Source organism: Mesorhizobium sp. B2-4-19 (genome assembly GCF_006441315.1).
In the GTDB taxonomy this organism is placed as follows: Bacteria; Pseudomonadota; Alphaproteobacteria; order Rhizobiales; family Rhizobiaceae; genus Mesorhizobium.
Map to the genome: position 1 here is coordinate 1 of NZ_VFUV01000003.1, position 110,938 is coordinate 110,938.

116 protein-coding genes and 3 pseudogenes (1 of these 119 cut by a window edge) are annotated in these 110,938 nt (G+C 62.3%); 61 read left to right on the forward strand and 58 right to left on the reverse strand.

Features of this window, described 5'->3' with window-relative positions; all coding sequences use genetic code 11:
• Positions 1-87 precede the first annotated feature (87 nt).
• Entirely contained in the window at positions 88-657 is a 570-nt protein-coding gene (locus tag FJ546_RS05975) for a transposase (protein WP_140888517.1), read from the reverse strand.
• 42 nt (positions 658-699) lie between these two features.
• The gene (locus tag FJ546_RS05980; RefSeq protein WP_181167827.1) at positions 700-1,266 is read right to left on the reverse strand and encodes an IS1595 family transposase; all 567 of its coding nucleotides are present in this window, start codon (positions 1,264-1,266) and stop codon (positions 700-702) included.
• On the opposite strand from FJ546_RS05980, the gene FJ546_RS05985 reads away from it, so the two are divergent.
• Both FJ546_RS05985 and FJ546_RS05990 read left to right on the forward strand, forming a co-directional pair.
• The gene (locus FJ546_RS05985) at positions 1,265-2,395 is read left to right on the forward strand and encodes an acetylserotonin O-methyltransferase (protein WP_246686760.1); all 1,131 of its coding nucleotides are present in this window, start codon (positions 1,265-1,267) and stop codon (positions 2,393-2,395) included. The genes FJ546_RS05980 and FJ546_RS05985 overlap by 2 nt on opposite strands.
• Positions 2,396-2,792: 397 nt before the next feature.
• On the forward strand, positions 2,793-3,014 hold the full coding sequence (locus tag FJ546_RS05990) for a hypothetical protein (protein WP_140888520.1): 222 nt from the start codon (positions 2,793-2,795) through the stop codon (positions 3,012-3,014).
• 750 nt (positions 3,015-3,764) lie between these two features.
• Here the strand turns inward: FJ546_RS05990 and FJ546_RS06000 are convergent.
• Positions 3,765-3,977: a cold-shock protein gene (locus FJ546_RS06000; protein ID WP_140888522.1), complete on the reverse strand. Its 213-nt coding sequence runs from the start codon at positions 3,975-3,977 to the stop codon at positions 3,765-3,767.
• 1,302 nt (positions 3,978-5,279) lie between these two features.
• Between FJ546_RS06000 and FJ546_RS06005 the strand changes: the two genes are divergently transcribed.
• The 7 genes from FJ546_RS06005 (at position 5,280) to FJ546_RS06035 (ending at position 13,642) form a co-directional block, all read left to right on the forward strand.
• On the forward strand, positions 5,280-5,870 hold the full coding sequence (locus FJ546_RS06005; protein ID WP_140888523.1) for a hypothetical protein: 591 nt from the start codon (positions 5,280-5,282) through the stop codon (positions 5,868-5,870).
• Positions 5,871-5,936: 66 nt separating this feature from the next.
• A complete protein-coding gene (locus FJ546_RS06010; RefSeq protein WP_246686781.1) occupies positions 5,937-8,180 on the forward strand; it encodes a Mu transposase C-terminal domain-containing protein in 2,244 nt (747 codons plus the stop codon).
• Entirely contained in the window at positions 8,177-9,259 is a 1,083-nt protein-coding gene (locus FJ546_RS06015; protein ID WP_140888525.1) for an ATP-binding protein, read from the forward strand. Before FJ546_RS06010 ends, FJ546_RS06015 begins: the two co-directional genes overlap by 4 nt.
• The gene (locus tag FJ546_RS06020; protein WP_140888526.1) at positions 9,256-11,277 is read left to right on the forward strand and encodes a TniQ family protein; all 2,022 of its coding nucleotides are present in this window, start codon (positions 9,256-9,258) and stop codon (positions 11,275-11,277) included. Before FJ546_RS06015 ends, FJ546_RS06020 begins: the two co-directional genes overlap by 4 nt.
• Positions 11,278-11,353: 76 nt before the next feature.
• The gene (locus FJ546_RS06025; RefSeq protein ID WP_140888527.1) at positions 11,354-12,532 is read left to right on the forward strand and encodes an Abi family protein; all 1,179 of its coding nucleotides are present in this window, start codon (positions 11,354-11,356) and stop codon (positions 12,530-12,532) included.
• A 128-nt stretch (positions 12,533-12,660) separates the two neighbouring features.
• Positions 12,661-13,197, forward strand: a complete 537-nt coding sequence (locus FJ546_RS06030) for a hypothetical protein (RefSeq protein ID WP_140888528.1) — start codon at positions 12,661-12,663, stop codon at positions 13,195-13,197.
• 229 nt (positions 13,198-13,426) lie between these two features.
• The gene (locus FJ546_RS06035) at positions 13,427-13,642 is read left to right on the forward strand and encodes a hypothetical protein (RefSeq protein ID WP_140888529.1); all 216 of its coding nucleotides are present in this window, start codon (positions 13,427-13,429) and stop codon (positions 13,640-13,642) included.
• Here the strand turns inward: FJ546_RS06035 and FJ546_RS06040 are convergent.
• Positions 13,600-13,965: a hypothetical protein gene (locus tag FJ546_RS06040; protein ID WP_140888530.1), complete on the reverse strand. Its 366-nt coding sequence runs from the start codon at positions 13,963-13,965 to the stop codon at positions 13,600-13,602. The genes FJ546_RS06035 and FJ546_RS06040 overlap by 43 nt on opposite strands.
• A 1,230-nt stretch (positions 13,966-15,195) precedes the next feature.
• On the opposite strand from FJ546_RS06040, the gene FJ546_RS06045 reads away from it, so the two are divergent.
• From FJ546_RS06045 to FJ546_RS06065, 5 genes are all read left to right on the forward strand, one after another.
• Positions 15,196-16,038 (forward strand): DUF3800 domain-containing protein, encoded by an 843-nt coding sequence (locus FJ546_RS06045; RefSeq protein ID WP_246686761.1) that lies wholly within the window; start codon positions 15,196-15,198, stop codon positions 16,036-16,038.
• Between the two features lie 373 nt (positions 16,039-16,411).
• Positions 16,412-16,939, forward strand: coding sequence for a hypothetical protein (locus FJ546_RS06050; RefSeq protein WP_140888531.1), 528 nt, complete (start codon positions 16,412-16,414; stop codon positions 16,937-16,939).
• Between the two features lie 78 nt (positions 16,940-17,017).
• Complete coding sequence (locus FJ546_RS06055; protein WP_140888532.1) at positions 17,018-17,389, forward strand: hypothetical protein; 372 nt, start codon at positions 17,018-17,020, stop codon at positions 17,387-17,389.
• Positions 17,390-17,758: 369 nt separating this feature from the next.
• Entirely contained in the window at positions 17,759-18,046 is a 288-nt protein-coding gene (locus FJ546_RS06060; protein ID WP_140888533.1) for a hypothetical protein, read from the forward strand.
• 749 nt (positions 18,047-18,795) lie between these two features.
• Positions 18,796-19,908, forward strand: a complete 1,113-nt coding sequence (locus FJ546_RS06065) for an acyltransferase (RefSeq protein WP_140888534.1) — start codon at positions 18,796-18,798, stop codon at positions 19,906-19,908.
• A 100-nt stretch (positions 19,909-20,008) separates the two neighbouring features.
• Here FJ546_RS06065 and FJ546_RS06070 read toward each other — a convergent pair whose 3' ends face one another.
• The 3 genes and pseudogenes from FJ546_RS06070 to FJ546_RS06080 all read right to left on the reverse strand — a co-directional run bounded on the left by FJ546_RS06070 (position 20,009) and on the right by FJ546_RS06080 (position 22,294).
• On the reverse strand, positions 20,009-20,560 hold the full coding sequence (locus FJ546_RS06070; protein ID WP_246686762.1) for a hypothetical protein: 552 nt from the start codon (positions 20,558-20,560) through the stop codon (positions 20,009-20,011).
• A gap of 10 nt (positions 20,561-20,570) precedes the next feature.
• The gene (locus tag FJ546_RS06075; protein ID WP_181167829.1) at positions 20,571-21,542 is read right to left on the reverse strand and encodes a DUF3592 domain-containing protein; all 972 of its coding nucleotides are present in this window, start codon (positions 21,540-21,542) and stop codon (positions 20,571-20,573) included.
• Between the two features lie 144 nt (positions 21,543-21,686).
• A pseudogene (locus FJ546_RS06080) lies at positions 21,687-22,294 on the reverse strand (methyltransferase).
• 70 nt (positions 22,295-22,364) lie between these two features.
• Between FJ546_RS06080 and FJ546_RS31510 the strand changes: the two are divergent.
• Together FJ546_RS31510 and FJ546_RS06090 are read left to right on the forward strand one after the other, a co-directional pair.
• A pseudogene (locus FJ546_RS31510) lies at positions 22,365-22,520 on the forward strand (VOC family protein); the annotation flags it as partial.
• Between the two features lie 392 nt (positions 22,521-22,912).
• The gene (locus tag FJ546_RS06090) at positions 22,913-23,101 is read left to right on the forward strand and encodes a hypothetical protein (RefSeq protein ID WP_095770320.1); all 189 of its coding nucleotides are present in this window, start codon (positions 22,913-22,915) and stop codon (positions 23,099-23,101) included.
• Between the two features lie 33 nt (positions 23,102-23,134).
• Here the strand turns inward: FJ546_RS06090 and FJ546_RS06095 are convergent, their stop codons facing one another.
• Positions 23,135-24,205 carry a GH25 family lysozyme gene (locus tag FJ546_RS06095; protein ID WP_140888535.1) on the reverse strand — a complete coding sequence of 357 codons (1,071 nt, stop codon included), beginning with the start codon at positions 24,203-24,205 and terminating at the stop codon, positions 23,135-23,137.
• Positions 24,206-24,373: 168 nt separating this feature from the next.
• Between FJ546_RS06095 and FJ546_RS06100 the strand changes: the two are divergent.
• Both FJ546_RS06100 and FJ546_RS06105 read left to right on the forward strand, forming a co-directional pair.
• Positions 24,374-25,429, forward strand: a pseudogene (locus FJ546_RS06100) (DUF1402 family protein).
• A gap of 25 nt (positions 25,430-25,454) precedes the next feature.
• On the forward strand, positions 25,455-26,084 hold the full coding sequence (locus tag FJ546_RS06105) for a DedA family protein (protein ID WP_140888536.1): 630 nt from the start codon (positions 25,455-25,457) through the stop codon (positions 26,082-26,084).
• On the opposite strand, the gene FJ546_RS06110 is transcribed toward FJ546_RS06105, so the two are convergent.
• The 3 genes from FJ546_RS06110 to FJ546_RS06120 form a co-directional block, all read right to left on the reverse strand.
• A complete protein-coding gene (locus FJ546_RS06110) occupies positions 26,081-26,872 on the reverse strand; it encodes a phosphodiester glycosidase family protein (RefSeq protein WP_140888537.1) in 792 nt (263 codons plus the stop codon). The two genes, FJ546_RS06105 and FJ546_RS06110, sit on opposite strands and share 4 nt — an antisense overlap.
• 125 nt (positions 26,873-26,997) lie before the next feature.
• The gene (locus tag FJ546_RS06115; protein WP_140888538.1) at positions 26,998-27,618 is read right to left on the reverse strand and encodes a transglutaminase-like cysteine peptidase; all 621 of its coding nucleotides are present in this window, start codon (positions 27,616-27,618) and stop codon (positions 26,998-27,000) included.
• A gap of 135 nt (positions 27,619-27,753) precedes the next feature.
• Complete coding sequence (locus FJ546_RS06120; protein ID WP_140888539.1) at positions 27,754-28,626, reverse strand: undecaprenyl-diphosphate phosphatase; 873 nt, start codon at positions 28,624-28,626, stop codon at positions 27,754-27,756.
• A gap of 170 nt (positions 28,627-28,796) precedes the next feature.
• Here FJ546_RS06120 and FJ546_RS06125 point away from each other — a divergent pair, with 170 nt between their 5' ends.
• The gene (locus FJ546_RS06125; protein ID WP_140888540.1) at positions 28,797-29,702 is read left to right on the forward strand and encodes a hypothetical protein; all 906 of its coding nucleotides are present in this window, start codon (positions 28,797-28,799) and stop codon (positions 29,700-29,702) included.
• A gap of 6 nt (positions 29,703-29,708) precedes the next feature.
• On the opposite strand, the gene FJ546_RS06130 is transcribed toward FJ546_RS06125, so the two are convergent.
• Entirely contained in the window at positions 29,709-29,921 is a 213-nt protein-coding gene (locus tag FJ546_RS06130; RefSeq protein ID WP_095770326.1) for a hypothetical protein, read from the reverse strand.
• A 151-nt stretch (positions 29,922-30,072) separates the two neighbouring features.
• Entirely contained in the window at positions 30,073-30,471 is a 399-nt protein-coding gene (locus FJ546_RS06135) for a GFA family protein (protein ID WP_140888541.1), read from the reverse strand.
• Between the two features lie 110 nt (positions 30,472-30,581).
• Between FJ546_RS06135 and FJ546_RS06140 the strand changes: the two genes are divergently transcribed.
• The gene (locus FJ546_RS06140; RefSeq protein WP_181167830.1) at positions 30,582-31,610 is read left to right on the forward strand and encodes an isopenicillin N synthase family oxygenase; all 1,029 of its coding nucleotides are present in this window, start codon (positions 30,582-30,584) and stop codon (positions 31,608-31,610) included.
• A 34-nt stretch (positions 31,611-31,644) separates the two neighbouring features.
• On the opposite strand, the gene FJ546_RS06145 is transcribed toward FJ546_RS06140, so the two are convergent.
• Together FJ546_RS06145 and FJ546_RS06150 are read right to left on the reverse strand one after the other, a co-directional pair.
• On the reverse strand, positions 31,645-32,130 hold the full coding sequence (locus FJ546_RS06145; protein ID WP_181167831.1) for an SRPBCC family protein: 486 nt from the start codon (positions 32,128-32,130) through the stop codon (positions 31,645-31,647).
• A gap of 119 nt (positions 32,131-32,249) precedes the next feature.
• A complete protein-coding gene (locus FJ546_RS06150) occupies positions 32,250-32,498 on the reverse strand; it encodes a ParB N-terminal domain-containing protein (RefSeq protein WP_095770329.1) in 249 nt (82 codons plus the stop codon).
• Positions 32,499-32,653: 155 nt separating this feature from the next.
• On the opposite strand from FJ546_RS06150, the gene FJ546_RS06155 reads away from it, so the two are divergent.
• The 5 genes from FJ546_RS06155 to FJ546_RS06175 are packed head-to-tail and all read left to right on the forward strand — an operon-like array spanning position 32,654 to position 38,160.
• Entirely contained in the window at positions 32,654-34,294 is a 1,641-nt protein-coding gene (locus FJ546_RS06155; RefSeq protein WP_140888543.1) for a N,N-dimethylformamidase beta subunit family domain-containing protein, read from the forward strand.
• Position 34,295: 1 nt separating this feature from the next.
• Positions 34,296-35,681 carry an aspartate aminotransferase family protein gene (locus FJ546_RS06160; RefSeq protein ID WP_140888544.1) on the forward strand — a complete coding sequence of 462 codons (1,386 nt, stop codon included), beginning with the start codon at positions 34,296-34,298 and terminating at the stop codon, positions 35,679-35,681.
• Between the two features lie 3 nt (positions 35,682-35,684).
• A complete protein-coding gene (locus FJ546_RS06165) occupies positions 35,685-36,614 on the forward strand; it encodes a 3-keto-5-aminohexanoate cleavage protein (RefSeq protein WP_140888545.1) in 930 nt (309 codons plus the stop codon).
• Entirely contained in the window at positions 36,611-37,135 is a 525-nt protein-coding gene (locus FJ546_RS06170; protein ID WP_181167832.1) for a GNAT family N-acetyltransferase, read from the forward strand. The genes FJ546_RS06165 and FJ546_RS06170 overlap by 4 nt, the downstream gene beginning before the upstream one ends.
• A complete protein-coding gene (locus FJ546_RS06175; RefSeq protein ID WP_140888546.1) occupies positions 37,132-38,160 on the forward strand; it encodes a histone deacetylase family protein in 1,029 nt (342 codons plus the stop codon). The genes FJ546_RS06170 and FJ546_RS06175 overlap by 4 nt, the downstream gene beginning before the upstream one ends.
• Before the next feature lie 15 nt (positions 38,161-38,175).
• Here FJ546_RS06175 and FJ546_RS06180 read toward each other — a convergent pair whose 3' ends face one another.
• The 3 genes from FJ546_RS06180 to FJ546_RS06190 form a co-directional block, all read right to left on the reverse strand.
• Positions 38,176-39,444, reverse strand: coding sequence for a cysteine desulfurase-like protein (locus FJ546_RS06180; RefSeq protein ID WP_140888547.1), 1,269 nt, complete (start codon positions 39,442-39,444; stop codon positions 38,176-38,178).
• 44 nt (positions 39,445-39,488) lie between these two features.
• Entirely contained in the window at positions 39,489-40,556 is a 1,068-nt protein-coding gene (locus FJ546_RS06185; RefSeq protein ID WP_140888548.1) for an aldo/keto reductase, read from the reverse strand.
• A 112-nt stretch (positions 40,557-40,668) separates the two neighbouring features.
• The gene (locus tag FJ546_RS06190; RefSeq protein WP_140888549.1) at positions 40,669-41,130 is read right to left on the reverse strand and encodes a hypothetical protein; all 462 of its coding nucleotides are present in this window, start codon (positions 41,128-41,130) and stop codon (positions 40,669-40,671) included.
• Positions 41,131-41,517: 387 nt separating this feature from the next.
• Here FJ546_RS06190 and FJ546_RS06195 point away from each other — a divergent pair, with 387 nt between their 5' ends.
• Positions 41,518-41,682 (forward strand): hypothetical protein, encoded by a 165-nt coding sequence (locus tag FJ546_RS06195; protein WP_140888550.1) that lies wholly within the window; start codon positions 41,518-41,520, stop codon positions 41,680-41,682.
• Between the two features lie 55 nt (positions 41,683-41,737).
• On the opposite strand, the gene FJ546_RS06200 is transcribed toward FJ546_RS06195, so the two are convergent.
• A complete protein-coding gene (locus FJ546_RS06200; RefSeq protein WP_140888551.1) occupies positions 41,738-42,244 on the reverse strand; it encodes a DUF1993 family protein in 507 nt (168 codons plus the stop codon).
• 140 nt (positions 42,245-42,384) lie between these two features.
• On the opposite strand from FJ546_RS06200, the gene FJ546_RS06205 reads away from it, so the two are divergent.
• Positions 42,385-43,437 (forward strand): DUF1176 domain-containing protein, encoded by a 1,053-nt coding sequence (locus tag FJ546_RS06205; RefSeq protein WP_140888552.1) that lies wholly within the window; start codon positions 42,385-42,387, stop codon positions 43,435-43,437.
• Between the two features lie 21 nt (positions 43,438-43,458).
• Here FJ546_RS06205 and FJ546_RS06210 read toward each other — a convergent pair whose 3' ends face one another.
• The 7 genes from FJ546_RS06210 to FJ546_RS06240 all read right to left on the reverse strand — a co-directional run bounded on the left by FJ546_RS06210 (position 43,459) and on the right by FJ546_RS06240 (position 49,856).
• Positions 43,459-44,310: an alpha/beta fold hydrolase gene (locus tag FJ546_RS06210; RefSeq protein WP_140888553.1), complete on the reverse strand. Its 852-nt coding sequence runs from the start codon at positions 44,308-44,310 to the stop codon at positions 43,459-43,461.
• 131 nt (positions 44,311-44,441) lie between these two features.
• Complete coding sequence (locus FJ546_RS06215; protein WP_140888554.1) at positions 44,442-46,052, reverse strand: molybdopterin-binding/glycosyltransferase family 2 protein; 1,611 nt, start codon at positions 46,050-46,052, stop codon at positions 44,442-44,444.
• Complete coding sequence (locus FJ546_RS06220) at positions 46,049-46,753, reverse strand: XdhC family protein (protein WP_140888555.1); 705 nt, start codon at positions 46,751-46,753, stop codon at positions 46,049-46,051. The genes FJ546_RS06215 and FJ546_RS06220 overlap by 4 nt, the downstream gene beginning before the upstream one ends.
• A gap of 6 nt (positions 46,754-46,759) precedes the next feature.
• Positions 46,760-47,098, reverse strand: coding sequence for an XdhC family protein (locus tag FJ546_RS06225; RefSeq protein WP_095770876.1), 339 nt, complete (start codon positions 47,096-47,098; stop codon positions 46,760-46,762).
• A gap of 49 nt (positions 47,099-47,147) precedes the next feature.
• Positions 47,148-48,398: a VWA domain-containing protein gene (locus FJ546_RS06230; protein WP_140888556.1), complete on the reverse strand. Its 1,251-nt coding sequence runs from the start codon at positions 48,396-48,398 to the stop codon at positions 47,148-47,150.
• 4 nt (positions 48,399-48,402) lie between these two features.
• Positions 48,403-49,332 (reverse strand): MoxR family ATPase, encoded by a 930-nt coding sequence (locus FJ546_RS06235; RefSeq protein WP_140888557.1) that lies wholly within the window; start codon positions 49,330-49,332, stop codon positions 48,403-48,405.
• On the reverse strand, positions 49,329-49,856 hold the full coding sequence (locus FJ546_RS06240; protein ID WP_095791541.1) for a flavin reductase: 528 nt from the start codon (positions 49,854-49,856) through the stop codon (positions 49,329-49,331). The genes FJ546_RS06235 and FJ546_RS06240 overlap by 4 nt, the downstream gene beginning before the upstream one ends.
• Positions 49,857-50,038: 182 nt before the next feature.
• On the opposite strand from FJ546_RS06240, the gene FJ546_RS06245 reads away from it, so the two are divergent.
• Together FJ546_RS06245 and FJ546_RS06250 are read left to right on the forward strand one after the other, a co-directional pair.
• On the forward strand, positions 50,039-51,106 hold the full coding sequence (locus FJ546_RS06245) for an ABC transporter substrate-binding protein (protein ID WP_140888558.1): 1,068 nt from the start codon (positions 50,039-50,041) through the stop codon (positions 51,104-51,106).
• Positions 51,106-52,131 carry a P1 family peptidase gene (locus tag FJ546_RS06250; protein ID WP_140888559.1) on the forward strand — a complete coding sequence of 342 codons (1,026 nt, stop codon included), beginning with the start codon at positions 51,106-51,108 and terminating at the stop codon, positions 52,129-52,131. The genes FJ546_RS06245 and FJ546_RS06250 overlap by 1 nt, the downstream gene beginning before the upstream one ends.
• A gap of 9 nt (positions 52,132-52,140) precedes the next feature.
• Here FJ546_RS06250 and FJ546_RS06255 read toward each other — a convergent pair whose 3' ends face one another.
• Positions 52,141-52,395, reverse strand: a complete 255-nt coding sequence (locus FJ546_RS06255; protein WP_140888560.1) for a DUF2171 domain-containing protein — start codon at positions 52,393-52,395, stop codon at positions 52,141-52,143.
• 131 nt (positions 52,396-52,526) lie between these two features.
• Between FJ546_RS06255 and FJ546_RS06260 the strand changes: the two genes are divergently transcribed.
• Genes FJ546_RS06260 through purB form a run of 3 tightly spaced genes read left to right on the forward strand, consistent with a single transcriptional unit; the run spans position 52,527 to position 55,134 of the window.
• On the forward strand, positions 52,527-53,252 hold the full coding sequence (locus FJ546_RS06260) for a DUF2259 domain-containing protein (RefSeq protein ID WP_140888561.1): 726 nt from the start codon (positions 52,527-52,529) through the stop codon (positions 53,250-53,252).
• Positions 53,249-53,767, forward strand: coding sequence for a hypothetical protein (locus FJ546_RS06265; protein WP_140888562.1), 519 nt, complete (start codon positions 53,249-53,251; stop codon positions 53,765-53,767). Before FJ546_RS06260 ends, FJ546_RS06265 begins: the two co-directional genes overlap by 4 nt.
• A gap of 59 nt (positions 53,768-53,826) precedes the next feature.
• Positions 53,827-55,134, forward strand: a complete 1,308-nt coding sequence (purB, locus tag FJ546_RS06270; RefSeq protein WP_038646437.1) for an adenylosuccinate lyase — start codon at positions 53,827-53,829, stop codon at positions 55,132-55,134.
• Positions 55,135-55,175: 41 nt separating this feature from the next.
• Here purB and FJ546_RS06275 read toward each other — a convergent pair whose 3' ends face one another.
• Positions 55,176-55,988, reverse strand: a complete 813-nt coding sequence (locus tag FJ546_RS06275) for a VOC family protein (RefSeq protein ID WP_140888563.1) — start codon at positions 55,986-55,988, stop codon at positions 55,176-55,178.
• A 245-nt stretch (positions 55,989-56,233) separates the two neighbouring features.
• Between FJ546_RS06275 and FJ546_RS06280 the strand changes: the two genes are divergently transcribed.
• Both FJ546_RS06280 and FJ546_RS06285 read left to right on the forward strand, forming a co-directional pair.
• Positions 56,234-56,782 carry an alpha/beta hydrolase gene (locus FJ546_RS06280; RefSeq protein ID WP_140888564.1) on the forward strand — a complete coding sequence of 183 codons (549 nt, stop codon included), beginning with the start codon at positions 56,234-56,236 and terminating at the stop codon, positions 56,780-56,782.
• A gap of 171 nt (positions 56,783-56,953) precedes the next feature.
• Positions 56,954-58,126 (forward strand): acyltransferase, encoded by a 1,173-nt coding sequence (locus FJ546_RS06285; protein ID WP_140888565.1) that lies wholly within the window; start codon positions 56,954-56,956, stop codon positions 58,124-58,126.
• A gap of 38 nt (positions 58,127-58,164) precedes the next feature.
• On the opposite strand, the gene FJ546_RS06290 is transcribed toward FJ546_RS06285, so the two are convergent.
• On the reverse strand, positions 58,165-58,938 hold the full coding sequence (locus FJ546_RS06290; protein ID WP_140888566.1) for an HpcH/HpaI aldolase/citrate lyase family protein: 774 nt from the start codon (positions 58,936-58,938) through the stop codon (positions 58,165-58,167).
• A gap of 164 nt (positions 58,939-59,102) precedes the next feature.
• The gene (locus FJ546_RS06295) at positions 59,103-59,420 is read right to left on the reverse strand and encodes a DUF1476 domain-containing protein (RefSeq protein ID WP_140888567.1); all 318 of its coding nucleotides are present in this window, start codon (positions 59,418-59,420) and stop codon (positions 59,103-59,105) included.
• 276 nt (positions 59,421-59,696) lie between these two features.
• Here FJ546_RS06295 and purC point away from each other — a divergent pair, with 276 nt between their 5' ends.
• The 7 genes from purC (at position 59,697) to FJ546_RS06330 (ending at position 63,499) form a co-directional block, all read left to right on the forward strand.
• Complete coding sequence (gene purC, locus FJ546_RS06300; RefSeq protein WP_010909103.1) at positions 59,697-60,491, forward strand: phosphoribosylaminoimidazolesuccinocarboxamide synthase; 795 nt, start codon at positions 59,697-59,699, stop codon at positions 60,489-60,491.
• Between the two features lie 43 nt (positions 60,492-60,534).
• Positions 60,535-60,777, forward strand: a complete 243-nt coding sequence (purS, locus tag FJ546_RS06305; protein ID WP_140888568.1) for a phosphoribosylformylglycinamidine synthase subunit PurS — start codon at positions 60,535-60,537, stop codon at positions 60,775-60,777.
• A gap of 19 nt (positions 60,778-60,796) precedes the next feature.
• Positions 60,797-61,051, forward strand: coding sequence for a hypothetical protein (locus FJ546_RS06310; RefSeq protein WP_095770880.1), 255 nt, complete (start codon positions 60,797-60,799; stop codon positions 61,049-61,051).
• Positions 61,048-61,716 (forward strand): phosphoribosylformylglycinamidine synthase subunit PurQ, encoded by a 669-nt coding sequence (gene purQ / locus FJ546_RS06315; protein ID WP_140888569.1) that lies wholly within the window; start codon positions 61,048-61,050, stop codon positions 61,714-61,716. Before FJ546_RS06310 ends, purQ begins: the two co-directional genes overlap by 4 nt.
• Before the next feature lie 70 nt (positions 61,717-61,786).
• A complete protein-coding gene (locus FJ546_RS06320; protein ID WP_140888570.1) occupies positions 61,787-62,452 on the forward strand; it encodes a glutathione S-transferase family protein in 666 nt (221 codons plus the stop codon).
• Complete coding sequence (locus FJ546_RS06325; RefSeq protein WP_140888571.1) at positions 62,449-62,856, forward strand: hypothetical protein; 408 nt, start codon at positions 62,449-62,451, stop codon at positions 62,854-62,856. The genes FJ546_RS06320 and FJ546_RS06325 overlap by 4 nt, the downstream gene beginning before the upstream one ends.
• A gap of 1 nt (position 62,857) precedes the next feature.
• Positions 62,858-63,499 (forward strand): Pr6Pr family membrane protein, encoded by a 642-nt coding sequence (locus tag FJ546_RS06330; protein WP_140888572.1) that lies wholly within the window; start codon positions 62,858-62,860, stop codon positions 63,497-63,499.
• A 9-nt stretch (positions 63,500-63,508) separates the two neighbouring features.
• Here FJ546_RS06330 and FJ546_RS06335 read toward each other — a convergent pair whose 3' ends face one another.
• On the reverse strand, positions 63,509-63,760 hold the full coding sequence (locus FJ546_RS06335) for a DUF1127 domain-containing protein (RefSeq protein ID WP_140888573.1): 252 nt from the start codon (positions 63,758-63,760) through the stop codon (positions 63,509-63,511).
• 93 nt (positions 63,761-63,853) lie between these two features.
• Between FJ546_RS06335 and FJ546_RS06340 the strand changes: the two genes are divergently transcribed.
• Positions 63,854-65,266, forward strand: coding sequence for a PLP-dependent aminotransferase family protein (locus FJ546_RS06340; protein ID WP_140888574.1), 1,413 nt, complete (start codon positions 63,854-63,856; stop codon positions 65,264-65,266).
• Positions 65,267-65,281: 15 nt separating this feature from the next.
• On the opposite strand, the gene FJ546_RS31090 is transcribed toward FJ546_RS06340, so the two are convergent.
• Positions 65,282-65,446: a hypothetical protein gene (locus FJ546_RS31090; protein WP_181167833.1), complete on the reverse strand. Its 165-nt coding sequence runs from the start codon at positions 65,444-65,446 to the stop codon at positions 65,282-65,284.
• A 251-nt stretch (positions 65,447-65,697) separates the two neighbouring features.
• Here FJ546_RS31090 and purL point away from each other — a divergent pair, with 251 nt between their 5' ends.
• The 5 genes from purL (at position 65,698) to FJ546_RS06365 (ending at position 70,767) form a co-directional block, all read left to right on the forward strand.
• Entirely contained in the window at positions 65,698-67,929 is a 2,232-nt protein-coding gene (gene purL / locus FJ546_RS06345; RefSeq protein ID WP_140888575.1) for a phosphoribosylformylglycinamidine synthase subunit PurL, read from the forward strand.
• Positions 67,930-67,976: 47 nt separating this feature from the next.
• On the forward strand, positions 67,977-68,510 hold the full coding sequence (locus tag FJ546_RS06350) for a hypothetical protein (RefSeq protein WP_140888576.1): 534 nt from the start codon (positions 67,977-67,979) through the stop codon (positions 68,508-68,510).
• 122 nt (positions 68,511-68,632) lie between these two features.
• Positions 68,633-68,866: a BolA family transcriptional regulator gene (locus tag FJ546_RS06355; RefSeq protein ID WP_010909092.1), complete on the forward strand. Its 234-nt coding sequence runs from the start codon at positions 68,633-68,635 to the stop codon at positions 68,864-68,866.
• A gap of 153 nt (positions 68,867-69,019) precedes the next feature.
• On the forward strand, positions 69,020-69,355 hold the full coding sequence (gene grxD, locus FJ546_RS06360; protein WP_010909091.1) for a Grx4 family monothiol glutaredoxin: 336 nt from the start codon (positions 69,020-69,022) through the stop codon (positions 69,353-69,355).
• A 143-nt stretch (positions 69,356-69,498) separates the two neighbouring features.
• Positions 69,499-70,767 carry a multidrug effflux MFS transporter gene (locus tag FJ546_RS06365; protein ID WP_140888577.1) on the forward strand — a complete coding sequence of 423 codons (1,269 nt, stop codon included), beginning with the start codon at positions 69,499-69,501 and terminating at the stop codon, positions 70,765-70,767.
• Positions 70,768-70,777: 10 nt separating this feature from the next.
• Here FJ546_RS06365 and FJ546_RS31515 read toward each other — a convergent pair whose 3' ends face one another.
• The 4 genes from FJ546_RS31515 to rpsD all read right to left on the reverse strand — a co-directional run bounded on the left by FJ546_RS31515 (position 70,778) and on the right by rpsD (position 73,716).
• Positions 70,778-71,011, reverse strand: coding sequence for a hypothetical protein (locus tag FJ546_RS31515; RefSeq protein ID WP_246686763.1), 234 nt, complete (start codon positions 71,009-71,011; stop codon positions 70,778-70,780).
• A 249-nt stretch (positions 71,012-71,260) separates the two neighbouring features.
• Positions 71,261-72,088, reverse strand: a complete 828-nt coding sequence (locus FJ546_RS06375; RefSeq protein ID WP_140888579.1) for an inositol monophosphatase family protein — start codon at positions 72,086-72,088, stop codon at positions 71,261-71,263.
• Positions 72,078-72,965 (reverse strand): tRNA 2-thiocytidine(32) synthetase TtcA, encoded by an 888-nt coding sequence (ttcA, locus tag FJ546_RS06380; protein WP_140888580.1) that lies wholly within the window; start codon positions 72,963-72,965, stop codon positions 72,078-72,080. The genes FJ546_RS06375 and ttcA overlap by 11 nt, the downstream gene beginning before the upstream one ends.
• A 133-nt stretch (positions 72,966-73,098) precedes the next feature.
• Entirely contained in the window at positions 73,099-73,716 is a 618-nt protein-coding gene (gene rpsD, locus FJ546_RS06385; RefSeq protein WP_140888581.1) for a 30S ribosomal protein S4, read from the reverse strand.
• 372 nt (positions 73,717-74,088) lie between these two features.
• On the opposite strand from rpsD, the gene FJ546_RS06390 reads away from it, so the two are divergent.
• Positions 74,089-74,286 carry a hypothetical protein gene (locus FJ546_RS06390; RefSeq protein ID WP_027042433.1) on the forward strand — a complete coding sequence of 66 codons (198 nt, stop codon included), beginning with the start codon at positions 74,089-74,091 and terminating at the stop codon, positions 74,284-74,286.
• 93 nt (positions 74,287-74,379) lie between these two features.
• On the opposite strand, the gene FJ546_RS06395 is transcribed toward FJ546_RS06390, so the two are convergent.
• Positions 74,380-74,568, reverse strand: coding sequence for a DUF3008 family protein (locus tag FJ546_RS06395; RefSeq protein WP_010909084.1), 189 nt, complete (start codon positions 74,566-74,568; stop codon positions 74,380-74,382).
• Between FJ546_RS06395 and FJ546_RS31095 the strand changes: the two genes are divergently transcribed.
• Together FJ546_RS31095 and FJ546_RS06400 are read left to right on the forward strand one after the other, a co-directional pair.
• The gene (locus tag FJ546_RS31095; RefSeq protein WP_181167834.1) at positions 74,567-74,719 is read left to right on the forward strand and encodes a hypothetical protein; all 153 of its coding nucleotides are present in this window, start codon (positions 74,567-74,569) and stop codon (positions 74,717-74,719) included. The genes FJ546_RS06395 and FJ546_RS31095 overlap by 2 nt on opposite strands.
• Positions 74,720-74,728: 9 nt before the next feature.
• Positions 74,729-76,111 (forward strand): RNB domain-containing ribonuclease, encoded by a 1,383-nt coding sequence (locus FJ546_RS06400; RefSeq protein WP_140888582.1) that lies wholly within the window; start codon positions 74,729-74,731, stop codon positions 76,109-76,111.
• Between the two features lie 65 nt (positions 76,112-76,176).
• Here the strand turns inward: FJ546_RS06400 and murI are convergent, their stop codons facing one another.
• Complete coding sequence (gene murI / locus FJ546_RS06405) at positions 76,177-76,965, reverse strand: glutamate racemase (RefSeq protein WP_140888583.1); 789 nt, start codon at positions 76,963-76,965, stop codon at positions 76,177-76,179.
• Positions 76,958-77,869 (reverse strand): RNA methyltransferase, encoded by a 912-nt coding sequence (locus tag FJ546_RS06410; protein ID WP_140888584.1) that lies wholly within the window; start codon positions 77,867-77,869, stop codon positions 76,958-76,960. Before FJ546_RS06410 ends, murI begins: the two co-directional genes overlap by 8 nt.
• A 547-nt stretch (positions 77,870-78,416) precedes the next feature.
• Between FJ546_RS06410 and FJ546_RS06415 the strand changes: the two genes are divergently transcribed.
• The 3 genes from FJ546_RS06415 (at position 78,417) to FJ546_RS06425 (ending at position 81,632) form a co-directional block, all read left to right on the forward strand.
• Positions 78,417-79,394, forward strand: coding sequence for a right-handed parallel beta-helix repeat-containing protein (locus tag FJ546_RS06415; RefSeq protein ID WP_140888585.1), 978 nt, complete (start codon positions 78,417-78,419; stop codon positions 79,392-79,394).
• Positions 79,395-79,713: 319 nt separating this feature from the next.
• Entirely contained in the window at positions 79,714-80,925 is a 1,212-nt protein-coding gene (locus tag FJ546_RS06420) for an NADP-dependent isocitrate dehydrogenase (RefSeq protein WP_032930036.1), read from the forward strand.
• Positions 80,926-81,005: 80 nt separating this feature from the next.
• A complete protein-coding gene (locus tag FJ546_RS06425; protein WP_140888586.1) occupies positions 81,006-81,632 on the forward strand; it encodes a glutathione S-transferase family protein in 627 nt (208 codons plus the stop codon).
• Between the two features lie 15 nt (positions 81,633-81,647).
• On the opposite strand, the gene FJ546_RS06430 is transcribed toward FJ546_RS06425, so the two are convergent.
• The 4 genes from FJ546_RS06430 to recA all read right to left on the reverse strand — a co-directional run bounded on the left by FJ546_RS06430 (position 81,648) and on the right by recA (position 87,452).
• Positions 81,648-82,127: a DUF2269 domain-containing protein gene (locus FJ546_RS06430; protein ID WP_140888587.1), complete on the reverse strand. Its 480-nt coding sequence runs from the start codon at positions 82,125-82,127 to the stop codon at positions 81,648-81,650.
• Positions 82,124-83,419 carry an SDR family oxidoreductase gene (locus tag FJ546_RS06435; protein ID WP_140888588.1) on the reverse strand — a complete coding sequence of 432 codons (1,296 nt, stop codon included), beginning with the start codon at positions 83,417-83,419 and terminating at the stop codon, positions 82,124-82,126. The genes FJ546_RS06430 and FJ546_RS06435 overlap by 4 nt, the downstream gene beginning before the upstream one ends.
• 10 nt (positions 83,420-83,429) lie before the next feature.
• A complete protein-coding gene (gene alaS / locus FJ546_RS06440) occupies positions 83,430-86,096 on the reverse strand; it encodes an alanine--tRNA ligase (RefSeq protein WP_140888589.1) in 2,667 nt (888 codons plus the stop codon).
• A 258-nt stretch (positions 86,097-86,354) separates the two neighbouring features.
• Positions 86,355-87,452: a recombinase RecA gene (gene recA / locus FJ546_RS06445; RefSeq protein WP_010909075.1), complete on the reverse strand. Its 1,098-nt coding sequence runs from the start codon at positions 87,450-87,452 to the stop codon at positions 86,355-86,357.
• A 280-nt stretch (positions 87,453-87,732) separates the two neighbouring features.
• Here recA and FJ546_RS06450 point away from each other — a divergent pair, with 280 nt between their 5' ends.
• Together FJ546_RS06450 and FJ546_RS06455 are read left to right on the forward strand one after the other, a co-directional pair.
• Positions 87,733-88,677, forward strand: coding sequence for a carbohydrate kinase family protein (locus FJ546_RS06450; protein ID WP_140888590.1), 945 nt, complete (start codon positions 87,733-87,735; stop codon positions 88,675-88,677).
• Between the two features lie 72 nt (positions 88,678-88,749).
• Positions 88,750-89,667: a pseudouridine-5'-phosphate glycosidase gene (locus tag FJ546_RS06455; RefSeq protein WP_140888591.1), complete on the forward strand. Its 918-nt coding sequence runs from the start codon at positions 88,750-88,752 to the stop codon at positions 89,665-89,667.
• A 1-nt stretch (position 89,668) separates the two neighbouring features.
• Here the strand turns inward: FJ546_RS06455 and FJ546_RS06460 are convergent, their stop codons facing one another.
• The gene (locus FJ546_RS06460) at positions 89,669-89,992 is read right to left on the reverse strand and encodes a TfoX/Sxy family protein (RefSeq protein WP_140888592.1); all 324 of its coding nucleotides are present in this window, start codon (positions 89,990-89,992) and stop codon (positions 89,669-89,671) included.
• Between the two features lie 89 nt (positions 89,993-90,081).
• On the opposite strand from FJ546_RS06460, the gene FJ546_RS06465 reads away from it, so the two are divergent.
• The gene (locus FJ546_RS06465) at positions 90,082-90,579 is read left to right on the forward strand and encodes a GFA family protein (protein WP_140888593.1); all 498 of its coding nucleotides are present in this window, start codon (positions 90,082-90,084) and stop codon (positions 90,577-90,579) included.
• A 146-nt stretch (positions 90,580-90,725) separates the two neighbouring features.
• On the opposite strand, the gene sufA is transcribed toward FJ546_RS06465, so the two are convergent.
• The gene (sufA, locus tag FJ546_RS06470) at positions 90,726-91,106 is read right to left on the reverse strand and encodes a Fe-S cluster assembly scaffold SufA (RefSeq protein WP_140888594.1); all 381 of its coding nucleotides are present in this window, start codon (positions 91,104-91,106) and stop codon (positions 90,726-90,728) included.
• Positions 91,107-91,375: 269 nt separating this feature from the next.
• Between sufA and FJ546_RS06475 the strand changes: the two genes are divergently transcribed.
• Positions 91,376-91,927, forward strand: coding sequence for a hypothetical protein (locus tag FJ546_RS06475; RefSeq protein ID WP_140888595.1), 552 nt, complete (start codon positions 91,376-91,378; stop codon positions 91,925-91,927).
• Between the two features lie 4 nt (positions 91,928-91,931).
• Here FJ546_RS06475 and FJ546_RS06480 read toward each other — a convergent pair whose 3' ends face one another.
• The 6 genes from FJ546_RS06480 to FJ546_RS06505 form a co-directional block, all read right to left on the reverse strand.
• The gene (locus tag FJ546_RS06480) at positions 91,932-92,324 is read right to left on the reverse strand and encodes an SUF system Fe-S cluster assembly protein (RefSeq protein ID WP_095770883.1); all 393 of its coding nucleotides are present in this window, start codon (positions 92,322-92,324) and stop codon (positions 91,932-91,934) included.
• Positions 92,325-92,345: 21 nt separating this feature from the next.
• Positions 92,346-93,590 (reverse strand): cysteine desulfurase, encoded by a 1,245-nt coding sequence (locus tag FJ546_RS06485; RefSeq protein ID WP_140888596.1) that lies wholly within the window; start codon positions 93,588-93,590, stop codon positions 92,346-92,348.
• A gap of 4 nt (positions 93,591-93,594) precedes the next feature.
• Positions 93,595-94,863, reverse strand: a complete 1,269-nt coding sequence (sufD, locus tag FJ546_RS06490; RefSeq protein WP_140888597.1) for a Fe-S cluster assembly protein SufD — start codon at positions 94,861-94,863, stop codon at positions 93,595-93,597.
• Positions 94,864-94,888: 25 nt separating this feature from the next.
• Entirely contained in the window at positions 94,889-95,644 is a 756-nt protein-coding gene (gene sufC, locus FJ546_RS06495; protein WP_140888598.1) for a Fe-S cluster assembly ATPase SufC, read from the reverse strand.
• Between the two features lie 27 nt (positions 95,645-95,671).
• Positions 95,672-97,189, reverse strand: a complete 1,518-nt coding sequence (sufB, locus tag FJ546_RS06500; RefSeq protein ID WP_140888599.1) for a Fe-S cluster assembly protein SufB — start codon at positions 97,187-97,189, stop codon at positions 95,672-95,674.
• Between the two features lie 189 nt (positions 97,190-97,378).
• Positions 97,379-98,542 (reverse strand): cysteine desulfurase family protein, encoded by a 1,164-nt coding sequence (locus FJ546_RS06505; protein WP_140888902.1) that lies wholly within the window; start codon positions 98,540-98,542, stop codon positions 97,379-97,381.
• Between the two features lie 240 nt (positions 98,543-98,782).
• On the opposite strand from FJ546_RS06505, the gene FJ546_RS06510 reads away from it, so the two are divergent.
• Positions 98,783-99,457, forward strand: a complete 675-nt coding sequence (locus tag FJ546_RS06510) for an alpha/beta hydrolase (RefSeq protein WP_027046762.1) — start codon at positions 98,783-98,785, stop codon at positions 99,455-99,457.
• 21 nt (positions 99,458-99,478) lie between these two features.
• Positions 99,479-100,129 (forward strand): FMN-binding negative transcriptional regulator, encoded by a 651-nt coding sequence (locus FJ546_RS06515; protein WP_140888600.1) that lies wholly within the window; start codon positions 99,479-99,481, stop codon positions 100,127-100,129.
• A gap of 12 nt (positions 100,130-100,141) precedes the next feature.
• On the opposite strand, the gene FJ546_RS06520 is transcribed toward FJ546_RS06515, so the two are convergent.
• From FJ546_RS06520 to FJ546_RS06535, 4 genes are all read right to left on the reverse strand, one after another.
• On the reverse strand, positions 100,142-100,876 hold the full coding sequence (locus FJ546_RS06520) for a phosphatase PAP2 family protein (RefSeq protein ID WP_246686764.1): 735 nt from the start codon (positions 100,874-100,876) through the stop codon (positions 100,142-100,144).
• 126 nt (positions 100,877-101,002) lie between these two features.
• Positions 101,003-102,652, reverse strand: coding sequence for a glycosyltransferase family 39 protein (locus tag FJ546_RS06525; protein WP_181167835.1), 1,650 nt, complete (start codon positions 102,650-102,652; stop codon positions 101,003-101,005).
• A 40-nt stretch (positions 102,653-102,692) separates the two neighbouring features.
• Complete coding sequence (locus tag FJ546_RS06530; protein WP_010909058.1) at positions 102,693-103,025, reverse strand: lipid-A-disaccharide synthase N-terminal domain-containing protein; 333 nt, start codon at positions 103,023-103,025, stop codon at positions 102,693-102,695.
• The gene (locus tag FJ546_RS06535; protein ID WP_140888602.1) at positions 103,018-103,752 is read right to left on the reverse strand and encodes a glycosyltransferase family 2 protein; all 735 of its coding nucleotides are present in this window, start codon (positions 103,750-103,752) and stop codon (positions 103,018-103,020) included. The genes FJ546_RS06530 and FJ546_RS06535 overlap by 8 nt, the downstream gene beginning before the upstream one ends.
• A 307-nt stretch (positions 103,753-104,059) precedes the next feature.
• Between FJ546_RS06535 and tyrS the strand changes: the two genes are divergently transcribed.
• On the forward strand, positions 104,060-105,313 hold the full coding sequence (gene tyrS, locus FJ546_RS06540; RefSeq protein WP_095788095.1) for a tyrosine--tRNA ligase: 1,254 nt from the start codon (positions 104,060-104,062) through the stop codon (positions 105,311-105,313).
• Positions 105,314-105,319: 6 nt separating this feature from the next.
• Here tyrS and FJ546_RS06545 read toward each other — a convergent pair whose 3' ends face one another.
• Entirely contained in the window at positions 105,320-108,694 is a 3,375-nt protein-coding gene (locus tag FJ546_RS06545; RefSeq protein ID WP_140888603.1) for a DUF3971 domain-containing protein, read from the reverse strand.
• 95 nt (positions 108,695-108,789) lie between these two features.
• On the opposite strand from FJ546_RS06545, the gene FJ546_RS06550 reads away from it, so the two are divergent.
• On the forward strand, positions 108,790-109,257 hold the full coding sequence (locus tag FJ546_RS06550) for a peroxiredoxin (protein ID WP_140888604.1): 468 nt from the start codon (positions 108,790-108,792) through the stop codon (positions 109,255-109,257).
• 28 nt (positions 109,258-109,285) lie between these two features.
• On the opposite strand, the gene FJ546_RS06555 is transcribed toward FJ546_RS06550, so the two are convergent.
• Positions 109,286-110,428 (reverse strand): GNAT family N-acetyltransferase, encoded by a 1,143-nt coding sequence (locus FJ546_RS06555; protein WP_140888605.1) that lies wholly within the window; start codon positions 110,426-110,428, stop codon positions 109,286-109,288.
• On the reverse strand, positions 110,425-110,938 hold the 3' portion of the coding sequence (locus FJ546_RS06560; protein ID WP_140888904.1) for a sterol desaturase family protein. The gene runs 482 nt beyond the window's last position; only the last 514 of its 996 coding nucleotides appear in the window; the start codon falls outside the window, past its right edge — the gene reads right to left on this strand; it ends in the stop codon at positions 110,425-110,427. The genes FJ546_RS06555 and FJ546_RS06560 overlap by 4 nt, the downstream gene beginning before the upstream one ends.

Sequence of the window (110,938 nt, forward strand, 5' to 3'; positions counted from 1 at the left end):
TCCGGAAGACCGGCGGCGGCGCTAAACTGGGGAAGATTCAAACGGCACTTCTGGGGAGTATTGAGCCGGCATCGACAGAGGTCTCGCTCAGGCCCAGACTCGCGCTTCTGGTGGGATGTGGCGCAGGTACCCGAGCTGGAGTTCCTCGGCCGAGATGCGCGGTGGATGCCGATAGCCTTTCGGCAGGGCGACACCTTCAGGGCGCCGCGGCGCCAGGACAGGTCTTGCTGGTGTGCGGCGCGGGTACGAGGTGCGGAACCTGGCCGCCCTCGCAAATCGCTTCCGCAATTTCTCCAGTTTCTCGGCGTGCTGCTCCTGCCATTCGGCCGTGTCACCGACAATGTCGCGGTATGTGATCGGCTTGAGCGAAAGGCCTATGCCGAGCATCCGGTCCATCCCGGACTGGAAGCTGCTCCGCCTGTTCCAGCGGAAGACGTACTCGTTCAGATAGGCGTCGATGTGCTTGGGCCGGAAACCGTGGAATGTGCCAAGGCCCCAACGCTTGAAGTTGGTGAAGACACGATGGATGCGCATGAACTCAAGGGGCACGTCAGAGGTCGCTGCGCTCAGGTTCACGGGGTAATGCTTGCGGGGAACATCCAAACAACCGCCAGCGGCATCGGTGTGCAGCCTGCAGTCGGGCGGTATTTTCCTCAATGAACGGACGGAAGTCTTTCTTTGACGTTCCCTCGATCCGCTTCAGCCGGATCCGGCCGGACGTGAACCTGCCGATCCTCTCGAGCGCGCCGATGACGATAATCTCGCCGCTGCTGCCTTCATCCTTCGCGTGACGGGAATGAGCGTCTCGTCGGCCTCCACGTTGCCTGCGAGCGGCGTGCGCTCCGGATTGACCATTACCCTCCTGAGCTTGTGCAGCAGCAGCCAGGCCGTCTTGTAGGTGACCCCGATCTTCGGCTGGAGCTGCAGGGCGGAGATGCTGTTCGAATGGGTGGTCATCAGGTAGGCGGCCATAAACCATTTGTTCAGCGGCAGGTGCGTGCCCTGCATGAAGGTCCCGGCGATCACCGAAGTCTGCTTGCGGCACTTCGGGTTGTCACCTTTCCCGGCACATTCCCAGAGCCACGGCCGCGCCTCCAGGCGCCAGCCCTTCCGCGAGCCGCAGTGCGGACACACGAAGCCGTCGGGCCAACGCTTCTCCGCCAGGTGTCCCCCACAGGCGTAGTCATCTGGGAACGTCCTGACGAACTCCTCGATCGGCGGCGGCTTGTCGTACTGCCAGCGGGTTGGAAACAGGGCATCGGACATGGAGACGCCGCATAGACTTTGCGATCCGAACCAAAGCTTCGTCAGCCTTGGTACGCCCGTGCTTGCCCCACTTTCAAGCAGGGCAACGGGACGCATCATTCAGAACCTGCTAAACTTCCGTGCATATCGGAGGGATGCCATGCTCAACCCAACGCAACAGATCATGAGGCTAGGCTTTGGATTCGCGGTCTCGCAGGCGCTCCGCGTGATCATCGAACTCGGCATCCCCGATCTCTTGGCGGTCAACGGGCAGTCGGTGGATCAACTTGCGGCTGCCAGTCAGTCGGATGCTGGGGCGCTTTACCGTGTCATGCGGCTCCTCGCGCCTGAGGGGGTGTTCCAGGAAGTGTCGCCCCGTCATTTTGAATTGACGGACATTGGCGCAGCGCTGCGTTCTGATCGGCCGGGCCCCCGTGATTTCGTCCGCATGATCAACAGCGAGCCCTATCTTGCCTTCGAGCAGCTCCTTCATTCGGTCCGCACTGGAAAGCCAGCATTCGACAAGGTCTTCGGGAGCCCAAGGTTCGACTGGTTGTCGCAACATCCAGAGCAGGCTGCCTTGTTTCAGCACGCCATGGTCGCATTGAGCCAAGGCAATAACGAAGATGTCGCCGATGCTTACGACTTCAAGCAGTTCACGCGGGTCGTCGACGTCGGCGGCGGGCATGGTCAACTTCTCTCTGCGATCCTGGCCCGCAACCCTCATTTGAACGGCGTGCTTTTCGATCTGCATTCGGGCGTCGCCGCAGCCCGCCAGAGTGCGGGAGGCGACCTGCCGCGCACCGAATTTGTCGCCGGCGATTTCTTCGAGCGCATCCCCGCCGGTGACGTCTACGTCATCAAGAAGGTCGTTCACGATTGGGATGATGGGCATGCGGCGGTGATCCTGAGAAATTGCCGCAAGGCAATGCTGCCGAACGGCAAGGTGCTTGTGGCCGAGACGCTCGTGCCGCCAGGTGACGAACCGAACCAGATCAAGGGGATCGACGTGGTCATGCTCGCCGTCACTGGCGGCCTGGAGAGAACGAAGGCCCAATTTGCAGGCTTGTTCGACGCTGCGGGGCTGCGTCTCGAACGGGTGATTGAGACCCGAGGATCCATATCCATTCTTGAGGCCTGCCCAGCCTGACCAAGAAAGTTCTCGCCGGCGCTCCCCCTCGACGTTCCGGTTCTACCCAATGGGGCCGGCTAGGTCTTGGCAAAAAGGAGACCGCGCAGCACCATCGAAGGTGGATTGGCAACTGCGGGAAGATATATTGCGAGCTTGCCCGCCAGCGGGCTGCCGGGTTTTAGGGTTATGAAGAAAAAAGCCATCAGAACCTGCGCTTCAACGTCGCGTGCAACCTCGCCCGTGTGACGCCTGCTCTGTGGTGGAGAACGGCACCCATTTGGACACGCGCCGTTCTCGTTCGCCGGACTTTCGGCCTACAACTCCACCTCGATTTCACGAACTGCAGGTCATCATCCGCGGTTCCCAAGCTGGGACCGTCTTGCGTTTCCAGCAACACCCAACCATGATCGCGTACATGAAAAAGGATGAAGCCGAAGAAGCTGTGCGTTTCTTTTGCACAAAATGGGCTGAGGAGCGCGGCCTTCCGCATCAGCCGGACGATCCAAGCTTTTCCGACTTCTATTCTTGGCTTCAGAAGAAATCGCCCGGACACCTGAGATTTCGAACCACAACATCGGTTCGCGATGATGTGGAGCGCTGGTTTATAAGCGAATTCAAGCAGGGTTGGCGCTACTAGGATGGCCTCGCGTTTCCCCCGCACCGTAACAGCGATCCCGACCAGTACGGCCGGCAACCGACGATGAGCCCGGCGGTATCCAGCAATTGAGAGCGAGAATCTAATCTCGCCGTGTTTGGAACCGTCACAATGGAATTATGAAGCTCACGGGATTCGGCTCGGCGTCGTAAGACTGCGCGAGCCTACCAAGTGGCGTCTCACCTGGCTCATATGCTCAATAAAAAAGGCCGGACTGTTAAGCCCGGCCCAGACTGCTGACAAACCTCCGCACGTCTCGAAATCACCCAAGATTCACGGAACGTCTCAGATTCAGATCGCGAACAAACCGGAATCAAAACCCCTCGATTTTGACTGCTGTCAAAAACCGAGGGGTTTGTAATCAATCTGGGCCGGACTGTTAAGCCCGGCCAATTGTGAAGGTTAAAACCTCCAGAGGGGAACGCGTCGAACGAATGGGAGGAGACATTCGACGCAACACATACATGGGGTTCGTATGGGTGACGTTTCAACGGCACCATGGTGGACCACTGTCGCCGCACCATAGAGCCAATGAGACAACCAGTCGAAACGAATGACTGATAGCGTTGGGGCGGCTCGCGGCGCTCCGGAGGCGGATGCCTGGCGTGAAGGAGGCGAGAAATGCCCCCTTCGTTTTCTAGGTATTGGCCTCACGTGATCGTCCACGAAAACGAGTAGAAAGCGGCTGTCAGGTCTTGCCGCGCCCCGGCTTCGTCGGGGCGCGGCAAAAAATCAGCCAGCTTTGCTGAGGCTCGTAGCAGAGGACTTGCCAGTGCGACGGTCCTGCTCGATCTCATAGTTGATCTTCTGGCCGTCATTGAGGGTCGAGAGGCCCGCGCGTTCGACAGCGGAAATGTGGACGAAAACATCCTGACCGCCATTGTCAGGCTGGATAAATCCAAATCCCTTGGTGCTGTTGAACCACTTCACGGTTCCAGTCGCCATATCCGTATTCCTTGTAAAGTTCGCAACGCGTTTGGTTCGGCAATCATGCCGGACCGGTTCATATTGAATTTAATAGACGCAAAGATGCGAAAAAGCGCAAGGCCTGGATAGACACGCCGTGGTCAGCGCATCGTTTACTCATCCGGACCGGCGGCGACAAAGCGGCGGTCGCGAAGGCAGACGACTCCTAGCTTAGGGATGAAGCTTTTGCCCTGTGATCAGCAATCACCGTCGTGCATCAGTCGGGTCGCCGATCAGCGATCAAGGCGGGTAACATTCAGTTGCAGCGTGTCACGCAGAGGATGATCGGACGTAAAAAGCCCGGTAGTGACAGGAGCTAAGCAGATGCCAATGTGATTGGGCTGCGCGCCGCATCGCCCAAGTCGGAGATTGGTAAGGTGGTAGTCTACGGCAACCTTCTTGGTAGCTTCCTGACGCCACAGAAGGCACCACCCCGCCGACCCTGGCGCAACTCGCAGCTGCGCTGAAGGCAGCGGCGAACAAACCGCTTTCGGCGGCCATTATCGGAGCGTAAATGCCAAATTGGCGGCGACCAATCCGTCCCTGACGACGGCGATCGCAGCGTATGCGGGCGGCGCCAGGACGCAAATCCCCGGCCCATGCTTACCCACCGACGCCGTCTTGCCCGCCTTGGCATCGGCAGATGGTTACCGGACTGCGATCGGATTTTTCAGATCTGAACAATTTTACGAGTCCTGTTCACTATATCGCAGGACTTCCCGGGTAAATGCCGCCTTCCCGACGAACGCCGGGCACAGAGGACCTAACGAAAATGACAGCGAAGTGCATATCGATAGCAGTGCGGGAAGTCCGCGAAGCTAAGGGCTGAAGCCCCGGTATGTTCCGCCGGGATTTTGTCCCGGCTTTTCGGCCCTCCCCTGATCGATGAAAGACGTGGCGAGCCATTGCCTCGCCGGAACGAACCGACGTGCGGCTTGCGCTGCTCGCGGCTTCTTCCGGCGTGCGAAGCCACCACGCCTTCTCGGTCCGCTGTCGATGCGCTCCGCCAATCCTGGCGGCACGCTCCGTCGTCGCTATCAGGGAAACGAACATGCGTTGCCACAATCTCCTGCTCGCCGAAACATTGAAAACGTCCGTCCACGGATTCAGCTTCCGTTCCGACGCGCTCGCCAACCATCAGGTGGCAGCGATCCGTAGCTCGTCCGGGGGCTGGTCCATACCAATGCCGCTCCACGTGACTGGGGCCGGGACGCCCCTGCGGTAGATGTCGAGGACAGCGTCGCCAACCGCGTGCCGCGACCGAGGAAGCGCGGCTCCAAGGTGGGCGCCGTAGTCGATCCGTTCCGTCGCACTAGCGTCTGGTTCGAAAGCGATCTGGAACAGTCCGCACTTGTAGTCCTCCTCACCCTCCCCGAGACCTTGGAGGTCCGTGAACAGCAGAAAGCGGAATACATCCAGCACGGCGAGAAGCGAAAACATTACTTCGACTTCGTTCAACGACAGGCATCCGGCAGGATCGCCTATGCCGTCAAATACGAACAAGACGTGGATGATGAACTTCTCGAAACGCTAAGGCTCATCTCTGAGCAACAGGGCGATCGGTTCGCCGACCAGTACCGGATCCTGACGGAGAAGGACCTGACGCTGACGCAGATCGAGAACGCCAGGGAAATCCTCGCGTATGCGTCCGACTTCGACTTCGAAGGTCAGGCGCTCGTTTCCGCCGCTCTGCAACGGCTTCCCGCGCGGGTCCTGATCGCCGACATCGTCCGCACGACAGGCTTGGGCGAACGCGGGCGGCGCGCCGCCGTGGCCCTGATTCAGAAAGGACTCCTGAAGGTTCCGGCAAACGTCCGGCTGGCCGACAACGCCTTTCTCATCAACCGCGCCGCACACGAAGGCCGTCGTTAATCCAATCCTCACAGCAAACCTATTAAGGCAAAGGAAAACAAGGAAATGGAGGGGAGCGTGAAACTGATGAATCCGGCTTTGGCGAAAAGTCACGAGAGATGTCACCTATTTGGCCGCCACGACAGGCTCGTCATCGACGGTCAGTCCTTCAGGGTCGAGCGTAAGGTCAAGGACTCGCACGTGCTGCAGCCGGTGACAGGCGACCTGATCGCCGAGGACTTCTTCGTCGTGAAGACGGACAAGGAGATCAACGGCCTGATCCGCTCGAAGCGCATGCGCATCGACGAAGGCTACTATTCGAAAGCCCTCGGAATCCTGCGGGCGCGGTTCGACGACTCGGACCTCACCGACCTTTCGGAAGAGGATCTAAGGACCGTCGCCTGGAAGAAGGAGTGGTGCGTTCGTTTCTTGGACGCCGCGGCGAACGCCGAAGGGCGTTGGCGCCCTCGCCGCACGCTTGATGACTGTGCCCGTTTCATTGAGGAGAACGCGGACCGCATGGATCGCTGGTACCTCGACACGTTCGGAGAGCGGAGGCGGCCCGGGAGAAGGCTCCCTGGTGAGGTGCGGAAGGCATTCGATTACCCAAGTTCTCCCGCATTAAAGAAATGGCTTGCAAAGTTCATCGCAGGGCACTGCCGCATGGACAGCTTCCGTCCGCGCTATTCGAACTGCGGAAACCGCAACCAACTCGATCAGCGCGCTGCCGCAGTGATCGCTGTCGAAGTTCAAAAGTTCGCCAGCATCCTGAAGCCCAAGATGACGGACATCTGCGAGAACGTTGAGCTGGCCCTCGACGAAATCAACAAAAGGCTTCCGCAGCACCAGCATGTCTACGCTAGCGACAACGCCGTTCGCCGCAGGATTCATGCGCTTGACCCCTTCATGGTCGACGCCGGCCGTGAGGACAGCGACTACGCTCTCCGGAAATACACTCCCGTCGGCAAGGGACTCTCAATCACGGCGGCGCTAGGCCGGGTCGAGATGGACGACTGGGAAGTCGACCTCCACACGCTCATCGAGCGCTCCGCAATCTGGAAGGCCTTGACGCCCGAGCAACGAAAGCTCGTGCCCCGCGTCCGGATGGCGTTTACGGCAGGCATCTGCTGCGCGTCCCGCGCCATCGTCGGCTTCAACCTTTCCATCAACAGCCCCTCGACTGCCACGACGAAGCCCGCGCTCAGGTCGGTAATGGTCGACAAGACCGAATTAGCGGCTGCGGCGGGAGCGCAAGCCTCTTGGCATATGCATGGCCGCCCCACCTACGTGGCGACTGACGGAGGACCGGCGTACGGCAGAGAATTCGATGACGCAGCGATGCGCGCCAACATCAGTCGTGTGATCCCCGAGCAAGACCCCCGCATGCGCGGCACGGTCGAAGCCTTTTTCCGCTACATGAAGCGCCTTTGCCGCTACTTCGCCGGACGGGCGTTCGCTAACGTTGTCGAACGGGGAGACTATCAGGCGGAACAGCTCGCGGCGCTGACGGTCGGAGAATTCTACAAGACCGTCATCGTATTCATCGTCGACTACTACCATCTCCGCCCCCACCGTGGCCTCGAGGGCCGGACGCCGTACGGCAAATGGATGGAGCTTGAAAAAGCTGGCCTGCCGCCTGCCCCTTCCGAGCAACAGCTGGCCGTTGCCTTCGGGCTGCGGCGCAAAGACCGCAGCATCAGCAAGCATGGCGTCGAGTTTCTGGGGATTTCATACAACTCGCTGGAACTCGCGCGTCTCTTCGCTCTCTTGGGTCAGAAGAAGGTCGACGTCATCATCGAGCCTGAGGACCTTGGCGGCGTATTCGTCCGGATTCCCAAACAGTTCAGGGGTCGGATCAAAGGAGTCCCCGAAGACCAGCACTTCCTCACGGTTCCCAGTGTGGACGGCACAGGCAAAGGGAAGACGCTCGCTGAAACGCTCCTGGCCAAGCAGGCGGTGCGCGAGTTCGTTAAAGCCGAGCAGGCAGCAGGGCGAACGATCCGCATCGATGCCCATCGGCACTTCCTTGATCTGGCCGAAAACGTCCGCAAGAGGGCCGCCATCGCGACCCACGAAATCACCGAAAAGACTCTGGATCTGATCGAGGCTCGGATCGCGTTCTCCGGCAGGGCAGGACTTGGGTCTGTTGAACATGCGGCCGAGGAACCCGAGGGCGACGGTTTGGGTACAGTCATCGCGATCTCGACGCGACGCCGTGTCGATACCGGGCAGAAGCCCCTCCCGTCTCCGGAATCGCCCCACGAAGAAAGTTCACCAAAGCCGAAGCCGTTCGGCGGAAGCATGAACCTTTACGACGGAGACGACGAATGACGCGTCAACTTGCCGATCAGGGGCTCCGTGCAGATCACGAGCGGGCCGACGGTACGCTCGTGACGGACTGGAACGATGCCATGTCCGACGACGACTTTCTCGATACGATCGAGGGCCGCTTGAGCGAGAAGGACAAACGCGTCAAGGAGATGCTGGAACGCGCGAAGAGCGTTTACGTGCGCTGCGGACGGGACGACGTCGCCAAAAAGACTCTCTCCCGCTTTGTCGCGATGATGCTGGCGAAGAAAAACAATCGGAGAGACGACGGCCGCATCCTGTTCGTCACCGGCGAAAGCGGCGCGGGAAAAACCACCTTGGTGGAGCGCATGCTTGAGGAAAACCTCACGCTGGCCCCGATCAAGAAGTCGTATGGCACCATCGAACCCGTTATTTCCCTTACGCTGATGGGACCTTCGACCCTCAAGTTCCTAGGGCTGAATATCCTGCGGAAGGCAGGTTACAAGATCACCCGCAAGTACGAGCAAGGCGAGGTATGGGACATCCTCCCCGAGCAACTCCACCTGCGGAAGGTCCTTGTCATTCATATCGACGAAACGCAGCACCTGCTGAAACTGACCGAATCCGATAAGGAGCGGGACTCCGTCAGGAAGGCGCTCAAGGGCGTCGTGAACTACACGCCCTGGCCTGTCAGCTTCATCATGTCCGGCATGCCGAGCATCACCTCCCTCGCGAAGCTTGACGAGCAGATCGAGCGGCGCGCACGACACCTGCACCTTCCGGATGTCGTTCTTCCAGAGGAGCGCATCCTCATCCTCAATGTCGTGGCTGCTATGTGCGAAGCGGCCGGCCTGAACCCCAGCAAGGTGCTGGAAAGCGACCTCCCGGACCGTATCGCGCATGCGGCCAGGTATCGGTACGGACGCATCGCTCAGGTGATCCTTGCCGCAATTGAGCATGCGGCGTCGCAGAACGCTGTCATTCTGACACGAGACCATTTCGCCCTAGCCTACATCGAACATTCACAGGCCCGTGGCCATGACGAAATGAACCCCTTCCTCGTAGACGACTGGATTCGATTGGAGCCCGGCCTGTTCATGATCGAGGACCACTGGCCATGAGAACGAACGGGCGGATTCTCGAACCGCTTGCGTTTGCCTATCCGCTCGAGGACCAGGAACCGGCGGCGGGCTTCGCGTCCCGCCTGGCGGCCCTGAACGGCCGCTCGCTGAAGGATCTCCTTCGCGACATGAGCATCCATCAGCGGAGCCTCGACAAGGGTGTCCCGTCGGCAGTGCGAGACATCGCCACGCTTGGTCGGGCAGACCCGGGAAAGCTGTTGAGGTTTACGCCTATCCCCAAGGGCGGCAGATTCTTCGAGGTAGCCGACGAGACAGTCGTCCGGCTTGCGGTCAACCGGACGTATTTCCGGTTCTGTGCCAGGTGCGCGCGGGAGGACATGGACCGCTATGATGGCCCGTCGTCCAGTAGACCGTGGCTCCGGCTTCAATGGACCCTGTCTCATTTTCGGTCCTGCGGCCGCCACAATGTTCTTCTCACTGGGACGAACCCCATCCGAACGCCCTTCGCTCCATTCGATTTCAGCGGCACGTTGCGCGAGCTGATTCCGAGCCTGCACCAGATTGCAGCCGCGGCGGTCCCTGCGCGCGCCTCCCCTTTCCAGGCATGGCTTCAGGATCGGCTCCGCGGAGTGCGGTCGCAGGAAAACTGGCTGGACGACCTCCCGCTGTACGTGGCGGCGCCATTCTGCGAGGCCCTCGGCGTTTCCTCGCTGCACGAACCCAAGGTCAAGGTTGCAAAGTTCATCGCCTCCGACTGGGCCGCGGCCGCCGATGAAGGATTCCGCATCGCCAGCACCGGAGAGGATTCGCTCCGGACGCTCCTCGGACGGCTCAACGAGGCGCAGTCTTCCACACGTGGGTTCTGGGGGCCGCGCGACACCTATGGCTACGCATACGGCCTGCTCCAAAAGACGGTGGACGATCCGGCCTTCGCCAAGCTGCGCGACGCCGTGCGCCACTTCGCCCTTGAGACCATGCCGATCGAACCCGGGACCGACGTGCTCGGAGAACCAGCGGGCGACCGCAAGATCCACACGGTTCGCACTGCGGCCCGGGACTCAGGTGTGCATGCCCTCACCATCCGTCGGCTTTTCAAACGGATGGGCGTCGACGGCGCGGGAGAGCGATCAGGGGTCATGGACCACCGCATCCTTGTCACGTCCGGCGAGGTCCATCGAGTCGTTTCGGAGCTCAAGGATGCGATCACTGCTCCGGAGGTCGAGAAGCTTCTCGGCGTTCCCCGCCTCCACCTGAAGGCGTTGGTCGCCGGCGGGCACCTTTCCGCATTGGCAGATACAGGCTCTCGAAGGAATGCGAAGCGACGTTTCTCAACAGAAGTTGTCGAGCAGCTTCGGCACCGCCTTTTCGACGGCGCCTGCGAAGTTTTAGAGCCAACCGAGCGCCAGGTCGATGTTATCGGCGCGCGGCGTGCGTCCTCCTGCAGCATTCCAGACCTTCTCGACATGGTCTTCACGGGGAAGCTGAGCTGGAAAGGCAGACTTGTTGGGAGGATGGACTACATGGCACTGCTCCTGGACGCCGACGAAATGACGCGGATCGTGCGTTCGCGCGAGACGCGCACAAACCTTACCAAGGAGGAGACAGAAGCTTTCCTTCCGGGGACGCATGATCGCGTCGTGAACGCGTTGATCGCGTCGGACTACCTGACGCTGGTTGAGGAATTCAGCCCAGACGCGAGGCGGATAATCCCGGTCGTTTCACGGGAGAGCGCGGAGGCGTTCAGGACGCGTTTCGTTTCGCTTGGCGAACTCTGCCAGAAGACTTGCATGCACCATAAGCAGGTTCGCGCCCTTCTCCGGTTAACCGGAATCATGCCGACGCTACTCCCGGAAATGGTCGGTGCGTTTTTCTACGACAGGCAGTCCGTTGAACGGTTCGAAGCCGACAACCTGGATGCCTGGGCCTACGACAAAGCATCCGTTCGGCAAATGATCAGGAAGCAGAAACCGGAGGCGCAACGGGCCGCCCCTTCTGCAGTTGCCCTCAAAAAAGCAGAACCCCCGGCCGACGCGACGTCAGGTCCGGGGGTTTCCTAGTGCTCACCTCAGCGCGTAACCGACTAGCGGTCATGGGCGACAGGGATACGCAATTGAAAAGGATAATGTAGGACCGATGGCTGAAAGTCAAGAAGCATTCGACTACGCTGAGCCACACGAGGCGGCGATCAGAAAAGCGCTGACCGACCCACGACTGTGGAAGTACAATAGCCGCAGCGGGCATCAGTTTCCATTCACCATGCAGTGGTATCTTTGGAATGCCCGCTTGGCAAAGGCTTTCCAGTTTCCGCTTCAGGTACTCGAAGTGACGATTCGAAACGCGATCGTAGATCACCTCCGCCTGCGAGGTGCTCCTGCCGAATGGGCCTTCGACAAAGAGACCATCGATCGGCTCGAACGGTGTGACGCCGGGATCCGCGAGTTACTCAACAAGAGCAAGCGTCAGCTTCTCTCGAAGGCATTACCCGAATGGCAGTACGCGACCGTGAAAGCGCTCCCGGACACACAGGACATCACTTCCTATGGCCGGATCGGAACGAACGATGTCATTGCTAACATGTCCTTCGACTTCTGGGCGCGCTTGCTCGGATCGAAGTTCGAAAGGGACTGGCAGCTGACGCTCCGCACGGTGTTCCCAAATGCCGACCTCATAGAGTCCCGCCGCTCGATCTGGAGTGGGGTCAAGCGCGTCAAAGAGCTTCGGAACCGGGTCGCCCATCATGAACCGATCTTCCAGCTCGCCGATCTCCAGGAAATCCATGCTGAGATTCTGAGACTCACTGGGCTCCGGTGCACGACAACGAAAACCTGGCTTCAGCACTTCTCCACCTTCCAAAGTGCGTTCAAGCAGATGCCAGGAACTTGGAAGGCCCCGGGTGACCAACCCATCGACGACATGCTGCATCCAGTTCTGGAAGCGACAGATCCATCAGTCGCCATCAGGGAAATTCTTGGGCCGCTTTCTAACCCAGACACTTGGGGCATCGTGAGGCAGAACGGCCAGATTGCCCTCTTCGGGCACGCCGACATCGCGCGGTGGGTGGCAAGTTGGGCAGATCTAGGAATTATCGACCTGGACGCGCCCTTGACGGAGATGCTCGAGCGTGCGGCGCCACGTCACCGCACAATCGCTGTCACTTCGGGCACGACGGTTTCGGAAGCCGGCGCTAGGTTCTTCGAGAGAAATGTTCCGTCGAAAAGCAAGCCCACGGCAATGCTCGTGACATCCGACGGAACCGCGAGCGGGAACCCCATCGGTATCTTGTTAAAGGAAAACCTTCGCGCACGACGTTAGGTGTGTGGATGCGGTTTCTCCGGGAGCAGAGCGCTGTCTTCATTTGTACGCGATGCCGCGCAACTCTGATGTTTTGATCCTTGCTTTATCCGCTCTGATCCTGCGCAGGCAGTTCGGGAGGCAGTAGCATGAAGCGCAGAAAGAACGCGAACTTCCTTGAAGGCCGAGACTCAACGGCACAGTTAGTCGGCGACGAGGGGTTCCGGCACTGCCCGAACTATGTTGTCCACTTCCGGCGCCTGCCGCATCGCGAAGTGGGTATTCCGCCCTTCTGGGAGCTTCACGTCCAGAGCTCCGAGAACGCCTATACGGTCAACGTCGGCATTCCGGCCGACGAACTGGACTTTGTCATCCAGCGTCTGCCCGAACCCTCTCCGGAGAAAGAAGGGGTCGTGTTCGTACGGGCACGAGACGAAGTGGTTCTTCCGGAAGACATCAGGCGGCTCTGCGGCGAAACACTTTTCCCGTTCCTGATCTACAAGGTCGTATCCGCTCCGCCAGGATCACCCTTCAAAAATGGTCAGCGCTATAACGACGCCGATCTGACGCGTCCGATCATGGCAACCGAAGCAGACAAGGTGGCTAACGCGAAGCGGAAGCAGACTCTCCTGGATGGTTTTGCTGAGGAGATAGAGGACAACTGCTCGCCCCCCTCCAGGTTTTGACCCGGCTATCAGGAACCGCTCCTTCTCCCGCGCCTGCTTTGCGCGGCGGCCGCGCCTTGGTCCCAGGCGCAGCGGCGCTCATCACGGGGACGTCGACCAGTCCTCCGGCCGCGATGCTTGACATCAAGCGGTGAATCCTTGACTGCCGACTATCGCCGGATCGCGCTAACCAGCGGAACGGCAAGGATTCGAAAGCTGCCTAAGCCGAAGCCAAAGAAGGAGCGAGACTTTGTCCGTGGAACACTCCGACGACATCGACGCGAAGATCGAAGAAGTTCCGGCCGACAGCAGTCCGGATGGCGAAATCTTTGACCTGTGGAAGGACGGAAAGCATGTTGCCTACGTGGTCATTCCCGCAAAGACCGGGAAACGACACACAGTGGTTGGTGACTTGGGCGACGCTCATAAGGCGCTCGGAGTGTTGAATTCCGGCAAGCCAGAATGAGCGGCAGCATATGCCTCTGCATTGCGGATGATATCCGAATTTAACAGCCCTTTTGCACGCAAGTCCACGAAGACCGGATCATCGAGCTTCAGGAGGGCGCCCTCACCCCATTCCGCCTCGATGGCCTGCCACTTCTTTGTGACTTCCTGCCATCGAGCATACTTAGCCCTGACACCCTCCGATGCCGAGGTCGCCAAGTCTGAGAAGTTTCCCTTCAAGACGTTGGCCATCATCCTGACGCTGCCGGATCGCTCGAGTGAATCTAGAACGTTGAGTTTTTCGTCCTCGGTCAGCCTGCTAAAATACCGTGGCTTGTTTTCCATCGCCGTCACCCCTTATGCTCATGCCAAACAAGGGTCAGGCGTCGGGTTGCTGGCGTCAACCCGTGATACGAGCCTTGTCTCGCGCCCGTCCTTACCAAGGAGTGAGGGAAATCAGCAGCGAGGAAGAAGCCTCAGCCGTGGGATCTCGCAATAGGTCTCGAAGATGCGTCTCACTCAGGAGCTTCAAAATCTGTGGTTTCCACATCGTACACTTGCATGACCGCTTACGGCGTAGGACCCGTGGGATTTGGCAGGCGGTCGAAGAGTTACGCTAATTACGGCGTCAAGGCGGCGCTCAAGCCAGAGCAGGAACAACCTACGGCATTATTGCCCTGCGCGCAGCTGGCGCCATGGCAATTACTTTCGGATGTTCCGTTCGGTAACGCACGCGATCCGCCTTAGTCCAAACACCAGACGTGCAGCAGCTCTTCGAAACTGGCGAAGGTTGTGTCAGGTTCCTCGTTCGATTTGGCTCTGACTGTGAGAGGCGCGTCGGCGAAAATATGGGCAACCTGCGACTCACCGCTCAGCTCCGTCACCCAGGGCTGGGTGATAAGGATGAGGTGCGAACATCCCCATCTGGATTGCCGTTGTGGCGTCATGCACGATACGCTTTCTATGGTCGTCGCGTTTGGCGCGGCCACGCTCGTTAAGATCTGAGACAGCTTCGCCGCGGGATCACGTGCTCACTTGATTTCAGTGTCAGCTCATGAACTTACTCCGGCGACAGGCGGGTGAACGACTGTAACCCGGGCTCGATCTGCACCTGGCTCCAGATGGAATTTTTGGTCATGCGGGCACACCTCCTCATTTCGGAGATGCCATGCCGAACTCTGACCCGCAAGCCGTTGGACCCCCGCATAGTCAGCTGCCGATCGGCCGTCATGTGCTACGCGCAGTCCTGATCTGCGCGAACCGGGCAAACGTGGTGCCCGTATTTCACGCTCCGGCAGTTCCACTCGCCCGTTCTCGATCCGGCAAACTCAGCCCGACCGTTCGATAGTTGGCATAACGAAGCGCAATACATTCGGGGCTCTGGCTTCTGTTCCCAACGAACCTAGGCGGCGTAGTCAACACCGTGAGGCTGTAAGGACTACACCCCGGCATTGCTGCTGTGGTACGTGCCCGCCTCAACCCGAAGAGCGATACGCAATACAATCTGTAAACCCAAATGGATGTAGTTCTCACAAAAACTCAGCGTCGAGACCAATTGTGATGGAAAGAAATACTGTGAACTCCGAACAGCCTCACCTGACCTTTTTCATGGACGATTTCGGAACTCGTACGATGTGCAAGCCAGGTGACGCGCTGCCTATGGAGCCTCATATCTTCAGCTTTGGCCTCGGCGGGATAATCGTTCCTTCGGAGGCGGTCCAGGCTCTGTCTGACGCTACAATTAAGTTCTGCAATCGCTGGGATGTGCCGGAACTGCACGGAAATAAGATCCGATCAGGAAAGGGCAAGTTCGGTTTCCTGAAACAGGACGAGGAACGGAAGAACCTCTTCTTCGAAGAGCTGGAGGCTCTGATCGTCGATGAGCGTATTACGGCACATGCATGCGTGATCTGCCGCCCGGGTTATAGAGACAGATACTATGAGAAGCACGTTGAAGGCTCACGATGGCAGATGAGCCGGACGGCCTTCGACATCTCCGTCGAGCGCGCGGCCAAGTACGCGAGGCTTGCTGGCCGGAAACTCTCTATTGCATATGAGCGATCCGGAGCGACCGAGGATCGCCTCATCGAAAACTATTTCGAGGGACTTCTCAAAAAAGGAACTGGCTTTGACGCAACAAACTCATCGAAGCATACGCCTCTCACGAAAGATGAGCTGGCAGAGACGCTTCTGACCATCTGGCCAGACGGGAAAAGCAATCCCATGCTGCAATTGGCTGACCTTGTGCTGCACCCCCTCGGTCACCGCCCAACCGGCATGAGAAACCGAGCGCACGACCGATTGTCAGAAGCAGGACAAATCATCGATTTGAGGAGCAACGGCGACGAGACGATCGCTGTTAAGTACTCCTGCTACGATGATCCATACAAAGAATGGGTGAACCCTAGAAACACATAAGGGACCCGAAGGTCCCTTAAGGTCGGTCGGCGTAAAGCCAGACCCCGTGGCAAAGCCATGTACCGTGTATAGAGCGTTGCTTCCGGTTTTTCAAGCGCTTTTTAGATCATCAGAACAGCCAGCCGCCCTTCAAAAGCTACACGCTGCCGCGATTCCTATTGAGGCACGTGCGGCCCTTTTTCATGTCGGTCTACCTGTGTTTGGTAGATAGGCCCGACGATCGATCACTCGGGCGATCGCCTCCTGGCGTCGACCCGGTTAGTCCAGAAATAAACTTCCTGGCACGGTGCGCTTGGACCGCATTGGCACGCGACCATATTGATTGTTGCTAGAGCCCGCCCGAACCTGTCTCCCAGATAGCGGGAGACCCGACATGAGAGACAGAAAGCAGGAAGCCTTCCGGCAGGGACGGGACCGAGCAGAAGGAGAACAAGGCACTAAAAGCGGCCCGGGCTTCCTTGTAGACTTCCGCCGCAGACCGGATTGGGTGGAAGGCAACCCGAACATCTGGGAACTCGATGTAAGGGGCTCACACAACGAATACTCCGTCATCGTCGGCGCGCTTTCCAGCCAACTGGACGTGCTCATCCAACGCCTGCCGGAGCCGAACGCTGAAAGGCAAGGCGTCATGTTCGGCCGGACGCTTGTGGAAGTCATCCTGCCTCCAGACATCAGGCGGCTCTGCGGTGAGACGCTCCTTCTGGCTCTCGTCTACAGGGTCTTGGCCGCCCCGGCGGGATCGCCCTACAACCAGGGGCAAAGCTTCGCCGATGCCGATCTGAGCCGTCCTGTTGCGGCGACGAAGGCTGACAAGGTCGCGAACGAAAGGCGGAAGGAGGCGCTCCTTCGGCAATTCGAGTTCGACATGGCCGAGGGCCGTTCGCTCTCGCAGCAGTTCTAATCTTTGAAGGCGCGATTGCGCCGGCAGCTTTCCGCGCTCATGATTCGTTCATCGAAAAGACTGTCAGGGATAACAGAGATGACCAACTTCCACCGCCTCCCGAGCGTCGAACAGGACCTGCTGCCGACGATGAAGCTCTTTATGGAAGTCGGCATGCCTGATTCCGTGGAAAGGATGATTGAGGTCAGCGGCGAAAGAATACGGACCTCGGAAATCCCTGAGGCAGTCCGCGTCCTCGACGAGGCGGAGTCGTGGTTAGCTTCGGCGAGGCAGCACGAAATGGTTCACGGTAAGGGCAGCCTGCTGAATAAAGAACACCCGACATACGTGAGGGTCTTCGTTACGAAGGAGGCCGGCAGACCAGTTCCGGAGCAGTTCAGATATCCAATTAGGCCTCACGGCGCCGGAGGGCCCACCAACTGGAATGTCAGCTCCTGTAGCGTCTCATAGACTTGCTCGATGATTTCCTCAGTCCGCGGATCGACGGCCGTGAATCGTTGCTGCGTCACAACCGTGCCGTTCGGATAAGCCACGACATACACGGCTTGGAATATCCATCGTCCTGTATTCGGTTCGTCGCCCTGGGTGACTGTGATCTGCGCGCTATAGAAATCGGAGGCGGCCACAGCGTCGGATTCGCTCAGGAAAAGTCCCGAGATTCGGCCGAAGCAATCTCTTGAGCACCAGATTTCGAGTCCCGAAATGACTGCTGAGTAAGCTTTCGATCTGCTGTGTTGATTTGGTGCCATCATTCCGGATTCCTATTTTCCCGGAGGTAAGACAATTGGACTTGACCGAAAGTTAAGCGCCCGGCGGAAAGTGGACAAGGTCAGCGAATATTACATCTGGGACACGCCTATCAAGGTGCCTGGCAACGTCGCTTTCCCTGATGGCTGCGAGCCTGAAATCCAGGCATGGCTGCGTGCGAATGAAGGAGAGCACGTGGGCCACCTTCAAACTTCTGCAGCCCGCTTCTGTGACGAAGATTGGTACATCAACGAGGACGATCTGCCCGCCGGAGCGAAACAGGATCGGTTGGGGAAGACCGACTTGCCTGCAGCACCCGAGATCCGTCGCTGGGGCAGGATCGTGAGCAGGACTGGCTGAACCACCGTGGTCGTAAGCTCTGCGAGACAGCGCCGTATGAGCGCGAGTACCTCGTCCGGCTTGAGATAGATTTCTTCGGCCGGAACGGCGATCACACTGTTCTTGAAGGTCGGACACCACCCAAGAAAACCTGTCAGACACACTCAGGTATACAACTTTGCGTCTGCCAGGTACACAACTTTGGGTGTGGAATATCTTCCTAAAAAATAAGCCACTGATTTCAATAGGTTCCAGAAGGGTCAGGATACAACTTTGGGTGTCCGACCACCTGCTGAAGCTGACTGACTGACTGACGCGTCACTGTATCTCGCTCGACGTCAAGGTAAGCTGCTCATTCGACACACGACGTTTGCTCACCCTCGTTTTTGAAAGGTGAGCAAACGGAAACGGCAGGAGGCCTGGATCAATGTCAGGGCCTCCTGATTCACGTCTAGTCTAGGACGATGATGGTGGGCGCGGCTATTGGCGTCATCGGCTCCGTTATCGGGATCCAGATCTACGGCCCATTGGGTGCCGCTATGGGGCTCGCGTTGCTCTGGTTGTATGGAACGTTGCAATCGCGGTCATTCTGAGAGCGTTGTGAACCTTTGGTCCCGTTCTGGAAGGCCGAACTCATGCAAACGCACGATGATTTAGCCCGAAGCGACTAGCACTATCGATACGCGCTCGATAGACCTCTCTGTGACGCTGAAGCCTTGGGATCAGGCTTTTAGTCAGGGTCAAAGGGCCCTGTATGACGAGGAGGGGCAATGGAAATGGTTGGCAACACCAACTCATCGCGCCTGGCATCACTCGACCTTCTACGATTGATCGCAGCCTTGGCGGTTGTGTGCTTTCACTACCTTTATCGAGGACCGATTGCCGGAGATGTCGACGCTGGATATCCTGTGGCTGCTCCGTTTGCCATCTATGGCTATCTCGGTGTCAATCTGTTTTTCCTGATCAGCGGTTTTGTCATCACGTGGTCGGCTGAGGGGCGGAATTGGCAGGATTTCGCCGTCGCGCGCTTCGTGCGGCTTTATCCTGGATTTCTGCTCTGCATGACGTTGACGTTTGTCGTTCTCTCAATCGCCAACAACCCTAGATTTCCGACAAATTTTTCGACCTATGTCGCCAATCTTTCCATGTTCTCCCGCGCATTCGGCAGGCCGTCAATGGACGGTGTCTACTGGTCGATCATGCTCGAGATCGTATTCTATGGCTGGGTTGCGGCGCTTATTTTTGCGGGTGCCTTCCAGCGTTGGAAGTTGGCGATCGTTGCCATCTGGCTCGTGATTTCGGCAGGAAATGAGCTCTTCTTCGGAAACACGGCGATACGAATTTTGCTTATCACAAGCTACGCGCCGTTTTTTGCCGTCGGTATTTTGGCCCAACAGGTTGTCGCAAAAGGGCGTTCGCCGGCGGCGCTCATCCTTCTTGTCGCGGCATTCCTGTTGTCGTGCCAGACGATCACATTCAATCAGGGCTGGATGCAGGAACATTACGGAACGGCCATTCCCTATCCCGCACTCTTGGTCGCCAATGGATTTGTCTTTGGGATTTTCGCAGGTGCGCTCCTGATCCGCTCCCGCGTGGCCCCTTCGAAAACCGTTCTGATGCTCGGCGGATTGACTTACCCACTTTATCTTCTGCACCAGTACATAGGTTATCTCTCTCTCAACGCACTGGCCCCGTTTATCGGCAAGAACGCTGCGTTCCTTGTCGTTTTTCTCACGGTGCTCCTTGCCTCCTTCTTGATCTGGCGTTTTGTCGAAACGCCGCTACGCAAGCCGCTTATCCGCGGTTTGACGTCCGCCATCGATCACATCGCATCAGCAGGATCCGCGCACGCCGGAAGGAACCGCCCAGTGGCACGGACTTAGCGTCACCTTCGGGGGCGGGCCAGGAGGTGGGTCGCCAGCGGCAGGAGCACTGGTCTAGGCGCTTGCACGCAACGCGAACTGATCGATCTCACGGCGCTAGTCATCGCTGCATCCTGTCAGAGTGAAGGCATCCCAGGCCGAGCCATCCGGATTGGCGTCGGCGAAATCGGCCCATTCGGTGAAAGCCACACCGAAATCGGGCAACAGCCAGCCCTTTCGGCGCCGGTGTCGCTTCGCGCGAGTTCAACTGCTCGGCGCCGCCGCCGGTCAAGGCATAGACCTGACCGTCCCATATCCTGCACAATCCGCTGCCATCCTGCAGGCCCGCTTCGCGGTCGTCGTCAGTGCAGGTGTGGCGGATTGTGCCGAGCGGAAACGAATTCTTGCCGTTGGTCCAGGTGATATCTGCCGGCAGGTTTTTATCGGTGTTTGGCACGCTCAGCGAGAACACCTGCGCCGTCAGCGCCGCCGGCTCATTGTCGAGCGGCCGGAATCGCAGAACCGCGCCCGAGCGCGGCTCGCGGTAGGTGGCGTGGCTCAGCAGGCATTCCTTGGCATTCGCCATCTGGATCGGGCCAAGCAGGCCCAGGAAAACGCAGGCCAGTTTACGAACGATCACAGGATGTCTCCGGGAAAGCGTTGTGGAAGCCAAAAACCCGTCCTCACACCAGCCCGACCAGAAAGGCAGCGCCGCCGAGAAATCCTGCCGAACAGACCCACAGCAGCCAGAGCCCACGCACCCGGCATTCGAGCACCGCCGAGCCAGGGTTGGCGGGATCATAGTGCACGTCGACCTTGCTGCCCTCTGCATAGCGCCGCGCCTGGCCGCTGACGAGGCCGGGCAGCGAAGCCGTGATGGTCGCGCCGAAGCTGACGCGGTCGGCGCTATAGCGCTGGCCGGCGACGCCATAGCTGTAGACGATGCGAGATTTGAAAACCGTGCGCCAACGTTGATAGCTTGAATGGGTCCGCAACGCCTGCAGGCCTGAGGCATCGATGCGGCCGGCGGCGACCGGCCATTTTGCCGCCTGCCCGGCAAGCGACTTCTGGGCAAAGCCCATGCGCAGAGCGAAGAGGCCCATGAACAACAGCAATGCCGCGGCGCCGAGGTTTTGCGGCTTGGGCAGATGCGGCCGGATCGCCTCAAGCACGCCGCCGATGGAAAACACCAGAACCGCCGTGCCGATCACCAACCCGGCCGAGAGCTGGAACATGAACTTGAAGGCGCCGCCTGGCATGGTGCGCTCGATCACGGCCTTGCTCGGATCGGCCGGATTGTAAAAGACGGTCACCTCCGCGCCGCGGGGAAACTGCGCAAGGGTTTCGCGGACTTCAAAGTTCCCCAAATTTTCCTGCACGCTGTAGCGCGAGCTTTGAAATTTCTTGCCGCCGACCTTGTATTCGAAGGTGATGGCCGGGAAATTGCGCATCTCCGTGGTATCGGTGCTGTCCGAGCCAGCGCCCGAGCTTCTGACCTCACGCGCCTCGACGCGCGACGAAATGATCTTTCCCGGCGTCGGCAACCAGCGGCTGAGCGCCTGCACCTCCCGCCATTTCACGATAGTGATGAGCGACAGCATGCCGGAGACCGCGCAGGCAAAGCCGACAAGCAGAAATTTGAGTTCCAGCTCCACCCTGATCCCCCCGGAGTGCAGGAACAGGCACTAGACAGCACTGTGGCAGCAATGTCTCGCTTATTCGCAAAGGCGACAGATGAGCGGCCTGGCGTAACGCGCGCCCTCTCCTTCTCCCCTTGCGGGAGGAGGAAAAAGATCCCTTCATGACGGCCTGACAGCCAGGAAGGTGTTCCATTCCTCGCTGTTGCGGCCCACGTTGAAATCGTCCCTGAGAAGGACCAGCCCGGCGGCTTCGAGACGGGCCGCGAAGTCGTCCCTGCGCCACAAGACCGTATGATAGCTGCTGTCCGTCTCGCCATCGCCGTTGCGCATCGATACGAGGAAGGCGCCGCCTGGCCGCAGCGACCGGGCTATCCTGGCAAGCACCTGGTCGGTCTGGTCGCGCGGCACATGGATCAGGACGGCGAGCGCCAGGACGGCGTCATAGGGGCCGCCGAGATCGTCGGTGAGGAGATCGAGAAGCTCACCGTGCTTACCGCGCGCGGCCTGCAGTTCGAGAAACCGTTTTGTCGCGTCGGTGCGGCGAACCTTGACGCCAGGCCCTCGAGGAAGTCCGCATCGTAGCCCGCTCCCGACCCAACTTCCAGAATCCGGCCTGACGTGCCGGCAATCGCTACAAGGCGCTTCAGCGATGCCTGCTCTCTCTCGTTGGGAACATGCCGCACGATGGCATCGTAGCGATCCGCATAGTCCTCGTAGGCCCTGATCGTTTGACGGCTCTTCGCCAGAGCCTGCGACAACACATCCATCTTGCCCTCCTTTGCATCCATGTGAGTCAAAAAAGCCTTTCAGCGAATGGTGCCGGGAGGCACGTCTCCGTCCGGCGCCCAAGACAATGGCGCGCCTGGCCCGCGTCCCGATTATACGGAGAATTACTACGCCTGCTTCGTGCTCGACCCCGATGGCTACAACATCGAGGCAATGATCAACGAGCCCGCGGCTTCATCCAAGGGCACCAATACGAGCCGAGGATGAGGGCATAATGATTCTCGCGTCTCTTCGCCCTCGGCCACGGTCACCCGCTGCTGCGCACGGCACCGGCATCGGCCGATCGGTTGATGCAGATCAACGCGGATGCATCGCCCGTGCGGTCTCCTTGCTCCTTGGCTATCATCCCAGGGAGAACGAACGTGTCGACTTACGACCTCATGGTTATCGCCGCAGTCCTGTTCAGCTTCGCATCATTTTCCGCGGTTCTGGCTTTTGCCACCTTCGACGAATCGCGTCGCCGTCGTCCAAAATAAGGCGGTCGGACCAGTTGGATGGGCGGTCGGGCGGCCATTCACACGACGAAGTGATATAGGTGCAATTTGACGACGGATCGGATCGAATGAGACCGTCTGGGAGATAACAACCGGAAAACGGCCATGAGCGACGAAAACGAGGACGACACCGACATCGTCAACCAGCTCGCCTATGTCAGAGCCGATCCCACCCAGCACGATACGATTACGCTTCTCACCATGATCGATGCCGCGATTGCCGAGATCATGGCGTTGCGGAGAAAGCTGCGGCTGAGCGAGGACAGGAATGGCGGGAGCAACCAGCTCCAATAGACGGCAGGACCTGAACGAATGGCGACGCGACCCCTAATCCGCGTCGGCCATCATCTGACGGCCGCCGCCGGCCCAGGCGCGCCATTGCCGCTCGTCGCCATGGAAGACGTTGAGGTCGATGCGGCCGGTCACGCCGTGCGACAGGCCGGATCCGGAATACTGCCAGAACAGCCATTTGCGGCCGGGATAGACCTTTGACGGGTGCCGCGCCACCGCGCGCAGCCAGAACGGGTAGTCGAGGAAAGCGCCCTGGAGGTTGTCGCGATAGAAATCGGGGGCGGTGTAGATGATCGGGCGCTGACCGTAGTGGCGTTCAAGCTTGTCCATGAACACCTGCATCTTCTCCAGCACCTTTTCACGTGACGGGCGCCGCTTGCAACTGGAGTCGCCGTTCCATTCGACGTCGATCACCGGCGGCAAGGCGCCTTCGACCTTCGGCACGTTGCGGATGAACCAGTCGGCCTGCTCGCCGGCGGTGCGGCACCAGTAGAAGAAATGATAGGCGCCGCGCTTCAGCCCGGCGGCATCGGCATTGCGCCAGTTCCTCATGAACATCGGATCGAGATGGTCGCCGCCGTCGGTCGCCTTGATGTAGGCGAAGTTGGCGCCCTGGGCGCGCAGCTTTTCCCAGTTCACGTCGCCTTGCCAGCGCGACACGTCGACCCCGTGCACGGCAAGGTGCCGGGGCGAGGCCCGGCCGAAATTGATCGGCTTGGCATCGCGAAAACCGTAGCGCGTGACGGGCCCGGCAAGCATCGCCGGTGCGACACGCGACAAGAGTTTCGGTGGCGAGACCAGGGCGGTGGGCTCGACGGGCGGATCGACATTGTCCGGCAATTCGGGCGCCGAAAGCGCCACGGTTTCTTCCTCCGCCAGCCCAAAGGGCCGATCAGGGCCGTCCCCGGGCGCGGCCTCGGCCAGCTTGCGCGCTTTGCTGGCCTTGCTCACGGGAACGGATGTGATCGGTGCGCTTGGCCGCACCACCGAACTGGTGGTCTCATTCGACGGCTTCTGCAGGTCGAGCGCGTCCATGCCCGATGTCGAAGAGCAGCCGGCGAGGCACAGCGATGCGATCACGAAACTGATGGCGCCTGGTAACCGCATCTGGACCTGTACTCAAAACACAACAGACCGAAGGCAATGGCCGACGGACAACCGGGGCCAGTTATGAACGAGAAATTACCAATAAAGTTTGAATCAAGTTTTTTACCATGACTGTGACCCGTTTCAGACATTCGCCGTCGACCCCGGCGGGCCAGCCTTGACAGTGCCATGATGTGGCTGTTGAGACGGGAGGCGGCGTTTGCCGCAGGCATTTCCCACGATTTCTTCAAAAGGCGCCCGATGATTGCGTTGCAGCGGCTTCTCCTGGTCCCCCTGCTCGCGGCCCTCTCCTGCGGCGGCGCGCTGCTGGGCGAGGCCGCGCATGCCAGCGCGCCGATCGTCGTTCCCCCCGGCAATCGCTCCCAAACGCAGCCGCCGATCCCGGATGCATCGGCGACGCGGACCCGCGCCTTCAAGACCACCTACGCGGAAAAATACGAGAAGATCGTCGCGCTGCTGAAGCGCGAGAAGAAGCTGGTGGTGCATATCAAGCAGGTCGCGGCGGCATATGATATCGACCCTATCCATATCGTCGGCGCGCTGGTCGGCGAACACACCTACAATGTGACGGCCGTCGGCTCGGTCCAGACCTACTATGTGAAGGCGCTGTCCTATTCCGGCCTCGACTTTGCCTTCCGCTACAAGGGCGTGCCGGTGCAGACCTTTGTCCAGCGGCCGGAATTCGCGGGGTGCGCCGAGGCGAAAGACAGCGCCGCGCTGTGGAGCTGCCGCGACAGGGTGTGGGTCAACCATTTCCGCGGCAAGACCGTCGACGGCGTCACCTACGACGCAATGACTTTCCAGCAGGCCTTCTTCCAGCCCTTCTTCGCCGGCCAGACATTCGGCCTCGGCCAGATCAGCCCGCTGACCGCGCTCGAGGTGACCGATCTGGTCAACAAGGTGAGCGGCTATGACAGGCTGACGCCGGATCATCCGCAGGCGATCTATCGCGATGTCATGGATCCCGACCGCAGCATCGTCTACATCGCCGCGATCGTGCGCGATGCCATCGACGCCTACAAGGAACAGGGCTTCGACATCTCAGGCAATCCAGGCATCACGGCCACGCTCTACAATGTCGGCCAGCCACGGCAGCGGGCGGCCGACCTGCAGGCGGCGGTTGCCGGCGGCAAGGGCCGCAAATAGCCGGTCGAGAATTATTACGGCTGGCTCGTCAACGACAAACTCGACGAACTCAGAAGCCTGCTCGACAGCGGCAGCTGAGAAACGCTTTTAAACAGGAGCTGGCGTGCAGGCGTTCATCGATCAGAGCGTTTGTTTCATCGAGAACCACCAGGCGTGGGCCGGCCTCGTGGTCGGGCTGCTGGCCTTCGGCGAGTCGCTCGTGCTGGTCGGCATCCTTTTGCCCGGCACCACGGTGCTCATCGTCGTCGGCGGCCTGGTCGGGGCCGGCATCGTACAGCCTTTGCCGGTCCTTCTGGCCGCGATGATAGGGGCGGCGCTCGGCGATACCATCTCCTACTTTCTCGGCAGATGGCTGGGGCGCGGCGTCGTCCACAAATGGCCGCTCAACCGCTACCGCCGCGAGGTCGCCAGGGCGCGGCTGTTCTTCCACCGTTATGGCTTCGCAGCGGTTTTCATCGGCCGTTTCTTCGGCCCCGTCCGCGCCACCGTGCCGCTGGTCGCCGGCATGATGGGCATGCACCGGCGCCGCTTCCAGATCGCCAACATCCTGTCGGCGATCATCTGGGCGCCGGTCGTGCTGTCGCCGGGTTGGCTGGTGGCCAAGGGCGCCGGCAGCATCCCCGAACTCGATGTGACCAGCCTGTTCGGGCTGGCGGCGATCGGCGTGGTCGCCCTGATCATCATAGCAGTGATCGTGCTCAAACTCCGGAGCAGGCGATCCGCCCGCGCCTAGCCGCGCTTCCTGAACACGCCGATCATCGGTCCCAGATTCCAGTAATCGTCGTTGCGGCCGATGCCAGGCGCGAACAGGCTCGATATCGTGCCGTCGAGAAACAGCGCATTGTCGCAGCCGAGCGCATCGCGGAACAGCCGGGCAAATGCATGGAAATTCACCGCGCCGTTCGAAATGGCAAAGACCGCGACACCGTCCTTGCGCACCCCGACGCCATCGCGCGTCTTGCGCGAGGTGCCGTCGGACTGGAATTTCGGATGAAGTTGGCCGTCGACCACCAGCATCGGTCCCGATTGCGTGGCATAGTCGGTGGGCGGCCGCTTCCTGACGAAGTCCCTGGTCGCGCGGACCGCTGCCTTGCCGCCGCTGATGTAGAAGATGCCGTTCGGCTGCAGCGAAAAATTGCCGCTTCCCGATCCCGTCTTCACGCCGGCCATTTCCTGGCCACGCTCGACATAGAGGCCGACCGGCCTGAGGTCCGGATGATACATGCCGGCGTTGACGGCGAACAGCATGGTGCGGCCGGCCGCGCGCTGGGCAGCGTCGAGATTGTGCAGCGACTGAAACGGCTTGCCGGCCGGATCCTTCCAGAACAGTTCGATCGAATACAGTTTCGGATCGACCTCGCAGATGAGATAGCTGGTCGCCTCGAAGGCGAAGTCGCGGCATGGCGGCAGCGACACGAACCATTGGCTGAATGCCATCGTGCCGGCGACCGTCTGCGTCAGCGAGGCTTTGACCAGGCCCAGCAGCAGGGGCGCCGAGTTCAGAAGTGTCAGAAAGTCCATGTGCCCTGCGGATGCCAGCTTCAATCAGCTGTGGTGGTTATCACCACTTGCCGGCACCATGGAAGACCGGCACGAAAGGATCGGATCGAGGAGGTTCATGCTCGCACGCGGCGGAGCCGACCCGACTATTTGACGGCGCTGACCAACTGTTCGTCGCCACCCAGAATGGACACCCAGTGACCGGTGTTGTCGCTCGCCTGCCGCTTCAGGTAGCGATAGCTCGTCTGGTTCCAGAGGCGGACCTTGTCGGTCAGATTGTCGAGGATGTAGTCGCCCTTGTCGGTGCGCACCGTCAGCACGGCGTGACCCTCGCCATCAGGCTTGCGAACCACCGTCATCAAAAGATTGGCTATGGCAATGCCCAGGCTGTTGAGCTCACGCCGCTTTTCCAGCGCGTAATCCTCGCAGTCGCCAAAACCGTTGTCCGGATAGGCCCACCACTCGTCCTTGCGGTAATTATCCATGTCGCTCATCGGCTTGACGCGCGCGTTGACGGAGAGGTTCACCGCCGAGATATCGTGCAGCAGCTTGCTGGTCAGGCGCTCCGGCACGCTGTCGGGCGAGCGGATCGAACATTCGGCGACATGGATCTTGCAAAAATCATAATGGCCGATCGGCTGGGAAGTCGAGCCGCCGACAACCATGGACGCAGGCGCAGCATGGGCCGACCCCATCACCGAACAGAAGACGGTCACGGCAACCGCCAGCCCCTTCGCCTTGCGGCGCCAACCCATCAAGGATGCCATCCGGCCCCCACCCACCTGTTTTGTTAACAGAATGTTAAGGGCGGTTATATTCCGGAGTCAATCAACCCTAGCGATCACATCTCCGAGGGAGCGACTCATGCGCCCAACTGGTGCCGACACGCAACACTGGGTCTGCTAAGCCAGCCACCCCATCGCAAGGCCGAGCAGCAGGACGATGCCGAGCAGGCCGCGATAGATGACGAAAGGCCAGGCGGAGAAGCGTTCCAGCACCCGCATCAGGCCCCAGATGGCAAAGAAGGCGGAGATCGAGGCGACGACCAGCCCGGTGGCAAGAACCGACCAGCCATGGGTGTCGAGATGAACCTTGTGCAGTTCCCACAGTTCCTTGAGACCGGCAAGCGCGATCGCCGGCAGCCCGAGCAGGAACGAGAAGCGCGCCGCCTCGGCCCGCTTGAAGCCTAGCCCCAACGCCGCCGTCAGGGTCGAGCCCGAGCGCGAGACGCCGGGGATCAAAGCGCCGATCTGGGCGACGCCGACAAGCAGCGCATCGGCGAGCGACGCTTCTGCGATGGTGCGCTTGTGGCGGGCGAAAATCTCGGCCAGAGCCAGCAGGATCGCCATGGCGATGCACGACCAGCCGATCACGCTCAGGCTGCGCAGCGGCGAATTGCAGGCATTGAGAACGCCCGATAGCGCGACGCCTGCAATGACGATCGGGATCGTCGCCAGCACGATCCAGGACGCCAGCCGGAAATGCCGGTCGGAAAAATCGCGGCGCGTGAGCGCGTCGAGCGAGCCGAACAGGAGATCCCTGACATCACCCCAGAAATAGCTGATCACGGCCGCAAGGGCGGCAAGCTGCATGGCGGCGGAGAAGGCGGAGCCCGGGTCTTGCCAACCGAGTACCGCCGGCACGATGCGCATATGGGCGGTCGAGGAAATCGGTAGCAACTCGGTGATGCCTTGCACCAAGCCGAGAAAGGCGACCTTGGCATATCCCAGGCCGACAAAGCCCGTATCCACGCCCTGGGTGCAGATGTCAGCCATGTCGAGCCTTTCCGTCGGAGAATCTTCAAGAGCGATCCGCGCGAGCAATAGACGCGCGATGCGCGGAATCCAATTTACCGATTTGTAAGGCGTCTCCCTGGTTGACAAGTCGCGCATCAATATTATTATCTGCTAACCTTACATTGTAAGTTTGATGATGGAGGAGCGCCATGCAGACCGCCCTGTCAGAATTGCAAGCGCCAGCCGAACCCCGCCCGCCAGCCATCGCGATCGAGAATGTCTCGCGCGACCTCAGCCGTGTCATCGAGCGCGCCGAGGTGAACGCCTGGCTCGACCTCTATGCCGCAGCACCCGCCGATTTCGCGGCAAGGCAAGGCCTTTCGATAGCGGGAGAAGGCGACCTTGCCTGGACCACCTGCACGACGATCCCGTTCGTCCATTTCAATTGCGTGAAGAATTTCGGCGTCGACAGCCCGGCCTCGGAAAGCCAGCTCGACGCGCTGCTGGCGCACTACCGCGCCGCCGGCATTTCGCGGCCCTGGTTCTATGTCAATCCACACACCGAACCATCACGCGTCAGATGCTGGCTCGAGGCGCGCGGCCTGCAGCGCCAGGGCGGCTGGGAGCGGATTTATCGCGAAGCCGATCCGCTGTCGTCCGAGCCGCTTTTCACGATTGATGGGGTTTCAGTCGAACGTGTGAAGAAGGCATCAGCAAACGAATGGGCCGGCTTCATCGACAAAAGCTACCGGCTGCCCACCTCACCCTGGCTGCTGGCTCTGGCCGGCCGACAGGGCTGGCATCACTATATGGCCAAGCGGGGCGGCGCCGTGGTGGCGGTGCGCTCGCTGTTCATCGGTGCCGACGGCGCGGCCTGGAGCGGCATCGAAGCGCCGGTGCCGGGCATCATGGCGCCAAGCTTCGATCTCGACGCGGTGCTTGGCGAAGCACTGGTGCGCGACGGGATTGCGGCCGGCGCCAAACTGTTCGCTACCGACATCGAGGCGCCGCAGGAGCAACGCGACGGCCCGGCCTATCGCAACTATGCGCGCCTCGGCTTCAGGATTGCCTATTTCCGCAGCCACTACAGCTATCTGCCGGCCAGTTCCAACTGATCGCGCCTAACTGCGCAGCCATTGCTGGAAGCAACTTCTGGCCACTATATGGGCCGGCGGAACGACCGGCTGATCGGCGCGTGCGTCATCGGGCGCCCGGCTGCGAACCCGTTCGAGCAGCATGCGCACCTGTTCCGGGCGCACACGGTCGCGCTCCATGACAAGCAGGACCATAGGATCGCTCAAAAGCTCGTCAAGGGTGCTGATGCTGTCGTTCATCCGTCGTCTCCTCGAATGCCGGCCCGCGCAGCATAAATAGGAAGACAATGATGGCTCGCCAATGACGTTTTGCCGGCTATCGCGTGATGATTTGGATTATTTTTTGGTCATCGTCGCGCGCTTTCCTTCTCCCTTGTGGGAGAAGGAAGACCTAGCCCGGCGGCGGTGCGCCTTCGTGTTGCGGCAGGCCGTCATCGAGCACCACCCAAGGCTGTTTCGAGGCGGTGAAGATATGCATCTGCGGCCTGAAAACCGTGGGATCGTCAAGCGAGCCGGTGGTGATGCCGATGATGCCGGCGGAGTCGCGGCGCGAAAACATCGTCGTGCCGCAGCTCGGGCAAAAGCCGCGCTTGAGATCGGGCGACGAGTTCACAGTCGCCAGCGGCCCCTTGATGGCCACATCATCGATGCGAAACAGCATGCGCGCGTTGAAGGCGGCGCCGATCGCCTTCTGGCAAAGCCGGCAATGGCAGATGCGTTCGTTGATGGGCGCCGCGTCGGTGCTGTAGCGCACCGCCCCGCACAGGCACCCGCCCTGATGTTTAGCCATATCACCGTGATCCATAATGAGAGTGTGCGGCCGAGGTAAATGGGCGGGACCGATTGGGTCAATTGAAAAGCTTTGATATTGTTTCATCGATTACCGTAATGGGGGAAGCCGTGACGCAAGACATCGAAACCATCGGCATTGCGGATCTGTTCGCGCCGCCCTCGCCCGGCCGCGCCCGCGCCGACGCCCGCATCATGGCCGCCGCGTCGGGAATAGGCTTCATGGCGGTTCGGGATTTTCCAGGCGACACCTGGCTGACGCCAGAACGGCGGGCCCAATTGCTGCGCATCTTCGCCCTTCCCGACACCGAGAAGCAGAAATTGCTCCGCTGGAATTTCGACCGCACCAGGAAGAATGTCTATCGCGGCTGGTTTCCGTTGCAGCCGACAGCCGTTTCCTACAAGGAAGGCATCGACATGGGACCGGATATCGCCGCGGCGGCGCGTGCTTTGCCATCAGACGATCCGCTGTGTGAGCCGACGCCTTTGCCGACCGAAGACGCCCTGCCCGGCTGGCGCGCGGCAGCGGCGAACTATTACCGCGCGATGGAGACGGTCGGCAACGCGCTGATGCGGTCGATCGGGCGCGGGCTTGGCCTGCCGGAAACGACCTTCGATCCCTATTTCGAGCACGGCATCTCCACCTTGCGCCTGATCCGCTATCCCCTGCGCGACGCCAATGCCGGCATCGATATCAGCGGGCCTGACTTCTCGGTCCTCCACAAGGGGGAGACGCGCACCATCATCGGCCGGGAGCATGCCGATTCCGGTTTCGTCACCTTGCTGGCGCAGGACGGCGTCGAGGGCTTGCAGGCCAAGAACCTCGTCGGCGAATGGATCGACGTGCCGCCCGCCGACGGCACGCTGGCGGTCAATTTCGGCCAGTTGCTGGAGCGCTGGACCGGCGGGCGTGTGCGGGCGACGCAGCACCGGGTGATCGCACCGAAGACGGTGCGGTTCTCGATCCCGTTTTTCTATGAACCGCGTGTCGACGCCGAGATCGCGCCGCCGCCCCTAAGCGGCGCCGAGCCTTTCGAGCCGTTTTTCTATGGCGACTATCTCTGGGAGGCGGCGACGACTTTCGTCGAGATGAGCGGCATCAAGCATCTCAGGCAGCCGCGCCGCGTCAAGGCTTCCTGAGCCTGGGCGCAACCGTCGGCGGAGCCGTCCTGCATCAAAGCGTCCTGGCGATCTCTTCGAGCTGGTCGGTGCACTGGCCCCAGCCCACGTGAAAACCCATCGCCTCGTGTTGCTCGCGGTCGGCGACACTCCAGTGGCGGACACGCGCGATGTAGCGGGTCCGGCCGTCGCCTTCGTCCTCGAAGGTCAGCACACCGGTCATGAACGGCTTTTCGGATGGCTCCCATGCCTGCGTGTAGGCATCGGTGAAGACGATCTTCTTGCCGGGAATGACTTCCAGGAAGACACCTGGGTTGGGGAATTCATTGCCGTCGGGGTCGGCCATGATCACAAGGCTCGACCCGCCCGTGCGCATATCCATTTCGGCACGCGGCGTCGTCCAAGGTTTCGGAGAGAACCATTGCGTTAAAAGCCTGGTGTCGGTCCAGCAGCGATAGACGCTCTCGCGCGGCGCATCGATGATGCGGGCGACAACCAGTTCGCGGTCATTGGCGGGGGCGATGTCGAGCTTGGCGGTCAAGGCGGTCTCCTCGGTTTGATCTGGCTTCCGTCCCAAGGACGAGCCGACAGAACGCAATCCGACAAGACCAGTGAAAAATTACCGGCAGGCTTTCAATGCGGCGGAGGACGAACGAGGCGTCAGTGACGCTTGGCTTGTACCAGATAGGCATCGATCTCGGTCTCGCCAAGCCACTTGGCCGCTTCCAGCCGGTGCAGGCCTTCAACAAGGATATGGCGCTTGCCGTCGTGGCGGACCTGGATCGGCATCTTCATGCCGTTCTCCAATATGTCCTCGGCCAAATGGCGGACGGTCTCTGGGTGCAATGTCTTCTTGCGCGCCGTCGGCACGTAGATCTCGTCGACCTTGACCTTTTGCACTCTCAGCATACTGGCTCCCCAGGCGGAACATACCGCCTCGCCTGAAATAGTCGCTTTGCCGGGCGCGGCCAAGGGCGGCTAAGCAATTGCTGGCCCGATCGTTTCCATTTGACGCTTGGCCGGCAGATGGCCGAAATGGCGGCCGACGATCCTTTCCGGTGCTCATGACCCATCTGCCGACCGAATTCCCCGATTTCGGGCTGACGCCCGAGCAGCGCCGCCACGCGGTGCGCGGCCATTACTATGAGTGGCCAGGCATGGATGGCGAGCACGGCGAAATCTGGTGCTATTCGGACCGTTTTTCCTATCGCGCCGGCGAAATGGTGACGCTGCATGTCAGCTCGACAGCGCCGTCCTTCAGCATGGCGATCATCCGCGACGGTGGAAGCGAGACGAAAGTGTTCGAGAAATCCGGCGTTGCGGCGTGCTGGCAGGACACGCCCGACCAATGTTCCGCCGAGGGTTGCGGCTGGGAAGCGTCCTTTGAATTCCGTGTCGGGAGCGACTGGCCGTCCGGTGCCTATCGGGTAACGCTGACTTCCGTTGGCCATGACGGTAGGGCGATCCATGGCTACCACCTCTTCATCGTCTCTCCCCAACCCGGCAAGAAGCCTGGCCGTGTGCTGCAGGTGGCGGCGACGGGCACCTGGCTTGCCTACAACACTTGGGGCGGCTCCAACCACTATCAGGGCATCACCGGGCCGGACCGCAACCAGTACTCGCCCGTTGTGTCGACGCAACGCCCCTGGTGCCGCGGCTTCGTCGTGCTGCCAAAAGATGCGCCGCGCGTGCCGCTCGAGGTCGCCGTGCCGCCGAAGACGGTACCACGCTACCCCCACATGGAATGGGCGCTCGCCACCGGCCATTCGAAGAAATACGCCTCGTCCGGCTGGGCGAGCTATGACAGCCACTTCTTCCGCTTCGCCGAGGGGGCCGGCTATCATGTCGATCTCGCCAGCCAGCACGATCTGCATGTCTCGCCCGACATTCTCGACGGCTACGACTGCGCCGTCTTCGTCGGCCATGACGAGTACTGGACATGGGAAATGCGCGATGCGGTCGACAATTATGTTGAGCGCGGCGGGCATGCGGCGCGTTTCGCCGGCAATTTCATGTGGCAGACGCGGCTCGAGGACGAAGGCCGGCGGCAGGTCTGCTACAAATATCGTGCCCGGGCCGAGGACCCCGCCTACCGCGGCGGCGACGTCACTCGCGCCACCAATTCCTGGGAAGCGCCGGAAATCGGCCGGCCAGGTTCGGCGACCTTTGGCCTCAACGCGACGCGCGGCGTCTATGCCGGCTGGGGCGGCTGCGCGCCGCGTGGCGTACGCGGTTTTCCGGTCTACCGGCCGGAACACTGGGCCTTCGCCGGCACCGGCATCTATTATGGCGACCTGCTCGGCGCCGACAGCCATGTCTATGGCTATGAGGTCGACGGGCTCGACTTCGAGATCCGCGGCGGCCTGCCCTATCCAACAGCCAACAGTGGCGCGCCGGACGGGCTGCAGGTCCTCGCCGTCGGTATGGCATCCCAAGTCGAGGAAAGCGCCGATATCCCGATCGAGGACCAGTTCCTCACCGACGAGGATGGCCGCTTCACCGCCGAGACTTTGTTCGGCGAGGCGAGCGACGCCAATCTCGAGAAAGTCAAACGCGGCAATGGCATGATCGTCAATTTCCCGCGCGGCAAGGGCGAGGTCTTTCATGCCGGAAGCTGCGAATGGGTGGCCGGCCTGCTAAGGCAAGACCCGATGGTCGAACGCGTCACCCGCAATGTCCTCGATCGCTATCTCGGAAAGTCCTGACATGTCGAAAGTCCAGCCTGCCGCTCCAGAGGCCGAAGCCCGGCGCCAGTCGCACCTGTTCTACCTCTCCAGCCTGCGTCGGCCGCTGATCGACCGCGCCGAGGGCATCTATATGTGGACACAGGACGGCCGCCGCTTCATCGATGGCTCGAGCGGACCGATGGTCGCCAATATCGGCCACTCCAACCGCAATGTGCTGGACGCCATGAAGCGGCAGATGGACCGCGCCACCTTTGCCTATCGGCTGCACTTCGAAAACGAGCCGGCGGAGGAACTGGCGCGGGAACTGGCCGGCAAACTGCCGGAAGGCATGGACCGCATCTTCTTCGTCTCGGGCGGCTCGGAGGCGACGGAATCCTGCATCAAATTGGCGCGGCAATGGGCCGTTGCCACCGGCCAGGCCAGCCGCTGGAAGGTGATCACGCGGTTTCCTTCCTATCATGGCGGCACGCTGGGTTCGCTCTCCATCACCGGCGACGACGCGCTGGCCGAGACCTTTGAGCCGATGATGCGGGTGATGCCCACCGTGCCAGCGCCCACCGCCTGGCGCGACCACGACAATCTTTCGATGGAACAGCGCGGCATCCGTTATGCCGACATGCTGGAGGACAAGATCGTGGCCGAAGGGCCGGAAAGCGTCGTTGCCTTCATCATGGAGCCGATCGGCGGCGCCGCGACCGCTGCGCTTGTCGCGCCGGACAGCTACTATGCGCGCATTCGCGAGATCTGCGACCGCTACGGCATCCTGCTGATCCATGACGAAGTGATGAGCGGTGCCGGCCGCACCGGCAAATTCCTCGGCGGCGATCACTGGAACTGCAAGCCCGACATCGTCGCGCTGTCGAAGGGACTGGGCTCGGGCTATGCGCCGCTCGGTGCACTGGCGGCGCCGATGCGGCTGGTGCAGCCGCTGCTGGCCTCCGGGGGCTTCCAGCATGGCCATACCTATGCCGGCAATCCGCTCGCCTGCGCCGCCGGCCTTGCCGTGCTCGGTGAAATGGACCGGCTCGACCTGATCGCCAATGCCGCCGCCATGGGTGACGTGCTGATGGACGGGCTGAAGGGACTGGCGAAGCGCTTTCCCTTCATCGCCGACGTGCGCGGCAAAGGCCTGCTGACCGGCGTCGAAATGGTCGCCGATCCGGAGACATTGCGGCCGATCGACCAGAGCAAGAAGGCGACGCAGCGCCTGCTCGACCTCGCCTATGAGCGCGGGCTGATCATCTATGGCCGCCGGGTCAAGGGTGGCGTCGACGGCGACAATTTCATGGTCGCGCCGCCGATGATCGTCACCAGCGAACAGGTCGGCGAGATCATCTCCATCATCGGCGACTCGCTGGAGGTTCTGGCATCGGAGCTCGACCTTCCGGTCGAAGGCCGGGAGTAAAGAATGGCGCCGCGAAAAGTCATCATCACCTGCGCCGTCACCGGCTCGGTGCATACGCCGTCCATGTCGCCCTACCTGCCGGTGACGCCGGACCAGATCGCGACCGACGCCATTGCAGCCGCCGAGGCCGGCGCGGCGATCCTGCATCTACACGCCCGCGACCCCAGGGATGGCCGGCCGACGGCCGATCCGGAGGTGTTCATGCAGTTCCTGCCGCGCATCAAGCAGGCAACCGACGCGGTGATCAACATCACTACCGGCGGTTCTTCGTTGATGACGCTGGACCAGCGATTGGCAGCGCCGCTGCGCGCCGAGCCCGAAATGTGCTCGCTCAATATGGGCTCGATGAACTTCGCGCTGTTCCCGATGCTCGACAAGCCACGCGAATGGCAGCACGAATGGGAGCCGAAACTGCTCGAAGCCACGCGCGACACCATTTTCAAGAACACCTTCGCCGATATGGAAGGCGTGCTTGAGAGGCTGGGCAAGGGTTGCGGCACGCGCTTCGAATTCGAATGCTACGATGTCGGCCATCTCTACTCGCTGGCGCATTTCCGCGACCGCGGTCTGGTGTCGGGGCCGCTGTTCATCCAGTTCGTGCTGGGCATTCTGGGCGGCATCGGCGCTGATCCGGACAATCTTATCCACATGAAGCGCATCGCCGACAAATTGTTCGGCGACAGCTACCAGTTCTCGGTGCTGGCTGCCGGCCGCCAGCAGATGCCGCTGATCTCGATCGCCGCGGCGATGGGCGGCAATGTCCGTGTCGGCCTGGAAGACAGTCTCTACGATGGCCGCCAGTTGGCGAAATCCAACGCCGATCAGGTGCGCCGCATCCGGAGCATTCTCGACGGCCTGTCGCTGGAGATTGCCACGCCGGCCGAGGCACGTGAGATGCTGGCGCTGAAAGGTGGCGACCGGGTGGCGTTTTGAGGCAAGACCGTGACCAAACCAGTGACGTCCTGATCCGCCCCGGTCGCATCGATGACGCCGAAACGATCCACGCCGCGCTTCTCAAACTCGGCACCCATATCGGCGCGCATCAGGAGATCACCTCCACATCAGATGATCTCCGCCGCTACGGTTTTGGCGAAAGGCCCGCCTTTTCGACGCTGATCGCCGAGGTCGGCGGCGCGTTCGCTGGCCTTTGCCTGCATTTTCCGATCTTTTCGACGTGGATGGGGCGGCCCGGCGTCTATGTGCAGGACCTCTATGTCGAGCACCGGTTCCGTGGCCGCAAGATCGGCGAGCGGCTGTTGCGGCGTGTTGCTGCGGAATGCCGCAAAGAAGGTGGCGTCTATCTCAGACTGTCGGTCGACACCGACAATGAAGGCGCCAAGGCCTTCTATGAAAGGCTGGGTATCGCCTGGTCGAGTTACGAACAGACGCAGAAAATCGTCGGCGAAGCCTTTTTTGCCTTCGCCGACGCGCCGGTCAATGGGGAGCAGGAATGAAGGCCTTTTACGCCGAAGAGCAGAAGCGCCACGACCCGAAGGCCTTTCTTTCCAGCGGTGCCGCGCAGCCCAATCCGGAAAAGCCCGAGCGCGTCGAAAGATTGTTAGCCGGCGCAAAATCTGCCGGTTGCACGATCGAGCGGCCACGCAATCACGGGCTCGGCGCGGCCTCGGCGGTGCACACGCCCGAATATCTCGACTTCCTCGAACATATTTTCGAGCGCTGGCAGCGCATTGAGGGCGCCTCGGCGGAAGTAATCCCCAACATCCACCCGATCGCGCGCAACGGCTCCTATCCGGCCTCAGCCGTCGGCCAGGCCGGCTATCATATGGCCGATACCGCTTGCCCGATCTCGGGCGAAACCTGGCAAAGCGCGCTGTGGAGTGCCTGGAGTGCGGTCGAAGCGGCGGAAGCTGTCATGGCTGGCGCGCCGGCAGCCTATGCGCTGTGTCGCCCGCCCGGCCACCATGCCTTTGCCGATGTCGCCGGCGGCTTCTGCTTCATCAACAATTCGGCGGTCGCTGCGCAGGTGCTGCGCAAGCAGGCGGCGCGCGTGGCCATTCTCGACGTCGACCTGCACCACGGCAACGGCACGCAAGGCATCTTCTATGCGCGTCCCGACGTCCTCACCGTTTCGCTGCATGCCGACCCGGTGCGCTTCTATCCGTTCTTCTGGGGCCATGCCGACGAGCGCGGCGAAGGCCCCGGCCTCGGCTATAATTTCAATCTGCCGCTGCCGCGCAAATCCGCCGACGCGGCGTTTCTGGAGGCGCTCGAAGTGGCGTTCCAGCGTATCCGCGCCTTTTCGCCGGACGCGCTGGTGGTCGCGCTCGGCCTCGACGCCTTCGAGGGCGATCCGTTCGGCGGGCTTTCGTTGACGACGCCCGGCTTCTCGCGTATTGGCGAGGCGATTGGCAAACTCGGCCTGCCGAGCGTCATCGTCCAGGAAGGCGGCTATCTCTGCGACGCACTCGGCGACAATCTCACCGCCTTCCTCACCGGCTTCGGCGGCAGGATGCGGTGACGGTTTCTGCTGGCGTCAGGAGCGCTGCTGCCTGAGCATCGCGATGACCCGGTGCACGCTCTCCAGCGTCTCGTTGATTTCCGCCGCCGTGTTGTAGTGCGCGATGCCGATGCGCACGACGCCCTGCTCGGCCGGAATGCCGAGCTGGTGGACGATCTCCCAGGCATAGTTGTGGCCGGACCACAGGAAGATGTTTTCGGCATTCATTTGCCGCACGATCGTCTCCGGCACGATGCCCTCGACCGTGAAGGAGACCGTCGGCACGCGATCGGCGAGCCGCTTGCGATCGGTGATGCCATGGATGGTCAGGCCCGGAATGTCGGATAGGCCATCGATCAGCCTTTGCGCCAGCGGGTTTTCATAGGCGATCGAAACCTCGAACGCCCTGGCGACCTTCTGCCTGCGCGAACCACTCTCACCCGCTGCCGCACCCAGCTCGGCAAAGTAGCCGACGGCCGCCGTGAGGCCGGCCATCAGCTCGATCTGCGGCGTGCCAAGCTCGAACCGCTCCGGCAGGCCATTGGACGAACAGCGGCATTTGTAGGGTTTCAGGCCATCGATGATTTCGCGCCGCCCCCACAAAATGCCCATATGCGGACCGAAGAATTTGTAGGCCGAGCAGATCAGGAAATCGCAGCCGAGTTCTTGCACGTCGATGAGGCCATGCGGTGCGAACTGCACGGCATCGACATAGACCAGGGCGCCGGCCCGTTTTGCGATGGCAGTCAAGGATCTGACCCGGTTGATCGAACCCGTCAGGTTCGAGGCATAATTCAACGCGACCAGCCGTGTCTTGTCGGACAGCAGCCCGGCCAGCGCCTCCTCTTCGACCTGCCAGCTCTTTTCATCGAATGGCAACCAGCGCACCACGAGGCCAAGATCCTCGGCCAGTTGCAGCCAGGGCGACACATTGCCCTCATGGTCCATGCGGGTGAGAATGATCTCGTCACCGGGCTTCAGCGTGCGGCCGAGCGTGCGTGACATGTGATAGGTCAGCGTCGTCATATTGGCGCCGATGATGATTTCCTCGGGGCTCGCCGCACCAAGGAAATCGGCCATCGCCTGATGCGCCTCGTCGACGACGGATTGAGCCGCGATCGTCGTTTCGAAATAGCCGCCGAGATTGGCGTTGGTCGTGAGCAGGCAGCGCGACACCGCATCGGCGACGGCCTGCGGCACCTGCGTGCCGGCGGGATTGTCGAGATAGATGCGACGGCGGCCCTTGTCGGTCAGGGAAAGCGCTGGAAATTGTCCCCGCACGGCCTCGATCGAAAAATCCGCCATTCTCTCCACCCCTTTGTTATTCCATGATATTCTGTTCCCGCCGATCAGGGACAGGGATTGCCGACCCGCTGATGGATCGCGTCCACCGCCTTCTGCATCTCCTCGGTCCAGACGACGTCCACCGAAGACAACGCCATTTCGAGCTGCGGAATGGTCGTCGCGCCGATGATGTTGGAGGTGACGAAGGGCCGGCTCGACACATAGGCATTGGCAAACAGCGCCGGCTCCATACCGAAGGAGCGCGCCAGTTCATTGTATTCGAGCAGCGCTTCGGCTGCATTCGGCGTCTCGTAACGCTGGCCGCGATTGAACAATTGCGAGCGCGAGCCCTGCGGTCGGGCGCCATGGTCGTATTTGCCGGTCAAGTAGCCCTGCGCCAGCGGCGAATAGGGCAGCAACGACACCTGTTCGCGCCCGCAGACCTCGGCAAGGTTCACCTCGAAGGTGCGGTTGACGAGATTGTAGGCGTTCTGGATCGACGCCACGCGTGGGACAACGCCCTTGTCGGACTCGGCAAGAAACCGCATGACGCCCCAGGAGCTTTCGTTCGACAGGCCGAAATGGCGGATCTTTCCCGCCTTCACCAGCTCATCGAAGACGCCGAGCGTCTCGGCGATCGGCGTTTCGTCGGCCGGTACGCCGTCGGCATCGGCCCGCCGCGCCACGGCACCGATGCGCGTCGGATTGGCACCCCAGGGGATATCCCGCTCCGGCCAGTGGATCTGGTAGAGGTCGAGATAGTCCGTGCCGAGCTTGGCCAGGGATTTGTCGACGGCATCAAAAATATCGGCGCGCACCAATTGCGACGGCCTGTCGCCGCGGAACCAGCTGTTGGCGGTGCGGCCGACGACCTTGGAGGCAAGGATCGCCTTGTCGCGGTTGCCCTTGGCCTTCATCCAGCTGCCGATGATCTTTTCCGTCCGCCCCTGCGTCTCCGCCTTGGGCGGGATCGGGTAGAGCTCGGCGGTGTCGATGAAATTGACGCCGCGCGAAAAAGCCAGGTCCAGCTGCGCGTGGCCCTCGGCCTCGGTGTTCTGCTGGCCCCAGGTCATCGAACCGAGGCAGATCTGGGTAACAAGAAGATCGGTCCGACCGAGACGGCGTTTGTGCATGGAATTCTGCTCCGGAGGGAAGGTCTGCGCGGGAGGGGGGCTGCATGTATAGGCAAAGCCATGCCGCTCTCCAAGCCTCGCCAGGCCGACTTTTGCGTGAACCAGCGGTTGGCTAGCGGCGGGCACCGGCCACGGCGCGGCGCTTGGCCTCGTCGATCAGCATGTTCGCCACCTGCATGCGGATCATGGCGCGCTGGCGCAGATGCGGGGCAACGCGATCGGGATGGTTGATAAAAGCAAAGCTGCGGCGCATGCGGCCGAAATCGGCGGCGCTCTTGGGCTGGTTCAGCCCCAGTTCGGCCGCGATCGATTCCGGATCGATCGGCGGCAGCTTTTCCTCGGGCTTCGGGTCCTCGGCAGCCAGCGCCAGCTTGGCATGTTCGAGCAAGGCGGCGAATTCGCTCGCCAAGTCGGCACCGGCCTCGCGATATTCGGCGGCGGATACCTTGATGCGGCCGGAATGGAGCTCATCGGCGACCGAGAGATAATCGAACGGAATCGACGGACGCGCGCCGGCCTCGTCGCCCTCGATACCGTCGCCCTTGTCGGAGGCAACGAAGAGGTCGTCGAGCAGCGAAGCGAAATCACGCTTGGCGCTGGTAGCGATGTCGGCCTCCTCCTTGCCTGACTGTCAGGTTTCCAGACCATAGAACCGGCTCGTTAAAAATACATACCACCGATCCTAATGAATTTAGCCATTCGAGGATCGTGGCCGGTCCCTCAAAACAAAAAGCCGGACTGCACTTTCATGCAGTCCGGAAATTCGCCAGGAGTGGCGAGGAAAAACTGGCCACGTGCCAGCGTCGAAGCCTACGGTTCGTGCGGCGCGGAAGTTTCAGCGGGCCGCAAAAAAATTCTAGGAAACTTATCCGGACATGGCAGGCATGCAAATGCTGCACTGCACAATTGTCACGATTCGCCTATATTGGCTGGCGTGGAGGACCAACCAGGAGCCTGATTCATGGGTTTCTTCACAGAAATGTTTGCCCGGCCGCGCCCGCAGGAACATCTGCGATATCGCGCGGCACTCGCGCTGCTTTATTCGATGAGCAATGCCGACCGCGCCGATATCGGCATCAAGCCCGCCGATTTTCCGCGCGTCGCCCGCGAAATGTCCATTCGCTAGATGCGTCTCGTGAGATGTCCCGACCGGATCCGGGACATCTCGCAATGCCTGCTCCTTAACGAGATCCCAGGAATGTCGCCTTGCCGAGCGGCACGCCATTGTGGCGAAGGATGTCGTAAGCGGTGGTGAGGTGGAAATAGAAGTTGGGCATGGCCACATGCAGCAGATACTGCATGCCAGCCAACGTCGTTTCGCGTCCGCCGAGTTTCAGTTCGATCACCTTGTCGTCGGAGCCGTCGATTTCGGCGGCCGAGAACGTCGCCAGAAGCGCGAGCGTCTTGGCGATCCGCGCATCGAGTTCGGCAAAGCTTGCTTCATTGTCCTCGTATTTTGGCACCTCTCGGCCGGCCAGCCGCGACGGCGCGCCCTTGGCATGGTCGGTGGCGATCTGCACCTGCCGGGTCAAAGCGAACATGTCGGGTGCGAGCCGCGCCGTCAAAAACACTTGCGGGTCGATCTTGCGGTCAAGCGCATTCTGTTCGGCAGCCGCCAGCACGTTGGAAAGTGCTTTCAGCCTGGTTGAAAACACGGGCACGGATGCCTCATACATCGATATCGTCACGTCAGATCTCCTGTCCGGTCGGAACGCCGGCGCAGCGACGTAGCGCCTGCGCGGACGATTCTTCAAGCGCCGCAGGCTCCGCGTCACCACGCCGCCGCAATCGCCATGGTAGAATTTGCGTTATCGAGCGGAGATTCCCGATGAGACGCGTCCTTCTGGCAGCGACTGCCCTTCTCTCCCTTGCCGCATCCGGCCAAGCGGCGCTGGCCGCCGATGACGCGCCTGAAGCACCCTATGTCGACGACCGATCGAGCGCCGAGGCGGTCATTCGCTCGCTCTACAGTGCCATCAACCGGCACGAATTCGCCCGCGCCTGGGGTTACTTCGGCGACACAAAGCCGGCTAAGGATTTCGACAGTTTCGTCAAGGGTTATGACGGCACCGACAAGGTCGAGGTCGCGACCGGTGCCATTTCGGACGACGGTGCCGCCGGCAGCATCTTCTACAATATCCCGGTCGCCATCCGTGCCACCGACAAGAGCGGCGGGGAAAAGGTCTTTGCCGGCTGCTACACGCTGCGACAGGTGAATGCCCAGATCCAGACGGCGCCACCCTTCGATCCGATCCATATCGAAAAAGGCGCGCTGAAACCCTCCACTGCCAATTTCGAAGAGGCGCTGCCGCCAAGCTGCGGCGACGGCCCGCCGCCGCCGAAGAAGGATACGGCACTCGAGCAGGCCAAGAAAGCCTTCCTGGTGACCTATGGCGACCAGTGCGACAAGCAGTTCCTGGCTGATGAGCCGAAGGTATTTTCGATCAAGTACAAGGACAAGGATGCGCAGCCCGGCGATCCCGACAAGGAAACGCGGCTGTTCCATTTCTCCTGTTCGGCCGCGGCCTACAATGAAAGCTCGGTCTACTACATGACCGACGAATTGTCGGCCGTGAAGCAATTGCAGTTCGCCGAACCCAAGATGGACATCCGCTATGAGAACAACAACAGCGACGGCAAATTGCTGGGCATGAGCATCGTCGGCTTCGAGACAACCGGTTGGGCGGTCAATTCCGACTATGACACTGACACCCATACGATCACCACCTTCAACAAGTGGCGTGGCGTCGGCGATGCCTCCGATTCGGGAACCTATCTGTTCCGCAACGGCGATTTCTCGCTGGTCCAGTATGACGTCGATGCGTCCTATGACGGCGAAGAGAACCCTCAGACGGTCGTCGACTACAACACCGCGCCTTGAGGGACGTCGGAGCAGCGCCGGTCAAGGTGCCTTCGACAGCATCCAGTTCAGCGTGCCGCGCCAGTCGACCATGCGGATCGGCGTGCCGTGCGTGCCGGTCTCGAAGCGGACGAAGCGGGTCGGATAGGCCTTCGACCTGGCGATGATGGAGCGGAAGAAGGCTTCCTGGTTCGCTACAGGAAACACCACGTCATGGCTGCCCTGGCCGAAGAAGATGGGGACATGGCGCCTGAAGGCGGGACTGGCGAGGAAACTCTCGTCCCACAGCGATCCGAGCAGCAGCAGCCCGTTGACGCGCCGGCCGGTATCGTTGCGCGCGGCAAGCTTCCAGCACAACGCGCCGCCCATCGAGCCGCAGGCGACGAAGATTTTCGCGCCTGGGGACTGTTCGGCATAATGATCGATCAATGCCGCGACCTGTGCGGCCCCCTTGTCACCGAAATCCGGGAAATCCGGCGAGAGATAAAGCCCGCCATTCCCGGCCATCAGGTTTTTGAGCCGGTTGAAATTGCCGCCGAAAGTGAAATCGTCGACGCCCTGCTTGCGGCTGCCGCCCTGGCCGTGCAGGTAGAGCACGATGAGGGCGGCGCCTTGCGTCTTGCCGACGGCCACGTGCCTGACATCGCCGGCGTCCGTCTTCAGCATCAAATCCTGCTGCACTTTGCGCACGCCGGTGTCGGTGTATTGCGGATGCACGCGCTTTTCCGGCACTTCGTCGCGCTGGTTGATATCGCGCATCTCACGGTAATCGATGACGGTGTAAGCGCCGCCGTCGCCCGTCGACAAGGTCGCCGGATAGGCGAAGAGATCGTCCTTGAAGGGTTTTAGGGACAATGTGTCGGCGTTGGCGGCCGAAGAAACCAAGAAAAGCAAAGCTGTGAGGGCAGCGCGGCACGCCCCCCTCTGGCCTGCCGGCCATCTCGGCAGGCCAGAGGGGGGTAGAAGCGCAAAGGCTGGTGAACTGAAAACCATCGCTCAGCCATGCTTAATTCAGTTCGGGTTTGTCAATCCTGCAGCACGCCGCCAGCACCTTCGAGCGCCTCGCGGGTGTCGACATCGACAGATGCGCCCTTGCCGATCTCGACATCGATGACATCGAGCCCCTCGGCCTCGACCAGGTGGCGTGCGCCGGTATCGCCTTCGAGATGGGCGATGGCCGGGAACAGCGCGCGCGGCAGGAGCACCGGGTTGCCGCGCTTGCCCTGATGCGAGGCGCGGACCACGGAATTGCCTCCTGCCTTGCGGAAGGCATCGATCAGCCGGTCGAGATCGCCTGATACAACGCCAGGCATATCTCCCAGAACGATCATCGCGCCGGCGGTGTCTTCGGGCAGATAGGCAATGCCGGCCTTCAGCGAGGTCGACAGGCCATCGGCGAAATCTGGATTGTCGGCGAAGGTCACATCCAGCCCCGCCAGAGCCGCACGCACGCGCTCGCGCTGATGGCCGGTGACGACGATCGTGCCCGATGCCTTCGATGCGAGCGCGCGCTCGGCGGTGCGGCGCACCAGCGGCTTGCCGTCGAACAGCGCCATCAGCTTGTTCGGGCCGCCCATGCGGCTTGACCGGCCAGCCGCCAGAAGCACTATGGCGACCTTGAGCCGGCTCTTGGCCGGCATCGGTTCGCGCGGCTGCGGACGCGTCGGGATTTCCATCAGCAGCCCGCCGACCCCCATGCCGGCGATGTCCTTCGCGGTGACGTCGAGGCCGGCAACCAGGCGGTCGAGCACCCAGTCGAAGCCGTTTTCCTTGGGACTGCGGGCGCAGCCGGGCGCGCCGATGACGCGCTTGCCGCCGAGTGTTCCGAGCACCAGCAGATTGCCGGGATCGACCGGCATGCCGGCGCGGACAATTGTTCCGCCGGCCCTCTCGATCGCCGCGGGAACGACATCGGCGAAATCGCTCATTGCCGAGGCGCCGAAGATCACCACCAGGTCATTGTCGCGCGCCAGCGCGGCGGCGGCCTCCGCCACGGGCGCGATCTCGTGCGGCGTGCGGCGCTCCGCCGTCAACCTGCCGCCCGAACGCGCCAGCCGCGCTTCGGTGACGCGCAGCGTCTTGTCGAGCACGCTGGGCTTGATGCCCGGCAGGACCGTCTGAATGACGCCAACGCGCACCGGCTGATAGGCGTTGACGGCAAAGATCTCGCCGCCGGCGCAGATTTTCATCACGGTGTCGACCAAGGCGGAGGCGACCGCGAAGGGGATGATCTTCACCGTCGCCACCATCTGGCCTTTTTCGACCGGGGCATGCTGGGCCAGCGTGGCAATGGTGATGGCGGGATCGACGGCGTTGATGGCGTCGATCATTGCCGTGCTGACGGTGAAGATGCCGGATGCCTTGGCATGGAGATTGACCCGGCCGGTGGCCGCCGGCCTCACCTCGATGCCGCTGAACCTCATGCTCTCGGCAATTCTCTGCGCCGCGGCGTCCTCGCCGAGATCATCCGAGGCCAGCACCGCCGCAACGACCTGCGAGACGCCAGCCCGCTTGAGTACGGAGACGTCTTCGGCGCTCAGCCTGTGCGCCTTGCGAAAGCGCTTTTCACCAGCGGTGGTGGCATGCGCCAGCACCGCGCCTTCTGCCTCTTCAATCGCAATCGGACCGAATTTCACGCTACCGCGCCTTTGGCATCGAGGCCGCGCGAGCGGAATGCGTAGATGGTCTGCGCGAGAACGGCTACCGCGATCTCGGCGGGGCTCGCCGCACCGATATCGAGCCCGATCGGCGCATGGATACGGGCGATCTGGTCGGCAGTAGCGCCCAGCGCCAGCAGGCGCTCGACGCGCTTGGCATGCGTCTTGCGGCTGCCAAGCGCACCGACATAGAAGCAATTGGCGTCCAGCGCGGCTTTCAGCGCGAAATCGTCGATCTTCGGGTCATGGGTGACGGCGGCAAGTGCGGTGTAGCTGTCGAGCGGCTGGCGCTTCAGCACATCTTCCGGCCATTCGGCATGCAGAGCGACATCGGGAAAGCGGTCCGACGTGGCAAAAGCGGTGCGCGGATCGATGATCTCGACGGGATAGCCGGCGATTTTCGCCATCGGTGCCAGCGCCTGGCTGATATGGACGGCGCCGATCACCACGAGGCGCGGCTGCGGCAGATGCGCGTTGAGAAAGAAGGTCCGCCCTTCGGCCTCGACCGAACCGGAATTGCCCGATCGAAAGGCCTTGGCGATCGCGGCTCCGAGATCCCCGGCGACCTGGTCGCCCTCACGCACGATGCGGTCGCGGCCATCACCGAGATCGGTGACGAGGATCGCCGCACGGCGGGCGCGGCGTTCGGCATTCAAAGTCTTCAGGGCGTATGGATCCATCTGAGATCAGCCCAACCGCTCGACATACACCTTGATGCGGCCGCCGCAGGACAGGCCGACCTGCCAGGCGGTTTCGTCGGCGACGCCGAATTCGAGCATCCTGGCCTTGCCGGAGCCGATGACGTCGATCGCCTCGGTCACCACCGCGCCCTCGACGCAGCCGCCCGAGACCGAGCCGTGAAAATTGCCTTCGGCGTCGATGACCAGATGGCTGCCGACAGGCCTCGGCGCCGAACCCCAGGTCTCGACCACGGTGGCAATGGCGACATCCTTGCCATCCTTCATCCAACCTTCCGCGATGATCAGCGGATCGCGGGCCTCATCGAGATAATGACTGTCGTTCATCTTTGCTTCTCTCAAGGTCTGTTTTTCCAGGGGGCCGGGAAGCATATGGCTATGCGGCCTGCCTCGCGCCAGCTTCCATCCATCGCCGCGGATCGACGGACTGTGCCGACTTCCTGTCCAGCGACGCGCAGAGGTCGGCGAGCGCATCGAGATTGTGTACCGAGCGGAATTCGTCGACATGCGGCAGCATCGCCTTGACGCCGCGGGCGCGTGCCTGAAAACCGCCGAAGCGCAGCAACGGGTTCAACCAGATCAGCCGCCGGCAGGATTTGTGCAGCCGCTCCATCTCCTGCGAAAGGCCGGCGACATCGTCGCGCTCCAGCCCGTCGGTGATCAGAAGCACGACCGCGCCCTGTCCCAGCACGCGCCGCGACCATATCAGGTTGAACTCTGCCAGTGTGTCGCCAATGCGCGTGCCGCCGGACCAGTCCTTGACCGCCGCCGAACAATCGGCAAGGGCGGCATCGGGATCGCGGTGGCGCATCTGCCGGGTCAGATTGGTCAGCCGCGTGCCGAAGACGAAGGTGTGGACGCGGCGGCGTTTTTCCGTCAGCGCGTGCAGGAAATGCAGGAAGATGCGCGTGTACTGGCTCATCGAGCCGGAAATGTCGGCCAGCACCACCAGCGGCGGGTGGACTTCACGGGCCGAGCGGAATTTCGGCAGGATCAATTCGCCGCCGGTGCGCGCGGCCGAGCGCATCATGGCGCGCGGGTCGATGCGACGGCCATGCGCATCGGCCTTGAAGCGCCGGGTCCGCACCATGTCGAAAGGCAGCCGCAGCTCGGCGATCGCCTTCTTGGCGTCCGCCATTTCGCTGGCGTTCATCTGGGCAAAGTCCTTGCCCCGCAACACCTCGTTGCCGGAAAAGGTGAAGCGGGCATCGACCTCGATCTCAGGGACCTCTTGCGGTGGCTGGTTTTTCTGATGGCCTTCGAACATCGCCTGGCTGACGCGGTTCTCGGCCGCGCGTGGCTTCTGCTTTTCCCTGACGTCGGGCGCCACCGGCGAAAACATCGCCAGCAGTTTCTCGATCAGTTCGCGCGATTTCCAGAACAGGCGAAAGGCCTCGTCGAAGACCGGGTGATCCTCGTGCCTGGACACCAGCACGGCATGCAGCGTCCAGTAGAAATCGTCACGCGAGCCGATGCCGGCGGCCAGCACCGCCTCGATGGCATCCTTGACAGAGGCCGGCCCGACCCGCATGCCTGCCTTGCGCAAGGTGCGGGCGAAATAGACGATGTTGTCGGCGATGCGTCCGTCCGCCGTCGCCTCTTTGGGGTCGGTACGCGGCGCCTTCATCGCGTTACTCCGCCGCCGCGAGCTCGGCCTTGACCTCGTCGAGGATGCGCCGGCCCTCGCCCGTGCCGATGCGGGCAATGTCATCCTGGTATTTCAACAGCACGCCGATCGTATCAGACACGGTTTCCGGGTCGAGCGCCACCTTGTCGAGCTCGGTCAGCGCGCCGGCCCAGTCAATGGTCTCGGCAACGCCCGGCACCTTGAACAATTCGATCTGGCGCAGTTTCTGGATGAAGGAGACCACCTCCGCCGAAAGCCGCTGGTTGGCCCGCGGCACCTTGCGGCGCACGATCTCCAATTCGCGCTCGGCGCTGGGATAATCGACCCAGTGATACAGGCAGCGCCGCTTCAGCGCGTCGTGGATCTCGCGGGTGCGGTTGGTGGTGATGATGACGATCGGCGGTTCTTCCGCCTTGATGGTGCCGAGTTCGGGCACCGTCACCTGGTAGTCGGAGAGGATTTCGAGCAGGAACGCTTCGAAGGCTTCGTCGGTGCGGTCGAGTTCGTCGATCAGGAAGACCGGGGCCGCTCCCGTCTTGCCGGTCAGCGCATCGAGCACGGGCCGGCGGATCAGGTATTTTTCCGAGAAGACGTTGCGCTCCATGGCGGTGCGGTCGACCTTGCCGGCCGCCTCCTCCATGCGGATCTCGATCATCTGCGCGGCGTAATTCCACTCGTAGACAGCAGACGAAACGTCGAGCCCTTCATAGCACTGCAGGCGGATCAGCCGGCGGCCAAGCGCCTGCGCCAACACCTTGGCGATCTCGGTCTTGCCGACGCCGGCCTCGCCCTCGAGGAACAATGGCCGGTTCATGCGCAGCGACAGGAACAGCACGGTCGCCAGCGATCGGTCCGCCACATAGTCCGCGCCGGTCAGGAGATCGAGCGTCTCGTCGATCGTCCGCGGTACGGGGCGCGGTTTCAGTTCGGTCATTCTTTCTCCGTGAACGCCGCCGCTCCGCTGTCCAGGACATGGTAGCCGCGGGCGTGATAGATCAGCGGCCGCAAATTATCGCCCATGCGAAGGCCTGTCACCTTGCCAAAAAGCACACGATGCGTGGCCAGGTCCTTGGTGTCGATCAGTTCGCAGTCGAACACGGCCAGCGCCCCCTTCAACGTCGGTGCACCGGTGGAGATCACGTCCCATTCGCCGAGCGCGAAACGCTCCTCGACCGGCAGGCCGGTGATGCCGGAAAAGCCGACCGACAGCGGTTCCTGATGCGAAGCCAGCGTGTTCAGGGCAAACCGGCCGTTTTTCACGAACAGCTCATTCTTGGCATTTTCGCGGTTGAGACAGACCAGGATGGTCGGCGGCGTGTCCGACACCGAGCAGGCAGCGATCACCGTCGTGCCGCGCTTGCCGGCGGGCCCGTCGGTGGTGACCACATGAACGTGGCCGGCAAAATGGCTCATCGCGTCGCGATAGGCCTGCGGTCCAATGTCATTCTTCTTCAGCACCGGAAATTGTCCATAGCCAGAACCCTACCGCTATATATGGCCAGACATGACATGCCACAAGCGAAGTGCTTGGCCCATATCCCCGAATTCGCGTGTTGCACCAAGGCCGGGCAGCCTTTAGGTCTTGGCGAGAATAGGCGCTCGCGCTGTTATCGCGGGCTTGGGAGGAACTCTTCGGCAGGATGCGACCCGGGGCAACGATATCCGCCGCGCTGGCTTGGCTGTTCTTGGCCGGCGCCGCCAGCGCCCAGACGCTGACGATCGGCGTTGCTGCTCCGTTGTCGGGACCGTCGGCCATCCTCGGCAAGCAGATCGAGGCTGGTGCCGGGCTCGCGGCGCAGGCAAACGGCGTCGAACTCGAGATCGAGGATGATGCCTGCACCGCCGATGGCGGTGCTGCCGCGGCCAGGGCTCTTGCCGCGGCCAAGGTCAGTGTCGTGATCGGCTTCCTCTGCACCGAAGCCATCGAGGCGGCGATGCCGATCCTCAAGGACGCCAATATCCCGGTCATCACCGTCGGCGTGCGCACCGAAAGCCTTACCGATCGCCGCGCCAAAACCGGCTGGCCGGTCTATCGCCTGGGGCCGCGCGGCGACGATGAGCGCAACGCCGTTGCCTCCACCCTCACCCGCCTGTGGCAGAACGAGCTGTTCGCCATTATCGACGACGGCACCATCTATGGCCGCGAGATGGCCGAGACATTTCGCGCGGCAGCCGACCAAGCGGCGCTGAAGCCGGTGTTCGTCGATACGTTCCGGCCGCAACTCGATAACCAGATAGGGATGATCGGGCGACTGAAGAAGGCCGGCGCCACCCATGTCTTTGCCGGCGGCGACGGCGACGACATCGCCATTATGGGGCGCGATGCCGCACAGCTTCAGGCCGGCATGGTCTTTGCCGGCGGCGAAAATCTGCGCACGCCGCCCGGAGACGTGGCCTATGCGACGGGCACGCTGATGATCGCGCCGCCCGAATGGGCCGATGTCGCCGACGCAAGGGTGCTGGAAAGCTTCTCCGTGCAAAAGATCGTGCCGGACGGCTACACGCTGCCGGCCTATGCAGCGGTGGAGATCGCCAAGGCCGCATCGGCCTTGTCCCCGGGCAAGCCGCTGACCGAGGTGCTGAGCGGGCACGATTTCACCACGGCGATCGGCCCGGTCCGCTTCGACGCCAAGGGCGACCTCAGCCAGAGCCCCTACCGCGTCTTCCGCTTCGACGGCGCGCGCTTCGTGCCTTTGGAAAGCAATTGATGTTCCGCACCGGTCCTCGCAATCTGATCACCGACGTTGCCGGCCTGCGCGTCGGCAATGCATCCGAGGCCCGGCTGAAATCCGGCGTGACGACTATCCTTTGCGACGAATCGGCGGTGGCCGGTGTCCAGATCCTAGGCGGTGCGCCGGGCACGCGCGAGACGGACCTGCTCGAACCGCACAATTCGATAGAGGCGATCCACGCCGTGGTGCTGTCGGGCGGCTCGGCTTTCGGCCTCGATGCCGCGTCCGGCGTGCAGGCGGCGCTGCGCGAGCGCGGCATCGGCTTCGAGGTGGGCGGATTTCGCGTGCCGATCGTGCCGGCGGCGATCCTGTTCGACCTGCGCAATGGTGGGGACAAGGAATGGGGCCGTTATCCCCCATATCGCGACCTCGGCTATCAGGCAGCGCAATCCGCCGCCACCGATTTCCAGCTCGGCACGGTCGGTGCCGGCACCGGTGCGCTGACCGCCGGGCTGAAGGGCGGCCTGGGCTCCGCTTCGTCGCTGCTGGACACTGGCGTTACCATCGGTGCGCTGGCCGCCGTCAATCCCACCGGATCGGTGACCGTCGCGCGCACCCGCCATTTCTGGGCGGCGCCCTTCGAAATCGGCGACGAATTCGGCGGGCTCGGCTATCCCGCGCCCATGCCGGACGATGCGAAGGAGATTTTGCTGAAATACCGCGACAAACATGCGGGCAAGCAGATGCAAACCGGCGGCAACACCACCATCGCCGTCATCGCGACGGATGCGGTCCTCACCAAGGCCGCGGCGAAACGCCTGGCAATGTCGGCGCATGACGGCTTCGTGCGCGCCATCTGGCCGACGCACACGCCGGCCGATGGTGACCTGGTGTTCGCACTGGCGACGGGAACGAGCGGCATCCGGCTCGAGGCCGATGCGGCAATCGACCTCTATGCCGCGGCCGGGGCCACCATGGCGCGCGCCATCAGCCGTGGCGTGTTTGCCGCGACGCCAGCCGACAACGATCTGTTTCCCGTCTGGTCGTCGCGTTTGGGCTGAATCGATCAATCAGACCGGATTGGATTTTTCTTCCTCGAACGTCACCGCCACATCGGAATTCGCTGACAGCCACACCTTCTTGCCATCGACTTCTGCAACCAGGGCCAGAGGAATGTAGTGGTGATGACCTTTGTGAGCGCCCTCGCCGCTGTCGGCCTTGGTCAGCTTGATGCGCTGGCCGTCGACCTTGTCGACAGTGCCGAGATGCACGCCATCGGCGCCGACGACTTCCATATGCTCACGAATTTTGCTGGTGTCGTTCATGGTGGTTCTCCATTGGGACTGCCGACAATAACAAATGACGAGCCGATTGGATGCATCGGCTTTTGGCCAGCACGACGTTTTGATTTCGTCGTGCTAGGGATTGCAACGACCACGGCTGCCGGAGTGAAAAAATGCGAGTGCTTTTCCTGTTTGCCGTTTGCTTGGCCGCGCAGCTTGGCGCGTCGATCGCCGTCCAGGCCGGCGATGTCGCCGAGCTTGAAATCCTTGGCTTCAGCAAGGATGGCGGCGTGTTCGCCTTCGAGGAATACGGCGTCCAGGACGGGTCGGGCTTCCCCTATGCCAACCGCTATTACATCGACACCAGCACCGACAGCTTTCTCAAGGGCACGCCGATCAGGGTCCGGCTCGACGACGAGAACGCCAAGCTGGACGCGGCGCGCCTTCAGGCCAGGCAAAAGGGCGAGGCCATTGTCAGCCAGGCCGAGCTCAGCGCCAATCGCGGCATCACCGCCGGTTTCAACCCGGTGACCGAGCTTTCGGCCGATCCGCACCGCATGGCGGTCAATCCGCGGCCGATCTTCTCTCCGGTCGACCAACCGCTCGAGTTCCGGCTGGACGAGATCGGCATGAACAGCACCGAAGGCTGCGACAGCCAGGGCGAGATCAATGGCTTCCGGCTGCTGCGCGTCGCGGCGCAGGATGGCGGCACCACCAAATTGCTGCACGAGGACAAGTCGATCCCCAAAAGCCGCGGCTGCCCGAACGGCTACCGCATCGGTGCGGTGCAGACATTCTCCATGGATAGCCTCAGCGCCTATGCGGTGCTGATCGCGGTGCGCCAATATGGCTTCGAGGGTCCGGACTTCCGCTGGATCGCCGTGACCGGCCGCCTGTGAGTACGCACGCCGCCATACTCAGCCGCAACCTGAACTTCGTCCGCCGCGCCTTGCCAGGGTGGCGCGCGACGCTTTTCGGCTCGTTCTTGTGGGCCGCAACCATGGGCATGAGCGCGCTCATCAACCTGTTGCTGGACAATTGGGTGACGCCGGAGAAAATCCGCACCGTGTCGCTGCTGTTTACGGGCGGCGGCGCCCTCGCTTTTCCGGTCGGCCTGTTCGTGGCGCGGCTGGTTTCACTGGGAAGGCGCCGGGAGGTCGCCTTCGCGGCGACAATGGTGTGCCTTGCCGCCGCGACGATCGGGCTGACCGACGGGCTCTATGCCTTGCAATACCGGTCCTACTATGCCGAATGGCATGCACCGGCCTTCACCCTCACCTGGGGGTTTCAACTCGCCTTCACCATGGCGGTGGCGTCCTACCAGTTCATGGTGCTGGGCATCAGGCTCTATTTTCCGCTTGGGTTCATCGCCTTGTTTGCCGCCAGCCTCTGGTTCGCACAGCAGCGGCGTTGAGCATTTTGTCTGTCTCTGTTAGGAGGCGGGCTAACCCTCCGACACATCAGGACTGACCGATGATCCCTCGCTATTCCCGGCCGGAAATGGTCGCCATCTGGTCGCCCGAAACTCGGTTTCGCATCTGGTTCGAAATCGAGGCCCATGCCTGCGACGCGCTGGCCGAACTCGGCGTCATCCCGAAGGAAGCGGCAAAGACCATCTGGGAAAAGGGCGGTGCCGCGAAATTCGACGTCGAGAAGATCGACGAGATCGAACGCGTCACCAAGCATGACGTCATCGCCTTCCTCACACATCTTGCCGAATTCGTCGGACCGGATGCGCGTTTCATCCACCAGGGCATGACGTCTTCGGATGTCCTGGACACCTGCTTTGCCGTCCAGCTTACGCGCGCCAGCGACATTCTGCTCGCCGACATTGACGGCCTGCTTGCCGCGCTCAAGCGCCGCGCCTTCGAACACAAGGACACCGTTACCATCGGCCGCAGCCACGGCATCCATGCCGAGCCGACAACCTTCGGCATCAAGCTGGCGCAGGCCTATGCCGAATTCTCGCGCTGCCGCGAGCGGCTGGTGCACGCACGCGAAGACATCGCCACCTGCGCCATTTCCGGGGCAGTCGGCACCTTCGCCAACATCGAACCCTATGTCGAGGAGCATGTCGCGGCAAAGCTCGGGCTGAAGCCGGAGCCGGTGTCGACGCAAGTGATCCCGCGCGACCGCCACGCCATGTTCTTTGCCACGCTCGGCGTCATCGCCTCGTCGATGGAGCGACTGGCGACCGAGATCCGGCACCTGCAGCGCACCGAGGTGCTGGAAGCGGAGGAGTATTTTTCGCCGGGCCAGAAAGGCTCATCGGCAATGCCGCACAAGCGCAATCCGGTGCTGACGGAAAACCTCACCGGCCTTGCCCGCATGGTGCGCTCAATGGCGCTGCCGGCGATGGAGGATGTGGCGCTCTGGCACGAGCGCGACATCTCGCACTCCTCCGTCGAGCGCATGATCGGTCCGGACGCCACGGTGACGCTGGATTTCGCGCTGTCACGGCTGACCGGCGTCGTCGACAAGCTGGTCGTCTATCCCGAGAACATGCTGAAGAACATGAACAAGTTCCGCGGCCTGGTGCATTCGCAGCGCGTCATGCTGGCGCTGACGCAGGCCGGCCTGTCGCGCGAGGACTCCTACCGGCTGGTGCAGCGCAACGCCATGAAGGTGTGGGAACAAGGCGCTGATTTTCTTGAAGAACTCTTGGCCGACAAGGAAGTCACCGCCGCCCTGCCGGAGGCGGAAATCCGTGAGAAATTCGACCTGGGCTATCACACCAAGCATGTCGACACGATCTTCAGGCGCGTGTTTGGGGAGGCTTGAGCTTCCTCGTGGACGGGAGAAAGAAGCTGTGCCGACGCCGATCACGCCTTTCCAGGAACGGTCCTGATCACCGTGCCCCAGGGATCCTCGCGGGTCGTTTCGCCGGTCACATTGTCCGAACGCATCTCGACCCAGGCGAGGCCCGAGCGCGACGGGTCGCGACGGCCGGCGCCGGCGCTCTGCCAGGCATTGGCGCCGATGTGATGATGGTAATGGCCTGACGACAGGAACACTGCCTGACCGCCATATCTGGCCACCGTGTCGAAGCCGAATTCCTGGTTCCACCAGGCTTCCGCCTCTTCCGGCCTGCCGACTCGCAGATGGACATGGCCGACAATGCTGTTTTCCGGCGCGCCTTGCCAGCCCGCATCGCCGGACGGCACTTCGCCGACGACAGCCGGAATGTTGAGCCGCTCTGTCGCCATGGCGATCTTGTCGCCGTTCCATTTCCAATCCTGCGGCCGGCGGTCGGCATAGATCTCGATGCCGTTGCCTTCGGGATCGGTCAGGTAGAGCGCTTCGCTGACCAGATGGTCGGACGCGCCTTCGATGGCGATCTTGTCTGATATGGCGTGGTTGATCCAGCGGCCGAGATCGGCACGGCTGGGCAGCAGGAAAGCCGTATGGAACAGGCCGGCGCTGCGCGGATCGTCCGGCTTGGCTGAACCATCCGGCTCGAGGACGAGCAGCGGACGGCTGCCGGCGCCGAGCGTGATCGCGCCATCGGCACGGCTCAATTCCTGCAGGCCGACAACCCGGCGATAATAGGCAGCGAGGCTTTCGGCATCGCGCGCCTTCAGCCCGACGCGGGCAACGCTCACCGGCGTGGTGGCGGCAAATGGCAGTTCGCTCATCATGGTCTCCATCGCGCCGACGCTTGATGAGGCTCCCAATGCCAGGAGCCGGCGCCGCCGATTGTTGTACGTCGTGTCAGCGCCAAAATCCCGGTCCTCCACGGCTGTTTCTGTCCTAACGACAGATCGTCGATTGCCATCGTTCACACAAGACAGCGAAAAGCGAACATGGTGTTCACCATTACAAGCAGAAGCGCGTCCCATCAACGGTTGCATGAGGCAATCGCGCTCGCTATCTCAGCTCCATGAAAGTCAAAGATGCAGATATCCTGATCGTTCCGGGCTACACCAATTCCGGACCCGAGCACTGGCAAACCCGCTGGCAATCGAAACTGTCGACGGCGCGGCGCGTCGAGCAGGCTGAATGGTCGAAGCCGGTGCGTGAGGACTGGACAGCGAGCGTAGCCAAAGCGGTCAACGAGGCCGAGAGGCCTGTGGTCATCGTCGCGCATTCGTTAGGGGTGGCTGCGGCCGTGCAGGCCATCCCGAAATTCGTCAGACCGGTCGCCGGCGCCTTCTTCGTGGCGCCGCCCGATGTTGCCAACCCCGGGATCAAGCCGAAGCACCTGATGACCTTCGGCCCCTACCCGCGCGAGCCGCTGCCTTTTCCGTCGATCGTGATCGCCAGCCGCAACGACCCGTTCTGTGCCTTCGGTGTCGCCGAGGACATAGCCGGCGCCTGGGGTTCGCTGTTCATCGATGCCGGCGAGACCGGCCATCTCAACCAGGATTCCGGCTTCGGCCCTTGGCCCGAAGGCTCGATGACCTTCGCCAAGTTCCTGACGGATCTGTGATTCAGGCCCGAAGCCGGCGCAGAAAGTTCCCGAAGAAACCGCCGAGCCCCGATAAACAATAATTTAAGGTGGCTCGCGATAACTTCCTTATGCACGGCGAGCTCTGTTCGTCGCGCGTAAATATGCCAGATTGCTAAATGAAATTCTTCGCGCTCAAACGAAGGTAAGCGCTTGCGCAAGGACGCTTCACTCGAATTCTTGAGGGGTTCTGCGGCGCTTGTCGTCCTGAATGGGCATACTTTGCGCGCTTTTGCGCCAGTAGCGGAGGGCGCAGACAACGCCGCGCAATCCCTCAAGACAAGTCTGGCTTTCATCGCCTTCAATGGCGGCTCTGCCGTCTACTTGTTTTTCGTCCTCTCTTCCTACGTGCTTGTCAGGCGTTATTTCCAGTCCCGCAAGCCGCAAGATCTGCTGCTGGGTGCGATAAAGCGTTTGCCTCGTCTGGCCGGACCAGTGCTTGTTGCGGTTCTGGCATCCTGCGTCATATTCAAGCTCGATCTATATTTCTTCAAGGATGCGGCTGCGGTCACCCAATCCGAGTGGCTGATCAGATTCGGCAATGCTTCAAGGGTGCTCTCGCCGGAGACAGCGAGTTTCGCCGATGCGTTCCAGCAAGGTGCCTGGCGGACGTTCATCTACGGCGACAAATATTATGACAGCAGCCTGTGGACTATGGCCGTCGAGTTCTGGGGGAGCATGCTCACCTTCGCCCTCGCCCCCATCGTTTTTTTGCTCCTGGGCCGCTGGACGTTGCTCTTCTGGGTCTGCATAGCAGCGGCAGCGTTCCTGGCGCTGCAAGTCAGCTTCTTCTTTTGTGCCTTTCCCGCCAGCCTCATGCTCTATCCGCTTCTCGCCATGGGTTTGCGCCCGAATCGCTGGATAAGAGGCGCCATGGTGATCGTTTCCCTTGCGCTGCTGGGCTATGCGGGGAGTGCTGTCGGCATATACCGGCCCTTTGCGCTGCTCGAGACCGCGGTTTCCGATGATGTCGGCCTGCGGCAAGCCTGCGTGGCCATCCCGGCAAGCATCATGTTGGTCTACGCTATGCTAAGTGTGGACGAGCCTCCAGCATGGCTCTCGGGCAAGGCGGCACGTTTCCTGGGCGACCTGTCTTTCCCGCTCTACCTCGTGCATGTACCCGTTATCTGCTCGCTGGGTTCATGGGTCCTGCTGGTCAGCGGCTCCACCGCACTCGGTGCCGCCGCCGCCATACTGGGGTCGATCCTCGTGGCGTTGCCGCTGATGACTTTCAACAACTGGTGGGTCCAGGTGCTCGGCGCCCTGTTCAACAGGTTCAGGCGCGGCAGCCCTATCGCCGCGGCGCCTGCTGCAGCGGGCGCCTGACCGCCTGGCGCCGTGACGGCAGATCCTCCGGTTCGGGTTCAGGCTCCGATCGAATCCTTGATATTTTTCAGCAGGGTCCTTGCCCCCAATGAAATCAACGCATGCTCTGAACCGGTGGCGAGCAGGCGATAGCCCATCGAGACGACACGGCCGGCAATTGCTGGTTCGACGACATAGATCGCGGCATGTTTTCCGGCCTTGCGGGTGCGCTCGGCCACCGACGCCACCGTCTCCATCATGCTCTCCAGCGTCGAACTGACTGTGGCGCCATTGGTCCAGGCAATCGAGAAATCCGACGGCCCGAGGAAGATGCCATCAATGCCCGGCGTGTCGAGAATGCCGTCGAGCGCGTCGAGCGCGGCGCGCGTCTCGACCATGGCAAAGGCCATGGTGCGCTGATTGGTGTCGCGTAGCCATTCGGCTTGGTCGCCCTTGCCGTGGCGCGGAAAGGCGTAGGTGGGACCCCACGAGCGCTCGCCGAGCGGGGGATATTTCATTGCCGCGGCGAATAGTCTTGCGTCAGCCACCGAATTCACCATTGGCGCGATCACCGCCTCGGCGCCGAAATCGAGCGCCCGGCTTGCCATGTCGAAACGGCCGACCGGGATGCGTACCAGAGCCGGCTTGTTTGCGGCAAGCACGGGCAAGAGACCGCGCAGCACGCTGTCCTCGTGATGACCGCCATGCTGCATGTCGAGCGTGATGGCATCGAAGCCCTGTTTGGCGAGGATCTCGACGGTCAGGGCATCCGGCACGCCGGACCAAGCGGTGACCAACGTTTCATCGGCGGCAAGGCGGGACTTCAGGGACATCTAATCTTCTTCCTCGTTAATGTCGGCAGTTTCAGCCGGAAACCACGCCAAAGGCAAAGAAAAACCGCCCGGCTTGGCCGGGCGGTCGATTGGTCCAGTCATTCTTTTGCCGCAGGTTCCGTCGCAAAACCGGCACACTTTTGCGAAGCCTGCGTCGGCCCGGATCAGGTGTTCCTGATCTGCTCGATCGCCTGCGCCATCAGTTCGTCCATGGTGCGGCGGATCTGATGGTCCGACTGGTCGACACCGGCGGCATCGAAATCCTTACGGATCTTGCGGAATACATCGTGATCGCCGGCTTCCTCGATGTCGGAAACAACGACTTCCTTGGCATAGGCATCAGCGTCGACACCCGCCTTTCCAAGCTTTTCAGCGGCCCACAGCCCGAGCGCCTTGTTGCGGCGCGCCGACGCCTTGAAACGAAGCTCTTCGTCGAATGCAAATTTGCGCTCGAAGCCTTCTTCGCGATCTTTCATGCTCATGGCGTCCCTCCGGGTCAAATCCGATTCGTTGGCAAGAGATATGTGTGCTGCCAAAGCACAAACCAAAAGGTCGCGAGCCGGTCAATACGCTTCGTCATATGCTGCGCTGCGGCATTTCAGTCCGGAAAGCGGTTGATTGGACGGATTTGCCGATTGAGCAAACGGTGCGATTGGGATAGACCCGGCATTGAACCCAACCGTCGCCGCAACTAATATAGGCAGACGGACAGGAACTGGTCGCTTGCCGCCTGCCCGCAAATCCAGAGAAAAAATCAGATGAAAAATCGCCGCCGCATTTATGAAGGCAAGGCCAAGATCCTCTATGAGGGACCGGAGCCGGGTACGCTCATCCAGTTCTTCAAGGATGACGCCACTGCTTTCAACAAGAAGAAACACGAGGTCGTCGACGGCAAGGGCGTGCTCAACAACCGCATTTCCGAGCACATCTTCAACCACTTGAACCGCATGGGCATCCCGACCCACTTCATCCGCCGGCTCAATATGCGCGAGCAGCTGATCAAGGAAGTCGAGATCATCCCGCTCGAAGTGGTGGTGCGCAACGTCGCCGCCGGCTCGCTGTCGAAGCGCCTCGGCATCGAGGAAGGCACCGTCCTGCCGCGCTCGATCATCGAATTCTACTACAAGGCCGACGCGCTCGACGATCCAATGGTGTCGGAAGAGCACATCACCGCCTTTGGCTGGGCAAGCCCGCAGGAGATCGACGACGTGATGGCGCTCGCCATCCGTGTCAACGATTTCCTCTCCGGCCTGTTCATGGGCGTCGGGATCCAGCTCGTCGACTTCAAGATCGAATGCGGCCGCCTGTTCGAGGGCGACATGATGCGCATCGTGGTCGCCGACGAGATTTCGCCGGACTCCTGCCGTCTGTGGGACGTGGCAACGCAGGACAAGCTCGACAAGGACCGTTTCCGCCGCGACATGGGCGGCCTCGTCGAGGCCTACCAGGAAGTCGCTCGCCGCCTCGGCATCATGAACGAGAACGAGCCGCCGCGCCCGACCGGCCCGGTGCTTGTCGCTTCGACCGACGTCGTTAAAGGCAAGCCGCACTGATAGCGGCTTGCGATCCGATATTTAGAACAGGAGCATGTCCAGCGTGATCAAGGCCCGCATTACCGTCACCCTCAAGAACGGCGTTCTCGACCCGCAAGGCAAGGCGATCGAACACGCTCTGTCCGGTCTGGGCTTCGGCGGCGTCGGCGCGGTACGGCAGGGCAAGGTGTTTGACGTCGAACTGGCGCAAAGCGACAAGGCCAAGGCCGAGGCCGATCTGAAAGCCATGTGCGACAAGCTTCTGGCGAACACGGTGATTGAGAATTATAGTGTGGCCATAACCTGAGGTTGTGTCGGAGGGGTTGGTGGCCGAGATCGATGGCAGCTTGATATTTGAAACCCTCAAGTCCATCCAGTCTCGGTTAGACAGGATGGACTTGACGCTCGGAGAGGTGAAATCCGAGCTTGGTTCCATTCGAGGTCATCTCATAGCCACTGAAAGTGACGTGAAAAACATCTATGGTGTGCTCGCTCGCCAGGATGATCGGCTCGAACATATCGAACGCCGCCTCGACCTGCGCGAACTCGCCGAAGCCCAGAGGCCTTACGAACCAAAATGAAATCCGCCGTCGTCCTCCTGCCTGGCCTCAACCGCGACCGCGACATGATCGCGGCGCTGACCAAGATTTCGGGAAAACCGCCGGTTACGGTCTGGCAGACCGACACTGAAATCCCTGACGTCGACCTGATCGCCATCCCAGGCGGCTTCTCGTTCGGCGACTATCTGCGCTGTGGCGCGATCGCGGCGCGTATGCCGGTGATGCGAGCAGTCGCCGAAAAGGCCGCCAAGGGCGTCGCAGTCATCGGCGTCTGCAACGGCTTTCAGATCCTGGTCGAGGCCGGCCTGCTGCCGGGGGCGCTCATGCGCAACACCTCGCTGAAGTTCGTCTGCCGGCAGATCAAGCTCGAGATCACCAACGCCAACACCATGTTCACCCGCCGTTACCAGCCGGGCCAGATCATCCGCTCGCCGGTAGCGCATCATGACGGCAATTACTTCGCCGACGCCGAAACTCTTGCCCGCCTCGAAGGCGAAGGCCAGGTGGTGTTCCGCTATGCCGAGGGTACCAACCCCAATGGCTCGATCAACGACATTGCCGGCATCATCAACGAACAAGGCAATGTGCTTGGCCTGATGCCGCATCCGGAAAACTTGATCGAAGCCGCCCATGGCGGCAGCGACGGCCGGGCGCTGTTCGAAGGCGCGCTCGGTATCGCCGCTTGACGATCTTGGCGGCGAACGCGGTTAAATTCATAGGGACATCGGGTCCATTGCTCTGGGGAGAGAGACGGTCATGAAACTCTATTCGCGGCCGTTGTCGCCCTATTCGTCGATCGTGCGGGCGCTTGCCTATATCAAGGACGTGCCGCTCAAGATCATCGCGCCGCCGCCGGGTTTTCCAATCCCCGAAGCGTTTCGCGCCATCTCGCCGCTGAACCGGATTCCGGTGCTGATCACCGGCTCGGGCGAGACGATCCTCGAATCGGTGGTCATCGCCGAATATCTGGAAGAGCGCTTTCCGGAACCGGCACTGCTGCCACCCGATTCCAAGGACCGCGCGCTGGTGCGCATGTTCGCCCGCATCACAGATCTCGACGTGCTGACGCCGATGATGAAGCTTTTCGAACTGCATTTCGTGCCGAAGCGAAACAATGCCGAGATCGATGCCCAGTTCGCCCGTCTGCATCACGGACTGGCGGCGATCGAGGCGCGCATGGCGCAAGGCCCCTTCGCGCTCGGCAACGACATCAGCTTTGCCGACGCCTGGCTGACGCCGACCCGGTTCATCTTCAACAATTTCCGCGCCATGACGGGCCGCCACGACCTGCTCGACGCCTATCCCAAATTCGATGCCTATCAGCAGATCGCTTCGCAGCATCCGGCCTTGTCGCGGGTCTGGGGCGAGATGACCGACGGCCTGAAGATCTCTCTGTCCGAACTCGAGATGGGTGCCGCTTGATCAAGAGCAAGACGATCGTTCTCGTCGCAACCGCAGGCTTTGCCCTGGCGTCCTGCCAATCGAGCCCGAAGAGCACGCCTGTGCCGTCGGGCAAAAGCGCGGCGCTGCTGGCCATGGAACAAGTGGCGATCGCAGCCCACAAATGCTGGATCGCCAGCAAGGACCCGGCCTTCAAGCAATATCAGATGGCCAATGAACTGAACTCGTTCAGCGGCACGCCGCGTTTTCTTTTGGTGCCGGCCAAGCATTATGGCGGCAAGCCGCTGCTGGTCGTGCAGGCGCAAGGCAATTCGAGCCGTGTCGACGTGTTCGGGCCGCTGATGAACGACCCGCTCGGCGCACGCATCGGCTCGGACATTGCCCGCTGGCAGACGGGCAATCCGGCCTGCGCCGCGACCGCCTGACATGGGCCGCTTCCTGCAGGCGGTGGGTCTGGCCATCGGCCTGGCCGGCCTCGTCCTGCAGTTCTGCATCACCGTTCCGGCATCGATGGCGGCCGGCCGCAGCCTGCTCGGCTCTATCGTGTTCTATTTCAGCTTCTTCACCATCCTGACCAACATTGGCGCCGTGCTGGTGTACACATCCCTGCTCTCATCCACCGGCTATGCCTGGCTGCCGGCCTTCGCCGGGCCGCAGATGCGTGCGGGTGTTGCGGTTTCGATCACCGTCGTCTTCATCGTCTATGCCACGGTTCTGGCACGGCTCTGGCAGCCGCAAGGCCTGTTTCTGTTCTGCGATGTGCTTCTGCACTATGTGACGCCAGTGCTGTTCGTGCTGTGGTGGCTGGCAGCAGGGGCCGACGGCAGTACGCGATGGAGCGACATTTCCTGGTGGATGCTCTACCCCATCGCCTATCTCGCCTATGCGCTGGTACGGGCATCGATCGCGGGTGAAGTGCCCTACCCCTTCCTCGATGTCGCCAAGAACGGCGCCGCCAGCGTCGCCATTGCGGCATTGGCCATCACGGCGCTGTTCCTGGTGATCTCGATCATAGCCGCCTTTATCGATCGCGGCATCGGCCATCACGAGGCCAAACGGGCCCGTTAAGATCGGCCTCTAATCCCAAAAGCGCCTGATGCCCTCGCGGTGGGCATCGCAGCGGGAGATGCCGATATCCTTGAGCTGATCGTCGGTCATCTCCAGCAAAGCCAGCCGGCCGCGCCGGCGCTCCAGCAAATGGTCGATCCATCGTGCCAGCGAGCTGATCAGGCGCACCAGACGGCCGACAAAGCCTCGCTGGCCTGACGGGCGCAGCGCCTCGCCTGGAAATGCGGCTCTGGGATGACGGATTGTCGCGATTGTATCCATTTTCTTTCTGCCAAGACTCTCGATTGCACCCCATTTGGCGCCCGATTGATATGTATTGACTCATATTTCGGTGCAATATAGAAAATTGTCACCATGACAAATTGGCTTCCAGATCTGACCGGCGGCGCCGGACCGCTCTATCAACGCCTTGCGGACTCCGTTGAGGCGGGCATCGACCGGGGCGTGATCGGCGCCGGAACAAAACTGCCACCCCAGCGCGACCTCGCCTATGACATCGGCACCACGGTCGGCACGGTCGGCCGGGCCTACCAATTGCTGCGTGAGCGCGGGCTGGTGAGCGGCGAAGTCGGGCGTGGAACCTATGTGCTTGGCCGGCGCGCCGAAGGCGTGAAACCGGAGGCGCCCGACGTCAGCGTGGAAGGCACGCGCTATGTCGATGCGCCTCAGGACAAGCTGCGTTTCGACAGCACGGCGGCACCCGATGTCGGCCAGGGCACTGATATCGCCGATGTGCTGTCGCGCACCGCGCAGGATCATCCCCATGAAATCTCGAGCTACACGCGTGATTTTCCTGGCCGCTGGTACGAAGCCGGCGCCCGCTGGCTGTCGAGAAACACCTTCCGCCCGGCCGCCGACAGCATTGTTCCGACGCTCGGCACCCATGCCGCGGTGATGGCGGCGATCGCCGCACTCACCACGCCGGGTGACTATGTCGCCTTCGAACATCTCACCTATTCGCAGATATCGCGCAGCGCCGGGCTGATCGGCCGGCGCACGGCGCTGGTGGCCTCGGATGACGAAGGTCTCGACCCGGACGATTTCGAGCGCGTTTGCGCGCAAAAGCACCCGAGGATGATCTTCCTGATGCCGACGGCGCAGAATCCGACGCTGACGACACTGTCCGCCGCGCGCCGCGAGGCGATCGCGCGTGTCGCGCGCGAATACAACGTCATCCTGATCGAGGATGATCTTTATGGCCACCTGACTGACGACCCGACACCGTTGCTTGCTGAATATGCCCCAGAGAGAACCATCGTCGCCGGCGGTCTGTCGAAATCGGTAGCGGCCGGTATCCGCGGCGGCTGGCTCTCCTGCCCTGCCGCCTATCGCCACCGGATCCGTGTCGCCCACAAGATGATGACCGGCGGCATGCCCTTCCTGCTGGCGGAGGTGAATACAAGGCTGGTGCTCTCCGGTCAGGCCAGCGATATCCGCAAGCGCAGCATCGCCGAAATCAGCGCCCGTATCGCGATCGTGCGCGAGACCTTGGCCGGCTTCGCGTTCAAGTCACACGACAACGTGCCCTTTGTCTGGCTGACTTTGCCCGACCCATGGCTTTCCGGCACCTTCAAGAATGCCTGTCTCGAACACGGCGTGCTGATCGACGACGAGGACGAGTTCAAGGCCGGCCGCTCCGAACAGGTCTTTCACGGTGTCCGCTTCGGCACCTCGCAGCCGAGGCAGCGCAGCGATGTCGCCGACGGCGTTGCCGTCATCCGCCGTCTCCTCGACGAAGGCCGTGCCGGCTACGACAGCTTTTCGTGAGGGACCTGAATCAGATCAGCCCTCGGCCTTGAAGTTTTTGGCTTCCTCCTTGGCCTTGTCCTTGCCGTGCTTCTCGGCCAGTTCCTTGGCCTGTCCAGGCGAAACGTCGGTGGTTTCGGCGAGATGAAGAGCCTCCTTGTCCGAGAGACGATTGTCTTTCTTGTTCTGCTTGGTAGCCATGGTCTGATCTCCTGAAGGGTTGGAACCCAACGGTCGGGATGCCATAGCGTTCCCATGCGGCTTCGCATTCCTCACGGCGACCTCGCGGATCACCGCTGGCGCGACGGGCGTCTGAAGCTCCCGGTGCGGGCTACGCCGTCATCACCTTTTTGCTTTCTGTCTTTTTTCGTTCGTCGACGGGTGTATCGGCCGCAAAGCTTGCGATAAGAGGGGACTCAAAATCCCCGCTCCATGGACATAAATCACCGCCCATGACCATTTCCAATTCCGTGCCGATCACCCCACAGCTCATCGCCGCGCATGGGCTGAAGCCGGACGAGTATCAGCGCATCCTCGACCTCGTCGGGCGCGAACCGAGCTTTACCGAGCTCGGCATTTTCTCGGCGATGTGGAACGAGCATTGCTCCTACAAATCCTCGAAGAAGTGGCTGCGCACGCTGCCCACCACCGGACCGCAGGTCATCCAGGGGCCTGGCGAGAATGCCGGCGTGGTCGACATCGGTGACGGCGACTGCGTCGTCTTCAAGATGGAAAGCCACAACCACCCCTCCTTCATCGAGCCCTACCAGGGCGCGGCGACCGGCGTCGGCGGCATTTTGCGCGACGTCTTCACCATGGGCGCACGGCCAATCGCGGCGATGAATGCACTGCGCTTTGGCGCGCCCGATCACCCCAAGACCAGGCATCTCGTCGCCGGCGTGGTTTCGGGCGTCGGCGGCTACGGCAATTCCTTCGGCGTGCCGACGGTCGGCGGTGAGGTCAATTTCGACGCCCGCTACAACGGCAACATCCTGGTCAACGCCTTCGCCGCGGGCCTCGCCAAGACCAATGCCATCTTCCTGTCGGAAGCCAAAGGCGTCGGCCTGCCGGTCGTTTATCTCGGCGCCAAGACCGGCCGCGACGGCGTCGGCGGCGCCACCATGGCCTCGGCCGAGTTCGACGACAAGATCGACGAGAAGCGCCCGACCGTGCAGGTCGGCGATCCCTTCACCGAAAAGTGCCTGCTCGAAGCCTGCCTCGAACTGATGGCCTCGGGCGCCGTCATCGCCATCCAGGACATGGGTGCGGCCGGCCTCACCTGTTCGGCGGTCGAGATGGGCGCCAAGGGCGACCTCGGCATCGAGCTCGATCTCGATAAGGTGCCGGTGCGCGAGGAGCGCATGAGCGCCTATGAGATGATGCTGTCGGAAAGCCAGGAGCGCATGCTGATGGTGCTGCGCCCCGAGAAGGAAAAGGAAGCCGAGGCGATCTTCCACAAATGGGGCCTCGACTTCGCCATTGTCGGCAAGACCACCGACGATCTGCGCTTCCGCGTGCTGCATCAGGGCGACGAGGTCGCCGATCTGCCGATCAAGGATCTCGGCGACAAGGCACCGGAATATGACCGCCCCTGGATCGAGCCGAAGAAGCCCGCACCGCTCGCCGCCAACGACGTTCCACAGGCCGATGTTGCCGACGCGCTGCTGAAACTGCTCGGTGGACCGAACCAGTCGTCGCGCCGCTGGGTATGGGAGCAGTATGACACGCTGATCCAGGGCAATTCACTGCAGCTTCCCGGCGGCGATGCCGGCGTGGTGCGGGTGGAAGGCCATGCGACCAAGGCGCTCGCCTTTTCGTCTGACGTGACGCCGCGCTATTGCGAAGCCGATCCCTATGAGGGCGGCAAGCAGGCCGTGGCCGAGTGCTGGCGCAACCTGACCGCCACCGGCGCACTGCCGCTGGCGGCCACCGACAACCTCAATTTCGGCAACCCGGAACGGCCCGAGATCATGGGCCAGCTGGTCGGCGCGGTGAAGGGCATTGGCGACGCCTGTCGCGCGCTCGGGTTCCCGATCGTGTCGGGCAATGTCTCGCTCTACAACGAGACCAACGGCCAGGGCATCCTGCCGACACCGACCATTGGCGGCGTCGGCCTCATCGCCGACTGGTCGAAGATGGTGCGCACCGGCTTTGCGGCGCAAGGCCAGATGATCCTGCTGGTCGGCGCGCCCGCCTCCTGGGGCACGCATCTTGGCCAGTCTGTCTATTTCAGGGACATCCATGGCCGCACCGACGGGCCGCCGCCGCCGGTCGACCTCGCGCATGAGAAGCGCGTCGGCGACCATGTGCGCTCGCTGATCGCCTCCGGCATCGTCACCGCTGCGCATGACGTTTCCGATGGCGGCATCGCCGTGGCGCTGGCCGAAATGGCGATGGCGTCGGGCATCGGCGCGACCGTTCCCGGCCTTGTCGGCACCGATCCGATCCCGGTGTGGTTCGGCGAGGATCAGGGCCGCTATCTGCTGACGCTGTCGATCGACCCGCATGGCGAGGAATGGGACGCCATCCGCAAGCAGCAGGGCGAACTCGGCATCTTCGCGCCATGGATCGGCTCGACCGGCGGTGATGCGCTGAAGCTCGGCGATGCCAGGGCGATCCCGGTCAACGATCTGAAGGCCGCCCATGAAGGCTGGTTCCCCCGCTTCATGGACCAGGCCAGTTGAGCAGAGCATGATCCCGAAAAGTGGGAACCGGTTTTCGGAAAAGATTCATGCTCAATCACAGGAAGCTGGCTGCCCGGGCGCTGCTTGCAGTCGTTTTCTGGCCGTCGCTGTTCTTCTTCTGGTTCCTCGGGCCGTTCGTTTTTTTCCTGCTGTCGACGACATCGAGCGCGGTTTGCCCGAGGCTGGATACGCGTGCCGAGTTCCTTGACGCCGCCAATGGCGCGCTGCCGATGCTGGTGCTGCAGAACCTCATCTATGCGGTTCCGATCGTCTGCCTGGTGCTCTGGAACCGGCTTCTGCCGGAGCCGGCGCGGGCAAGGCAGATCATCACCTGCATCAAGCTTTTCGCCGTCGCGGCCGTCCTGGGGGCCTTGTGGGAGTATGGCTCTTCGCTTGTCTGCGACGGCTATGGCCAACCGTTCTTCTCGCCCGTCTGGCGGATGACCAGCTACCTGCCGATCGCCAACCTGGCGGTCAACATCCCCCTCTATGGTCTGGTTTTCAGCCTTGGCCGCGCCTTCTCGATGCGCGAAGACGACCCAGCCGCCGATGCCGTCGATCCGGACAGGAATGCGTCCTAGGCGACAATCGCGCTGGTGCTGGACAGGACGGCTTCAATCGCGGCCGGAAAGGCTTTAGGTTTACCCCGACTCTCATCGCACGGGCGGCCGCGCTACCGCTCGCCCGAAACAGGAATTGTGCAATGGCAATGGACGCCCACGACATCGAAAAACTGATCAAGGACGGCATTCCGGACGCCAAGGTGACGATCCGCGACCTCGCCGGCGACGGCGACCACTATGCGGCTGAAGTCGTCGCCGAGAGCTTTCGGGGAAAAAGCCGCGTCCAGCAGCACCAGATGGTCTATGACGCGCTGAAGGGCAATATGGGCGGCGTGCTGCACGCCCTTGCGCTGCAGACCAGCGTTCCCGACTGAGGCCGTTCCGGCCAACACGCGCTTGGCCCAAACCCGCCCATCCTTTGCGCCATTTCGGCCATGGCGCGGCTAATGTCTTGTTTCGGGCAACCTATGGGTTTATTTGAAAGACATGCTTCGAGCCTGACTCCCACAGGCGTGAAAGGATATTCCATGAGCGGTATCAACGACTACATCGACAATGAAGTGAAGGGCAACGACGTCGTCCTTTTCATGAAGGGCACGCCCGGTTTTCCGCAGTGCGGGTTTTCCGGCCAGGTCGTCCAGATCCTCGACTATATCGGCGCCGACTACAAAGGCGTGAATGTCCTGGATTCGGCTGAACTGCGCCAGGGCATCAAGGACTATTCCAACTGGCCGACAATCCCGCAGCTCTACGTCAAGGGCGAATTCGTCGGCGGCTGCGATATTGTCCGCGAGATGTTCCAGGCCGGCGAGTTGCAGACCTTCCTGGTCGAAAAGGGCGTCAGCGTCAAAGGCGCCGCCTGATTTCGGTTTTGGGCATGTCGTAACGACTGCACTGAACACCGGGGCAGCCCCACCTCGGCAATTTTTATGTCTCGATATCGGGACCAAGACGAGCCAATGCGCCGGCCCGCCGGCGCGTTTTCGTTTGAGAGATCGGACTTGCCGTGGATCAGCAATCGACAGCGCCGCAATCGGCAAGCAAACTGCCTATTCCGCGCTGGGAGTTCATTGCGCTGTGCGCGGCGCTGATGGCGCTGAATTCGCTGGCCATCGACATCATGCTGCCGGCGCTGCAGCAGATCGGCGCCTCGCTCGGCGTCGAGAATGAAAACCACCGGCAATATGTGATCACCGCCTACATTCTGGGTTTTGGTGGCGGCCAGCTGTTCTTCGGGCCGATCTCGGACCGTTTCGGCCGCCGCTCGCCGCTCGTCGCCGGGCTGATCATCTATGTGGCGGCGGCCGCCGCCGCCGCCATCGCGCCAAGCTTTGAAACGCTGCTGATATGCCGAGCCGTGCAAGGCATCGGCGCGGCGGCCACGCGCGTCATCGCGGTCTCGATCGTGCGCGACACGTTCGAAGGCCGGCGCATGGCGGAGGTGATGTCGCTGATCTTCATGGTGTTCATGGCGATACCGGTCATTGCGCCGGGCATCGGCCAGTTCATCATGCTGTTCGCGACCTGGCACTATATCTTCGTCACCATGGCCGCCGGCGCGCTGATCGTGTCGGCGTGGTCGCTGCTGCGCCTGCCTGAAACGCTGCGCCCCGACTATCGCCGGCAATTGACGGTTTCCTCTGTCCTCGGCGGATTCGGCATCGTGCTCACCAACCGCATCGCGCTCTGCTACGCCTTTGCCAGCACGTTCATCTTCGCCGCCATGTTCGGCTTCATTGCCTCGGCGCAGCAGATCTATGTCGACATCTTCAACGTCGGCGAGATGTTCCCCGTCATCTTCGCCGGGGTCGCCGGCGTGCTGGCTTTTTCCAATTTTTTGAACTCGCGCCTTGTCGGCCGCATCGGCATGCGCCGGCTGTCGCAGAGCGCGCTGCTTTTGTTTCTGGTCATCAGCCTGGCCTGGCTGGTCGTTTCGCTGGAAATCAAGATGCCGCTCTGGCTGTTCATCACGTTCTTTGCCAGCGCCATGCTTCCCTTCGGTGCGCTTGGCGCCAATTTCAACGCTTTGGCGATGGAGCCGCTCGGCCAGCTGGCCGGCACGGCGTCGTCCATCCTTGGCTTCATGCAGACGTTTCTCGGCGGCATTCTCGGCACGCTGATCGGCCAGGCTTTCAACGGCACGGTGACGCCGCTTGCCGCCGGCTTCTGCAGCGTCTCGGTCGCGGCGCTGCTGATGATCCTCATCGCCGAGCGCGGCAAGATGTTCCAGCCGCATAACCCACCCATTTCAGGGCATATCACCGACCTGCATTGAACGAGATGCGTCAGGATGCACCTTCAATCGCCGCCGTGAAGCGAGGCGCAAGCATGCGCCCGGCGATTGCTCCGCCCATGCTGTCCGAAAACGGCAATGGCAGCGCGTCGTCGAGCGCCTTGAGGATGGATGCCACGAAGGCCCGGCTGAGTTGCGGATCGGTCCCGAGGTCCGAATAGGTGGCGCGAGGCTTGCCGATCAGCGTGCCGTTGCGGCGCAGCGAGAACTGCAGCGTCAGCGACATGCCCGCGGTCCCCGCTGGCGGCCTCCAGCAGGCATAGATAGCCTCCGACATCTCCTTGAGGGTGTCGACGGGAGCGGTGCTGTGGCAGGGGCGCTCTTGCGCGATTGCCGCGTTGGCGTTTGCAAACAAGATGGCGGCAAGCGCCGCCGCAAGAATTGCGAACCGCGATTTCATTCGAGAGAACCCCGCGAAAGCGCCAATTCTTCGGCCGCACAAAACCGGCAGTCAAGCGCGGGCCAGGAATTGATCCTACCCAGCCCACAGTTCGCGGCGCAACTCGTGCCAGCTTTCGCGATCAGGAGCGACCAGCAGGCCGCCGCCGACATGCGACGGCAGATAGGCCGTGCCATCGAAGCGCGCGGCATGGCCGCCGGCCTCCGCATGGATCAGCACGCCGGCCAGATGGTCCCAGGGCATCAGCTTGTTGTAGACGACGAAATGGCCATGGCCGCTCGCCAGCAAGCGATATTCGTGGGCGGCGCAGCGGTAGTTGAACTGCGACAGCGTCTTGGTCTGGTTGCAGGCAAGCCGCGTGCGGTCGGGCTCGGCCATATACTGCCAGGAAACCGCGCCCGTCATCCCGGAGATCGGCGCGCTCGCCGCGACCCGCACTGTCTCCAGCATACCATGCGCATGGCGGATATGACTGCCGGCACCCTTGGCACCGATCAGCCAGTCTTTGCCGACCGGATCATGGATGATGCCGGCGACCGTCTCGCCCTTGACCACGACGCCGAGCATGACGCCGAACAGCGGCAAGCCGGAGGCGAAATTGAAGGTGCCGTCGACCGGGTCGATGACGAAGGCCAGATCGGCGTCGCCCAGGCCATCGAGCAGCGCCGGGTCGTCCGAACAGGCTTCCTCGCCGACAATCATGGCCGAGGGATAACGCTGGCGCAGCCTGGCGGTGATCAGCCGCTCGGCGTTGACGTCGGCTTCCGTCACCAGATCGGCGGCTGAGGTCTTCTGCCTGATGTCGCCATCGCCCAGCCGGCGAAAGCGGGGCATGATTTCGGTGTCGGCGGCCTCGGCCAGCAGGCCGGCCAGCCAGTCGATCGCGTGGTCGTCAAATGTCATCTGAAGCGTCCTGTCCTGTGATGAGGGTCTGGTTCAGGGCGACGAAATCGAACAGCTTCCTGTCGAGCAGATGCGACGGCCTGGTGTTGGACAGCGCGCGGATCATGGTGTCCTTGCGGCCGGGCATGCGCTTTTCGATGTCTTCGAGCATCGCCTTCATCGCGTTGCGCTGGAGGCCTTCCTGGCTGCCGCAGAGGTCGCAAGGGATGATCGGGAACCGCATTGCCGAGGCGAATTTTTCGAGGTCGATCTCGGCGCAATAGCTCAGCGGCCGCAGCACCATGACGTCGCCTTCGTCGTTGAGCAGCTTCGGCGGCATGGCGGCGAGACGACCGCCATGGAACAAGTTCATGAAGAAGGTCTCGAGAATGTCCTCGCGATGATGGCCGAGCACCAGCGCCGAGCACCCTTCCTCGCGCGCGATGCGGTAGAGATGGCCGCGCCGCAGCCGCGAGCAGAGCGAGCAATAGGTGCTGCCTTGCGGCAGCTTGTCGGTGACCACCGAATAGGTGTCCTGATACTCGATGCGGTGGGCAATGGCGTTGGCGTTGAGATAGTCGGGTAGGATGTGCTTGGGGAAATTCGGCTGGCCCTGATCGAGATTGCAGGCCAGCAACTCGACCGGCAGCAGCCCGCGCCATTTGAGGTCGAGCAGCAAGGCAAGCAGGCCGTACGAATCCTTGCCGCCCGACAGCGCGACCAGCCAGCGCTGTCCCGGCCCCACCATCGAGAAATCCTCGATCGCCTGGCGGGTCAGCCGCAGCAGCCGCTTGCGCAATTTGTTGAACTCGACCGAGGACGGCACATCGGCGAACAGCGGATGGGAGCCGCCTTCGGCGGCCGGCTCAAGCGTCTCGATGTCTGGCAGCATATTCATGGCGCGGCGGCCCCGAGATGTGATGTCCGTCCGGATTAGCGCATCGGCCGCAAAATCGAAACGGCAAAGCGGTTGCGCCAAACAAAAAGGCCGCCTCGAGGGCGGCCTTTCGGTATCGCCAAAAGGCGTTCGCTTAGCGCGAATAGAATTCGACGACCAGGTTCGGCTCCATCTGGACGGCGAACGGAACGTCCGCCAGGCCAGGGATGCGCGAGAAGGTCGCAACCATCTTGTTGTGGTCGGCTTCGATGTAGTCCGGCACGTCGCGCTCGGCGAGGCCGACCGCTTCCAGGACGATGACCAGCTGCTTCGACTTTTCGCACACTTCGATGACGTCGCCCGGCTTGCAGCGGTACGAGCCGATGTTGACGCGCTTGCCGTTGACGTTGACATGGCCGTGGTTGACGAACTGACGGGCGGCGAAAATGGTCGGCACGAACTTGGCGCGGTAGACGACCGCGTCGAGACGCGATTCGAGCAAGCCGATCAGGTTCTCCGAAGTGTCGCCCTTGCGGCGGTCGGCCTCTTCATAGACCTTGCGGAACTGCTTTTCCGAAACGTCGCCATAGTGACCCTTCAGCTTCTGCTTGGCGCGCAGCTGCAGGCCGAAATCGGAAAGCTTGCCCTTGCGGCGCTGGCCGTGCTGGCCGGGGCCGTATTCACGCTTGTTGACCGGGGATTTCGGGCGGCCCCAGATATTTTCGCCGAGACGGCGGTCGATCTTGTATTTCGCGGATTCGCGCTTGCTCATCGCATTCCCTTTTCAAAACAACACACCCGGAACCTCATGGTCCGGGTGAAGGAAACGCGCCCTCCTCTGGCCTCCGTTTTCGAGACCTGACAGGGTTTTCCCACGCAACGCGGCGGAAAACCCACGGGACACGTCAGTTCAAACAAAACCAGAAACCAAGGCAACCGGTCTTGCGCATACAAAACAAACACCGGACATCGCTGCCCGGCGTTGGCGGCTGGTTAAACCGAGATTTAACCGGTGTCAAGCTTGTGAGTGGCGCGGCGCAACGCAACCCTATAGCGTTCCCGGCGTTGAGCGATGCCGGACGTGGCGGGAGGTTTGCGCCAACGGCACCGGGAAGGGATCTGGAGCTAGAGGAGTCCAATCAGCATGAAGAAGTTCTTCCTTACCCTGGCCGGTGCCGCGGTATTGGCCGGATCGATGGCGGTGGCGCCGGAACCGGCCATGGCGCGCCATTGGCACGGCCATAAACAGGTATGCCGCATCATCGTGAAGAAGAGAGTGGTGTGGCGGCACGGCCACCGCAGGGTCATCGTCGAGCGGATACGGCGCTGCCATCGCTGGTAAGGCAAAACATCCGCCTACAGACTTTACTTTGGAAAAAGGCCCGCGGTTCCGCTGCGGGCCTTGTTTGCTCGGTCCGGCGTTTCGCGAACGCACTCAGTCTTTCGACTTCTTTTCCGGCAGCCCTTTGCGCTTGGTCTCAGCGAATTCCTCGAGCTGCTTTTCGCTCATGGATTCGTACATTCCTTTGGAGGCGCCTTTGAGCTCGCTCTTTTTCGTCTCGCCGCGCTTGGCGGAGAGCGCGGCGCCGGCGGCTTTCTGCTGGGCTTTCGAGGTGGCTGGCATGGCGGTTTCTCCTTTGCTGTCAGGGGAAACGCCGCTCTTCGGCGGCGGTTCCAGTGCCTGTGGCCCAGTTTCTCGTCCGATCGCCGCCGGTCAGGCAGCCAGCTTTGGCGAATTCGTCGGCAGCCTTCCCGTGTCCGAAACCCTGGTGTAGGACGGCTGAATGAAGTCCCTGACAGACCCCTCACAAGCTCTCTCCAGCGGCCTGGCGAAAATCCGCACCGAATTCCACGTGCCGGATGTATTTCCGGCTGACGTGATGGCCGCGGCGGAGGCGGCGGCCAGACGTGTGCCGAACCAGCATGCCGATCGAACGGACATGCCCTTCGTCACGCTCGATCCGGCAACCTCCACCGATCTTGACCAGGCGTTCTCGATCGAGGCAAGCGGCGGCGATCTTCTCTTGCATTATGCCATCGCCGACGTGGCATGGTTCGTCGAGGACGGCGACGCGCTGGATCGCGAAGCCTGGACGCGGGGTGAGACGCTGTACCTGCCGGACGGCAAGGCTGGGCTCTATCCACCGGCACTTGCCGAGGCGGCGGCGAGCCTGTTGCCGGATGGACCGCGTCCAGCTGTTATCTTCACCGTCCGGGTCGCTGAGGATGGCGCCGTAAAGTTGGACGGCGCGGAGCGGGCAATCATCCAAAGCCGCGCGAAGCTCGCCTATGACAGCGTGAAGGCCTCCGATGTTCCGGCCGGCTTCGCCGAAATAGCGCGGCGCATGGCGGCAAATGAAGAGCGGCGCGGCGCTTCCCGCGTCGACCCGCCCGAGCAGGAGGTGGAAAGGCTTGCCGATGGCAGCTTCCGGCTTTCGTTCAGACCGCTGCTGCAATCCGAGCAGGACAATGCCGCGCTTTCACTGGCCGCCAACATGGCGATCGGCGACGCCATGCTGGCGCACAAGACCGGGCTGTTCCGGGTGATGTCTGGGCCAGACGCCTCCAAGGTGCAGAGATTGCGCAACGCGGCACAGGCGCTCGGCCTGTCCTGGCCGGCCTCAACCAGCCTGCGCGACTACCAGCGCTCGCTCGATCCGGCTGATCCGAAACAGGCGGCGTTGATGCTGGAAATCCGCCGCGCAGGCAACGGCGCGTCCTACCAGCCCTACCAGGAAGGTGTCGTTCCCTGGCATGAGGCGATGGCTGCGACCTATGCCCATGCAACCGCGCCACTCAGGCGACTGGCCGATCGCTATGTCGTGCGCTGCACACTGGCTATCGCCAACGGCCAGCCCGTGCCGCAGGCCGTCAGCGATGCGTTCGCCGGACTGCCGAAGGTGATGGGACGTGCGGATGCCCGCGCTTCGCAGATCAACCACGCAGCCATCGACCTTGCCGAGGCGGTGATGCTGAGGGGACGCGAAGGGGAAACGTTCAAAGCCGTCGTCACCGACTTCGTCGACCATGGCGTGCGCGTCCAGCTTGCCGGCATGCCTGTCGTTGCCACCGTAAAGGCCTCCGGTCTCAGGCAGGGCGACGGTCTGACGCTAAAGCTGGCCTCGGCCGATCCGGATCAACGCAGCATCGTCTTCGAACCTGTTTGAGCGACTGGCGTTTCGCCGCTTCAGGTCCTTTTTATGAATGTCGCCGTCCCAAGGGGCGACGTGCATTAGCCCACGGACAATCCAAAGCCTTGCATCAGCCGGCCGACGGCGAAATCCGCCTTGCCTGACGTAAAGACGGCGATATCGGGCTCGCCCTGCGGCTGCGCCCCGTCGACGGGCGGCAAGAGCGAAAGGGCACGCCTTGCGATCGCCTCGGCCGGATCGATCCAGTCGACCGGCCAGGGCGCGGTCTTGCGCATGCGGTTGACCAGGAACGGGTAGTGGGTGCAGGCCAGCACGACGATGTCGGTCCTGAGCCCCTCATGTTCCATGAAACAGGGCGCGATCTCGGCGCGCACGGCTTCCTCGTCGACGAAACCCTCGCGCATATAGATTTCGGCAAGGCCCGCCAGCCTGTCGCTGCCAACCAGGCGGACATGGCATTTCTGCGCCCATTTGCTGATCAGGTCGCGCGTGTATTGCCGCTTCACCGTGCCCGGCGTCGCCAGTACTGAGACCAGGCCGGAATGGGTGCGCTCCGCCGCCGGCTTGACCGCCGGCACGGTGCCGACGAAGGGATGGCCGGGAAATCTCTCGCGCAGCGCATCGATCACCAGCGTCGAGGCGGTGTTGCAGGCGATGACGGAAATCGCAGGCGCAAACCGGTCGAGCAATCTGGCGAAAAGTTCGAGTATGTGGGTGCGCAGTGCCGGTTCTTCCCAGGCGCCGAACGGAAAGGCCGCATCGTCCGCGACATAGACGAAGCGCCGGTCCGGCATCAGCACGCGCGCCTCGCGCAGCACGGTCAGCCCGCCGACGCCGGAATCGAACATCAGGATCGGCTGGTCAGTCATTGTCGGTTCCCTTGCCGCCGAGCGGCGGCGCGTCCTCATCGTCACCCACAGGCTTGTGCGCCTGGCTATCGGCCTCTGCCTTGCCGGCGCGCGCGCCGGCCGGAAGCCGCCTTGGATCATCGCCCGGCGAGCCGTCGCCGCGCGGCATTGCCGGCGAAAACCTGTCCAGCGAGGAGATGATGCCGCGCAGCACCTTCAGCTCCGGCTCGGCGAAACCAGCGCGCGTCAGCACGGCGCGCAGATTGTCGACCATCTTCGGCTTCTTCGGCGCCGGCCGGAAATAGCCGCGCGCTTCCAATGCGCCTTCGAGGTAGGCGAAAAGGCCGTGCAGTTCTTCCTTGCTGGCCGGCTTCATCTCCGGCCCGGTGAAATTGGTCTTGGTCTCGTCCCCGAGACCGGACTTCATCCACTCATAGGACATCAGCAGCGCCGCCTGGGCGATGTTGAGCGAGGAGAAATCAGGATCGACGGGAAAGGTGACGATCTCGTCGGCGAGCCCGACCTCGTCATTGTAGAGACCGAAGCGCTCGCGGCCGAACAGGATGCCGGTGCGCTGCCCCATGCCATGACGGGCGCGCAGCACCCTGCCCGCCTCCACGGGGCCGCGCACGGCCTTGAAACCGTCGCGCTGCCTGGCGGTGGTGGCGAAGACGAAGTTCAGATCGGCAAGGGCCGAGGCCAGATCGTCGAACACCTTCACGGCATCGATGACATGGTCGGCGCGGCTGGCGGCGGCGCGCGCCTTCTCGCTCGGCCAGCCGTCACGCGGATTGACCAGGCGCAGTTCCGACAGGCCGAAATTGGCCATGGCGCGCGCGACCATGCCGATGTTCTCGCCGAGCTGCGGCTCGACGAGGATGATCGCCGGACCGCCGGGGCCACGCTGAAAGTCTGTTGCGGTCATGTGTTCCAGATAATTGCGCTACGGTCACCGCGTCCTGCCATATCGATACGGCTTTTTGAAGAGTTGTCGGTGACCTGGCGACAAATAGCCTTGTCCCGCCACCCCTGTGTTAGCGCGAAAAATCCAAATTCGCTCCATCGGCGGGCTGGAGCAAATGGTCACGCGCCCGTACAAGCAGACGAGCCACGTGCTCCATCTCCTCGAGATAAGGTTGAGATGTGGGCATCACGGCCGCTCCGGCAACGACAAGCTATCCAACCCTATACTGCGTGATGGCCTTGCCTTACTTTTTTGTCGGCGACATCTTCCGGTTACAGAAATAACCTATTAAGTATATGTATATTTAAATACAGCGACGCGGCCGCCGCTGTGACATAATATTATAAAATTGCCATATCAAAACCGCTTGGGGTCAAGCTGTATAGGTAAATTCATTTTGAAGACGGATCGTGTCTTGCACGCTCCTGTCATTTATCTATGCCCCAAGCGCTTGGACACGGGTTTTCAATGGCCGACACGGATGTTGGCCAAACTTCAGGAGGGGCAAATGAACGTCTTACGGTTTTTCCTTTCAATCGCTGTGTTGCTTCTGGCATCAGTCTTCGTGATTGCTCCGGCTTCCGCGCAAGCGACACGGACCTGGGTTTCCGGCGTCGGCAACGACGCCGATCCGTGCAGCCGAACGGCACCTTGCAAGACGTTTGCCGGCGCCATCTCGAAGACGGCGACGGCCGGCGAGATCGACTGTCTGGACCCGGGCGGATTTGGCGCGGTCACCATCACCAAATCCATCACCATCGACTGCAGAACGACTGAAGGCGGTGTGCTTTCGGCGCTCGTGAACGGCATCGTCATAAACACGCTTGCCGGCTCCGTCGTGCATCTTCGCGGCCTCGACATAGACGGCGTGGGCACTGGACTCGACGGCGTGCGGATGATCGGCCAAGGTCAACTGCATATCGAGGACTGCAGCATCGAGCGGGTGACCAGCAATGGCGTCGAATTTCTTCCCAACGGCGCCAGCGAACTCTACATAATCAATACACGGATAGCCGAGGCAGCCGGTGGCGCCGTTCTTATCAAAACGACCGGCGCCATCGGCATCAATGCCGTCCTGTCCAGGGTGGAACTGACCAACAGCGCCAATGGCATTCTTGTCGACGGCACCGGCAACACCTCTGCCATGAATATGGCACTGACCGACAGCCTTGTCAGCGGCAACACCGGCAACGGGGTGGCGGTCAAGTCCGTCGCCGCGGCATCGTCGGTACGCGCGACGATCGTCAACACCACGATCAGTTCCAATGCCGGCATAGGCGTCAATGCCAACGGCGCCGCCGCCAGCGGCGCCGGCAGCGCCATCGCCTTTCTCGGCGCCTCGACGGTGTTCGGCAATGTCACCGGGGTCAGCAACACCGGCAGCGGCGCCGTCCAGTCGTTCAAGAACAACATGATCTCCGGCAACGTGGCCGACGGCACGCCGATCACGGCCTTCCCCGGCCCCGGCGGCACGCCGCTGCAATAGGCGCCTGCCGCCTGCGTGCGGCAGCATGAAACAAAGGCGATGCCGCCTGCCTCTCGATGGGCAGTGCGGCATCGATTTTTGTTCACGATTGCTGGATCGGTTCACCGTTTCGCGGAAACGCCGAACCGCTCTGTCCCCTTGTTCTACGGCAATTTCGAACGAAAACCCGCTTCGCACTTTTCCTGGAATTGCGCCGGCAGCAGCCTGCTTCCGCATTGCCCAGGTTTGCGCCGCCCGGATCGCTTTGCTATAGGCGAAAGTCCCTATCCTGGCGGGGCCGACCCGCCATCCCCCAACTGTTGAACGAGGCATTCTTTCCATGGCGAAGATCAAGGTGGCGAACCCGGTCGTCGAACTCGACGGCGACGAGATGACCCGCATCATCTGGCAGTTCATCAAGGACAAGCTGATCCACCCTTATCTCGACCTCAAGCTCGAATATTACGACCTCGGCATCGAGCACCGAGACGCCACCAACGACCAGGTGACCATCGATTCGGCCAACGCCATCAAGAAATACGGCGTCGGCGTGAAATGCGCGACGATCACCCCCGACGAACAGCGCGTCGAGGAGTTCAAGCTGAAGAAGATGTGGAAGTCGCCGAACGGCACCATCCGCAACATCCTCGGCGGCACCATCTTCCGCGAGCCGATCATCATGAAGAACGTGCCGCGCCTGGTGCCGGGCTGGACCAAGCCGATCATCGTCGGCCGCCACGCCTTCGGCGACCAGTACCGCGCCACCGATTTCCGCTTCCCCGGCAAGGGCAAGCTGACGATCAAGTTCGTCGGCGAGGACGGAAAGGTGATCGAGCATGACGTGTTCGACGCGCCTGGCGCCGGCGTCGCCATGGCCATGTACAATCTCGACGAGTCGATCCGCGAGTTCGCCCGCGCCTCGCTGAACTACGGCCTGCTGCGCAACTATCCGGTCTACCTGTCGACCAAGAACACCATCCTGAAAGCCTATGACGGCCGCTTCAAGGACATTTTCCAGGAAGTCTACGAGGCTGAATTCGAGGCCGAGTTCAAGTCGAAGAAGCTGTGGTACGAGCACCGCCTGATCGACGACATGGTGGCCTCCAGCCTGAAATGGTCGGGCGGCTATGTCTGGGCCTGCAAGAACTACGACGGCGACGTGCAGTCCGACACGGTGGCGCAGGGCTTCGGCTCGCTCGGCCTGATGACCTCGGTGCTGATGACGCCGGACGGCAAGACGGTGGAAGCCGAAGCGGCGCACGGCACCGTCACCCGCCACTACCGCCAGCACCAGAAGGGCGAGGAAACCTCGACCAATTCGATCGCCTCGATTTTCGCCTGGACGCGTGGCCTCGCCCACCGCGCCAAGCTCGACGACAATGCCGAACTGAAGCGCTTTGCCGAGACGCTGGAAAAGGTCTGCATCCAGACCGTCGAGTCCGGCTTCATGACCAAGGACCTGTCGCTCTTGATCGGTCCCGACCAGCCCTGGCTCTCGACCACCGGCTTCCTCGACAAGATCGACGAGAACTTGCAGAAGGCGATGGCGTAAGAGCCCAGCTTTACACATGCCGAAGGCTCCGAAAGGAGCCTTCGCTTTTTTTTGGCCAGCGAAAGCGAGGGGCTGACAGCATGACCAGGCCGATCCTCTACGGCGCTGACTACAGTGTCTATGTACGCATCGCGCGGATGGCGCTGGAGGAAAAGGGCGTCGACTACGAACTGGTGCCGCTCGACATCTTCGCCGCCGACGGCATCCCGGCCTGGTATCTGAGACATCACCCGTTCGGCCGCGTCCCGGCCTTCGAGCATGACGGTTTTCGCCTCTTCGAGACGAATGCCATCACCCGCTATGTCGACGAGGCCTTCGACGGTCCGGCGCTGCAGCCCGCCGATGCGCGCGGCCGCGCCAGGATCGGCCAGATGACAGGCATGCTCGACGCCTATGGCTACCGCGCCATGGTCTGGGACGTTGCCGTCGAGCGCCTGGAAAAGGCGGAGCCGGATGAGACCCTGATCGCCGGCGGGCTGAGCCAGGCAGAAACGGTCCTCAGGGTGCTCACCTCGCTCAAGGCTCCCGGGCCCTGGCTGCTCGGCGATCGGGTGACACTGGCCGACCTGCATGCGGCGCCGATCATCGCCTATTTCGTCAAGGTTGCCGACGGGCAAAAGCTGCTGGCCGAATTTCCCGAGATTCTGGCATGGTGGGACCGGATCGCGGCCAGAGAAGCCTTTGCCATGACCGAAAAGGCTGATTGAAAGCCGAGGCGGCGCCTAAAACCTTATCTCGGGCCGGGTCACCATCAGCCAGAGAATGGCCAGCACGGCGGCGAAAGCCGGGAAGCCGCAAGCAAACCAGATGCGAAACAGGCGTTTCTCTTCGACGGGCAGCGGTGCGTTTTCGATGGCCGCCTGCCGCGCCAGATTGCGGATCCTGATCTGAATCCAGACCACCGGCAGCCAGAACAGGCCGGTCACGACATAAAGCAGCAAGGACAGCGCGATCCAGCCTTCGTTGAGCGGCCAGCCCGCAGCCTGCGCCAGAAACACGCCCGTGACCGGCTGCACGATGACGGCGGTCGCCGTAAAAATGGTGTCGGCGATGACGACCGTGCCCGAGACATGGGCGACGAGATCGGCGCGGCCGCTGCGTTGCGCCATCAGCATGAAGAAGGCGATGCCGGCGCCGGTGCCGAACAGAACCGTGGCGCCGATGACATGCGCCCAGCGCAATATGTCAGCCCAGAGGCTCATCGCTCGTCGAGCACCGCGAGCGCCACCAGCACCAGGCAAAGCGCGGCGATCGTCTTGACCAGCGGCCCCAGTGGATCAAGCCATAGACCTGGGACAAGAAGCGACGCCGCCGCCAGATGGGACAGTGTGATGGCAATCATCGCCAGCAGCGCGCGCCGGGCCAGGGATCGGACCACGACAGCCGCGCCAACCAGGATGTCCACCGCACTTCCGGCCAGAACCGCGATATGGGCCAGGCTCGCCGACACGCCGTGCGAAACAAGGATATCCGCCGCCGCCTCTTGCCGGATCAGGCCGATGACACCCGAAACAAACCAGAACAGGGACAGGCAAGCGAAGATGACAGGCTTTACCAGCCAGAGGCGGGCGAACCATCGTTCCTGGACATTGGCTGGCATGTCGGCCAGCGTTGCTTCCAGCGGCTGAAGCGGACGGCCGAAAATTCGGTTCCAGGCCGCTGCGTCGCCCGTGACACCGCCCGCCACGGCAGCAAGGGCTGCGCTGCGCAGCGGGGACCGCCAACCAAGAGTTCCAAGCACATCTGCAATCGCGCCCGCGAGCCGGCGGAGAATGGCTGGCATCGGCACCACTCGCGCCGGCGGCAGACCAAGCCACGCACGCAAGATGGAGAGGACCTCGGCGAGCGGTCTGGCATTGGCTTCGACGAGATCGACGGCGAGTCGGGGCGGCAGCGATCCGGCGACCGCGCGCGCCACCGCTTCGGCAACGTCGGTGACCGCCACGGTCTGGATCGGCTGGAGCGGCATGACGGCCGGAACAAAACCCGGGAATGCCGCAAGGGCGCGCAGAAGTGCCGTCCCGCCATAGGCAGCGGGCGCGATCACCAGGCCCGGCCGCAGGATGGTCCACTCCAGCGAGGAGTTTGCGACGGCCTTGTCGCCATGCGCCTTGGTGCTGAAGAAAGGATTTGCCGAGGCGAGATCGGCACCGATCGCGGAGATCTGCGCAAAGCGGTGCACACCCGCGTGTTCGCAGGCCGCAACGAGTGCCACCACCGAGCCCCGGTGAACGGCGTCGAGGCGGTCGCGCGGGCCGTCCTGCAAGGCGCCCGCCGCATTGACCACCGCGTCCATGCCCGCAACCACCGGCAGCCAGTCTTCAGCGGCAAGCAGTTTCGACATGTCCGCCGCGATCCAGCGCACCGCCGGCCGGCGTCGCCCGGCATGCTGAACATCGCGGCCGAGGCCGGTCACGTGATGACCGTCGCGAAGCAAACGGCCGATGATTGCGTCCCCGATCAAACCATAGCCACCGAGGACGAGAACATTCATGTCATGGCTTTCAGGCGGCTTCGAGCGCCGCCTTCACGGCCGCGATCGCATCATTGGCCTTCGAGGCATCCGGGCCGCCGGCCTGGGCCATGTCGGGCCGACCGCCACCGCCCTGCCCGCCCAAGGCGGCGGAGGCGACGCGCACCAGGTCGACGGCGCTGAAGCGGCCGACGAGGTCGTCGGTGACGGCGACGACGACGCTTGCCTTGTTGTCCTCGCCGGCACCGACGAAGACGACGACGCCGGAGCCGAGCGACGTCTTGCCGGCATCGGCCAGCGGCTTGAGGTCCTTCGGCGAGACGCCGGAGACCGCCTTGCCGAGGAAACCGACGCCGGCGACCGTCTCGTTCTCCGAGGGCGCACCCGCCGCGGCACCGCCGCCGAGCGCCAGTTTCTTGCGCGCTTCGGTCAGTTCCTTCTCGAGCTTCTTGCGCTCTTCGAGCAAGGTCTCGACGCGCGCCGGCACGTCGGCGGGCGAGATTTTCAGCACGGCCGCCGCCGCCTTCAGACGCCTGTCCTGCTCGTCGAGATGTTTTCTGGCCGCCTCGCCGGTCAGCGCTTCGATGCGACGCACGCCGGCGGCGACCGCGCTGTCGGAGACGACGCGGACCAGGCCGATATCGCCGGTCGCCCTGACATGGGTGCCGCCACAGAGTTCGACCGAATAGGGCCGGTTGGCCTTGGTGCCATGCAGGCCCGTGCCCATCGACACGACGCGCACCTCGTCGCCATACTTCTCGCCGAACAGCGCCATGGCGCCCTCGGCGATGGCGTCGTCGACCGACATCAGGCGCGTGGTCACCGGGCTGTTCTGCACGACGATTTCATTGGCCATGCGCTCGACCTCTTCGATCTCCTCGGCCGAGATCGGCTTGTTGTGCGAGATGTCGAAGCGCAGACGCTCGGGCGCGACCAGCGAGCCCTTCTGCGCGACATGGGTGCCCAGGACCTCGCGCAACGCTTCATGGATCAGATGCGTGGCGGAGTGGTTGGCGCGCAGCCTGGTGCGGCGTGCATGATCTACCTTGAGCTCGACGGCAGCGCCGGTCTTGACCGTGCCGCTCGCCACGTTGCCCAGATGCACGAACAGGCCGTCGGCCTTCTTCTGCGTGTCGGATATCGCGATCGAGAAACCTTCGCCCGAGATGACGCCGGTGTCGCCCATCTGGCCGCCGGACTCGCCATAGAACGGCGTCTGGTTGACGACGACCGCAACGGTATCACCCTTGCCGGCGCTGTCGACGGTCTTGCCGTCCTTGACAAGCGCCTGGATGAGGCCTTCCGCCTGCTCGGTCTCGTAACCGAGGAATTCGGTGGCGCCGGTCTGTTCGCGCACGGAGAACCATACCGTCTCGGTGGCGGCCTCGCCGGACCCGGTCCAATGCTTGCGCGCCTCGGCCTTCTGCTGCTCCATCGCATTGGTGAAGCCGGCAAGATCGACCGAGATGTTGCGCTGGCGTAGCGCGTCCTGCGTCAGGTCGAGCGGGAAGCCGTAAGTGTCGTAGAGCTTGAAGGCCGTCTCGCCATCCAGCATGTCGCCGGCATGCAGCGTTTCCGTCGCCTCGGAGAGCAGGCCGAGGCCGCGCACCAGCGTCTTGCGGAAGCGCGTCTCTTCGAGCTTCAGCGTCTCGGTGATCAGCTGTTCGCCGCGCAGCAGTTCGGGATAGGCCTGGCCCATTTCGCGCACCAGCGCCGGCACCAGCTTCCACATCAGCGGGTCGTTCGCCCCGAGCAGCTGCGCGTGGCGCATGGCGCGGCGCATGATGCGGCGCAGCACATAGCCGCGGCCTTCGTTCGACGGCAAGACACCGTCGGCGACCAGGAAGCAGGACGACCGCAAATGGTCGGCAATGACGCAGTAGGAGGCCACCGTTTCCGCATCGGGAGCGCGGCCGAGCGCGGAGGACGCCGCATCGATCAAGTGACGGAACAGGTCGGTCTCGAAGACGCTTTCCACCCCTTGCAGGATAGAAGCCATGCGCTCCAGGCCCATGCCGGTGTCGATGGACGGGCGCGGCAGGTCGATGCGCTCCTCCTTCGTCACCTGTTCATACTGCATGAACACCAGGTTCCAGAATTCGAGGAAGCGGTCGCCATCCTCTTCGGGGCTGCCGGGAGGTCCACCCCAGATGTGCTCGCCACGATCGATGAAGATTTCCGAGCACGGCCCGCAGGGACCCGTGTCGCCCATCGCCCAGAAATTGTCCGAGGTCGCGATGCGGATGATGCGATCGTCCGAGAAACCGGCGATCTTCTTCCAGAAGCCGGCCGCCTCGTCGTCCGTGTGGTAGACGGTGACCAGCAGCTTGTCCTTCTTCAGCCCGAACTCCTTGGTGATCAGGTTCCAGGCAAGCTCGACGGCGCGCTCCTTGAAGTAGTCGCCGAAGGAGAAATTGCCGAGCATCTCGAAGAAAGTCAGGTGGCGCGCGGTGTAGCCGACATTGTCGAGGTCGTTGTGCTTGCCGCCGGCGCGAACGCTCTTCTGGGCGGTGGTGGCGCGCGAATAGGATCGCTTCTCCAGACCGGTGAAGACGTTCTTGAACTGCACCATGCCGGCATTGGTGAACATCAATGTCGGATCGTTGCGCGGCACGAGCGGGCTCGAGGCCACGACCTCGTGGCCCTCCTTGCGGAAATAGTCGAGAAATGTCGACCGGATCTCGTTCACGCCACTCATGACTGCTGCCTTTTCGCGAAAACCGCCGGCGCGGCCGGCGGAAACTGGTGTCTGCTTTCCAGAAATAGACTTGGCCTTTTAGCGGGCACGCTCCAGCCTGTCCAGAAACACGGAACTGGGCCGATCCCGGGAGTCTGTTAGTCCCAAAAACGAAAACCGCCGGCGCGAAGGCCGGCGGTTTTGGACGCGGTACTAAAGAACTCGGTTACTTAAGCATCGGATCATAGGTCGACCTTATGGCCGAACTCTGTCCGTTGCCTACATCGCGCCGGCTTCGTCCTCAAAGCCGTCGTCGCCGCCTTCAGAGCCGCCATTCTCGAGGAACTTTTCGGCGATAAGCCCGGCATTCTGCCTGAGCGCCAGTTCGATCTCGCGTGCGGTATCGGGATTGTCACGCAGGAACAGTTTTGCATTTTCGCGGCCCTGGCCGAGACGTTGCGAATTGTACGAGAACCAAGCGCCGGACTTCTCGACCACGCCGGCCTTGACGCCGAGGTCGACCAGCTCGCCGGTCTTGGACACGCCCTCGCCATACATGATGTCGAACTCGACCACCTTGAAGGGCGGCGCCAGCTTGTTCTTGACCACCTTGACGCGGGTCTGGTTGCCGACGACCTCGTCGCGATCCTTGACCGAGCCGATGCGGCGGATGTCGAGGCGCACCGACGCATAGAATTTCAGCGCGTTGCCGCCGGTCGTGGTCTCGGGCGAACCGAACATGACGCCGATCTTCATGCGGATCTGGTTGATGAAGATGACCATGGTGTTGGAGCGCGAGATCGAGGCGGTCAGCTTGCGCAGCGCCTGGCTCATCAGGCGGGCCTGCAGGCCGGGCAGCGAATCGCCCATCTCGCCCTCGATTTCGGCGCGCGGCGTCAGTGCCGCGACCGAATCGACCACCAGCACGTCGATGGCGCCGGAGCGCACCAGCGTGTCGCAGATTTCCAGCGCCTGCTCGCCTGTGTCGGGCTGCGAGATCAGCAGGTTTTCAAGATCGACGCCGAGCTTGCGGGCATAGACCGGGTCGAGCGCGTGTTCGGCGTCGACGAAGGCGCAGATGCCGCCCTTCTTCTGGGCTTCGGCCACCGTGTGCAGCGCCAGCGTCGTCTTGCCCGAGCTTTCCGGCCCGTAAATCTCGATGATGCGGCCGCGCGGCAGGCCACCGACGCCGAGCGCGATGTCGAGACCGAGCGATCCGGTCGGCACCGTTTCAATCTCGACGACCTGCTCGTTCGCGCCGAGCCGCATGATCGAGCCCTTGCCGAAAGCCCGCTCGATTTGCGACAGCGCCGCATCCAGAGCCTTTGATTTGTCCACTGCCTTATCCTCTACAAGCCGCAAAGAATTCTGAGCCATGATACATCACCCCTTGGTCGTCAATGAAGGCCGGACAATCCGTAATCCCTGCCAATTTGTACCTTTTTTGTTCTCGTTTGGCAAGAGGGATCAAATATCTGAAAAACAAGTCATATCCGGATTTGTTCTTTTTTCGTACCACGAGATCGAACAGGAATGCACCCGGCATTGGGCCAGACTGCTCGGTTGTATCGACCCGCCGAATCGCCATCTTGCTGGCGAAGGCTATGACGCAGTCTAGCGCTTGTGCGGTTGCAATAACAAAGGGCATATCGCCAGCATGGTGAAATTCATAGAGATATTGGCCGTGGGCGGCGCCCATATCGACCGGCGCGGCCAGGTGTCAGGCACGTATGTGCCGGCCGCGTCCAATCCCGGCACGATGCGCGAGGACGTCGGCGGCGGCGTGTTCAACGCGCTGCGCAGCACGGTGCGGCGCGGCGTATCGGGCTCCCTGATGTCGATGCGCGGCGGCGATGCCGGGGCGGACACCATTTCGCGAGCCATCGCCGAGGCAGGGATCGCCGACCTGTCGGCGGTCTTCCTCGACCGCACGACGCCGAGCTACACCGCGCTGATCGATCGCGAGGGCGAGTTGATCGTCGGCTTTGCCGACATGGCGCTCTATGATCTGGCGTTTCCCAAGCAGATGAGACGCTCCAAGGTCCGCGAGGCGATCGCTGCCGCCGATGCCATCCTGTGCGACGCCAATCTGCCGTCGGCGGCACTGGAGCGGCTGGTTTCGCTTGCGGCCGGCAAGCCGGTGTATGCCATTGCCATTTCGCCGGCCAAGGTGGTGCGGTTGATACCGGTGCTCGGCGCGCTGGCGCTGGTCTTCATGAACCGGCGCGAAGCCGGCGCGCTGGCCGGCGTCAACGCAAACGCCGCCGAACGAGATGTCGTCGACGGTTTGCGATGCAGCGGCCTTGCCAGCGGCGTCGTGACGGCGGGCAGCGCGCCGGTGCTGGGTTTCGACGAAGCTGGCGCCTTTACCATCCAACCGCCTGCCCCGAGAAAAGTCGCTGACGTCACCGGCGCCGGCGACGCGCTGGCGGGTGCGACGGTGGCAGCCCTGCTGCGCGGCCTGCCGCTGCGCCAGGCCTTGCGCGAAGGCGTCGCGGCGGCGACGCTGGCCATCGAAAGCGCCAACGCCATCCCCGATTTTACCGCGGCGAGCTTCGCCGAAGCTCTGGCTCTTGTGCCGGACGCGCAGGAAGTGGCATGAGACCGGCAAATTCATAGTGCCGCTGTGTTGCAGGGTGTCGCCCATGCGCCGCACCGCGAGTTGGAGATCCAGATGAGACCCGAAACCGCCCGCCCCTTCATCGACATCCACGCACCGGTGGCGCAAGCCCTGGCCGCCGGGCGCCCGGTTGTGGCGCTGGAAAGCACCATCATCACCCATGGCATGCCCTACCCCGACAACGGCGCCATGGCGGCCAATGTCGAGAAGATCATCAGCGACGGCGGCGCCGTACCGGCGACGATCGCGGTGATTGGCGGCCGCATCAAGATCGGCCTGTCCGACGGCGAGCGCGAATCGCTGGCCATGACCGGTGACGCCATGAAGCTGTCGCGCGCCGACCTCGGCTTCGCCGTCGCGCAAGGACGCACCGGCGGCACGACTGTCGCAGCCACCATGATCGCGGCTGAAATGGTTGGGATAAAGGTGTTCGCCACCGGCGGCATTGGCGGCGTGCACAAGGGCGCGGAGAAGAGTTTTGACATCTCCGCCGATCTCGACGAACTGGCACGCACGCCGGTGATCGTCGTCTCGGCCGGCGCCAAGGCGATCCTCGACATCGAAAAGACGCTGGAAGTGCTGGAGACACGCGGCGTGCCTGTCGTCGGCCATGGCTGCGAAACGATGCCCGCCTTCTGGTCGCGGCAGTCGCCATTCCGCGCCCCGCTGACCTTGCACGGACCGGAAGAAATCGCGCACTTCTACCAGACCAGGGTTGCGCTGGGGCTCGGCGGCGGCATGCTCGTCGCCAATCCGGTGCCGGAAAACCAGGAAATCCCGGCCGAGGAGATGGCCGGCTACATCGAAGCCGCGCAAAAGGCCGCCGAGGCGCTCAACGTGACCGGCAAGGCGGTGACGCCGTTCCTGCTGGGAAAAATCCTGGAGTTGACCGGCGGCCGCAGCCTCAAGACCAACATCGCGCTGGTCGAAAACAATGCGCGGCTGGCGGCCGAGATCGCCAAGGCCCTGTAGTTCACTTCCCTGCGCGCCGCCCTGCCTCATAGGCGCGGCGTGCCCACACCGTCATCTCGTCAGGATCGTCAAAGGCGCTGTCGGGAATGCTCCAATAGGGCATGGCGACCAGCTTGCCGTGGCGCTTGCCGGTGTAGGTCCATTGCTTGCAGCCCGCGGCTTCGAAATCCGGCGCGCTTTGCTCGTCGGCCTTGAGCAGCAACTCGCCGCGCAGCACGATGGCGACGATGACGCCGTCGAAATAGATGCCCTTGCCGCCGAACAGCCGGCGGATGCTGACCGGGCCTAGCCCTGAGAACAGTTCAGCGATGCGTTCATTGTCCATGCCGCGATCATGTCACCGGCATTTGACATTGTCATCGCGCAACCAGAACCATGCTGACAAGTTAAGACCATTCCATCGGAGTTTTTGTCATGCCGCTTCTGCTCAAGGGGTCCTGCCGCTGCAACGCCGTGCGTTTCGAGGTGGAGAGCCACACGCCCGTGCCGTTCATGCTGTGCTACTGCTCGATCTGCCGCAAGCAGCAGGGTGGCGGCGGCTTTGCCATCAATCTCGGCGCCGACTACCAAACGCTGAACATCCGGGGCAAGAGAAGCCTTGGCGTCTACCGCGCCGAGATCGAGGACGACGAGCATCCCAATTGCGAGGTCTCGACCGGCGAGCGCAATTTCTGCCGCAAATGCGGCTCGGCGCTCTGGCTCTACGACCCGACATGGCCGGAGCTGGTGCATCCCTTCGCCTCGGCGATCGACAGCGACCTGCCGAAGCCGCCTGAGAAGGTGCATCTGATGCTGAAATACAAGGCGAACTGGGTCGAGCCCGATATCGGTAAGGGCGACAAGACGTTCGATGTCTATCCCGAGGAATCGATCGCCGACTGGCACAAGCGGACGGGGATGTGGGTGGATTAAGGTCCTTCTCCCCGTTTACGGGGAGAAGATGCCGGCAGGCAGATGAGGGGCGGCGCAGACTTTGGAAAGTGTGGTGCGAACCCGGATACGCTGGCGCTGCCGTCACTTCGTGACACCTTCTCCCCGTGAACGGGGCGAAGGAAAGATCAGGCCGAGGCGCGTGCGTCCGCCAATGCCTTGAGATCGGCCGGCTTCAGTTCGACGGATTCGCCGCAGCCACAGGCCGAACTCTGGTTGGGGTTGTGGAAGGTGAAACCGGTGCGCAGCGTGGTCTGCTCGAAATCCATCTCGGTGCCGAACAGGAAAAGCGCGGCCTCCGGCGCGACATAGACGTGGGCGCCGTCGCGCTCGATGTGGTCGTCCTTGGTGTTGGGCTCGGTCACCAAGTCGACCGTATACTCCATGCCGGCGCAGCCGCCCTTCTTGATGCCGAGGCGGATGCCGTGCGCGTTGTCGCGGGTAGCGACGATCTCGCGCACCCGGTCCGCGGCCTTTTCGGTCATCGTGATGACGGCGAAGCGTCCCATTCTTTTTCCTTCTCCATTCCATGCAGGTTCAAGGCCTGCGGGATGAGTCTTCCCCTAAGATGGTGAAGATTGTTGGCTGGCGCAACCCCGGACCCGCAAAGCGCCTTGCCAGGCACTGCGCCTAACAAGAAGACAGATTTTCACGCCCATCTGCAAATACCCACAACTCGATACCAAAACCTTGATTGCCCTGCACGCAGGCATTAATGTTCACGCTGCGATCTGCCGACTATGGTTGATTTTTGTGGAAATACGGACCACTACTTGAGATGAAACTCGATCACACCAGAGATGTTTTGGTTTTTTCCGACGATTTAGGAAAAATAAAAAGTAACTCTATAAGAATTTTTGCGATTTTAATATTTATTTCCTTTATGTTTCTAATATCTCCTCAAAAATCGAACCTTTTAGGCGAAATCATATTCACATTCGTCATTGCAATACTATTTTTTGTTACGGGGCTTGCTATCTACCGTACATATTTCAATCGCCGCTCCGTAGTGATATCCCCTGACGGCATTGAAGACTCAGGTATCACAATCGAAACGGTACCATGGTCCGCGGTAGATTCAGTTGAACTGAAGACGGTTCCCCGTGCCCTAACAGGCCAACAACCTGTTGCCGTCCTTTTGCGACTGAGGCCCCGCGCCGGTGACACTCTTAAGCTGACTCGGCGTGGCAAAATGTTGTTTCTTAACAACGATGCGCTTTGGATCCCGGTCGGTGGTGGCATGATAGTCGACGGAAATTCATCCAGTCCCGAAAGTTTTTCGAGAACGATCGCGGCTTACGCCCGAACTTATGGCAAAGAGCTTAAGTAGTTCGTCAATACCAACCCACCGCCACCTGCGCCTCTTCCGACATGCGGTCGGGCGACCAGGGCGGGTCGAAGGTCATGTTGACCTCGACGCCGGAGACGCCTTCGACGGCGCCGACGGCATTTTCGACCCAGCCCGGCATTTCGCCGGCCACCGGGCAGCCGGGCGCGGTCAACGTCATGTCGATCTTGACCGAGCGGTCATCCTCGATATCGATCTTGTAGACGAGGCCGAGCTCGTAGATGTCGGCCGGGATTTCCGGATCGTAGACGGTCTTCAGCGCCGAGACGATGTCGTCGGTCAGCCGCGCCAGCTCGTCGGCGGGAATGGCCGTGGCGGAAACGACGCTGTTGGCGGCGGGTTCCGGAGTGGTCTCGGCAGTGATGCTCGCATCATCCATGATCGTCACCCAAAAAAATCGTCACCCGAAGAACTTGCGCGCTTTTTCAAGCGCCTCGGCCAAAGCGTCGACTTCGGCCCTGGTATTATACATGCCGAACGATGCCCTGCATGTGGAGGTTACGCCAAAGCGTTTCAACAGCGGCTGGGCACAATGGGTGCCCGCACGGACGGCCACGCCCTGCCTGTCTATCACCATCGACACGTCATGGGCATGAATGCCCTGCAGTTCGAAGGAGATGATCGCGCCCTTGCCCGGCGCATCGCCGAAGATGCGCAGTGAGTTGATGGCGCGCAGCCGTTCATGCGCGTAGGTCTTGAGGTCTTCCTCATGCGCCGCGATGCGCTCGCGGCCGATCTTTTCCATGTAGTCGAGGGCGGCACCCAGCCCGATTGCCTGGACGATCGGCGGCGTGCCGGCCTCGAAGCGATGCGGCGGCTCGTTGTAGGTGACAATGTCTTCCGTCACCTCCTCGATCATCTCGCCACCGCCCATGAAGGGCCGCATGCCCTGGAGAATATCCTTCTTGCCGTAGAGCACGCCGATGCCGGAGGGCCCGTAGACCTTGTGGCCGGTGAAGACGAAGAAGTCGCAGTCGAGATCCTGCACGTCGATCGGCATATGCACGGCGCTCTGGCTGCCGTCCACGAGGACGGGAATTCCACGTGCATGCGCGATGCGCACGATTTCCTTGATCGGCGTCACCGTGCCCAGCGCATTCGACATCTGCGTGATGGCGACGAGCTTGGTGCGATCGGTCAGCCGCTTCTCGAATTCTTCGATGTGGAAGGCGCCGAGATCGTCGACCGGCACCCAGACCAGCTTGGCGCCCTGCCGCTCGCGGATGAAATGCCACGGCACGATGTTGGAGTGGTGCTCCATGATCGACAGCACGATCTCGTCGCCCTCGCCGATGTTGGGCATGCCAAAGCCATAGGCGACGGTGTTGATCGCCGAGGTCGTGTTCGAGGTGAAGACGATGTTGTCGGTGCTTGGCGCATTGAGGAAGCGGCGCACCGTCTCTCGCGCCTTTTCATAGGCGTCGGTCGCCGCGTTGGACAGGAAATGCAGGCCGCGATGGACGTTGGCGTATTCCTGGGAATAGGCGTGCTGGATCGTGTCCAGCACCACCTGCGGCTTCTGCGCCGAGGCGCCGTTGTCGAGATAGACCAGCTTCTTGCCGTAGACTTCGCGCGACAGGATCGGGAAGTCGCGGCGGATCGCCTCGACGTCGTAGAAATCTCCGATCTTGCCTTGAGCGTTCATCATTTCACCCGTGAGTCACAAACCATTCGTCGAGCCTGCCTTCCAGCGCCTCGACGATCGTCTCGTCGTCCAGTTCCTCGATCACCTCGGCGACGAAGGCCTTGACCAGCAGGCCACGGGCGCTCTTCTCGTCGACGCCGCGCGCCATCAGGTAGAACAGATGGTCGTGATCGATCTCGGTCACCGTCGCGCCATGGCCGCAGACGACGTCGTCGGCGAAGATTTCGAGCTCCGGCTTGGTCGAGAACTCGCCATCGTCCGACAACAGCAGCGTGTTGCAGGCCATCTTGGCATTGGTCTTCTGCGCATATTGGTGGACATTGATGCGGCCCTGGAAGACGCCGCGCGCCTTGCCCGTCACCACATTGCGGATGACCTCGGTCGAGGTCGTGTGCGGCACGGCGTGGTCGAGCACCATCGTCACGTCGGAGTGGGTGTCGCCGGCCAGAAGGTTGATGCCGCGCAGCTTGAAATCGGCGCCTTCGCCCGTCGTCTTGACCATGACCTCCTGGCGCACGAGCTTGCCGCCGGCGTTCATGACGAACAGCGTCAGTTTCGCGTTCTTGCCGATATGGGCCTTGAACTGCGCCAGATGGGTCGCCGTCTCCGGCTGCTCCTGGACAATCAGCCATGTCACTTCGGCATCCTCGCCGAGCACGAGCTGGCTGACCGAACTGACCAGCGCGGCGCCATCACCCGCCTGACGCTCGACGATGACGGCCTTGGCGCCGGCGCCGGCGCGAACGGCCAAGCGCACATGGGTCTGGCCGCCGGCCTGCACATTCTGCAGTTCGATCGACTTTTCAAGCTCCGCGCCATCGGCGATGTCGACAAAATAACCGTCGGCGACGAAGGCGGTGTTCAACGCGCCTATGGCATCGTCGCTGCCATAGGGATCGAGCCCCGGCGCGATGCTGCCGTCAACCAACTTTTCCGACAGGTTTTGCACGGTGACACCGTCAAGGGCCGGTACCTTCACATCGGACTTGCCGTTCAGGACCGGCAGGACGGCGGACCCTTCGACGATCGGCGCGACGGCCTTGGCCATGGCGGCCGGGTCGAAATCCGGCACCACGCTCAACAGCCGGCGGAGATCGGTATAGTGCCAGGATTCGACGCGCCGCGTCGGCAGGCCGTGCTTGATCGCCTCGATAGCGTCGTCGCGCTTCAGCATCACCGCGCCGTCGCCCGGCAGCAGCGACAGCCGGTCGCCGAACGCGTCGATCAACGCTGTCTCGGCCGGTGTCCGCTGCGGTTGTGTGTGCATATTCATCAGTTTGACCTTGCCTTCTGGCATCTCACGCGGCTTCGCCGATCACGCCGGCATAGCCATTGGCCTCGAGGTCGAGCGCCAGCGACTTGTCGCCGGATTTGATGACCTGGCCCTTGTAGAGCACGTGCACGCTATCGGGCACGATGTGCTCGAGCAGCCGCTGGTAGTGGGTGATGACCAGGAACGCCCGGTCGGGCGCGCGCAGCGCGTTGACGCCGTCGGAAACGATCTTCAGCGCATCGATGTCGAGGCCGGAATCGGTCTCGTCGAGCACGCAGAGTTTTGGCTCCAAAAGCTTCATCTGCAGGATCTCGGCGCGCTTCTTCTCGCCGCCGGAGAAGCCGACATTGAGCGGCCGCTTCAGCATCGCCATGTCCATGCTGAGCGAGGCGGCGGCTTCCTTCACCCGCTTCAGGAATTCCGGGATCTTCAGCGGCTCCTCGCCGCGCGCCTTGCGTTGCTCGTTCATGGCCACTTTCAGGAATTCCATGGTCGCCACGCCCGGTATCTCCATCGGATACTGGAAGGCGAGGAAAATGCCCGACGTGGCGCGCTCGGCCGGATCCATCTCTAGGATCGACTGGCCGTTGTAGAGGATGTCGCCTTCGGTCACCTCATAGTCCTCGCGGCCGGCGAGGATGTAGGACAGCGTCGACTTGCCCGAGCCGTTCGGGCCCATGATGGCGGCGACCTCGCCGGCCTTCACCGTCAGGTTCAGGCTGCGGATGATTTCGGTGCCGTCATCGACGATGCGGGCATGCAGGTTCTTGATTTCAAGCATTCTTTTGTTTCCTGAATATCTGTCCGGTCAGCCGACCGAGCCCTCGAGCGAGATACCGATCAGCTTCTGCGCCTCGACGGCAAACTCCATCGGCAGTTGCTGGATGACATCCTTGACGAAGCCGTTGACGATCAGCGCGATGGCTTCCTCCTCGGGGATGCCGCGCTGCATGACGTAGAACTTCTGGTCCTCGGAAATCTTGGACGTCGTCGCCTCATGCTCGAACTGCGCCGTCGAGTTCTTGGCTTCCATGTAAGGCACGGTATGCGCGCCGCACTGGTCGCCGATCAGCAGACTGTCGCAGTTGGTGAAATTGCGGGCGTTGGTCGCCTTGCGGTGCGCCGAGACTTGGCCGCGATAGGTATTCTGCGAGGAGCCGGCGGCGATGCCCTTGGAGATGATGCGGCTCGACGTGTTCTTACCGAGATGGATCATCTTGGTGCCGCTATCGACCTGCTGATAACCGTTGGAAACGGCGATCGAATAGAATTCGCCGGAAGAGTCGTCGCCGCGCAGGATGCAGCTCGGATATTTCCAGGTGATCGCCGAACCGGTCTCGACCTGCGTCCACGAGATCTTCGAGCGGTCGCCACGGCAATCGCCGCGCTTGGTGACGAAATTGTAGATGCCGCCCTTGCCCTCGGCGTCGCCGGGGTACCAGTTCTGCACCGTCGAATATTTGATCTCGGCATCGTCGAGCGCCACCAGTTCGACGACCGCGGCGTGCAGCTGGTTCTCGTCACGCTGCGGCGCGGTGCAGCCCTCGAGATAGGAGACGTAAGCCCCCTCCTCGGCGATGATCAGCGTGCGCTCGAACTGGCCGGTGTTCTTCTCGTTCATGCGGAAATAGGTCGACAGCTCCATCGGGCAGCGCACGCCCTTGGGCACGAAGACGAAGGAGCCGTCGGTGAACACAGCCGAATTCAGCGTGGCGTAGAAATTGTCGGAAGTCGGCACGACCGAGCCGAGATATTTCCGCACCAGTTCCGGATGCTCGCGGATGGCTTCCGAGATCGAGCAGAAGATGACGCCGGCCTGCGCCAGCTCCTTCTTGAAGGTGGTGACGACGGACACGGAATCGAACACCGCGTCGACGGCGACGCGGCCGGATTTGTAGACGTTGTCGCTGGGCTCCTCGAGATCGGAGGCATCGGTCTTCTGCACGCCGGCAAGGATCTCCTGCTCGCGCAGCGGAATGCCGAGCTTTTCGTAGACCTTCAAGAGTTCCGGATCGACATCGCTGAGCGAGGACGGGCCGGGCGTGCTCTTGGGCGCAGCATAGTAGTAGATGTCCTGGAAATCGATCTTCGGATAGTGGACGCGCGCCCAGGTCGGCTCTTCCAAAGTCAGCCAACGCCGATAGGCTTCCAGACGCCATTCCAGCATCCAGGACGGTTCGTCCTTCTTGGCCGAAATGAAACGGATGATGTCTTCGCTCAGGCCCTTGGGAGCCTTGTCGACAGCGATTTCAGTCTGGAATCCGTATTTGTATTGGTCGACGTCGATCTTTCGGACCCGATCGATCGTGTCCTGCACAGCAGGCATATGCGTTCTCCATCCACGCCGGGGTCAAGGCCCGACAGTTTTCAAACTATGGCACCGCGAACGGCAGCCCCTGGAGGCGCCGGAAGTGGCGTAAGTTCCATATAGTGCGTTTCGACCGGAAATTCACCCGGCCACTTGCAAACGCACCGCTCTACCAGGCTGCGAAGCCTGAATTCCTTTTCACCGCGTTCAGGCGGCCTGTTCCCTGCCCGCCCGGCGCTGGGCAATTCCCGCCAGCGCGGTGCGGAACAATTCAATGTCCTCGGCGCCCGTCGCAGTACCGATCGACACGCGCAAGGCGCCCAGACTATCGCCATAGCCCATGGCTTTCAGCACGTGGCTCGGCCCGACCTTGCCCGACGAACAGGCGGAGCCGGCCGACAGCGCCACACCGGCGAGATCAAAGGCGATCTGCGCGGTTTCGGCCTTGATGCCCGCAATAGCGAAGAATGTCGTGTTGGCAAGCCTTGGCGCGCCGGTTCCAAAGATTTCCGCGTCCGGCACCAGCATTTTCACGATGGCTTCGATCTCGTCGCGGTGCTGGCGCACCGCAGCGATCGCCGGCAGTCCGGCCAGCGCTTCGCGCGCGGCGGTGCCAAACCCTGATATAGCGGCGAGATTTTCGGTGCCCCCGCGATGGCCCTTTTCCTGGCCGCCGCCATTGATCAGGGGCTTGGGCATCATCAGATCGGCGCCGGCGACGATGGCGCCGACGCCCTTGGGACCGCCGATCTTGTGCGAAGACAGAATCAAATAATCGGCGTAACCGGCTGACATGTCGATGGAAACGCGGCCCGCGGCCTGAACGGCATCGACGACAAGAATGCCGCCGGCGGCCTTGATGATTTCGGCGATGCGATCGATCGGCTGGATCACGCCGGTCTCGTTGTTGGCGGCGTGGATCGCGACCAGCGGCAGGCCATCGGCCTTGTCATGACCTGCAAGTGCCGCGGCCAAGGCGGCAAGGTCGGCAATGCCGTTGGCATCGACGCCGATGCGCGTCACCTGCGTCGCCGGGAAGCGTCCGCCATTCAGCAGGCAGGGATGATCGGCCTCGCAGACGTAGAGCCGGTTCATGCGCATGCTGCCGCGCCCCATCTGCCAGTCGGGGGTCAGCAGCGTCGAGGCGGCTTCGGTCGCACCGGAGGTGAACACGACATGTTCGGGCCTGGCATTGACCAGACCCGCGACCTCGCGCCTTGCCGTCTCGATCAGGCGCCGCGCGGCGCGGCCTTCGGCATGGACCGATGACGGGTTGGCGGCCACGTCAAGCGCCGCGACCATAGCCTCGCGCGCCGCTGGGAGCAGCGGCGCACTGGCATTATAGTCGAGATAGGCGCGTTTTGCGGCCATTTTCGTCCAGTTGATCCCGTCAGAAGCCATTCGGTCGTCGTATGGCGTTATTTCCTTGAAATTCCAAGGCGAGCCGTCCTATTTACGCGGCTTGCGGCGCGGGTGGCCGGGCTCGACGTCTGGCCACTCAGTTTTGAATAGTTCTAAACTAGCTTCTAAGAAGACGCTCGCCCTGCGTCAAGGCCAGAGGAAGGTCCGTTCCGGGCGCCGCGCATTCGTATTACCTAAGTGGAGTATTTTATGCCTGAGGTCATTTTCACCGGTCCGGCCGGCCGCCTGGAGGGACGCTACCAGCCCTCCAAGGAAAAGAGCGCGCCGATCGCCATCGTCTTGCATCCGCATCCGCAATTCGGCGGCACGATGAACAACAAGATCGTCTACGACCTCTTCTATATGTTCCAGAAGCGCGATTTCACCACGCTGCGCTTCAATTTCCGCGGCATCGGCCGCAGCCAGGGCGAATTCGACCACGGCACTGGCGAGTTGTCGGACGCAGCCGCCGCGCTCGATTGGGTCCAGTCGCTGCACCCGGATTCCAAGAGCTGCTGGGTCGCCGGCTATTCGTTCGGCTCGTGGATCGGCATGCAGCTCTTGATGCGCCGGCCCGAGATCGAGGGCTTCATCTCGATCGCGCCGCAGCCCAACACCTATGACTTCTCGTTCCTGGCGCCCTGCCCGTCATCGGGCCTGATCATCCATGGCGATGCCGACAAGGTGGCGCCGCCGAAGGATGTGCAGGGCCTTGTCGACAAGCTGCACACGCAGAAGGGCATCACCATCACGCAGAAGACCCTGCCCGGCGCCAACCACTTCTTCGCCAACCACGCCGATCTTTTGATCGAGGAATGCGCGGACTATCTCGATCGCCGTCTGGCGGGCGAATTGTCCGATCCGCGGCCCAAGCGGCTGAGATAAGCAGGAAAGGCGCCAGCGCCGATGTACGAGCCTCCCCATTTCCAGGAAACGCGGCCCGACGTGCTGCATGGACTGATCAGGACGCATCCGCTCGGCATGCTGATCTCGAACGGGCCTGACGGCCCGGTCGCCAACGCCATTCCCTTCCTGCTCGACGCCGCAGCGGCGCCGAACGGCAGACTGCGGGCTCACCTGGCCAAGGCCAACCCGCACTGGCGCCTCATTGCCGACAATCCGGCGTCGCCCGTGCTGATCGTCTTCCAAGGCGCCGATGCCTATGTGACGCCCTCCTGGTACGAGACCAAGCGCGAGACCGGCAAGGTGGTGCCGACCTGGAATTATGCCATCGTGCAGGTGCGCGGCGCCGCAAAGGTGATCGACGACCAGGCGTGGCTGGCGCGGCAGATTGGCGATCTGACCGCTTCCCAGGAAGGTGCCCGAGAGGCACCCTGGGCAGTGACCGATGCGCCGCCGCCCTTCATCCAGTCGCAGATCAAGGGAATCATCGGGCTCGAGATCGAGATCAGCGAGATCCACGGCAAGTGGAAGGTCAGCCAGAACCGCCCCGTCGCCGATCGCGCCGGCGTGGCACAGGGACTGGAAAGCGAAGTCGCCGACGCGACCGACATGGCTCGCCTGGTAAGGTCCTACGGCGGCCTGGACAGCAATTAATCCGGCAAAGACTTATCTGTCCGGTGCAATCAGCCGGAACGATGCCTTGCGGACCGGCAACCCTGACGGCGTCGGACGGAAGATGAAGCCGAGCCGGGCAAAGACCAGCCCGCAAGCCAGCGCGAAGGCGCAGCCAAGGCCGAAGCCGGCCACCGTGTCGCTCGGATAGTGTGCGCCGACGAAAACCCTGGTCGAGGCGAGACAGGCGGTGATCACCAGGGCGATGTGCCAGCGCCGCGGAAACAAAAGCAGGAGAACGCCGAACACCGCCCCCATCGTCGTGGCATGGCCGGATGGAAAACCGGCGAAGCGCGCGTCAAAGGCGAAGGGGTGCAGGGCGAGCACGCCAAAATCCTGGAAGTAGAGCGGACGGGCCCGGCCGATCGCATACTTCAGGACATTGACCAGCAGGCCCGACAGGCCGACGGCGCTCAGCACCAGAAAAGCCAGACAAGTCCAGTTGTAGACGAGCATCAGCGATCGCCGTGAAAGGCTGCGCCAATCGGTCAGATTGGCCCCAACGAGCAAAAGTGCCGACGGGATCAGGTACCAGCCACCGAGAGCGAACTGGGTCAGGAATTCCGCCACCCCGGCTCCCGGCCATTGGCCATCGACCAGCCCTGCCAGTGCATCGAGGCGAACAAAGGCCGCCGCCGTCAGCAACACCCAAACGACGAGCCAGACCGGCCATGCGATGTTGGGGTAACGCGCGGGACGAGCGGCAAAGCGCCCTCTCACGATCCGCATGGTGTCGCGAAAATTGCTCAGCGACCGTCGCCTTACCCCAAGGAGCCGACCGGAAACTGAAGGGCGCGATTTTACGAGCATTGGGAATTCGACCCCATTGTTGCCGTCATGGGCATCGACGAGCCGTCATGGCGCCACACGATAGAGGCCGAGCGACAATTTGTCTCCCGACGAATAGTTGAGGCCGTCGATCTCCGCGACCCGTTTCACCGATTTGCCTTGCACCGACAGCATGCCATTCAGTTTCTGCTCGTCCTCGATCTGCGCCAGCCCTAGCGCGCAGGCAGGATCGGCAAGCAGATGCTGCGCCACGCCGCCGACATCGGTCAGCACCGTTTTCGTGCCGACCAGGAACACCAGGCTCGGCTCTTGATACCGCGCCGAGGCCAGCACCGTCGTGTCGCAAGGCTTGTTGGCAAGCACCGCCTGCTTGATCGCCGGGCTCAGCCAGATCGGTTTCAGCGATGGGGCGATGACGCCGAACAGCAAGGCATAGGTGATGCCGGCACAGGCCGCGGTGGCTCCGATGCGGGGCAACGGCACCTGCAGCTGCCGCGAAAACGCGAAATAACCGGTGCCCAACGCGGCGGCGGCCGCCGGTATGCTCCACCAGGAGAAGCTGTGGGTGAGATAGATCGGCGCCCCGATGCAAACCGCCGCCAGTCCGAGGCTGACCACGACCAGGCCGAAGGCGGTCGACCACCACAGCCATTGCTGCCAGCGCTTCAGCGGCGCATTGGCGTCCTCGGGCTGCAATGTCAGCAGCCAGCCGATCAGCAGCGCCATGCCGGGATAGGCCGGAAGCACATAATGCGGCAGCTTGGTCGGGATCAGCTCGAACACCAGCCAGAACGGGATGTACCAGGCGAGGCAGAAGCGCAGCCTGACATCGTCGCGCAGGCGGTTAAGGGCCTGGAGGCCGGCGCCGACCGCGATCAGCCCGAACGGCCACATGAACAGCGAATAGGTCAGCATGTAGAAGCCCGGCGGCAGGCCGTGTGATTCCTCGCCCGACGCGACCTTGCCGAGCATGTCCTTGCCGACGGCTTGCTGCAGGAAAGCGCCATGGCTTTTCCAGGTGATCGCGGCAAGCCAAGGCAGCGCGATCACCACGACGAGCAACAGGCCGCGTCCGACCCTGAGCTTCGATAGCCAGCGCCCGTCACGCTCGAAGGCGAACAGCACCGCGATGGTCAGCGCCGACAGCAGCGGCGCAATCGGCCCCTTGATGAGGACCGCCGCGCCTTGCGCGATCCAGAAAATCCACCAGAGATGGCCGGCGACCGGTTCGTTGCGGCGCGATGCGAGATAGATCTGCGCCAGCGCGCCTTGCGCCGCCACGCAGCAGGCCAGCAGCATCGCATCGGTCTTGGCGTCGCGCCCTTCGAAGGCCGTGGCGAAGATCGCGGCCATCACCAGGCCGGCGGCGATACCGGCATTGGCGCCGAAAAGATTGGTCCCCGTCCAAACGATCGCCAGCACCGCAATGGCAATGCCCAGTGCCGAGATCGTGCGATAGACCCAGATCGGCGCCTCGGCGCCTTTGCCGCTCAGCGTCACCGCCGCCGACTGCAGCCAGTAGATGCCGATCGGCTTCTGGTAGCGCGAGGCCTCCTGGAAGCGGATGTCGACATAGTCGCCGCTCTCGGCCATCTGCTTGGTCGCCTGGACGAAGCGCGACTCGTCCCGGTCGATCGGCGGCAGCGATGCCAGCCCCGAGAGCGTCATCACCAGGCTGAACAGGAAAAGAAGAATGTAGTTCCTGTTCAACGCCATGCATCAGCCTCTCTAACCATTTTTCGACGTGACGGGCCGCTCAATCGACCTTGGTCATCGCCGCCTTGCGCTCATTGGCGATCAGCCAGAGATTTCTGATGTAGATGAACATGCCCATGGCCTGGCCGGCGATGAACACCGGATCCTGGCGCTGGATGGCATAGATCAGAAGCAGGCCGCCGCCGAACAGGGAGAAGAACCAGAAGGCTACCGGCACGACGCTGCGCTTGGCCTTTTCCGAGGCGAGCCATTGCACGACAAAACGCATGGTGAAGAAGAACTGCGCAACGAAGCCGAGCAGGATCCACGCATCGAATTGCTTGATGAAAACCTGGTGAAGCCAGGTCCCCAGTTCCTGAAGCACGTTAAACACGCTTGATTTCCTCTACTTTTGGCATTCTGCGGCGCCGGCGGCGCAGCCACCAGACACCGCCGAGATCGAGCGCGCCCTGCAGGCCGCGGTCGAAAATGCCGTAATTCGACTTGCCGTGGCGGCGCGAGCGGTCGACGACATCGCAATGCACGACGCGATAGCCTTCCTGGATGACCAGGGCTGGGACGAAGCGGTGGGTGCCGTCGAAGAAGGGCAATTTGCGCAGGATGTCGGTGTGGATCGCCTTCAGGCCGCAGCCGGTATCGCGCGTCTCGTCATGCAGGATCGCGCCGCGCAGCCAGTTGGCGAAACGCGACGCCAGCTGCTTGACCTTGCTGTCTCGGCGCTTGAGGCGCTGGCCCTGGGCGGCGCCGAAATCAGGACCGGCCTGCCGCAAGGCATCGACCAGCACCGGAATGTATTGCGGATCGTTCTGGCCGTCGCCGTCGATGGTGGCAACGATGCCGCCGCGCGCCGCCCATGCGCCCGAACGCACCGACAGGCTCTGGCCGGCGGATTTCTGGTGCCGCAATTCCCGCACCGGAAAAGAGCGAAGCGCCGCCTGTTCGGCAAGCACGGCAGCCGTCTCGTCGGTCGAGCCGTCATTGACGATGATCAGTTCGAAGTCGCGCCCGGCCATCGCCGCCTCGATCTCGTCGATCAAGAGCGGCAGGTTTGCCGCCTCGTTCCTGCAAGGAATGACGATGGATATCAATGCGTCCGGCATGTCGCGTCGGGGCTCTGTCGTGGAATGTGGCATTGATGGATGCCATGCGGTGCCGCTCGAGGTCGTGGGCTGCAAGAACCTTTGGCGCGGCGCCTCATTACCCCGGCCGAAACGATGAAGCAAGCGTGACGGCATTATCCGCGCGGGCCGCAAAACCGGATTCCACTTTTGCTGATCGCGACCTCCTGGTTGGCGCGCGATCTGATGCAAAACCGGATTCCACTTTTGCTGATCGCGCTTGGATGCTAAACGCGCCCGTTCACATATGCCCGCGCCGGACCGGGCGGACGCTTTCGGGAAAGAAACCATGCCTGCCTTCAAATCCGATTTCCTGCGCACGATGAGCGAGCGCGGCTTCATCCACCAGATTTCGGATGAGACCGGCCTCGACCAGCTTTTCGCCAAGGAAACGGTCACCGCCTATGTCGGCTATGACGCCACCGCCACCAGCCTGCATATCGGCAATCTGATCTCGGCGACCATGCTTTACTGGCTGCAGGAAACCGGACACCGGCCGATCGCCCTGATGGGCGGCGGCACGTCGATGATCGGCGACCCGTCCTTCCGCGACGACCAGCGCAGCCTTTTGACGCCGGAAGCGATCGCCACCAACATTGAAGGCATCAAGCGCATCTTCGGCCGCATCCTGCGCTTCGGCGACGGCCCGAACGACGCCATCATGGTCAACAATGCCGACTGGCTGATGAAGCTCAACTATGTCGAGTTCCTGCGCGATGTCGGCCGGCATTTCTCCGTCAACCGCATGCTGACCTTCGACAGCGTCAAGCTCAGGCTCGACCGCGAGCAATCGCTGTCGTTCCTCGAATTCAACTACATGATCCTGCAGGGCTATGATTTCGTCGAGCTCGCCCGGCGCCAGAACTGCCGCCTGCAGATGGGCGGATCGGACCAGTGGGGCAACATCATCAATGGCGTCGATCTCGGCCATCGCATGGGCACGCCGCAGCTTTACGCCCTGACCACGCCGCTGCTGACGACATCGTCGGGCGCCAAGATGGGCAAGTCGGCGAAGGGTGCGGTGTGGCTCAACGGCGACCTCTTCTCGCCCTATGATTTCTGGCAGTACTGGCGCAACACCGAGGACGCCGATGTCGAGCGCTTCCTGAAGATATTCACCCGCCTGCCGCTCGACGAAATCGCGCGCCTGGCCGCCCTCGGCGGCTCCGAGATCAACGAGGCCAAGAAGATCCTGGCCACGGAGACGACGGCGATCGTTCATGGCCGCGAAGCGGCGAACCAGGCCGAGGAAACCGCCCGAAAGACCTTCGAGGAGGGGGCGCTCGCCGAGACATTGCCGACCGTCGGCGCCGACAAGGCAGCACTCGAAGCCGGCGTTGGCATCCTGTCGCTGCTGGTCACGGCCGGGCTGGCATCGTCCAATGGCGAGGCGCGGCGCCACATCCAGGGCGGCGCGGTTCGCATCAACGACCAGTCGGTCAATGACGACCGCCGCATGGTGACGCTTCAGGATCTGAGTCCGGAAAACGTCGTAAAGCTTTCATTAGGCAAGAAAAAACACGTTCTGGTGCGGCCGGCCTGAGGCCGTTCATCGATATTCGAAGATCGACCGGAATATGCCCGGCGCGATCACCGACAGCGGGTTGACGTCGAGCACCGGCTTGTTGGCATTGCCCCTGAGCCGGTAGGTGACGCCGATCAGGCCGCGGTCGCGGCCGTTGCCCAGCAGCGCGCCGACGATGGGCAATTCGCCGAAGATGCGGTTGAGGCCATAGACCGGCATGAAGGTGCCGGTCATGTCCATATTGTTGTTCTGGTCGTAGAGGATGCCCTGGAACGTCGTGCCGATGCGCGGACCGCGCAGCACGCCATTGGCCAGCTTCAGATAGCCGCTGCCTTTCTCGATCTCGGCATAACCGCGTTCGAACTTGACCCGCGATGTGTCGAGATTGCCCTTGACCGCCTGGTTGAGGCTGCGGTTGTCGCCGGCCGGCGTGGTCGAGACGATGGAGGCGAGCTTCGGTTCGTTGACGATGAAGAAGTTGCTGGTGTCGACCTTGCCCTTCATCGGCCCGTCGCCGGCCCCCGTCAGCGCCAGCATGATCGAGCCGCCTTCCATGTGCTCGTAGACGTTCAGGAACCTCAATATCGCGCCGGCGTCCGCTGACTTCACGTTGAGCGAGCGCCGGCCATCGCCGGTAGTGTTGCTGATGGCGATGGCCGCGCCCGAACTTGCCGTGGCGCTGACCTTCAGCCCGTTCACCCTTGATCCGGCCGCGCTGTAGTCGAGCTTCAAATTGGACAGTTGCTCGTCATGGAAGCCGGTGAGCCGCTCGACGTCGGCGCTGACGGAAATGTTGTCTGTTCCGGTCGTCTTGGTCGCGGTGTCCACATCGGACGTGAACTGCTTGATGAGCGAACGGGCGTCGAGCGCGCTGCCTTTTATGTCGACGGCGTAGCCCTTGCCCGAACGCTTCACCGAAATCGCGACGTCGTCACCCCGGTTCAAGGTGACCTTGCCGAACTTGGCCGACGACAGGGCGCCGTTGACCAGCACGATGCTGCCGTCGATGGAGAATGTTTTGCCGTCGAGGTTGAAATCGGACAGTGTCGTGGTGTCGCCGACCTTGGTCATGACGAAGGTGACGTTGGCGGGAACCCCTGCCCCCTTGCTCCAGCCGGCCCAGGGAATGTCCAGCCTGGCATTGGTCAGGTCGGCCGAGACGTTCTGGTTGCCGCTGCCGCTCTTGTCGATCGCGACCTTCACCGTTCCGCCAAGCAGCGGCGTCAGGCCGGGCATGGCCGCTGCACGGACCTTGTCGTCGAGCACCAGGGCCACCTTGCGGCTGCGCGCCGGCCCGTTGTCCGCCAGCGGCTCTATAAGGTCGAGTTCGGCCGGAATGCCGTTGAGCGCTGCCTTGGCGGAGATCACCGCCTTTTCCGGATCGACGGTGATCGAACCGTCGGCATCGGTCACGGTCTGTCCCTCGAACGGCTTGGCCAGCGACAGGCCGGTGTAGTCGAGCGACACCAGCCAGTCGAGCTTCGACGTATCGACGCCGGACTGCAGTGGAATATCCGCCCGGACATGGCCGGTGACGCTGCCGGACAGATCCTCCGGCAGGAAGCCGACATGGCGCATGGCGTTGATCGGCTCGTAGGAGGCGAGTTCGGCGACAGCCGGCGCCTCGCCCTCCACATCGATGTCGAGGGCGCCGATGACCGGCGGGCGGTTCGCCGCCTTGACCGCCAGCGTACCGTTGCTGGCCGCCACGGTGCGGCCGCTGGGCATGAAGACGGTGCCCGAGGAGAGCGAAATGTCGACGTCATTGCCGTGGAAGGCGACGACGCCGACAGCGTCGCGTATCGGCGGGATGCGGCCGGCCGTGTCAAAACGCGAGCCTTCGATCTGGAAGCGGCCGAACACCTCGTCGGCCGAAAGCGGCACGCCGTTGCCGAGGCGATCCGGCACCACCTGGAACTGGAGGTTGGCATCGACAACCCGGCCGCCGAACAGATTGTCCAGCACCCAGAGCCGCGCATTGCGCGCCGAAAACCACGGCCACAGCTGCTTGACGTGCGAGACCGGCATGTCATGCACGTTGAGCGCCAGATTGATCCCGGGGGCCTTGCCGTCAACGAAAGCCACGGCCGCGGTGCCGAGTACCTCGCCGGCAGCGGCGGACCGAACCGCGATCTGCTCGGCCACCAATTTGTGGCTCTCGGTCTGATAGACGCCGGCGATGCGGGCGAGGAAGGTCAGCGCGGGCTCGGGCGATTCCGATGGCGCCAGGGTCGAACCGTCGCTGGTCAGGTCATAGCGGTAGGACGGTTCCTCGCCCGCCGCCCCTGTCGCCGGCTTTGGCCCTATCGAGCCGCCGAAATTGAAAGAGGACCGGCCGGTTTTCAGCAACAGCCTGTCGACCTGGATCTTGTTGCTGCCATGGACAAGCGTCGCATCGACATCGACATCGGCAGGCAGCAAGCCGCGCGTGCCAAGATCGAGCACCGACCCGGCGGACGACAGAGAGGCCGTCAGCCGTGATTCATTGGTGCCGGATCCTTCCGCTCCTGTCAGCTTCAACGCGATCGCGCCCAGCTTCCCGGCGCCGGTGTCGTCGGCAGATGACAGATCGACGCTCGCAGTCAGCGCCGTGACGCGATGGGCGGCGACATCCTGGGTGGCGGAGGCGGCAACCGTGACCTTCCTGCCGTCGACATCCGCCTCTGAGGAAAACTCCACAGCGCCCGGCCCCGATTGTACGACGGTGGCGTCGGCGATCTTGACCAGCTTGATCGCCCCCGCATCGGGCAGCACGAATTCGACATTGCTGAGATCGATCCGGCGCATCGAATCTTCCCGCACGGCGTCGAGCGCGCGATGTATGTTGCCGAACAGCGCGTCGGACAGTCTCTCCGGATCGACGAGGCCGTCCTCATTGCGCAATTGCGCTGTCCAGTCGCCGCCGGACGGCATCGCCGCCACAACGATGTGAGCATCCGATATCCTGGCGCTGGTCAGCCGCACCTCTCCCCAAAGAAGCGGGATCAGGCGCATGCCGAAGCGGACGCGGCCAGCATCCGCCATCGGTTTGTCGTCCGATGTCTTCAGGCTGACGTCGCTGACCTGAAGCGCGACGAAGCTCGAACTGTCGAGCGTGATGCGCGCCGGCCCGACCGCCACGTTGACATCGACACCGGCGAGTTTCTCGATGGCGGTCTCCGCTTCCGCCCGAAGCCGCTCGGAGCCGATCCCGGATACTCCGACCAGATAGACAACGACCGCGGCCAGCAACACGAACGCGACCATGCCGGCGAACACGCGCGAAAGGGTGCGGAAGCCGCGGCCGATCGACGCCTGGCCGAGTGGTGGAACGCGGCACGCGGACGGCAAAGCCCCCAGGTCGGTGATCTCGTCACGCCTGAACCGGATCTTCTCGTGCTGCGGTTGCTCCTGATCCACGCAATCTTCCGTTGTACAAATTCGCTCGTGGACGAATCCCCGGTCGACACTATATCGGTGTGGCGTCGCGCGTAACCTCAAACAAGGGCATCGATATGGCTGACCTCGACGTGGGCGATCTTGCGCCGCAATTCGATCTGCCGCGGGATGGCGGCGGCTCACTCAGCCTGGCCGCATCGGCCGGCAAACCCGTGGTGCTCTACTTCTATCCGCAGGACGACACAACAAGCTGCACCCAGGAAGCGATCAGCTTTTCGCAGCTGAAACCGGAATTCGAGAAGGCAGGCGCCGTCGTGATCGGTCTGTCACCAGACAACGTCAAGAAGCACGACAAATTCAAATCGAAATACAACCTCACCGTCGACCTCGCCGCCGACGAGGAGCGCAAGGTGATCGAGGCCTACCATCTGTGGGTCGAGAAATCGATGTATGGCCGCAAATATATGGGCGTCGAGCGAGCGACGTTCCTGATCGGCCGTGACGGTCGGATCGCCAGGATTTGGCGCAAGGTCCGGGTCAAGGGCCATGCCGAGGAAGTGCTGGAAGCCGTTCGCGCGCTTTGAGCGTGGCCAAGGCCGATACGAGCCGTCCCTACTCGTCTGATGTTTGCGCCTTCGGCTGCCGCTGTGCCTGCCAGGATTTCGTGACATGGATCGCACGATCGGCCAGCGCGGCGAGATGGCCGCGCAGACCGCGCGCGCCGATCATCGACGACAGCCTGACTGATTGCGTGGCGAAGCGCCGCTTGAAATCCTCGCCGCCGCAGAGAAAATCGACTTTGGCAAGGCCACGGTCTAGCGACCACTGGATATAGTCCATCATCAGCACCATGCCCGGAGAGGCGCGCTCATATTCGGGATCATAGGTCGTGACGAAAGCCATCATCGTGCCGTGCTGCTCGAAATTGATCGAGACGGCGACGATCGTGCTGTCGAGTTCCAGCACGAAGATGCGCAACAGCCCGAGTTCGGCCAGCGCCGAAATCAGCGCGGCGAGAACGGGCGAGCCCTCGTCGAACAGGTCGGAGGCGCGGCCATGCCGGGCGAGCCAGAGGCGCTTCAGCACCGCGACGCGTGCGAGCACCGGCTCGCGTGGGTCGTCCGCATCGAGCAGGCGGAAACGCAGCGCACCGGCTTCTTCCATGAACTTGCGGCCACGACGGTAGTTCTGCCGGGCTTTCTTGGACAGCGCCTCGAACCATTCCGCCCCACTTTGCCAGGGGCCGACGACACGGTAGCTGATTTCACTGCGGTGGTTGGGTCGAAGCGCCTTGCCATGGCGCGAGGCCGGATCCAGCAGGGCCCGGACACCGGCATCCGGCAGCAGGCGATTGAGATAGACAAGGTCGAAGCCGCCTTGGTCAAAAACATGCTGCCAGAGGCGGGAGATCACCTGCGGATCGCTTTCGGGCGCAACTAGCGCGTCGCCATAGTCGCTGTGAGCCTTCGCCGCCCATTCGAGCATGCGGATGCCGGAGCGCTTGAAAGTGGCGAGCGCGATCACGCCGTCGAGCCGATCGCCATTCCAGGCAAGCCCGATCCTGAGCGTGCGCCGCTCCTGATGCGGAGCGGTGCGCCACCACGCCGCGATCCAGTCCGGGTGCTGGAAGACAAGCCCGCCGGCCCGCTGCCAGAGCGCGGTCCAGGCCGGTGCGATCTCGGCCAGGCGCGCCGCCGATGTCACGACTTCGAAAGTGCGTGTCCGCGGGATCGCCAGCACGAAGGGAGCGTTCATGGCCGTGTCCCTTCCGATGATCGCGAGGTCCTTGGCTTGGCGGGCCGGATGCGCCTGGCAATATGCCCCCACATCCGCTTCAACGGCATCACATAAAGGCCGGCGAGGGACTGGTAGTCGCGCACATTGCGGTCGACCAGTCCGAACTTGAAGTCCTCATCGGGCCTCGGCACGCATAAGGTCCCGAACAGCCGATCCCAGAACGAGAAGAGCAGCCCGAAATTCTTGTCGTAGTGGCGCGGATCGGTGCTGTGATGCAGCTGGTGCCAATGAGGACACAAGATCACACTGTTGAGCGGGCCAAACGAAATCTTGAAATGCGTGTGCCTGACGAAATCCATCATCAGGATGTTGCGCATGACATAGACGTTGACGCCTAAGACGGTCAGTTCGACAAGGTTCAGTGAAATCAGCGACCAGATGCCGAAGCAGACGCCGACGACGAGGCCATCCCAGGCGCGATTCATCAGCTCGTCGAGCGGGTGGACCCGGTCCTTGGTGATCCCGACC

What these genes read in the sequence shown, in the direction of transcription:
- FJ546_RS05985 (WP_246686760.1), top strand. Translation starts at nt 1,265, where the DNA reads ATGGAGACGCCGCATAGACTTTGCGATCCGAACCAAAGCTTCGTCAGC.
- FJ546_RS05980 (WP_181167827.1), bottom strand. Translation starts at nt 1,266, where the DNA reads ATGTCCGATGCCCTGTTTCCAACCCGCTGGCAGTACGACAAGCCGCCG.
- FJ546_RS05990 (WP_140888520.1), top strand. Translation starts at nt 2,793, where the DNA reads ATGAAAAAGGATGAAGCCGAAGAAGCTGTGCGTTTCTTTTGCACAAAA.
- FJ546_RS06000 (WP_140888522.1), bottom strand. Translation starts at nt 3,977, where the DNA reads ATGGCGACTGGAACCGTGAAGTGGTTCAACAGCACCAAGGGATTTGGA.
- FJ546_RS06010 (WP_246686781.1), top strand. Translation starts at nt 5,937, where the DNA reads ATGAATCCGGCTTTGGCGAAAAGTCACGAGAGATGTCACCTATTTGGC.
- FJ546_RS06015 (WP_140888525.1), top strand. Translation starts at nt 8,177, where the DNA reads ATGACGCGTCAACTTGCCGATCAGGGGCTCCGTGCAGATCACGAGCGG.
- FJ546_RS06020 (WP_140888526.1), top strand. Translation starts at nt 9,256, where the DNA reads ATGAGAACGAACGGGCGGATTCTCGAACCGCTTGCGTTTGCCTATCCG.
- FJ546_RS06025 (WP_140888527.1), top strand. Translation starts at nt 11,354, where the DNA reads ATGGCTGAAAGTCAAGAAGCATTCGACTACGCTGAGCCACACGAGGCG.
- FJ546_RS06030 (WP_140888528.1), top strand. Translation starts at nt 12,661, where the DNA reads ATGAAGCGCAGAAAGAACGCGAACTTCCTTGAAGGCCGAGACTCAACG.
- FJ546_RS06040 (WP_140888530.1), bottom strand. Translation starts at nt 13,965, where the DNA reads ATGGAAAACAAGCCACGGTATTTTAGCAGGCTGACCGAGGACGAAAAA.
- FJ546_RS06050 (WP_140888531.1), top strand. Translation starts at nt 16,412, where the DNA reads ATGAGAGACAGAAAGCAGGAAGCCTTCCGGCAGGGACGGGACCGAGCA.
- FJ546_RS06055 (WP_140888532.1), top strand. Translation starts at nt 17,018, where the DNA reads ATGACCAACTTCCACCGCCTCCCGAGCGTCGAACAGGACCTGCTGCCG.
- FJ546_RS06065 (WP_140888534.1), top strand. Translation starts at nt 18,796, where the DNA reads ATGGAAATGGTTGGCAACACCAACTCATCGCGCCTGGCATCACTCGAC.
- FJ546_RS06090 (WP_095770320.1), top strand. Translation starts at nt 22,913, where the DNA reads ATGAGCGACGAAAACGAGGACGACACCGACATCGTCAACCAGCTCGCC.
- FJ546_RS06095 (WP_140888535.1), bottom strand. Translation starts at nt 24,205, where the DNA reads ATGCGGTTACCAGGCGCCATCAGTTTCGTGATCGCATCGCTGTGCCTC.
- FJ546_RS06110 (WP_140888537.1), bottom strand. Translation starts at nt 26,872, where the DNA reads ATGGACTTTCTGACACTTCTGAACTCGGCGCCCCTGCTGCTGGGCCTG.
- FJ546_RS06115 (WP_140888538.1), bottom strand. Translation starts at nt 27,618, where the DNA reads ATGGCATCCTTGATGGGTTGGCGCCGCAAGGCGAAGGGGCTGGCGGTT.
- FJ546_RS06120 (WP_140888539.1), bottom strand. Translation starts at nt 28,626, where the DNA reads ATGGCTGACATCTGCACCCAGGGCGTGGATACGGGCTTTGTCGGCCTG.
- FJ546_RS06125 (WP_140888540.1), top strand. Translation starts at nt 28,797, where the DNA reads ATGCAGACCGCCCTGTCAGAATTGCAAGCGCCAGCCGAACCCCGCCCG.
- FJ546_RS06130 (WP_095770326.1), bottom strand. Translation starts at nt 29,921, where the DNA reads ATGAACGACAGCATCAGCACCCTTGACGAGCTTTTGAGCGATCCTATG.
- FJ546_RS06135 (WP_140888541.1), bottom strand. Translation starts at nt 30,471, where the DNA reads ATGGCTAAACATCAGGGCGGGTGCCTGTGCGGGGCGGTGCGCTACAGC.
- FJ546_RS06150 (WP_095770329.1), bottom strand. Translation starts at nt 32,498, where the DNA reads ATGCTGAGAGTGCAAAAGGTCAAGGTCGACGAGATCTACGTGCCGACG.
- FJ546_RS06155 (WP_140888543.1), top strand. Translation starts at nt 32,654, where the DNA reads ATGACCCATCTGCCGACCGAATTCCCCGATTTCGGGCTGACGCCCGAG.
- FJ546_RS06160 (WP_140888544.1), top strand. Translation starts at nt 34,296, where the DNA reads ATGTCGAAAGTCCAGCCTGCCGCTCCAGAGGCCGAAGCCCGGCGCCAG.
- FJ546_RS06165 (WP_140888545.1), top strand. Translation starts at nt 35,685, where the DNA reads ATGGCGCCGCGAAAAGTCATCATCACCTGCGCCGTCACCGGCTCGGTG.
- FJ546_RS06175 (WP_140888546.1), top strand. Translation starts at nt 37,132, where the DNA reads ATGAAGGCCTTTTACGCCGAAGAGCAGAAGCGCCACGACCCGAAGGCC.
- FJ546_RS06180 (WP_140888547.1), bottom strand. Translation starts at nt 39,444, where the DNA reads ATGGCGGATTTTTCGATCGAGGCCGTGCGGGGACAATTTCCAGCGCTT.
- FJ546_RS06185 (WP_140888548.1), bottom strand. Translation starts at nt 40,556, where the DNA reads ATGCACAAACGCCGTCTCGGTCGGACCGATCTTCTTGTTACCCAGATC.
- FJ546_RS06195 (WP_140888550.1), top strand. Translation starts at nt 41,518, where the DNA reads ATGGGTTTCTTCACAGAAATGTTTGCCCGGCCGCGCCCGCAGGAACAT.
- FJ546_RS06205 (WP_140888552.1), top strand. Translation starts at nt 42,385, where the DNA reads ATGAGACGCGTCCTTCTGGCAGCGACTGCCCTTCTCTCCCTTGCCGCA.
- FJ546_RS06220 (WP_140888555.1), bottom strand. Translation starts at nt 46,753, where the DNA reads ATGGATCCATACGCCCTGAAGACTTTGAATGCCGAACGCCGCGCCCGC.
- FJ546_RS06225 (WP_095770876.1), bottom strand. Translation starts at nt 47,098, where the DNA reads ATGAACGACAGTCATTATCTCGATGAGGCCCGCGATCCGCTGATCATC.
- FJ546_RS06230 (WP_140888556.1), bottom strand. Translation starts at nt 48,398, where the DNA reads ATGAAGGCGCCGCGTACCGACCCCAAAGAGGCGACGGCGGACGGACGC.
- FJ546_RS06235 (WP_140888557.1), bottom strand. Translation starts at nt 49,332, where the DNA reads ATGACCGAACTGAAACCGCGCCCCGTACCGCGGACGATCGACGAGACG.
- FJ546_RS06245 (WP_140888558.1), top strand. Translation starts at nt 50,039, where the DNA reads ATGCGACCCGGGGCAACGATATCCGCCGCGCTGGCTTGGCTGTTCTTG.
- FJ546_RS06250 (WP_140888559.1), top strand. Translation starts at nt 51,106, where the DNA reads ATGTTCCGCACCGGTCCTCGCAATCTGATCACCGACGTTGCCGGCCTG.
- FJ546_RS06255 (WP_140888560.1), bottom strand. Translation starts at nt 52,395, where the DNA reads ATGAACGACACCAGCAAAATTCGTGAGCATATGGAAGTCGTCGGCGCC.
- FJ546_RS06260 (WP_140888561.1), top strand. Translation starts at nt 52,527, where the DNA reads ATGCGAGTGCTTTTCCTGTTTGCCGTTTGCTTGGCCGCGCAGCTTGGC.
- purB (WP_038646437.1), top strand. Translation starts at nt 53,827, where the DNA reads ATGATCCCTCGCTATTCCCGGCCGGAAATGGTCGCCATCTGGTCGCCC.
- FJ546_RS06275 (WP_140888563.1), bottom strand. Translation starts at nt 55,988, where the DNA reads ATGAGCGAACTGCCATTTGCCGCCACCACGCCGGTGAGCGTTGCCCGC.
- FJ546_RS06280 (WP_140888564.1), top strand. Translation starts at nt 56,234, where the DNA reads ATGAAAGTCAAAGATGCAGATATCCTGATCGTTCCGGGCTACACCAAT.
- FJ546_RS06290 (WP_140888566.1), bottom strand. Translation starts at nt 58,938, where the DNA reads ATGTCCCTGAAGTCCCGCCTTGCCGCCGATGAAACGTTGGTCACCGCT.
- FJ546_RS06295 (WP_140888567.1), bottom strand. Translation starts at nt 59,420, where the DNA reads ATGAGCATGAAAGATCGCGAAGAAGGCTTCGAGCGCAAATTTGCATTC.
- purC (WP_010909103.1), top strand. Translation starts at nt 59,697, where the DNA reads ATGAAAAATCGCCGCCGCATTTATGAAGGCAAGGCCAAGATCCTCTAT.
- purQ (WP_140888569.1), top strand. Translation starts at nt 61,048, where the DNA reads ATGAAATCCGCCGTCGTCCTCCTGCCTGGCCTCAACCGCGACCGCGAC.
- FJ546_RS06320 (WP_140888570.1), top strand. Translation starts at nt 61,787, where the DNA reads ATGAAACTCTATTCGCGGCCGTTGTCGCCCTATTCGTCGATCGTGCGG.
- FJ546_RS06330 (WP_140888572.1), top strand. Translation starts at nt 62,858, where the DNA reads ATGGGCCGCTTCCTGCAGGCGGTGGGTCTGGCCATCGGCCTGGCCGGC.
- FJ546_RS06335 (WP_140888573.1), bottom strand. Translation starts at nt 63,760, where the DNA reads ATGGATACAATCGCGACAATCCGTCATCCCAGAGCCGCATTTCCAGGC.
- FJ546_RS06340 (WP_140888574.1), top strand. Translation starts at nt 63,854, where the DNA reads ATGACAAATTGGCTTCCAGATCTGACCGGCGGCGCCGGACCGCTCTAT.
- FJ546_RS31090 (WP_181167833.1), bottom strand. Translation starts at nt 65,446, where the DNA reads ATGGCTACCAAGCAGAACAAGAAAGACAATCGTCTCTCGGACAAGGAG.
- purL (WP_140888575.1), top strand. Translation starts at nt 65,698, where the DNA reads ATGACCATTTCCAATTCCGTGCCGATCACCCCACAGCTCATCGCCGCG.
- FJ546_RS06350 (WP_140888576.1), top strand. Translation starts at nt 67,977, where the DNA reads ATGCTCAATCACAGGAAGCTGGCTGCCCGGGCGCTGCTTGCAGTCGTT.
- FJ546_RS06355 (WP_010909092.1), top strand. Translation starts at nt 68,633, where the DNA reads ATGGCAATGGACGCCCACGACATCGAAAAACTGATCAAGGACGGCATT.
- grxD (WP_010909091.1), top strand. Translation starts at nt 69,020, where the DNA reads ATGAGCGGTATCAACGACTACATCGACAATGAAGTGAAGGGCAACGAC.
- FJ546_RS31515 (WP_246686763.1), bottom strand. Translation starts at nt 71,011, where the DNA reads ATGTCGCTGACGCTGCAGTTCTCGCTGCGCCGCAACGGCACGCTGATC.
- FJ546_RS06375 (WP_140888579.1), bottom strand. Translation starts at nt 72,088, where the DNA reads ATGACATTTGACGACCACGCGATCGACTGGCTGGCCGGCCTGCTGGCC.
- ttcA (WP_140888580.1), bottom strand. Translation starts at nt 72,965, where the DNA reads ATGAATATGCTGCCAGACATCGAGACGCTTGAGCCGGCCGCCGAAGGC.
- rpsD (WP_140888581.1), bottom strand. Translation starts at nt 73,716, where the DNA reads ATGAGCAAGCGCGAATCCGCGAAATACAAGATCGACCGCCGTCTCGGC.
- FJ546_RS06390 (WP_027042433.1), top strand. Translation starts at nt 74,089, where the DNA reads ATGAAGAAGTTCTTCCTTACCCTGGCCGGTGCCGCGGTATTGGCCGGA.
- FJ546_RS31095 (WP_181167834.1), top strand. Translation starts at nt 74,567, where the DNA reads ATGGCGGTTTCTCCTTTGCTGTCAGGGGAAACGCCGCTCTTCGGCGGC.
- FJ546_RS06395 (WP_010909084.1), bottom strand. Translation starts at nt 74,568, where the DNA reads ATGCCAGCCACCTCGAAAGCCCAGCAGAAAGCCGCCGGCGCCGCGCTC.
- FJ546_RS06400 (WP_140888582.1), top strand. Translation starts at nt 74,729, where the DNA reads ATGAAGTCCCTGACAGACCCCTCACAAGCTCTCTCCAGCGGCCTGGCG.
- murI (WP_140888583.1), bottom strand. Translation starts at nt 76,965, where the DNA reads ATGACTGACCAGCCGATCCTGATGTTCGATTCCGGCGTCGGCGGGCTG.
- FJ546_RS06410 (WP_140888584.1), bottom strand. Translation starts at nt 77,869, where the DNA reads ATGACCGCAACAGACTTTCAGCGTGGCCCCGGCGGTCCGGCGATCATC.
- FJ546_RS06415 (WP_140888585.1), top strand. Translation starts at nt 78,417, where the DNA reads ATGAACGTCTTACGGTTTTTCCTTTCAATCGCTGTGTTGCTTCTGGCA.
- FJ546_RS06420 (WP_032930036.1), top strand. Translation starts at nt 79,714, where the DNA reads ATGGCGAAGATCAAGGTGGCGAACCCGGTCGTCGAACTCGACGGCGAC.
- FJ546_RS06425 (WP_140888586.1), top strand. Translation starts at nt 81,006, where the DNA reads ATGACCAGGCCGATCCTCTACGGCGCTGACTACAGTGTCTATGTACGC.
- FJ546_RS06430 (WP_140888587.1), bottom strand. Translation starts at nt 82,127, where the DNA reads ATGAGCCTCTGGGCTGACATATTGCGCTGGGCGCATGTCATCGGCGCC.
- FJ546_RS06435 (WP_140888588.1), bottom strand. Translation starts at nt 83,419, where the DNA reads ATGAATGTTCTCGTCCTCGGTGGCTATGGTTTGATCGGGGACGCAATC.
- alaS (WP_140888589.1), bottom strand. Translation starts at nt 86,096, where the DNA reads ATGAGTGGCGTGAACGAGATCCGGTCGACATTTCTCGACTATTTCCGC.
- recA (WP_010909075.1), bottom strand. Translation starts at nt 87,452, where the DNA reads ATGGCTCAGAATTCTTTGCGGCTTGTAGAGGATAAGGCAGTGGACAAA.
- FJ546_RS06450 (WP_140888590.1), top strand. Translation starts at nt 87,733, where the DNA reads ATGGTGAAATTCATAGAGATATTGGCCGTGGGCGGCGCCCATATCGAC.
- FJ546_RS06455 (WP_140888591.1), top strand. Translation starts at nt 88,750, where the DNA reads ATGAGACCCGAAACCGCCCGCCCCTTCATCGACATCCACGCACCGGTG.
- FJ546_RS06460 (WP_140888592.1), bottom strand. Translation starts at nt 89,992, where the DNA reads ATGGACAATGAACGCATCGCTGAACTGTTCTCAGGGCTAGGCCCGGTC.
- FJ546_RS06465 (WP_140888593.1), top strand. Translation starts at nt 90,082, where the DNA reads ATGCCGCTTCTGCTCAAGGGGTCCTGCCGCTGCAACGCCGTGCGTTTC.
- sufA (WP_140888594.1), bottom strand. Translation starts at nt 91,106, where the DNA reads ATGGGACGCTTCGCCGTCATCACGATGACCGAAAAGGCCGCGGACCGG.
- FJ546_RS06475 (WP_140888595.1), top strand. Translation starts at nt 91,376, where the DNA reads ATGAAACTCGATCACACCAGAGATGTTTTGGTTTTTTCCGACGATTTA.
- FJ546_RS06480 (WP_095770883.1), bottom strand. Translation starts at nt 92,324, where the DNA reads ATGGATGATGCGAGCATCACTGCCGAGACCACTCCGGAACCCGCCGCC.
- FJ546_RS06485 (WP_140888596.1), bottom strand. Translation starts at nt 93,590, where the DNA reads ATGAACGCTCAAGGCAAGATCGGAGATTTCTACGACGTCGAGGCGATC.
- sufD (WP_140888597.1), bottom strand. Translation starts at nt 94,863, where the DNA reads ATGAATATGCACACACAACCGCAGCGGACACCGGCCGAGACAGCGTTG.
- sufC (WP_140888598.1), bottom strand. Translation starts at nt 95,644, where the DNA reads ATGCTTGAAATCAAGAACCTGCATGCCCGCATCGTCGATGACGGCACC.
- sufB (WP_140888599.1), bottom strand. Translation starts at nt 97,189, where the DNA reads ATGCCTGCTGTGCAGGACACGATCGATCGGGTCCGAAAGATCGACGTC.
- FJ546_RS06505 (WP_140888902.1), bottom strand. Translation starts at nt 98,542, where the DNA reads ATGGCCGCAAAACGCGCCTATCTCGACTATAATGCCAGTGCGCCGCTG.
- FJ546_RS06510 (WP_027046762.1), top strand. Translation starts at nt 98,783, where the DNA reads ATGCCTGAGGTCATTTTCACCGGTCCGGCCGGCCGCCTGGAGGGACGC.
- FJ546_RS06515 (WP_140888600.1), top strand. Translation starts at nt 99,479, where the DNA reads ATGTACGAGCCTCCCCATTTCCAGGAAACGCGGCCCGACGTGCTGCAT.
- FJ546_RS06520 (WP_246686764.1), bottom strand. Translation starts at nt 100,876, where the DNA reads ATGCGGATCGTGAGAGGGCGCTTTGCCGCTCGTCCCGCGCGTTACCCC.
- FJ546_RS06525 (WP_181167835.1), bottom strand. Translation starts at nt 102,652, where the DNA reads ATGGCGTTGAACAGGAACTACATTCTTCTTTTCCTGTTCAGCCTGGTG.
- FJ546_RS06535 (WP_140888602.1), bottom strand. Translation starts at nt 103,752, where the DNA reads ATGCCGGACGCATTGATATCCATCGTCATTCCTTGCAGGAACGAGGCG.
- tyrS (WP_095788095.1), top strand. Translation starts at nt 104,060, where the DNA reads ATGCCTGCCTTCAAATCCGATTTCCTGCGCACGATGAGCGAGCGCGGC.
- FJ546_RS06550 (WP_140888604.1), top strand. Translation starts at nt 108,790, where the DNA reads ATGGCTGACCTCGACGTGGGCGATCTTGCGCCGCAATTCGATCTGCCG.
- FJ546_RS06555 (WP_140888605.1), bottom strand. Translation starts at nt 110,428, where the DNA reads ATGAACGCTCCCTTCGTGCTGGCGATCCCGCGGACACGCACTTTCGAA.